Below are 112,166 nucleotides of genomic sequence, written 5' to 3'. Positions count from 1 at the left end.
GACAGACGGAAGGTTGCGTCGGTCTGGTCAAAGCGCCAGGTGTCGTGCGAATCTGCCTTGATTTCGGCCTGAAGCTTACGAAGGGCCTTCAGCAAAATGATGCTGCCGGCGCGGTGTTCCAATTCAGCATGTCCTGGGTGGTTTTCCAGTGCATGGATTGAGCGCTCAAGTAAGGTGTGGAACTTCTGCAGGAACTCCTGCACCTCGTTGAGGCGCACGTCGGGTGGCGCAACCTCCAGCAGCCAGGCATTGGCGATCGCGATCAGGGCATCGATTTGGCGACAGAAGGTAGAGTAGGCGTGGCTGTCGATGTGGTCACTTACGGGCGAATCTGCCCGAATCTCAACGACAAGATCGTCCAGCAGGCGGCGCGATTCCGCATACGAGGAATATTTATCCACAAAGCTGCGAACAGCTGCACTGTCGCCAGTTTCGCCTTCCTTGATGGCTGCTATGGCCTGGGCCAGAATGGGCCGGTCGGAGCATTTACGCAAAGCCAGCCTTAAAGCGTGCCAGCGCTTGGTGCGCTGCTGGTTTACTTGCACCCAGGCGTTAACCTGGTCCTGTAGCTTGGCCACAGCCAAGTGAACCTGCTGTCCCTTCTCGTTGCGCAGCAGATCCAAATCAAGGCGACCTCCGCGGAGAGAGAAATCCGCCGTGTGCGTAATCAGCTGGCTCAGATGACCCAGGTGATCATCGAACTGGTCGGCTGCTAAGCGCAACAGCGTAGCTGCCTGGGTTTGACTACCAGCAAAAAGCGCCGGCTGCAAAGTTGCGCATACTAGCAGGTAAGGCACGAGCCTACCTGTGGGCTTGCGCTCAAGCTGGTCTTCTAGGTCCTTGTGATTGAGGAGGTTGAGGTCGCGCTGGGTGAAGCTCAGCGCCTCGCGGTCTTTCGGCCATAGATTCATGCCATAGAAAGCCGAACGTAATAGTGATGCGTCTAGCACCCGGTCGTGTACCAGGGTAGACTCCCCCGCATCGCGCAGAATCTGGGCTGCAACATTGAGGTGGCCTGCTTCGATCCAGTGCAGCGCTACCGCCTCGGCGATGTAGCGTGGCACTTGGGAATACTGGTCATAAGCGATACGAAACGCCTGCTGGGCTTCTTCCCTGGATTCTGCCCAACGCAGGTGTTTGAGTGCTTGGTTGACTCCGACTACCGCCGTTTCCTTATCTGCAAAGACCTCCTGCGTCTCGTCTTCCTGCTCTACTGACTCGGGTGACACCAATGCTAGATCTGACTCAGATGGGGTCTGCGCCACGGGCTCATCATGCATTTGCTTTTCTGCGATCGCCTGGGACTTAATTTGTGTAGAGAACGCCGGTGAAAAAGGTGCCAAGACAATTTCTGCTACAGACAATGACTCGATCTCCAGAGCGGTCTGCGCAGGTGGGGGCTCCACGACATTTGTTGGTACCAGGGCCTCAACCAAGACAGGTGGAAGGGCTGGTGGTCCCTGCTCGGCGATGGCCTCGCTGATCGTCTCTTGAAACAGCTGCTTCGTCGTTGCAGCGTCATGTGCCGGTTGTACTTGGGCTTCCAAGGTGGGCAATGCCGCTAATACCGCTTGCAGATCTTGAATAGCGTGCGGGTTAAAGCCCTCCACATCGACCTCAATGTCTTGCAGTAGAGAGGTGTCTTCCATTAAATCGTCGAGCGTGCGGCCCTCTGGTACTAAGCAGTGGGCGGCCTCCACGCGGATCGTTTCAAGCTCCTGATGGGCGCTATTGATCTCGTTGGTCTTGTGGGTCTCCTTGGCCTTGAGTGAAGCACGGGCGGTGAACTTCGCCTGGGCCAGCTGCTGGCGAATCTCTTCAATTTCGGCAGTCGCTGCTGAAATGCGCGCCTGTTCAGCCTCGAAACGCTCCACGAATTCGGGTAGATGCTGGCGCTCGCTCAGGTTAAGTTCGAACCAGGCCTTGGGTCGGCCGTCCTCCAGTGCCGAGACCACGGTGATTCTCCAGGCTGAACGCAGCACGGGCACAAGGTCGCGCAGATCGCTGTTCTCAAAAGCCAGAGCCTTGGCCATGTGCAGTACTGCATTACAGTAGCGCTCGATGAGCATATGCACCTCTTCAGGCGAAAGCCGAGACTGCAGGTCCGCCAGACGTTGCAGATGCTCATTTAGCAACTGTTGGATGCGATGTCCTGCTTCCGGCCCCGCGTGCGGGTTGGCCTGAGCCTGATGACTAATGTCGCTGATGAAGACGTAGAGCTCGTGCAGCGAAGCTGGAGCTTCCTGCTCTGCCGGATGGCCAGCAGCAGGAGTTGTGTCAGATACGATTGGTGCGAGCACGAACGGTGCAGAAGCTATCTTTGCGCTATCCGTTCGTCCGGCGGGAGCTACCGGTGCGGGATGGGCTGCCAATGATAGGGAGACTGGATTCTGAGAGGCCTTATCGGTGAGCTGGGGGCTGACAAGCTTCTGATGCACCTGGAACTTGCTGAGCTCGTCGTGCTTGTCGTTCTCGCTCAGCTGTTGCGGCAGATCTAGCGGTGCCGTCTTGACGCTCGACGTCATGGGCTCCATGGAAGCCGGAGTGGAGGTTACAGAGCTGAAAGCGCTGAGCCCGCGGAATGTTAGGTAATAGTCAAATACCCCCGGCTCAATGGCTGCCACGTCTTCAAGAGCGGCTTTTCCGAAGAAGGTGAAACCCGCGAAAATGACTTCGGCCACTAGTTGCCTGGCGCCCACACCCATTTGCCCCCAGTTGGCTAGGTCGTTACGAGCCTTGAGCCAGGTTTCAATGGCGCACTTGCACATCGTTTCGAAGGCGCGATCCACCGTGGTATTGGCGCGGTTTGCAAGAGCTTGGACTTTAACCTGATGAGGCTTGTAATCCTTGTGGCGGCGTACCGCCAGCAACCCCGCCAGTTTTGCGTTGAGATCCTCCTCCTCTAGCTTTTGCACCTCAACCAGGTCTCCCTCGTTGCGCAGATGCCAGCCTTCGTCGTAGCGTGCCATGGCATGTGCCTCGGGGCTGACATTTTTGTCGCCTGAAAGCATGAAATGCAGGCTTAGGTTGCGATAGTGCAGCATGCGCGACACAAAGTGGGTCAGGCGCTTTTCACGCGAGAACGCTAAAGTCAGAATCAACTTTTCGTTGCGCATGCTCCTTGGCAGGCCGAAGTGCTTCTGGAAGACCTCCGGACTGGATTTGCCTGAAGCATCGATGTGCCAAAAATCGGGAATGCCTTTGGTGTTGTTGGAGATGCTCTCAAGATCAATCTTCGGCATTTTTCTTCCATTCACGGGTGCTGAGTTTTTGCTCCGGACTCTTTGTCTGAGGCGCTCGGCAAGAATCAGGTAGTTTCCTCTAAGACTTCTAATTATTACACCTTATTCCAAAGCTATATGTACAGGTAGTAATGTGAAAAATTTTGGATGCCAACGTCGTCCCCCCAATTGAATCGGCCCCGATTTGCTAGATACCTCGATGACTGTTTTCTTATCGAAAACAAAGATTCTTGATCCAGATCTGAATGACAGCTTCAGCCGACGACCTACTGCTACTCTAGGTAGGGTATCCGGCGGGTAGGCTGCAGTTCGGCCTTAGCGGACAAGCCGATGGTGCACCCCCGACGTCCGCTATCGGCCACAAACCATCACTTCCGTTCGCAAGGCTGGTGACCGCTTCGGGAGAATCGCCGCGGCTTACCGCTGATCCACCGACCTCCTCCATTAGACCGTCCGACGGCGAACGGCTTATCCCTTGCCCTTTGCGTGGTCTCCGAAGAGCAGACTCCCAGTGCACCAAACGGCGTGGATGAATCGCCGTCCTTTCTGCAAGGCAATGTTGTGTTTCCCGCTTGGCCCGTCATGGCCTAGTGATGATTATGTGAAAAAACCGCATCATTCATATGATGCTGGCAATATTTAACGGGTATATTTACCCGTTTGCGGGCGGTTTTACCCTGCTTGTCTGGCAAGGGGAGCTGCTAAATTTCATAAAATCAGTGACTTGTGTGATGGTTGGTTGCTGGCATCTCTCTTGCTGTAGTGATTGGTATGCCATTAATCATTAAGGGAGGTTGCTTTTGGCTTTGCTTCATTACCAGAGTCTAGGTGTCCGACGGCCAGACATCCTTATGAGGAGCGCTTTCTTTGGCTTGAAGACGTTCTACGACTTTCTTTGCCGAACAAAAGACTATATGGAGAGCGATGCCGCCGTGAAGCGGCTCGCTTGGAAACCTGGCGTCGCACCAGACGTGGATGATGTTGATCGTGTGCGTGGTGTCTGGGTCCAACTTGAAGAACCCAAGGACCGTCCGAACGAGCCTGAGTCAACGTTCCGAGCATTCATGGACGAAAACGTCCACGATGTGTTCGAGCTACTTGAAGATGATAAGGCTGGTGATCCTGGGGATCGGCGTCGCAACGGGCGGCGGAGGTTCACGGAGGAACGTAAGCTCCTGGTACTGGATCGTGATCCCGAGACGTCGCAGCTTCTACTTGATCGCCGGCCTGCTGGCGCTCAACTACTCCTGCGCCCAAACACGCTCACGCTGCACAGGCAGATTCAGGCCCTCCAAGCGCTGCAGAATGCACCGTCATCGTCCCATGGCCCGCTATTGCGACTAATGGAGTCCGCGGATCACGCCCGCTGGCCGTCCTTCGAACCGGCCTGTATCGACGACGAAGGCTGGATGGTGCTCACTGATGAGAGGCGCCCTGGGACCGATGAACAGCGCCGCTTCGTTGAGATCGCCATGGCGACACCCGACTTCGTGTTTCTTGAGGGACCACCGGGGTCCGGCAAGACGACTGCTATCTGTGAGTTGGTCCTGCAGCTCGCTAAGGAAGGTAAGCGGGCGCTCCTCTGCGCCTCAACCCATGTCGCGGTCGATAACGTCCTTGAACGGCTGATGGACGAGCGGAATCCGCACCGAGACCTTGTTATCCCGGTGCGCATCGGCGATCGGAGGAACGTCTCCGAGAAAGCAAGCCCCTGGCAGCTCGAGCGCTTTGTGCGGACGGAGCGAGAGCGACTCCTTCGGCACCTAGAGGGTCGCCGGGACCTCACTGAGTCGCAGCTCGCGCTGCTCGATGCTGTACGACATGGTTCGACCACGATTGAGCGCATGGTGCTCAACGCGGCAAACCTAGTCTGCGGAACGACTATCGGCATTCTGCAGCACCCGGACGTCAAGGCCAATGGACATGCGGCCGCGACGTTCGACGTGTTGATCGTCGATGAGGCGTCCAAGACAACCTTTCAGGAGTTCATCGTCCCCGCGATCCTTGCAAAGCGTTGGGTTATCGTTGGTGACCCGAAGCAGCTATCGCCATATGTGGATGACGATGCGATGGCTGTAAACGTCGAAGCGTGCCTTAGCGACGAGGTAACTCGAAACGCCTGCATTGACGTCTTCTTGGCCGGCCAAACTGACTCAAGAAGGAGACGGGTTGCTGCGATTGCGGTCGACGTGCCCAGTACACTCGACGTGTATGTCGCACAGGCAGCCGCCCGTGAGGTCGATATAGCAAATGCACAAAGCGATGATGAGTTATGGCGTGCTGCGGTCATCGTTGGCGCACTCAACGACCTTGAGGCCCGTGTTGAGGAGCTTCCGCTCGACGTTGTGACCGTGCGGCATAAAGGAGAGGAGTTACAAGCGCTTCGACGGAGGGCCGAGGCGTGGCTGTGCCTCTCTGAGCGCGGTCGCGAGGAGCAGCCTGAGTGGGCGTCCGAGGTTGCATGGAGACTCGCACGCCTCTACGAGCAGCGTTTCGCTCATGAGGCTGAGCCCACTGAGCACCGCACGCGCTCGACGAGCCAGCGGCTCCGCGATCAGATCGATGATCTCCTGCCGGCTGCGGAGACCAGCACCGACACGGAGATGGTCTGGAGGGAGATAGATCGCGTACGCCGGGTTGCACTCCCGTCGATTCTCGAATCGCTCCGATATGGCTTCGAGCGAGACCCTAACACTCGTAAGGGGTCTGCACTTTCAGATGGGCTCCCGACGCAAGCGATTCGCGCACGCCATGTGCTTCTGAGTACGCAGCACCGCATGCACCCTGATATCGCCGCGTTCTCGCACGAGCACATCTACGACCGAGAGGCACTCTTCACCCCGGACAGTTTGGCGGCAGAGCGCATGTGGGGGTTCGGGCGCCACGCTCGCCGAGCAATCTGGCTCGACGTCCGAGGTGGTTTCAACAGCAGCTTCAACAAGAACCCCGTCGAGGCACGGGCGGTTATCGAAGAGCTTCGCGCATTCGACCAGTGGGCTGAACATAACCCGTGTATTGAGATCGACCGAAAAACGGGTGAGCGGCGAGAGCGCCCCTGGGAAGCAGCAGTGCTGACATTTTACCGAGGTCAAGAGCGCGAAATTCGAAATCATCTGAGGCGCTGGGCACGACAGGGAAAAGGGATGCGCCACTTTTCTCTCGGCCCCAAGGGGCGGCCATACCTAGTAGTCGAGTTGTGCACGGTCGATCGCTTCCAGGGGCATGAGGCGGACCTCGTGATCCTCTCGTGTGCCAGCGCGCGCCCAACTAGTTTCCTCGAGAGTCCGAACCGGCTGAATGTTGCGCTCACGCGTGCGCGTTACCAAAGGATCGTAATCGGCGACCGTCACGCCATGATTAGGGCGCAGGCGAGCTTGCTCGGGGTTTTTGCGAAGAACGAAAAGTGGGAAAAAACTTTGAGAAAGGGCTCGCTGTGAGCGGCAAGAAGAGCATAAAGAATTTTTCTGATCTTGGTGTGCTGACCAGCAACGCGTCAGACGCAGAAAGCATCAGTGAAATCGGCGTTGTATCGGGTACTAGCATAGCTGGCATCCATCAAAATGGTCTGCCTTCTATTCGCCTTCAGCGCTCTATCAAAATTTACTGTTGGCGAGTGATTGGGAAGATCGCCAAGGCGGCCAAGCGGGCCGAGCTGATGCCTGTGCTTCTGCGGGTGCGCGAATGTGGTACAACTCACGCCGGAGACATTGCAGAGCACTTGTTCTTTGAGGCCAGATCACGACGCGTCGTCGCTCAGCGCTTGCTGGACCTGGCAGAGCGCTACCGCCTGCTTGAGCAGAGGGATCGTGGCTATGTCCTGACTGAGTCAGGGCACACAGCGCTAGCGACGGAGCAAGTCTTTGTTCCCGAGCAAGGAACATGGACGATATGGGCCAGTGACGACCCGCTGCTTGCCACTCCGATCCTGCGCGTCGAGCCTTGGGTGGAGCCGACGGCTTACGAAGAGGTCTTGGGCAAAGAGCGAGACAGAGTTCGCGAGCGGCCATTTGAGAAATTACCGCGTTGGGTCCGTGACGCGGTTGGTGTCGTTTCTGTTCCGCTCGTCGGTGGTGTACAGCTCCGCATCGATCACCTCGAAGCCGAGGGTGAAGCGGTGAAGGCAGAGACAATGTTACGAGCAGCATGGGACGTGTCCGGGGCTCGGTTAAGGGTTGACGGTAAGCTCGGCGACGCTCGAGTGAACACCGCGATTAATCCACCAGAAGTCAGCGCTGAAGCCGTCTGGATGCAACTGATACAGACCGAGGGGCTTTGGTCACATTGGGATGCTATGGAGTTCGCGCTGCGTGTCGGTTTCGACGACGCGACACCGGGCGAGCGAGAGTCCCTGATTCGGGCAGTGGTGTTCAGGAGCCCGAACATCACGGGAGTCGGTGCGTTCGACCCCACAACTGTCGACAGGGTCTCGCTACGGGCACGGACAGATCTTGATGCCAGTCGTTGGGCTGAGTGGAGGCTTCGAGCGCGTGTCCGAGATTACGCGACTGTAGATCGTTTCAACGCATGGACGACTGATGCGGTCGCGCCGTTCGCTGAGTTCCGCACGGTTACACCTACTAGGGAAGTACTTGCTGATGCGGCCAGACGACAGTGGACGAATCGACCAACACCTAGTGCGTGGCACCTAGTCGCCGCAGAGGACTGGAGTTTGTGATGGCCACCATAAATCAAGAAGTTTGGCAAAAGTCGTTCGAAGAGATCATCGACCAACGGCAACAGGAGCTGCCACCTGTTTGGGTTTCAACCCAGAAGACCACAGTACTACGTGATGAGCGAGGCAACGCGGTATTCGAGTCTGGCCGAAACCGAGAGATGGCGAATGCCGTCGTTTCTTTGCTCTCGCAGGCTCGCGAGAAGGTCGTAATGTCGAGTTTTCTGCTTGCCGACAAGCCGGTAGAGGACGCCATCCATCAGGCGGCTGTGCGAGGTGTCCGTGTCTACGTCCTGCTCGCCTCCGAAGCGCGCCTCGGTCGCGAGGAGAGCGAAGAAGAGTTCGAAAAGCGCGTGCTCGAGCAGCACAAGGCGATGCTGACACGCCTCGGCGGCCATGCGCTCTTTCGCTCCGCGCCGCACTTCCACGCCAAGGTCGTCGTGATCGATCCCGATACGAAGCCGGCGGGAGTCCTGCTCACCGCGAACCTCACGGCCGAGGCGCTTGAGCGGAATGAGGAGCTCGCCGTCACGCTCACCACCGCAGAGGTGGTCGACGTGACCAGTTACCTCAAGTGGGCGATGTGGGAGTCGGCCGAGCATGAGTTAGTGGATCCCAAGGATCGCTTCAAGTCGACGCGCCCACTCGGCAAGGTAACGCATCCCGAGGCGGGCGGGGTGATTGTCGCAACGACGGCGAAGACAAACTCGCTCTGTACAGAGGTACTGCAGCTCATTGATGGAGCTAGATCGCGAATTGTCGTTAGCAGCTTCGGTTGGGACGAGAACCACAAAGTTGTGCAGCGGCTCTGCACCCGAGCCCGCGAGGGGGTGAATGTCACGGTGCTCGCGCGGGTACGGCCGTCGTCAATGCCGGCGCTCCTGTCGCTTGCGCAGGCCGGTGCCACCGTGCTTGGTTTTCGCTGGCTTCATGCCAAAGCCGTTTGGACTGACTCTGGACACGCGCTGGTCATGTCCGCGAACCTGCAATGTGATGGTTTGGATACTGGGTTCGAACTTGGCGTCCGCCTGACAGACTGCCGTGCACAAGAGGTGCTCGACCGGCTTACGATCTGGAGCAGTGCCGCGCCTTGGAGGCTCGAATCTAAGCCACGCCTCGGTGCTCTCTCAGGATCGGTGATGCTATGGCAACGGGGACAGCTAGTCGACGTAGATATCAAGGCTTCGGTCGACGTGGACCTCGGCGTGATCACGGCCGCCTCAGCCGCGATGCTCGAAGCACCGAGGCCGGCGCTCCCTAAACCCGTCGACCTTCCTCGACTGGCCCACGAACTGCGCTGCATCTGGCGTGTGATCGCCCCAACACTTGCTGCGAAGGCGAAGGAGCAGCTACGTCCATCCGAGGGGAAGGATTGTCCTCCATTGTCTTATGAGCCGCCCTTGTTCCGTGAGCCTGGAGGGCGTCTTGTGGTAGCTGTGAGTTCTTTCCGTGAGTTAGAACAGGCGTGCGTGCTGATGGCTGAGGCTAATGCGGCTACCGTTGTACTCGGCGAGGGAGCGAACCGATGAGTTGCAGCACTGGAACACTTCTGTGCTGGCACTCCGAACGTGCGGGGGGCGAGGTGCTCGAGAACGCCATCAAGGCACTTCGGAATAGACATATCGATATCGAGCGCGTGCTTTACCTCGTCCAGGCTGGCCGTGAGCGAGCGGTACCTGCATTCGTCGAGCGAGCGGGGATCGAGCTTATTGAGATTCCTCTTGACGATCCGACGCTGCACGCCGGGATCTACAAGCAGGTGTGTTCGCTAGTGCTGCCACGCCTTCGTGGTCTTGAGGGGAGCCTACACATCAACGTGTCTCCGGGAACGCCAGCAATGCATAGCGTGTGGCTTATCCTTCACGCTGGTGGTGCGCTCCCAGATGGTACGAAGCTGTGGTCCTCGCAATTCAGCCGCGAGACGAGGCGGCCCCGCATTGACCCTGTGGATTTCTCAATTACCACCTACTTGGCCGAGATCCACCGCTTTGCGCGCTGCGAGCCTGCTCTCGCGGTCTACGAGCCGCAGGCTCGCTCGGCCGCGCGCCACGTGGCGTTCGACCATCTCGCTAGGTATGCGCTCGTCATTGGAGCGCCGCTGCTCATCCTCGGTGAGCGAGGGACGGGCAAGACGCGATTGGTCGAGACGTTCGTTGCGACGCTAAAGGAGCGGAAGAAGGTTGTCACCGTGCCATGTGGAGGTCTCGACTCTGCTCTTGTGGAGAGCCTGCTTTTTGGACACCACAAGGGCGCCTTTACGGGAGCCGCTGTTGACCGTCCCGGTCTCCTTGCCGAAGCTGACGGAGGCATCCTCTTCCTCGACGAGGTGCAGGATCTACCGCAAGCAGCTCAGCGGAAGCTCGTGCGTGTATTTCAGGATCGCCAGCGTCGCTACCGGCCGCTCGGCAGCGATCGTGAAAAGACCGTAGATGTCGAACTCGTTTGCGCATCAAACCTGCCTGTCGCAGAGTTGCGCGGGCGCCTTGATACAGACCTGTTCGACCGCCTCAGCCACCTTGTCGTAACTGTGCCTCCCCTCCGTGAGTGTCGGGAAGACATCAAAGAGGACTGGGGGAGGGTCTGGCGAGAGATCCGGCAGCGGGAGGACCTGCCCGAGGACGCGCCGTGGTCACGCGACCTCGAACATGCACTTCGTAGCCACATGTTGCGAGGCAACCTTCGCGACCTTCAGCGCCTTGCTGTGCTCTGCATGGCTTGGTGGTCATCACCTGATCCGAGTCCGGGGATCCGTGAGGCACTGATCCAGTGGGAGCGCTTCACATTGACACCGGAGCACGAGAGCAGCGCCCATGGGGAAGGCTCCCGCACTGAACGCATCCATTGGTTCCGTGCTCGCCTCGCGCGGTGGGCAAAGGAACAGTATGGTACGTGGGCTGCAGCAGCGGATGCCCTCGGTTGTGATGAAAAAACGCTAAGACAGGATTCGATATACGGAAAAGTCTGAAATCCAGCGTAAACAGGTCGTTACTTTCCAACATACTGTAAGACCGCTTTGGCCGATAAGCGGCCCCGCTACCACCATGGCTGTATTTCCCATCGGCTAGTAGGGAATGAAAATGGCCTCCAAACCTGGAGGCCATTTGCTAATCTGAGTACAGAGAGCAGAATTCCAAAAATCTAGAAAAGTGGGAAATATCTAGATATTCGTGGGATCCTACATCAAGCAAATCCGCGCCGAAAAAGACCGGCTGATTCTTGACGGAAAAATCAAAAAGGACAAACCGCTACCGGCCATCAGCGATGAGGAAAAACCATTCGACCTGCCGCAGGGGTGGGAGTGGGCTCGGTTTCCAGAACTTGGTGAGTTTGGACGAGGAAAGTCTAAACACAGGCCTCGCAATGATCCCGCACTATTCAATCCTGGAGTTTATCCACTGGTCCAAACAGGTGAGGTTGCACGAGCCGATAAAGTAATTTATTCGTATCATTCCAAGTACAGCGAGACTGGATTGGCCCAGAGTAAAATGTGGCCAGCAGGAACTCTATGCATCACTATTGCGGCGAATATTGCGGATTCGGCTTTGCTTGGTTTTGATGCATGTTTTCCTGATAGCGTAGTAGGTTTTGTTCCGCTACAGCCGCTCGATGATGCCAAGTATCTGCAAACCTTCATAGAAACGGCTCGCAGTAATCTGCTTGCATTTGCCCCCTCAACAGCACAGAAAAACATCAATTTGGAAATTCTGACCTCAGTATTAATACCAGTACCACCTTTGCTGGAGATGAGGCGCATCGTCGCCCGTGTCGAAGCGCTGCGCGCGCTATGCGGCCAACTACGGCAGCGGCTGGCGGCCAGCCGCGACACACAGGGCCAGCTGGCCAGCGCGCTGCTGGCGCAGGGCTAGCGCAGGCCGCACCGCCGGGCAGGGTGCCCGCGACCCCAGGCCACGGCGGCCCGCAATGGACAACACCCCCGACCGCTACCGGCTGTCGGGGGTGTTTTGTTGCAGCGGCCAACCACGGCGGCACGCCAGCGCGTTGGTGCGGCTAGTGGCTGCTGTTGCCGCCAGCGCTGCTGTTGCGGCCAACCTGGTCTTCGCTGCGTTGTGTGGCCGCCGCGTTGTCGCCCAGGTGCAGCCGCTGCCCGTCGTCCAGCAGGCAGACGCTGCCAGGGGCCAGCCGGCGCGTGCTGCGCAAACCGTGCCCACGGCTGACAAAAGCGGCGCGGATGGCGGCGTTGCGTGACACCGTGGGGCGAAAGCGCGGGAAACGGGGCGGGTTGCGTCCGTACTGGTAACAAATGCGATCTTCGAACGGTTCGTCGCCCGTTTCGTCGCGGGGGTGAATAAACGGGTAAGGATTGTTCCCGGTGTCGCGGTGCTTGCGCCACAGGGCTTGCAGCGGCTGGAGGAGCAGGTCGAGCAGCGGGGGCATGATGGTCTGGTGGCGGGTGGTCGCGTTTACCCGCCTATCCTATATCGAAACCGGGCGCGGGCGCACGGCCTGCTGCAGTGGTGGTGGTAATCGGGCAGCTGGTAGCCACCGGCAGCCCTGCGTGTGGGCGGATGCAAGCGAGCAGGCGTAGGGGTTGGCCGCCGCAGCGCTCCGCCATGCTGGCTGGGTGCGGCGCCCGGCCAGCTATCAGCAACGCTCTGGCTCAGGCCAGCTGTTGCGCCATCTCCTTGATAACCGTATGCAGCAGGGTGCGCAGGCAACGCGTCTCGCCTGCCAGCGTGGCGGCCAACTCGGGGCGCGCCTGCAGCAGGCGGACGTTGTCGGCTTCTACCTCGGCGTAAAGCGCTCCTGCCTGCTGTACGGCGCGTTGGCGCAGGTTTTCCAGTAGCCGCTCGGCGGTGCCTTTGGCCAGGTTCAACACCGCGCCGGCCTCCAGCAGCAAGCCGCGGCTGATGGCCGAAAAATGTCGCTCGCCCAGTAGTGGCCACGCCAGTTGCGTGTGTGCCGGCCACCCGCTTTTGTCGAAGGCGGCGGTGTCGTAGCTGGCAACGCTCAGCAGATCGTAGAACGGCGCCAGCTGCACGCCTTCGTGCGATACCAGAAAGCTCAGGTTTTTCAGGTGGGCGTCGCTATTGCCCACCAGCAGGTTGAACACCAGCCAGCCAAACAGCCGGGGCCTTGCCACCGCCGGGCTGCGGCAGGCGTTGGCCAGTGCGGCCAGGTTTTGCAGGCTGCCCTGGCTGTATTTGAAGCTGCGGTCCAGCCCCAGCAGCTGGCAGGCGTCTATCACGTGCCGGCGTTGCCAGCCGTGGCTGCCTGGCGTGCGGTCAAAGCGGTTTATCAGGTAAACCGGCGACGGCACGTAGCGCCGATGCACGTCGGGCACGTCCAGCCCAAGGCGTTTGGCCAGGCGCATCACGAACCATTCGTTGATGACCGAGTACGGGTAGTCCTCGTCCGGGTGGTCGGGCTTCAGGATATGGGTAGAGGGCGTGGCGCCTGCCGGTTCAAACAAGGCGCCATCGTGCAGCACTACCGCCAGCTTGTGCTGCGCGCCGGCCAGCGACATGCGTTTGATGGCAGCCTGCGTCAGCGGCGCCCTCGGTAACTGGCGAATGCGGGCTTGCAGTGCCTCGTCTGGCAGCGGCCGCAATGGTTCTGCGCTTTGCGGCGCGGCATCGGGTGGCAGCAAGGTAAGCGACCCGGCCGATTCTGCGCCGTACCAGGCCAGCAGGCTGAAGGCGTCGGCCGCATCCAGCCGGGCGTCGCCTGCCAGCAGCAAGCGTTGCCCTTCTTCCGGCAGCAGGTTATCGAAATACCACTGCACCGGGCGCTGGCTGGCGCCATCCAGCAATGGTTCGGCTTGCAGTGGCAGGTGCGGGCTCAGCGCGAAGCACGTTGGCGTATTCAGCCAGTCTGGTGCGTACTGGAAGCGCCACAGCCCGGCCTGCTCTTGCAAGGTGCCCACCGTGGTGTGATTGATCGATGCGCGCAAAAACCGCCCGTTCATGGCTTGCCCTTATGGTTGGCCGCGTCCTGCAGGTAGGCGGCTACGCTTTCGGGGACGTCCACCGTCACGCGAATGCCCAGCCCCTCCAGTACCTGGAACAGCTTGCCCCATTGCACCGTCTCGCCGCCGCGCTCGATCTTGCCAAGAAAATTCTCGCTAACGCCAATGCTGCCGGCGGCATCGTCCTGGCGGATTTTCTGTGCCTTGCGGCTGGCGCGCACCACTTGGCCGATGGCGGCAGCACTGCTGATGGGTATCTTCATCATCAATCCTCACGTTTGTAAGGATTCTGCGCCCAGAGCGCGCATTTGGCAATGAATCCTCTTGATCGTGAGGATTTATTGGTGATGCTGTTGCTTGCGGTACCGAATCCGCATGTTTGTGAGGATTATGAGGGCTGCGGCCAACATGTGGCGCCTTGCCGCGGCAGGGCGGCAGCCGGTTTACAGCATTGCCGAACCGTCCACTTCGCCGTCCACGCCGGGCAACGAGCCCAATAGCTGCTGTTGCTGGTAGTGGCGACACCAGCTCAGGAAGTCGTCGATCGGCATCGGCTTGCTGAAGTAGTAGCCCTGGCCCAAGTCGCAACCCAGCAGCCAAAGCTGCTGCATGGTTTCTTCATCTTCTATGCCTTCGGCACTTACTATCAGGCCTAGGTGGTGCGCCAGGTCGATGGTGGATTCCACAATCGCCATATTGCCCCGGTCATCTACCAGCTGGTGGATGAAACGCTGGTCGATCTTCAGTTCTTGCACTGGCAGCACTTTCAGGTAGCCCAGCGACGAAAAGCCGCTGCCATAGTCGTCGATGGCTAGCCGTATACCCAGCGCCACGATGTTGTGCAGGATGGCCAGGCCTTTTTCCGGCGCGTCCAGCATCAGGCTTTCGGTGACTTCCAGCCGTAGCAGCGACGGGTTGAGGCCCGTTTCCTGCAACAGCTGGCGCAGCATGGGCAGCAGCTCGGGGTCGAACAGGCTGCGTACCGACAGGTTGACCGATACCGCCACGCCGGGGTAACTCGCCTGCCACAGCGCGCACTGGCGCATGGCTTCGCGGATGGTCCAGCGTGTCAGCGGCTTGATCAGGCCCGAGCTTTCGGCGATGGGGATGAACTCCAGCGGCGAGATGAAGCCTTCTTCCGGGTCAAACCAGCGCGCCAGGGCCTCGGCCGCCACCAGCTTGCCGCTGCGGATGTTGATCAGCGGCTGGAAGTGTTGTGTCAGCTGGTTCTGTGCCATGGCGTCGCGCAGGCGGCCAAAGCGGTAGTGGTAGCGCACAAAGGCCTCGTCCTGGCTGGGGTCGTACATGGTGGCGGTGTCGCCGCGTTGCACCGCTTGCAGCATGCTTTGCTCTGCCTTGTGCAGCAGTGCTTCGGCCTGGTCGCCGTGTTGCGGGTAGATGGCAATGCCGGCGGTGTAGTCGATGTGGACCGGGAAGCCGCGGATTTCGAAATCCAGATTGTAGCTGCCGACCAGCTGCGTGGTTTTTTCGAGGTCGTAGTGTGGCTTGCGCATGTGGTACACCAGCAGCAGTTCTTCGCGGGCGATGCGTGCCAGTACACCATTGTTGTCTATCAGTTGTCGTAGTGAATCGGCGATGGCTTGCATCAGTTCGTTGGTAGCGTCATTGCCGATGATGTTGCTGACCTCGGCCAGCCGAGACAGCCGCACGGCGATCACCAGCAACCCGCCGCGGCGGGTGTGGGCCTGGCGGATTTCTTCTTCCAGGATCGGGATAATGCGGGTGCGGTTGGGTAGCTGGGTAACCGGGTCGTGCAGCGCCAGAAACTGCAGCTGGTCGAGGTAGTGCTGCGCGGTGGCGGTGTTGGCTACTACCCCGGCATGCAGCTTTTGCTGGAAGCGGCTGCGTAGCAGGTTGAAGCAGGCAGCGATGACCGATACGAACAGTAGCGACGACAGGTAATGCGGAATCTGCACCGGGTCGTACGGGTAGGCAAAGGGTTGGCCGCGCAGCGCCAGCAGCAGGGTGCCCACCAGCAGCAGGAACAGGCCGTTCCATAGCCACCCCACACGCTGGCCCTTGATGAAGAAGGCCATGAACGGGAAGGTATAGGCCCAGAACAGGCCGGTGCCGCCGACGCCGCCGATAATGACCAGCGCACCGAAAATGGTGATGCCGCACACCATCAGCAGGTTTTCGGCGTGCGGGATGTGCTGCCCGCGCTTGGCCAGACGGATGGCGGGTAATAGCAGTAGCAGCGCACATAGCCCTTCGATGGCGCCCAGTACCGGGAACGGCGCCAGGATGGTATTGAACAGCGCAAACAGGATGGCGACTACAAAGCCGATGGGGGCAATGGTGAGCACATTTTCCCGGCGTTCCTGGTTGCCAAGAATGTCTTTGGTGCCCTGGCCAAACAGGGCGAGCAGGAAGCCGACCGTATCAGTGTGCTGGGGATCTGTAGGGCTGGTCATGATGTGCGGCGGCCATTCATGGTGAGGGCTGGCATGGTGGCGAGGATTTTCGCATGCCATTGTCCATTTGTGTTCTTTATAGACAGATACGTCTTACTATTGTCTATTTCTATAGTTTAAATTTAGTTCTGGCGATAATCACTCGCTAACATGGCCGCACCTTGGTGCCGTACCACAGCTGCCCCGCAGCAAGATGAAGGAAGTCCGATGTCACGCCTGCTGCTGGCGCTGTTGTTAAGTGTTGTGCTGACGCCTCTGTGGGCGATGTCGGTGGTGTTCATCAACCCCGGCTACGCTAACGAGGTGTACTGGTATACCGCCAGCCGTGCCATGCAGGCTGCCGCGGAAGACCTGGGCGTGCAGCTGCGTATCGAGTACGCCGACCGCAATTATCAGCACGCGATGGCGCATGTGCGCCAGTTGGCGACGCTGCCAAAAGCGCAGCGCCCCGATTATGTCATCCTCAGCAACGAGTTTGCCGCCGCCGGCGAAATGGTGGCCTTGCTGGAGCAGGCCGGTATTCGCAACTTCCTGGCCTTTAGCGGCAAGGGCGTCGGCGCGGCAGCGGTAGACCTGGGCCGACCACGGCAGAAATACCGCACCTGGCTGGGGTCGCTGGAGCCGCGTGCGGCCGACGCAGGTTACCTCACCGGCCAGGCGCTGATCGCCCGTGCCCGTGCTGCTGGCGTGCCGCGCATTGCCGGCAAGATGCCCTTGCTGGTAATTGGCGGCGATCGTAGTACGCCAACCTCGGTATTGCGCTTGCAGGGGCTGTACCGTGCGGTGCGCGAGGCCGGTGACGTGGTGGTGGCGCAGGAGGTGATGGCCGCCTGGAGCCGCGAGCGTGCCGCCAAACAGGCCAGCTGGCTGTACCGCCGTCATCCGCAAGCGCGGATGGTGTGGGCCGGCAGCGACCAGATGGCGATGGGCGCGATGGACGTGTGGCGCCAGCGTGGCGGCCAACCTGGCAAGGACGCGTTCTTCAGCGGCATTAACACTTCGCCCGAGGCCATGCAGTTGCTGACAGATGGGCAGTTCACCACGCTGGCCGGTGGCCATTTCATTACCGGTGCCTGGGCGCTGGTGATGCTGTACGACTACGACCGCGGCCGCGATTTTGCCAGCGAGGGGCTGGAGCAGGAACGGCCGTTGTTTACCCGTTTCGATGCCGCGCTGGCGCGGCGCTATCTGCAGCGCTACAGCGACGCCGACTTCAGTAGCATTGACTTTACCCGCCACAGCAAGGCGTTGAACCCGTCGCTGCGCCGCTACGACTTCAGCTTGCTGCCACTGCTGCCAGAGGCGGCCGCTGCGGGCGTGTCGCTGAAATGACACGCCATCCACTGTTGCATCTCGTCCACAAATAGCCGCACTTTCAGCGCGTTTCGTCGCGACGCCGGGTACACCGCGTACACGTGGTCGCGGCCAAAACTCTCGCCCGAAAACTGGTAATCGGCCAGCACCTGCACCAGCCGGCCTGCACGCACATGGTGCAGCGCACTCCAGCGCGGGCAAGGCAGAATGCCCTGGCCGGCACAGGCCGCGTCCAGCAGCAGATCGAAGTTGTCCGAACGCAGCCGCCCTTGCGGCTCGATGCGTACGCTGTGGCCGTCGCGGGCAAAGAACCACGCCGGGTTCAGCATCGGGTGGCGGTACACCAGGCAGGGGTGCTGTGGCAGGTCGTGCGGCGTGTGTAGCGCCGGTGCCTGCGCCAGGTAGGACGGCGCCGCACACAGCATGACCCGGTTGTCGCCTACGACTTTGGCGATCTGCCCCGGCAGGTCGTGGTGACCCAGGCGCAGCGCCAGGTCGAGGTTTTCTGCTACCAGGTCCATGTAGCGGTCGGCCAGCTGCAGCTCCAGTACCACCTCCGGGTAGCGCTGCATGAAGGCCGGGCAAAAGCCCGACAGCACGGCGCGGCCAAACGACAGCGGCGCGGTAATGCGCAGCACGCCGCGCGGCTCGCCGTCCAGCTCGTGCAGGCGCTGGCTGACGCGCCCCAGCTGCAGCATGGCTTCGCTGGCGGTTTCCAGATAGATGCGGCCGGCTTCGGTCAGCGCTACCTGACGTGTGCTGCGCGTCAGCAGCCGCACGCCCAGCGATGCCTCCAGCGCGTTCACCGCCTTGGTCATCGCCGACGGGCTTTTGCCCAGTTTCAGTGCAGCGCGTGACAGGCTGCCGGTTTCTGCAATGGCGATAAATGCCTGTATGGCCTGGAAGGTATCCATCAGTTTTTCCATTCGGGAAAAAAAGAACTGCACGGCGCACGCTTTATCCGGCGCCGGCCTTGTGGCCATGATGTTGACACAGCCCACGCACATTGCGAACCACAACGGGAGGAGTGTCATGAAAACAAAGCTTTGCAGCCTCACTGTCAGCCTGATGGCTTGCTGTCTGGCGCCGGCGGCGCTGGCCGCCGGCACGCTGAACATCTACAACTGGGGCGAGTACTTTGCCCCGGACACTATTGCCAGATTCGAAAAAGAAACCGGCATCAAGGTACGGCTGGACGTGTACGACAGCAACGAGGTGCTGCAGACCAAACTGCTGGCCGGCAATAGCGGCTACGACCTGGTGTTTCCGTCCAACGACTTCCTGACCCGGCAGATCCAGAGCGGGGTGTACCAGAAGCTGGACAAGCGCAAGCTGCCCAACCTGAAAAACCTGGACCCGGCCTTTGTGCCCAAGGTGGATAGCGTGGACCCCGGCATGCAGTACAGCGTGCCGTATATGTGGGGCACCACCGCCATCGGCTACAACGTGGACAAAGTGAAAAAAGCCCTGGGCGGCCAGCTGCCAGCCAATACGTATGATCTGCTGTTCAAGCCCGAGGTGCTGGCGAAGCTGCAAGCTTGCAATGTGGCTTACAACGACGCTGGCAGCGTGATGCTGCCGATGGCCATGCGCTATCTGGGGCTGGACCCGAACAGCACCAGCGCCAAGGACTACGACGCCGCCTACGCGGTGCTGGCCAAGGCCCGCCCGTACGTGAAGCGGCTGATCGCCACCCCGGTAATGAATGACCTGGCCAACGGCGAGGTGTGCGTCAGCACCGGTTACTCCGGCGCCGTGCTGGTGGCCAAGCTGCGCGCCAAGCAGAACAAGAACGGCCAGAACATCGCCTACACCATTCCTCAGCAGGGTGCGCCGATGTGGTTCGACAGCATGGTGATCCCCAAGGACGCCAAGAACGTCGACAACGCCCACCTGTTCATCAATTACCTGCTGCGCCCGGACGTGATCGCCAGCATCAGCAACGCGGTGATGTACCCCAGCCCCAACGCACAGGCGACCAAGCTGATGAGCAAAGACCTCACCAGCGACCCGATGATCTACCCCGACGCCGCGCGCATGAAAAGCTTCTGGGTACAGCGCCCGCTGGACCCTGCCGTACAGCGCATCCAGACCCGGCTGTGGCAGAAGTTCAAGACCGGACGCTAGGAGCAGACCATGACCACCACCGGTTTTCTCTACGACACGCTGTTTTTGCAACATAACGCCGGCCGCCAGACCTACCACGGTGCCGATGGCGCTGCCGACGCCGGCCCCGAGTTCGACTGCCCCGAGCGGCTGGCCTACACCAAGGCCTTGCTGGACGCCACCGGCATGACGGCGCGGCTGCAGCCGCTGGCCTACCAGCCGGCCGACGACGCTACGCTGCTGCGGGTGCACACCCCGGCCTACCTGGCGCAACTGGCGGCCAACTGTGCTGCTGCAGAGGGCGATGGTATCGAGCTAGGCCCCGATGCCCGCGGCGGGCCGGCCACCGAGCGCATCGCCCGTGCTGCGGCCGGGGCGGCCTGCGCCGCCGTGGACGCGGTACTGCAAGGCCAGGTTGGCCGCGCCTACGCGCTGATCCGCCCGTCCGGCCACCACGCCGGGCCCGACTACGCCATGGGCTATTGCTACTACAACAACGTGGCGGTGGCGGCGCGCCACGCCCAGGCCCGTTACGGCCTGCAGCGCATCGCCATCATCGACTGGGACGTGCACCACGGCAACGGCACCCAGCACGTGTTCGAGGCCGACCCGCAGGTGCTGTTCTGCTCGCTGCACGAGGAAGGCAACTACCCGCTGGAAGGCGGCAGCGCGGCGGACCAGGGGCAGGGCGACGCTGCCGGCTACACGCTGAACATCCCGCTGCCGGCCGGCAGTGGCTACGCCGCCTACGCGCTGGCGTTCGAGCAGGTGTTACTGCCGGTGCTGCAATGCTTCCGCCCCGAGCTGATCCTGGTATCGGCCGGGCAGGACGCCAACGCCTACGACCCGCTGGGCCGCATGCGTCTTACCCGCCCCGGCTACCGCGCGCTGGCGGCCAGCCTCACCGCTGCGGCGGGTGAGCTGTGCCAAGGCCGCATCGTGATGCTGCAGGAAGGCGGCTACAGCCTGCCGTACCTGCCGATTGCCACCCTCGGCGTGATCGAAGGCCTCAGCGGCCAACAGGTGGAGTTTGACGACCCGCACTGGGTGCCGGACCGGCCGCTAACCAGCGGCGAAGCCACCGCCGTGGCGCGTGCCCGCGACGCCCAGCGCCAGTACTGGGCACTACAAGGAGAGCAAGATGCGTAACGTGACCGTGGCCACCACCCAGATGGCCTGTAGCTGGGACCGTGCGGCCAACCTGGACCGCGCCGAAGCCCTGGTGCGCGCTGCGGCGGCGCAAGGGGCGCAGGTGATCCTGCTGCAAGAGCTGTTTGAAACGCCGTACTTCTGCATCGACCAGCGCCACCACCATAACGCGCTAGCGGCGCCGTTCGACGGCCACCCGTGGCTGGGGCGCTTTGCCGCGCTGGCGCGCGAGCTGCAAGTGGTGCTGCCGGTGAGCTTTTTCGAGCAGGCGGGCAATACCCAGTTCAACAGCCTGGCCATGATCGACGCCGACGGCAGCGTGCTGGGCCACTACCGCAAGATGCACATACCGGACGGGCCGGGTTACAGCGAGAAGTTCTACTTTGCGCCCGGCGACCTGGGCTTCAAGGTGTGGGACACCCGCTACGGCCGGCTGGGCGTCGGCATCTGCTGGGACCAGTGGTTCCCCGAAACCGCCCGTAGCATGGCGCTGATGGGCGCCGAGCTGCTGCTGTTTCCTACTGCCATCGGCAGCGAACCGCACGACCCGGCCATCCAGTCGCTTCGCCACTGGCAAAACACGCAGCGCGGCCACGCCGCGGCCAACGTGATGCCGTTGCTGGCCAGTAACCGTGTCGGCACCGAGCACGGCGAGGCCGGCACCCACATCACCTTCTACGGCGGCTCGTTCATCGCCGGCGAAGACGGCGAGCTGCGTGCCGAGGCCGGCGGTGAGGATGGCACCATCCTCACCGCCACCTTCGACCTGGACGCGCTGGCGGCCAAGCGCCGCGCCTGGGGCGTGTTCCGCGACCGCCGCGTCGAGCACTACGGCGCGCTGCTGCAGTACGCGGTGTAAGTCAGCTTTGTCTGCGGATACAGCCCGCCTTGCCCGTTATCCGGGTACGGCGGGCTGTTTTATTGGCGTGTCACTGGACGCGGTACACCTGGCCGCTGTGTGCGCCCTCTACGCTCTTGCTGAACGCCAGCGCGGCACGGGCGGCCGGTACCGGCTCGAAGCCGCGGAAGAACGGCGCGTACACCGGCATGGATTCCACCAGCACGCCGGGGCTGACCACATTGATGCGCAGGCCGCGCGGTAGCTCGATGGCGGCGGCGCGGGCAAAGCCTTCCAGCGCCGCGTTCACCATGCTGGCACCGCTGCCGGCCACGATCGGCTCGTCGGCTAGCACGCCGCCGGTGAGGGTAAAGCTGCCGCCGTCGTTCAGGCGGCGCTGGCCGGCCAGCACCAGGTTCACCTGACCCATCAGCTTGTCGTCCAGGCCTACGCGGTAGTGCTCGGGGCGGAAGTCGGCCAGCGGGGCAAAGTGCACGTTGCCGGCGGCGCTGACCACCGCGTCCAGCGGGCCGGCGGCATCGTATAGCGCTTCCACGCTGGCCATGTCGGCCAGGTTCACGCGCAGCGTGCCGCTGTTGCGGCCGGCGGTAATGATTTCATGGCGTTGGCCCAGCTCGGCGGCGACGGCTTGGCCCAGGGTGCCGTGGGCACCGATCAGCAAGATACGCATGGTGTGTTTCCTTGTGCTTGTTCACGTATCGCCATGTTATCTTGGCGGATTGGCGCGATAATCCGGGTAAAAGTGGAATGACTGTCAACCTGAAGAAAACAATCGACCTGATCAGCGAAGCGCAGCAGCTGCAGTGGGCAATGGCATTCACCGCCGTGGTGGAAGAGGGCAGCTTTACCGCTGCCGCGCAGCGCATGGGAGTGAGCAAGGCGCTGCTGAGCCGCCAGGTGCGGCAGCTGGAACAGGCGCTGGACGCGCAGCTGTTGTACCGCACCACGCGCCGTTTGCTGCTGACCGACGCCGGCGAGCTGTACCTGGGCCATTGCCGCGACTGGCTGCTGCGTGTGCAGTCGGCGCGCCAGGCGCTGGCCGAGCTGCGCGAGGAGGTTGCCGGCCGGCTGCGGCTGACGGTGCCCACCAGCTTTGGCGGCGTGTTCATGGCGCAGGCGATGCTGGCCTTGCGCCAGCAGTACCCGGCGCTGGAGGTGGAGCTGGACCTGTCGGCGCGGCCGCACGACCTGGAAGCGGAAGGTTTCGATCTGGCCATCCGTAGCAATATCAGCCCGCCGGAGCGGCTGGTGGCACGGCCGCTGGCCGAGGTGGCGGACTGGCTGGTGGCGGCGCCGGCTTATCTTGCCGGTAAGGCGTTGCCGCGGGTGCCGGCCGACCTGGCTGCCCATGTCTGCCTGTGCAACAGCCATTTCAGCCACGGCCGGCAATGGGCGTTTCACCGTGACGGCGAGCTGGCCAGCGTGGCGGTGAGTTCGCCGCTGCTGGCCAACGACTACAACCTGCTGCGCAATTTTGCCCTGCAAGGCGCCGGCATTGCCCGCCTGCCCAGTTACCTGGTGGCGCCGGACGTGGCCGCCGGGCGGCTGCAGCGGCTGCTGCCGCAGTGGCACGGCCGCGGCCAGAGTCTGTACCTGGTTTACCCGCAGCGTCTGCCGCAACCGGCGCGGGTACGGGCGCTGGTGGCGTTCCTGCAGCAATGGTTTGCCGCGCCGGCGCAGGCCGCGCTGCTGGGGCAGGCCTGACGCGGCCGGCCAAAGACACGGCGGCCAACCTTAGCGCATGAAGCAGGCGTCTTCGTCGCCCCTGGCCGCGTAGCCTGCCTGCAAATTGGAAAAATCCATGTCACCAAAGCTGTCGGTGAGGAAATCCAGCAGGCTGCGTACCGACGGCAGCATGCCTTGGCGCGAGGGGAAAAGCGCAAACACCACGGCTTCTTGCGGCTGCCAGTCATCCAGTACCGGCACCAGCAAGCCTTGCTGCAAGTCCTTGAAGCACACCAGTAACGGCAGCTGGGCAATGCCGCCGTGCTCCAGCGCGCAGCGGCGGATGGTAATGACGTCGTCGGTGACCAGTCGCGGTTGATGGCTGAGGGTGGCACGTTGTCCTGCCGGCCCTTGCAGCTGCCATTGGTAGCTGCTGGCCTGTGCCCCCCAGTGCAGGCTCGGCAAACCGGCCAGCGCATCCATGTCGGCCGGGTGGCCGTGGCGAGCCAGCAAGCCTGGGCTGGCTACCAGCACCTGCGGGCTGCGCGACAGCCGCTTCATCACCAGGCTGCTGTCTTCAAAGGGTGGGGTTTTTACCAGCAGGGCGATATCCAGCCCTTCCCGCGTCACGTCTACCTCGCGGTTGGTGCTGTCGATCTGTACTTTTACCAGCGGGTAGCGCGCCATGTAGCGCGAGATCATGCCGGCCACCACAAAATTGAGCAGGGCGGTGGGGCAGCTTATCCGTATCGTGCCCTGAGGTTCGATGTGCTGCCGGGCGATGGCGGCCTGTGCGGCTTCGCTGGCCTGTATTACCTGCTGGCAATGGCCGTAGAACGCATGCCCGGCGTCGGTGAGGGCAAAGTGGCGCGGGCTGCGGTTGATCAGGCGGGCGGATAGGTGGGTTTCCAGCTGGCGGATGCTGCGGCTGAGGCGCGAAGTGGGTACCCCGGTAGCGCGGCTGGCAGCGTTATAGCCGCCATGGTCGACGACTTGCACAAAGTAGAACAGCGCATTCAGGTCCAGCATGGTGTGGGTACGGTGGGAGTCGAATCAAGGCTTTACGCTACCGCATCCGGCCCCTGCTTGTCAGTGCCGACACCTGTTGCACCGGTGAAACGCTACATTGCAATTTTTAACTATTATTGCAAGCAGTGTGCGGTGTAGCTTATTTATGCCGCCGGGTAACGGCGTCGTGCTGCTGGCCGACCGCTGCTTGCCTGAATGGGCGGCAAGGTGCAGATCAATCCAACATGAAGGGCCTGACATGACAACCGCAGTCCAAGAACTGAGCAAGGCACCCATCCCCGATCGTGCCGAGGAAAATGCCTTTTTCCCCTCGCCGTATTCGCTAAGCCTGTACACCGCGCCCAAGACCGATTTTGACGGTACCGTCTATCCGCAGCCCTACACCGGCAAAAAGTGGAAAGTGCTGATGGTGGCCACCGACGAGCGCTATGTGTTGATGCAGAACGGCACCATGTTTTCCACCGGCAACCACCCGGTAGAAACACTGCTGCCGATGTATCACCTCGATAGCGCCGGCTTCGATATTGAAGTGACCACGCTGTCCGGCAACCCGGTGAAGTTTGAAATGTGGGCCATGCCGGCAGAAGACGAAACGGTGAAAGCCACTTACCAGAAATACCGCGACCAGTTCAAACAGCCACGCAAGCTGGCGGATGCCATGGCGGAAAACCTGCACGCCGATTCGCCGTATATCGCGGTGTTCGTGCCGGGCGGTCACGGCTCGCTGGTGGGCATTCCCGACAGCCTGGAAGTGAAGACCTTGCTGCAGTGGGCCATGGCCAATGACAAGCACGTGATCACCTTGTGCCATGGCCCGGCCTGTATGCTGGCGCCTGCGCTGGGCGAGCGTGCCGATAATTACCTCTACAAAGGCTACAAGATCTGCGTGTTCCCGGACGCACTGGACCAAGGCGCCAATGTGGATATCGGCTACATGCCCGGGCAACTGCGCTGGCCGCTGGCTGCGCGTCTGGCCGAGTTGGGTGTGGAAGTACTGAATGAAGGCATCAGCGGCCAGTGTTACCAGGACCGCAAGCTGATTACCGGCGATAGCCCGCTGGCGGCCAATAACTTGGGCAAACTGGCGGCGCAGGCGCTGCTGGCCGAGGTGGCAAAAGCCTGAACCCTGCTGCCCTGAACGATGCGGCCAACCTTGTCACGCAAGGTTGGCCGCATCGCATTGCAGATAAATCAAATTAGAAAGTATCGCCCGGTACGCGTACCCAGCCTTCCATCAGGATGCGGGCGCTACGGCTCATGATGGCCTTGGTAACCTTCCACTGGCCGTTTTCCTGCACTGCTTCGGCGCCCACGCGCAGCGTGCCGGACGGGTGGCCAAAGCGCACCGCCTCGGGTGCGCCGCCGCCGGCGGCCTGGTTCACCAGCGTGCCGGGGATGGCCGCTGCGGTACCGATGGCCACCGCGCAGGTGCCCATCATCGCGTGGTGCAGCTTACCCATCGACAGCGCCCGCACCAGCAGGTCCACATCGCCGGCGGCAATGGCCTTGCCGCTGGACGCGGTGTAGTCCTGTGGCGGTGCCACGAAGGCGATTTTCGGCGTGTGCTGGCGGGTGGCGGCTTCTTCCGCTGTCTTGATCAGCCCCATGCGTAGCGCGCCGGCCACGCGAATGGCTTCGAAGCGTTGCAGCGCGGCGGCGTCGCTGTTGATGTGCTCGCGCAGCTCGGTGCCGGTATAGCCGATGTCGGCGGCGTTAACGAACACGGTGGGGATGCCAGCGCTGATCAGGGTGGCGGGCAGGGTGCCGATGCCGGGCACGTCCAGCGCATCCACCAGGTTGCCGGTGGGGAACATCGCGCCGTCGTCGCCATCGTCGGACGGCTCGAGGAACTCCAGCACGATCTCGGCGGCCGGGAAGGTGACGCCGTCCAGCTCGAAATCGCCCGTCTCCTGCACCTGGCCGTGGCTTACCGGCACGTGGGCGATGATGGTCTTGCCGATGTTGGCTTGCCAGATGCGCACGGTGCAGACGCCGTCTTGCGGCACGCGCTCGGGCGCTACCAGGCCGGCGTGAATGGCAAAGGCACCGGCGGCGGTGGACAGGTTGCCGCAGTTGCCGCTCCAGTCCACAAACGGTTTGTCGATGGACACCTGGCCATACAGATAGTCCACGTCGTGGCCAGGTACGCTGCTTTTGCTCAGGATCACGCATTTGCTGGTGCTGGAGGTGGCCCCGCCCATGCCGTCGATGTGGGCGCTGTAGGGGTCGGGGCTGCCGATAACGCGCAGGAACAGCGCATCGCGCGCCGCGCCGGGCTGCTGGCAGGCGGCGGGCAGGTCTTGCAGGCGGAAAAACACGCCCTTGCTGGTGCCGCCACGGATAAAAGTGGCGGGAATGCGGATCTGGGCCGGGTGGCTCATGTGGATGCGTCCTTTCTTGTCTGGTCTGACAGTGCCTGCCAGATGGCGGCCAGTACGGTATCGGGTTGCTGCAGTATGTCGTGATTCCAGAAGCGCAGCACACGGTAGCCCTGCGCCTGCAGCCAGGCATCGCGTTGCGGGTCGCGCTGGCTGGCAAGATGTTGGCCGCCGTCTGCTTCGATAATCAGCCGGGCTTGCAGGTGGACGAAGTCCACGATGTAAGGCCCGATCGGGTGTTGCCGGCGAAATTTGTGGCCAGCCAGCCGGCGGTTGCGCAGGTGCTGCCACAGCAGCTGCTCGGCGTCGGTCATGCGCTGGCGTAGCTGCCGCGCGTGCTGATTGGCCGGCATGGGCTGCTCCCTTCGTTTGTTGCCTTGTGCTGCTTGCCCCTCACCCCAACCCCTCTCCCCGCTGGGGCGAGGGGCTTTGGTGGTGCGGATGCGATGTTGGCCGCAAGGTCAAGTCTGGTTCCGATACTGCCATGGCTTGTAGTGCAAGGCGCGGCCAACTTCGGGGCCGTTTGGCCCCTCACCCCAACCCCTCTCTCCGCTGGGGCGAGGGGCTTTGGTGGTGCGGATGCGATGTTGGCCGCAGGATCAAGTCTGGTTCCTATGCTGTGACGGCTTGTAGTGCAGGGTACCGTCAACTTCGGGGCCGTTTTGCCCCCTCACCCCAACCGCTCGCCCGATGGGGTGAGGGGCTTTGGTGGTACGGGTGCGATGTTGGCCGCAAGGTCAAGTCTGGTTCCGATACTGCCATCGCTTGTAGTGCAAGGCGCGGCCAACTTCGGGGCCGTTTTTGCCCCTCACCCCGACCTCTCTCCCCGCTGGGGCGAGGGGCTTTGGCAGCATGGGTGCGGTGTTGGTCGTCCCCAACGCTGTGCACGGCGATTGCGGCCAACCTTGCGCCCCGTCTCCCCTCGCCCGCAAGCGGGAGAGGGGCCGGGGGTGAGGATGGCGTGGCTCAGGCCGCGCCGGCCAAGAAGTCCTGCGCAAAGCGTTGCAGCACGCCGCCGGCCTGGTAGACGCGCACTTCGGCGGCGGTATCGAGGCGGCAGGTGACTGCTACCTCGACGCTGCTGCCGTCGCGGCGGTGTACCACCAGCGTCAGGTCGCCACGCGGCGCCAGTTCGCCCTGGATGTCGTAGGTTTCGGTGCCGTCCAGGCCCAGCGTCAGCCGCGTGGTGCCGGGTTTGAACTCCACCGGCAATACGCCCATGCCGATCAGGTTGGTGCGGTGGATGCGCTCGAAGCCTTCGGCCACGATCACTTCCACCCCCGCCAGGCGTACGCCCTTGGCCGCCCAGTCGCGCGAGCTGCCCTGGCCGTAGTCGGCGCCGGCCACGATGATCAGCGGCTGTTTACGTGCCATATAGGTTTCGATGGCTTCCCACATGCGCATGACCTTGCCTTCCGGCTCGACACGGGCCAGCGAACCTTTCTTCACCTGGCCGTCTACTACAGCCATTTCGTTCACCAGCTGCGGGTTGGCAAAGGTGGCGCGCATGGCGGTGAGGTGGTCGCCGCGGTGGGTGGCGTAGCTGTTGAAGTCCTCTTCCGGCAGGCCCATCTTGGCCAGGTATTCACCGGCGGCAGAGCTGGCCAGGATGGCGTTGGACGGCGACAGGTGGTCGGTGGTGATGTTGTCCGGCAGCAGCGCCAGCGGGCGCATGCCCTTCAGCGTGCGCGGGTTGGCCGCCAGCGCGCCCATGCCTTCGGTGTCCCAGTACGGTGGGCGGCGGATGTAGGTGGACATCGGGCGCCACTGATACAGCGGGCTGTCGGCCTGCTGCGCTTCGCCCAGGTCGAACATCGGGATGTACACCTGCTTGAACTGCTCCGGCTTCACGCTGGCGGCCACGATGGCGTCGATCTCCTCGTCCGACGGCCACAGGTCTTGCAGGCGGATCTCGCGGCCGTCTACCACGGCCAGCACGTCCTGCTCGATGTCGAAGCGCACGGTGCCGGCCAGCGCGTAGGCCACCACCAGCGGCGGCGACGCCAGGAAGGCTTGCTTGGCGTAGGGGTGGATGCGGCCGTCGAAGTTGCGGTTGCCGGACAGCACGGCGGTGGCGTACAGGTCGCGCTCGATAATCTCTTGCTGGATGGCCGGGTCCAGCGCGCCGGACATGCCGTTACAGGTGGTGCAGGCGTAGGCGACGATGCCGAAGCCCAGTTGTTCCAGCTCCGGCAGCAGGCCGGCTTCTTCCAGATACAGCTTGGCTACCTTGGAACCCGGCGCAAACGAGGTTTTCACCCACGGCTTGCGGGCCAGGCCCAGCGCGTTGGCTTTCTTGGCCAGCAGGCCGGCAGCCACCACGTTGCGCGGGTTGCTGGTGTTGGTGCAGCTGGTGATGGCGGCAATGATCACCGCGCCGTCCGGCAGTTGGCCGCGGGCTTCTTCGTCGCGGGCCGCGGCCAGCTTGGCGGCGTCGGCAATGCCGCGCTCGGCCAGTGCCGACGTAGGCAGGCGTTTGTGCGGGTTGGACGGGCCGGCCATATTGCGCACCACGCTGGATAGGTCGAAGCGCAACACGCGCGGGTATTGCGCGGTTTTCAGGTCGTCGGCCCACAGCCCGGTGTGGCGGGCGTAGTTTTCCACCAGTGCTACCTGTTCCGGCTCGCGACCGGTGAGCTTCAGGTAGGCGATGGTTTGTGCGTCGATGTAGAACATGGCGGCGGTGGCGCCGTACTCCGGGCACATATTGGAGATGGTGGCGCGGTCGCCGATGGACAGGCTGTCGGCGCCTTCGCCGAAGAACTCCACCCAGGCACCCACCACGCGTTCCTTGCGCAGGAACTCGGTCAGCGCCAGCACGATGTCGGTGGCGGTAATGCCGGGCTGGCGCTGGCCGGTGAGCTCTACGCCTACGATGTCGGGCAGGCGCATCATCGACGGGTGGCCCAGCATGACGGTTTCGGCTTCCAGGCCGCCGACGCCGATGGCGATCACGCCCAGCGCGTCCACGTGCGGGGTGTGGCTGTCGGTGCCGACACAGGTGTCGGGGAAGGCCACGCCGTCACGCAGCTGGATCACCGGCGACATTTTTTCCAGGTTGATCTGGTGCATGATGCCGTTGCCGGCCGGGATCACGTCCACGTTCTTGAACGCGGTGCGCGTCCAGTTGATGAAGTGGAAGCGGTCTTCGTTGCGGCGCTCTTCGATGGCGCGGTTTTTTTCGAACGCTTGCGGGTCGAAGCCGCCGCATTCCACCGCCAGCGAGTGGTCGACGATGAGCTGGGTGGGGACCACCGGGTTCACCTGGGACGGGTCGCCGCCCTGGTCGGCGATGGCGTCGCGCAGGCCGGCCAGGTCCACCAGCGCGGTCTGGCCCAGGATGTCGTGGCACACCACGCGCGCCGGGTACCAGGGGAAGTCCAGGTCTTGGCGGCGTTCGATCAGTTGCTTCAGCGCGTCGGTCAGCAGCGCCGGTTCGCAGCGGCGTACCAGCTGCTCGGCCAGTACGCGGGAAACATAGGGCAGGGTGGCGTAGGCGCCGGGGGCGATGGCGTCCACGGCAGCACGGGTGTCGAAGTAGTCGGCCGGGCTGCCGGGCAGCGGTTTGCGGTATTGGCTATTCATGGCGGTGTTTACCGGCAATGTTTTGAGGGGGTGTTTCTGGGCTGCAGCTTCCACCGCAGCCACGAAAATTCAACAGCAGTTTTGCCACGAAAACCACGAAAAGCACGAAAACAAACACGGGTGTTGGGCGCTAATCCGCGCCATGGCCGTGAATGAGCGGTGTTGATGACCAGGCATTCAGACCTTTTCGTGTTGTTTGGTGGTTTTCGTGGCCAAGTTTGTCGTGGTTTCCGTGGCAGGTAGCCGTTAGCGCTGGGCCAGCGGCACGAAGGGCTGGTCTTCCGGCCCGGTGTAGTTGGCCGACGGGCGGATGATCTTGCCGTCGATGCGCTGTTCGATCACGTGGGCGCTCCAGCCGCTGGTGCGGGCAATAACAAACAGCGGGGTGAACATGGCGGTGGGCACGCCCATCATGTGGTAGCTGACCGCGCTGAACCAGTCCAGGTTAGGGAACATCTTCTTGATGTCCCACATCACCGATTCCAAGCGCTCGGCAATGTCGTACATCTTGGTGTCGCCGGCGGCTTTGGATAGCTCGTGGGCGACTTCCTTGATCACTTTGTTGCGCGGGTCGCTGATGGTGTACACCGGGTGGCCAAAGCCGATCACCACTTCCTTGCGTTCGACGCGGGCGCGGATGTCGGCCTCGGCTTCGTCCGGGCTGTCGTAGCGTTTCTGGACTTCAAAGGCCACCTCGTTGGCGCCGCCGTGTTTCGGGCCACGCAGTGCACCGATGGCACCGGTAATGGCGCTGTGCATGTCGGAGCCGGTGCCGGCGATGACGCGGGCGGTGAAGGTGGAGGCGTTGAATTCGTGCTCGGCGTACAGGTTGAGCGAGGTGTGCATGGCGCGTACCCATTGCTCGGATGGTTTCTGGCCGTGCAGCAGGTGCAGGAAGTGGCCGCCGATGCTGTCGTCGTCGGTTTCCACCTCGATGCGCTTGCCGTTGTGGCTGAAGTGGTACCAGTACAGCAGCATCGAGCCCAGGCTGGCCATCAGGCGGTCGGCAATGTCACGGGCGCCGGCGATGTTGTGGTCGTCTTTTTCCGGCAGCGCGCAGCCCAGGGCCGATACGCCGCTGCGCATCACGTCCATCGGGTGGGCATTGGCCGGCAGGGCTTCCAGTACCGCTTTCACGGCGGCGGGCAGGCCGCGCAGGCTCTTCAGTTTTTTCTTGTAGCCAGCCAGCTCGGCCGGGTTGGGCAGCTTGCCGTGTACCAGCAGGTAGGCCACTTCTTCGAATTCACAGTGGGCGGCCAGGTCCAGGATGTCGTAGCCGCGGTAGTGCAGGTCGTTGCCGCTGCGGCCAACGGTGCACAGCGCGGTGTTGCCGGCAGCTACGCCGGACAGGGCGACGGATTTTTTCGGTTTGCCAGTTAGGACGACTTCACTCATGCCACTTCTCCTTGGTGGGCCTGCCACGTCAGGGCAGGCCTTGTGTCATTGCGGCGGGGCCGCGATCGTGAACCGGGTGCAGGGCTGGCCAGGCTCTCTGTGTTATGTGTGGCGTGCGGCCAACCCTGCGAAACGTGACTTACTTGTTCTTGCCTTCGGCAAACAGCGCGTCCAGCTTCTGCTCGTAGTCGTGGTAGCCGAGGTGGTCGTACAGCTCCATGCGGGTCTGCATGGTATCCACCACGTTCTTCTGGCTGCCGTCGCGGCGGATGGCACCGTAGACGTTCAGCGCGGCCTGGCTCATGGCGCGGAAGGCGGACAGCGGGTACAGCACCAGGCCCACGCCGTTGGCGCCCAGTTCTTCGGTGGTGTACAGCGGGGTGGCGCCAAACTCGGTGATGTTGGCCAGAATCGGCACTTTCACGGCCTTGGCAAACTGTTTGTACATGGCGAGGTCGGTGATGGCTTCCGGGAAGATCATGTCGGCGCCGGCTTCCACGCAAGCCACGGCGCGTTCGATGGCGGCGTCCAGGCCTTCCACCGCCAGCGCGTCGGTGCGGGCCATGATCACCATGCCATGCTGGCGGGCATCCACCGCCGCCTTCACGCGGTCTACCATTTCTTCCTGGCTGACGATGGCTTTGTTCGGGCGGTGACCGCAGCGTTTCTGTTGCACCTGGTCTTCGATGTGCACGGCAGCGGCGCCGGCTTTTTCCAGGCTGCGTACGGCGCGGGCGATATTGAAGGCACCGCCCCAGCCGGTATCGATGTCCACCAGCAGCGGCAGGCTGGAGGCGTCGGTAATGCGGCGCACGTCGATCAGCACGTCTTCCAGGGTGGTGATGCCCAGGTCGGGAATGCCGCAGGAGCAGGCGGCCACGCCGCCGCCGGACAGGTACAGCGCCTTGAAGCCGCTATGCTCGGCCAGGCGGGCAGCGTAGGCGTTGACGGCGCCAACGACCTGCAGGGGTTTTTCTTGCGCGACCGCGTCGCGAAAACGTTGACCGGGTGTGGACATCGGGTTCTCCTGCTCTTGTTCTGGGGGATGTGAGAGGCATTCTAGCAAGTGCTTGGTTTTTTGGTAAACGATTTTCTGTCGAACAATCGGCGTTCGTGCGCCAGGGTGTGGCAATCCGGCATGCCACATCTTGAAACAATGCGTTGTGGACGCATCTGTTATATAAGCTGCGCATCTGCGCAGGCCTGTGTGCGCGACGTTGAACTTATTTTGCAGGTGCCGGGTCATAGCTGAGACCTGCAGCGGCACCAGCCGGCACTTACAAAATCAAGCAGGGCGAATCAGGGAGAAAATGTTAACGATGAGTGATCGTGAACTCGATCAGCAGTTGGTCGAGCGGGCGCAGCGTGGTGAAAAGCGCGCCTTCGACTTGCTGGTGTCGAAGTATCAGCGGCGATTGTCGCGCCTGTTGTCGCGCTTCATACGCGACTCGGCCGATATCGAAGACGTGACGCAAGAGGCGTTTGTCAAAGCCTATCGCGCACTGCCTTCGTTTCGGGGCGAGAGTGCGTTTTATACCTGGCTGTACCGTATTGGCATCAATACGGCAAAAAATTTCCTGACTTCTGCCGGCCGGCGGCCGGTCGTCAGTGCGGAGTTCGAGGATGAGGATGGCGAGAGTCTGGACATGGCAAGCCAGATTCCCGATCACCACACCCCCGAAGCCGAAATGATGAATCAGCAGATTCTCGCGGCCGTGAATGCGGCGGTGGAGCGTTTGCCAGAAGAGTTGCGTACGGCGATTACCCTTCGCGAGATGGAAGGGTTGAGCTACGAGGAAATTGCCATCGTAATGAATTGCCCAATAGGCACGGTGCGTTCGCGGATCTTCCGTGCGCGCGAAGCGATCGCGACCGAGTTGCGTCCTTTGCTGGATACAGCCAAGAACAAGAGATGGTGAGCAGATGATGAAAGAGACCCTATCTTCCCTGATGGATGGCGAACTGGGCGACAAGGACGCCGCCCGCGCCCTGCAAGTGCTGGAAGGCGACGACGAGCTGAAAGCGGCCTGGCAGGAATATCACCTGATTGGCGATGCGCTGCGCGGCAACGCTGCCTTGCACGTTGACGTACGACAGCCGGTATCGCTTGCTTTGCAGGCGGAACCTACCGTGTTGGCGCCACGTAACCTGGTGCAAAAGCGCAGCCGCCCGGTGGCGCGTTTCGCGCTGGCTGCTTCGGTAGCGATGGCGGGTGTGGTGGGCTGGTACGGCTGGCAAGGCCAGCGCGCGACCGACCCGGCGCTGATGGCGCAAGCCGTGCCTACCCCCAGCGCCCAGGTGCAGGTGGTGAATGCGGCCAATCAGTCCTATCTCGATGCGCATCAGGATATCAGCGCAGGGGATGGTCTGGCTCGCGCCAGCCTAGTGCAACCCGCGTCGAAAGGTTTGCATTGATGCGTGTAACTGCAGCCTGTGTTTTGCTGGCTCTGCCGTTGGCTGCCGTGGCGGACGACGACTGGGCCACGCTGGAGAAGGCCGCCCAAGCGGCGGCCAACTTGCCGCTTACGGCTACTTATCTGCACCAGGTGGGCAGCGAGCTGGAGACCTTCCGTATCCAGCGCATGCAGGATGGTGCGGTGGTGCGCGAACGTCGCGAGTCTCTGGACGGTATGCCGCGCGAGATTGTGCGTGTCGGTAACGAGCTGACCTGCTACGCGCCGGACGCCAAGGCGTTGAATGCCGCCAAACTCAGTGCCATCAAGCTGTTTCCGGCCTTGCTGCCGGAAGACACTGCCGAGCTGGCGCAGGGTTATGTGCTAAGCCGTGCCGGTAACGACCGGGTGGCGCAGCGTGATTGCCAGTGGCTGGTGCTCAAGCCGCGCGATCTGGCCTCGCGCTATACCCAGCGCTTCTGTATCGACCCGCAAACCGCGTTGCCGCTAAGGGTGGTGACTGCCGGCAGCAAGGGTGAGGTGATAGAGCAGTTTGCTTTCACCGAGCTGCAGCTTGGTGGCGTAAAGGATAAAGCCCAGCTGAAACCGCGCTACAAGCAGAGCTTGGCATTAGGCAAGCTGGGCGCTGTGCAGCAGGGCATGCAGCCGGTGCACGATATCAAGGGTTTGCCCGCAGGTTTCCGCATGGTGCGCTTTGTTAATCGTGCCATGCCTGGCCACGACAAGGCGGTACAGCACTATGTGTTCTCCGATGGCTTTGCCAAAGTATCGCTTTTTGTCGAAACGGCCAGTGGCGAAGGGGTTAATCACCCGGCCTCCTCTGCACATAACGGCATTGGCGTGATGTCGCGCCAAAGTGGAGAACAGCTGCTGACCGTGGTGGGTGACCTGCCCGAGGCCGGTTTGCAGGCCATCCTCAAGAGCGTGCGCCTGACGCCGCGTTGAGCATGATCGAAACCGAAGCCAGTGTGCTTTCTGTCGAGCCCGGCCATGCTTGGGTTGCCCCCCGGCCGCACTCACCGTGTGGCCAGTGCGACCCGGTGCACGGCTGTCGCTCTTTGCAGTTGGCGCGCATGTTTGTCTTGCGAGAGCCGCGTTTTCGCGTGCTGGACCCACTGGGCGTAGCACCTGGCGATAAAGTCATGATCGCGGTGCCTGAGAAAAGCCTGCTGCGTAGTGCCTTTCTGCTTTATCTGTTGCCAGTGCTGGCCCTGATGCTGGGGGCTGGTTTGGCGTCCCCTTGGGGTGAGCCTGCTGCCGTCACGGCTGGTGTGTTCGCCCTGTTGTTGTGTTTCGGTTTGGTGCGCCTGATGGGGCGCAGGCTGGCGGCCAACCTCCGCTTTCAGCCGCATATTGCCCGCCGCGTTGATGTCACTGTAGCCATGGAGTTTGTCAGAACATGCCGATCAAGAAGCTGATTGTCTCGTCCATGATGGTAGCCGGCCTGCTGGCCGGCTCTGCCCCGCTGATGGCGGCCCCGCAGCTGGCGCTGCCCGACTTCACCCAGCTGGTAGAAGACCAGGGCCGTGCCGTGGTGAACATCCGTACCGTACAGACCGTGCGCGAAGTGGTGCGTAACGTGCCGCAAGGCATGGAAAACGACCCCTTTGCCGAATTTTTCCGCCGTTTTGCTCCGCCGCAGTTGCGTGAATACCGCGCCGGCGGCATGGGTTCTGGCTTCATTCTGTCGTCCGACGGCTATGTGCTGACCAATGCACACGTGATTGCCGACGCCGACGAGATGATCGTGACGCTGGGTGACAAGCGCGAATTCAAGGCCAAGGTAGTGGGGTCCGACGCGCGTACCGATGTGGCGCTGATCAAGATCGACGCTACCGGCCTGCCGGCAGTCAAGCTGGGCAAAGTGGATCAGTTGAAAGTAGGCGAGTGGGTGTTGGCTATCGGCTCGCCATTCGGTTTCGAGAACACCGTTACCTCCGGCATCGTGTCGGCCAAGGGCCGTCATCTGCCGGATGAGTCTTACGTGCCGTTCATCCAGACCGACGCTGCGGTCAACCCAGGCAACTCCGGCGGCCCGCTGTTCAACCTGAAGGGTGAGGTGGTCGGCATCAATTCGCAGATTTACAGCCGTTCTGGCGGCTTCATGGGCATTTCGTTTGCCATTCCCATCGACGTGGCGTTGGAAGTGGCCGAGCAATTGAAGAAAGACGGTAAGGTCAGTCGCAGCCGTATCGGCGTATCGATCCAGGATGTCAGCAAAGAGCTGGCCGCATCGTTTGGTATGACGCAGGCCAAGGGCTCGTTGATTACCTCGGTAGACAAAGATGGCCCGGCCGGCAAGGCGGGTATTCGTGCTGGCGACGTTGTGCTCCAAGTAGGTAACCAGGCGGTGGACAAGAGCGAAGATCTGCCGCGTTTGTTGGGAAGCGTGCGTCCCGGTAGCCGCATCGAGCTGACCGTATGGCGCAACCGCGCAGCGGTGAAAGTGAGCCTGGTGACCGCCGAAATGCAGGACGAAGACCCGCGTACCGCCGAGCGCGCCTACAAGGGCAAGCAAGGCGAGCAGGAAGAAGTGGGCACCAGTACCGGCCTGGCGCTGCAAGCCGTACCGCCTGCCGTGTTGCAGAAACTGGGCGTGCGTTTCGGCCTGGCGGTGCGCAGCGCGCGCGGCCCGGCGATGAAGGCCGGCCTGCAGCAAGGTGACATCATTGTTGGCGTGGCCGGCGAAGAGCTGCAGAATGCCCGCCAGCTGGTGCAGGCCATTCAGGCGGTGAAGCCGGGCGACGTACTGGCCCTGCGTGTACTGCGCGATGGTGCGCCATTGTTCATTGCCCTGAAACCCGAGAAGAACACGCCTTGAAAACCTTGACGCTTTATTTTCGTGACTACTGCAGCCTGTGCCACCAGATGCTGGCGCAGCTGCAGCCGTTGCGCCAGCAGTACGGTTTCGACATCCAGGTGGTGGATGTCGATGCCGACCCCGAGCTGGAAGCCCGGTACAACGAACTGGTGCCGGTGCTGATGGACGGGGATACGCAAATCTGCCACTGGCACCTCGACGAGGCCAAGTTGGCCGCAACACTGGCTGCACATAGCGGCGAAATCGGCTAAAATCCGCGCCAGTGTTGAATACGCAAGGGCACGCTCCGGTGCCCTTAATTTTTGCTGGATTCCGATGAAACATATCCGAAATTTTTCGATCATTGCCCACATTGACCACGGCAAGTCGACCCTGGCAGACCGCTTTATCCAGTTTTGTGGCGGTCTGGAACTGCGTGAAATGAGCGCGCAGGTGCTCGATTCGATGGATATCGAAAAAGAGCGTGGCATTACCATCAAGGCGCAAACCGCGGCCTTGCAATACAAGGCGCGCGACGGCCAGATTTACAACCTGAACCTGATCGACACCCCCGGCCACGTGGACTTCTCTTACGAAGTGTCGCGCTCGCTGTCCGCCTGCGAAGGCGCGCTGCTGGTAGTGGACGCGTCCCAGGGCGTGGAAGCGCAAACCGTGGCCAACTGCTACACCGCCATCGAGCTGGGCGTGGAAGTGGTGCCGGTACTGAACAAGATCGACCTGCCGGCCGCCGACCCCGAGCGCGTCAGCCAGGAGATCGAAGACATCATCGGTATCGAAGCCATCGACGCCGTGCGTGCTTCGGCCAAGTCCGGCATCGGTATCGAGGACATCCTCGAAACCGTGGTCAACAAGATTCCGCCGCCGGAAGGCAACCCGGACGCGCCGCTGAAAGCGCTGATCATCGACTCCTGGTTCGACAACTACGTCGGCGTGGTGATGCTGGTGCGCGTCATCGACGGTCAGCTGAAGCCGAAAGACAAGATCAAGTTCATGGCCACCCAGGCCGAACACCTGTGCGAACAGGTGGGGGTATTCACACCGAAATCGGTACAGCGCAGTGAGCTGAACGCCGGCGAAGTGGGTTTCGTCATTGCCGGTATCAAAGAACTGAAATCGGCCAAAGTGGGCGACACCATCACCCTGGCCGCCAAACCGGCTACCGACGCGCTGCCGGGCTTCAAGGAAGTACAGTCGCAGGTATTCGCCGGCCTGTACCCGGTGGAAAGCCACGACTACGAAGCGCTGCGTGATGCACTGGAAAAACTGCAGCTGAACGACGCCTCGCTGAAGTTCGAACCGGAAGTATCCCAAGCGCTCGGCTTCGGCTTCCGTTGCGGCTTCCTGGGCCTGTTGCACCTGGAAATCGTGCAAGAGCGTCTGGAACGCGAGTTCGACATGGACCTGATCACCACCGCACCGACGGTGAACTACGAAGTGGTGATGAAAGACGGTACCGTCGAAGTGGTGTCCAACCCGTCGCGCATGCCGGAAGGCGGCAAGTACGAAGAGCTGCGCGAGCCCATCATCACCGCCACCATCCTGGTACCGCAGGACTACGTCGGCTCGGTGATGACGCTGTGCAACAACAAGCGCGGCGTACAGCGCAACATGCAGTACATGGGCCGTCAGGTAATGCTGACCTACGATCTGCCGATGAACGAAGTGGTGATGGATTTCTTCGACAAACTGAAGTCCACCAGCCGTGGCTACGCCTCGCTGGACTACGAGTTCAAGGAATTCCAGAGCGCCGACCTGGTGAAACTGGACGTGCTGGTCAATGGCGAAAAAGTGGATGCACTGAGCCTGATCGTGCACCGTGCCTCCAGCGTGTACCGTGGCCGCGAACTGGTGTCCAAGATGCGCGAGCTGATCCCGCGCCAGATGTTCGACATCGCGGTGCAGGCCGCCATCGGTGGCCACATCATCGCCCGCGAAACCGTGAAAGCGCTGCGCAAGAACGTGCTGGCCAAGTGTTACGGCGGCGATATCACGCGTAAGAAAAAGCTGCTGGAAAAACAGAAAGCCGGTAAGAAGCGCATGAAGCAGGTGGGCAACGTGGAGATTCCGCAAGAAGCCTTCCTGGCCATTCTGCAAGTCGGGGACAAATAATGGGTTCGAATCTGGTGTGGTTGTGGTCGGTACTGGCTATTGTTGGCGTGCTGCTGATCCTGTTTTCCCCGAAGCAAGTCGGCGTCAAGTCGTCGGCGGTGGAGTGGGGCTACCTGGGTCTGCTGGGCGGCTGCTTCGGCCTGCTGTCGGGTTACATGACCTTCTCGGCGGTGATGCTGATCATCGTGCTGGTTACCGGCGCCATCTGGGCGCTGGACAAGTTCATGCTGGCCCGCCGCCGTGCTGCCGACGCAGAAGTGCCACACTACATCGACTTCCCGCGCGGGTTCTTCCCGATCATCGCGGTGGTGTTCCTGCTGCGTTCTTTTGTGGTCGAACCATTCCAGATTCCGTCCAGTTCCATGCGCCCCGGCTTGATCGTCGGCGACTTCATTCTGGTCAACAAGTTCAGCTATGGCATCCGCCTGCCGGTGGCCAACAATGTGCTGCTACCAGTAGGCCAGGTGCAGCATGGTGACGTGGTGGTGTTCAACTACCCTGAAGATGAAAAGGTCAATTTCATCAAACGCGTCGTGGGTCTGCCAGGCGATGTGGTGAGCTATCAAGGCAAGCAGCTGTCGATCAACGGCAAGCTGGTGGCTCATGTCAGCGAAGGGGAGCACCAGTACGTAGAAAAGAACCTGATGATGGTGCAAACGCAGCAGTACCGCGAAACCATCGAGGGCCATTCGTTTGCTACCCTGGTCGTGCCTGAAGCACCATCTTACTTGCCGCAGGGCGTGCGTCAGTTTGCCGGTCGTGAAAATTGCCAGTATGCCGAGAATGGTTTCAGCTGCAAGGTACCGGCTGGCCAGTACTTTGTGATGGGTGATAACCGCGATAACAGCGAAGACAGCCGCTACTGGGGTTTTGTCGAAGATCGCCTGCTGGTAGGCAAGGCTTTCCTGGTGTGGATGAACTTTGGTGATCTGGGCCGCATCGGCACCCGCATCGAGTAAGGAGCACAACATGCGTAGTCAGCGCGGTTTTTCCCTGCTGGTGGTGATGGCCATGGCCATCGTGGCTGCTACCGTGGTACTGATGTTCCTCAAGATCATACCGGTGTATTCCGAGTACTATGCTTTGAAGGACACGCTGGACACTTTGGCCAGCCAGACCGGCAAGTCTGACTATGAGCTGCGCCGAGATTTCAGTAATCGTGCCATTATTCAGGACATCGTCTCGGTCAAGGCACAAGATCTGGTGATCGTCTCCAGCCCCAGCGTGCTGGGCGTCGGCGTTCGCTACAGCCGCGAGGTGCCGCTGAAGAAGGGCATCAAGCTGGTTTTTGACTTCGAATACCAGGCAGGTACCCCTGTCCTGAAAGACACACAATAACACCGTGAGCAACCAAGACACCCGTTTCCGGCGCCTGTCCCAGGCGCTGGATTATTTTTTTCGGCAACCCGAGCTGCTGCGCCAGGCATTGACGCACCGCAGCTTTGGCACACCCAATAATGAACGTTTCGAGTTCATCGGCGACAGCATCCTCAACTACACCGTAGCGCGCATGCTATTCGACCGTTTCCCCAAACTCAGCGAAGGCGAGCTATCGCGCTTGCGTGCCAACCTGGTCAACCAGAACACGCTGGCCGAGTTGGCCACCGCGCTGAAACTGGGCGACTACCTGTACCTGGGCGAAGGCGAGCTGAAAAGCGGCGGTTACAACCGGCCGTCCATTCTGGCCGACGCACTGGAAGCCACCTTTGCCGCCATCAGCTTCGACGCCGATTTCATGGCCGCCGAGCAGGTGGTACGCCGCCTGTACACCGAGCGCGTGGCGGCGATCGACCCCACCAAGCACGCCAAGGACGCCAAGACGCGGCTGCAGGAAGCGTTGCAGGCACGCCGTTACACGCTGCCGCGCTACAGCATCCTGTCGCAAAGCGGCGAGGCGCACGAGCAGAGCTTCCGCGTGCAGTGCGACCTGGCCGAGCTCAACATCATCACCACCGGCGAGGGCAACAGCCGTCGCGGTGCCGAGCAGCAGGCCGCCGATGCGGCACTGTTGCTGCTTGAACAACGTTTTGCCGCTGGCAAGAAATAAACCATGAACGACATCAACCATCGCTGCGGCTTTGTGGCCATCGTCGGGCGCCCCAACGTGGGCAAGTCCACCCTGATGAACCACCTCATCGGCCAGAAGATCAGCATCACCTCCAAAAAAGCACAAACCACGCGCCACCGCGTTAATGGTATCCATACCGAGCCGGGCGCGCAGTTCGTGTTTGTCGATACCCCGGGTTTCCAGACCTTCCACAAAGGCGCGCTGAACGAAACGCTGAACAAGAGCGTGAAAGACACGCTGGGCAGCGTGGACTGCGTACTGTTCGTGCTGGAAGCGATGCGCTTTACCGGCGCCGACCGCGAAGTGATGGCGCTGCTGCCGAAGAACACGCCGGTACTGCTGGTGGTGAACAAGCTGGACAAGGCCAAAGACCGCCTGCTGCTGTCCGCGTTTATCGAAGAAGTGCGCGCCGAGTTCGACTTTGCCGGTGTGGAAGTGGTCAGCGCCAAGCACAGCCAGCGTCTGGCCGAGCTGCTGGACCAGGTACGCCCGCATCTGCCCGAGTCGGTACCGCTGTACCCGGAAGACATGGTGACCGACAAGACCCAGCGCTTCCTGGCTGGCGAGATCGTGCGCGAAAAACTGTTCCGCTACCTGGGCGAAGAGCTGCCGTACGAAATGAACGTAGAGGTGGAGTCGTTCCAGGTGGAAGGCAGCATGTTCCGCATCTACGTGGCCGTGCTGGTAGACAAGGAAGGGCAGAAGCCCATCGTCATCGGTCGCGGTGGCGAGAAACTGAAGAAAATCTCCACCGAAGCCCGCCTTGACATGGAGCAGCTGTTCGACTGCAAAGTGTTCCTGGAAGTGTGGGTGAAAGTGAAATCCGGCTGGGCCGACGACGTGCGCTTCCTGCGCGATTTCGGTCTGGAATAACCCCGCAGAGGTTGGCCGCATGCTTGCCCGTACCCCCGCGCCGCCCTATTGGGCCGTGATTTTCAGCAATCAGCGTACCGCTGCCGATGGCGAAGGCTACGGCGTGACCGCCGAGCAGATGGTGGCGCTGGCCGCCGAACAGCCCGGCTATCTGGGCGCCGAAAGCGCCCGCGGCAGCGACGGCTTTGGCATTACCGTGTCGTACTGGCAAAGCGAGGCCGACATCGCCGCCTGGCGTGCCCACGCCGGACACCGGGTGGCGATTGCCGCCGGTTTCGACCGCTGGTACGCCTGCTTTGCTACCCGCGTGGCCTATGTTGGCCGCGACCACCTGTGGGACAAGCCCGCCAGCGATGCGCCAGGTCAAGGTTGATCGCCAGCCGGCCTACGTGCTGCACACCCAGCCATACCGCGAAACCAGCCTGCTGGTGGAAGTGCTCAGCCGCGACCACGGCCGTTTCACGCTGGTGGCACGCGGGGCGCGCCGCCCGCGTTCTGACCTGCGCGGCCAACTGTTGCCGTTCCAGCCGCTGCAGCTGGCCTGGTTCGGCAAGGGCGAGCTGCGCACGCTGCACACGGTAGACTGGCGCGGCGGCGTACCGCAGTTTGCCGGCCAGCGCCTGGTGTGCGGTTTTTACCTCAATGAGTTGCTGCTGCGCCTGTCGCCGCGCGACGACCCGTCCCCCGAGCTGTTCCAGCTGTACGACCGCACTGTGCGCGGCATGGCGCGCAGCGACAGCCTGCCCGACGTGTTGCGCCGTTTCGAGCTGAACCTGCTGACGGTGCTGGGCTATACCCCGCCGTGCAGCGAGGATGCCGCCGGCCAGCCGCTGCAGCCGGACGCCTATTACCTGTGCCGTTTCGGCGAGCTGCCGCAGCGCGTGGCCGTGCCCGATGCTGGCCCGCGCCAGCTGGTGGTGGCGGGCGCCAGCCTGCTGGCCCTGGCCGTTGCCGACTTTTCCCTGCCGCATAGCCGCCGCGACGTACGCGGCCTGCTGCGCTTGTATCTGGATGAATTGCTGGGGCCAGAACCGCTGGCCACCCGCGAACTGTTAACCACGCTCTACGCGCTGCAAGAAGACAGCGCTCCCAGCCGGAGACCATCATGATTCTGCTAGGCGTCAATATCGACCACGTTGCCACCCTGCGCCAGGCGCGTGGCACCCGTTTCCCCAGCCCGATCGAAGCGGCCCTGGTGGCCGAATCCAGCGGTGCCGACCTGATCACCCTGCATCTGCGCGAAGACCGCCGCCACATCCAGGACCACGACGTGGACGCCATGCGCGCCACCATCAAGACGCGCATGAACCTGGAAATGGCACTCACCGACGAAATGCTGGCCAACGCGCTGCGCGTGAAGCCGGAAGACGTGTGCCTGGTGCCGGAAAAGCGCGAGGAAGTCACCACCGAAGGCGGCCTCGACGTCATCCGCTACTTTGACGAAGTGCGCGAGTTTACCCGCCAGCTGACCGACGCCGGCATTCGTGTGTCCATCTTCATCGACCCGGACATCAAGCAGATCCAGGCTGCCTGGGACGCCGGCGCCCGCGTGATCGAGCTGCACACCGGCGCCTACGCCCACGCCGACTTCCAGCACGACGCGCAGCAAGCCGAGCTGGCGCGCATCCGCGAAGCCGCCGTGTTTGGCGACCACCTGGGCATGGTGGTGAATGCCGGCCACGGCCTGAACTACCATAACGTGAAGCCGATCGCCGCCATTCCGGAAATCGCCGAGCTGAACATCGGCCACGCCCTGGTCAGCCATGCGCTGATGGTGGGCTTTGCCGCCGCCGTGCGCGAAATGAAGGCGCTGATGATCGAAGGCCGCCAGGGGCTGTAATGATTTACGGCATCGGCACCGACATGGCGCGCATCGCGCGCTTTCAGGCCATGCTGGACCGCTGGGGCCTGCGTGCCGGCCGCCGCTTGCTGGCGCCGGTAGAGCAGGACGAGTTGGCCGCAGCGGCCAACCCGGCGCGGCTGCTGGCCAAGCGCTTTGCCGCCAAAGAGGCGCTGGCCAAGGCGCTGGGCACCGGCGTGCGCGAGCCGGTGCTGCTGACCGCCATCGCCGTCAGCCACGACGCGCTGGGCAAGCCGATGTTTGCCTTTGACGATGCGCTGCATGCGTTTCTGCGCGAGCGCGGCATCAGCCGCGTGCATTTGTCGATTACCGACGAGGCCGAGCACGCACTAGCTTTTGTGGTGTGTGAAACCGGCCTTGCGGCCAACCTTTGAGTGGCACCATGACTCAACTTTCTCTGCCGCGCGGCCCGGTGATGGCCGACGTTGCCGGCTTCCGCCTCAGCGACGACGAAAAACAACGCCTGTGTCACCCGCTGGTGGGCGGCGTTATCCTGTTCCGCCGCAACTTCGACAGTGTCGAGCAGCTGAAGGCGCTGACCGCCGAGATCCGCGCGCTGCGCCAGCCCGAGCTGCTGATTGCCGTCGATCACGAAGGTGGCCGCGTGCAGCGCTTCCTGGCCGGCTTTACCCGCCTGCCGCCGATGCGGGTGCTGGGCGAGCTGTGGGACGCGCAAGGCCAGGCGGTGGCCGAAGCGGCAGCCGAGGAAACCGGCTACGTGCTGGCGGCCGAGCTGCGCGCTTGCGGCGTGGACCTCAGCTTCACCCCGGTGCTGGACCTGGACTGGCAGCACTGCGCCGTCATCGGCAACCGCAGCTTCCACGGCGACCCGGCGGTGGTGATCGCGCTGGCCAGCGCGCTGCAGCGTGGTCTGAATCGTGGCGGCATGGGCAGCTGTGGCAAGCACTTCCCCGGTCACGGTTTTGTCGAGGGCGACACCCATGTCGCCATGCCGCAAGACCCGCGCAGCCTGGACGATATCCGCGCTGCCGACCTGAAACCGTTTGCCGCCCTGGCCGCCAGCGGCATGAAGGCGGTGATGCCGGCGCACGTGATCTACCCGCAAGTGGACGACACCTCGGCCGGTTTCTCGCGCATCTGGCTGCAGGACATCCTGCGTGGCGAGTTGGGCTTTGACGGCACCATTTTCAGCGACGACCTGACCATGGAAGGCGCCGCCGGTGCCGGCGATATCGTGGCCCGTGCCGGGCGCGCGTTTGCAGCCGGTTGCGATATGGCCCTGGTGTGCAATCGCCCCGAGCTGGTAGACGACTTGCTGGCCAGGTTGGCCGCACCGGCGCAGCCGCAGCTGGCGCAGCGCCTGCAGGCGATGGCCGGGCAGGGTACGGCGGCCGAGTGGGCAGTACGGGTAGCGGGTAGCGACTTTGCCGCTATTGCCGCCCGCGTCGGTGCGCTGGCCGTGCCGCCGCAGCAACTGGCCGCCGCGCCGCAGGTGGGCGAGGCGCATTAAGCGCGCTACCTGTCTGCTATCGGCTGCTGCCCGCTTCCTGCCATCAGCAGATGAAAAACCCCCGCTACACAAGCGGGGGTTTTTCGTCGGTAGTACGCTGGCGCGGGTCAGAACAGCTCGATATCGCCATCGTTGCTGCTGCCGGCGTTCAGTTGCAGCTCGCTGGCGCGGGCGCGGGTGCGGCGCTGGTCGTTCCATGGTTTGTCGTGCATGTGCAGGCGGCTCAGCGAGGTGCGCAGTTTTTCGCCCAGGTTGCGCAGGTCGTCGGGGGATACCGCGTGGATGCGGCTGCAGGCCAATGCATCCTGGTTCAGCTGGATCAGGATGTCGCCGGACGATTTGGAATCGTGCACCGCCTGTGCTTGCTGTGCCACGGCATCGCCGATTTCGCTGGCTGAGGCATTGATGTCGCCGATGGCGCGAGTGATGTTGTCCAGCTTGTCGCGCGAGGTGTCGGCGTGGGTGGCGGCAAAGCCGGCGCGTTCCAGCGAGACGCTCATGGCGCCCACTACCTTGTCGGTACCGCGCTGGATGTCGCTCATGATGTTCTGCACCTGCTGGGTGGCTTCCTGCGTGCGGTGCGCCAGCTTGCGCACCTCGTCGGCCACCACGGCAAAGCCGCGGCCGCTTTCGCCGGCGCGGGCGGCTTCGATGGCGGCGTTCAGCGCCAGCAGGTTGGTCTGGTCTGCAATGTCCTTGATCGAGGCCAGAATGCCGCCAATGCTGCCGGAGGCGGTGGACAGCGCCCGTACGTCGCGGGTGGCCTCCTCCAGCAGGCTGGCAACCTCGGTCACGCCATTGATCACGATCAGCGTGGCGTCGCGGCTTTCATTCATGTCGTGGCCAGCCTGTTGTGCCGCAGCCGTGATTTGCTCCAGGTCCACACGCAGGCGCTCGGCTTGCTCGATCATGCGTGAGATGGCGCCAATCAGTACTTCACCATGGCTGGCTTGCAGCAGGTTTTTTTGCAGAATGGCGCTGTAGGTGTCGGTCAACTCTTGCGACATGGGAATCAGCCGCGCACTGGAGCCCAGTACCTGGGTAAAAATGTCGTCCAGTTCCTTGAGTAGCGCGTTAAAGTGCTGGCTGCAGCCTTCCCAGTCGGCGCTGGTGGCCAAGTCCAGCTTTTTGCTGAAGTCGATCGGTTCCTCTCCCAGCCACGCCAGGTGACGGCGGAAAATACGTGCCGGGCGGATGAAGTGCTTGTGTATGCGCCAGCCGAGTACTGCCAATACGGAACTGCCGGTCAGCAGACTGGCGAGTAGTGCGCTGTAGGGTTGGGCAGGTAACAGTAGCGCCAGTAAGGGAATAATCAGCAAAGGCGCAAGCGCGGGGGCGATCAGACGGAACAGGGTGGCTTTCATGAGGTTTCCGTGGCAAGGGGGCGACTGGCGGCCTGCTTGCCGCTTGTTTTCTTACATGATTTGCTTATGACTGAAGTATACCCTTTAAGCAGTATGGTTTTAAACTGCATCGATCAGGTATTTTGAATATGCACAGTGTTTTTGCCCGTTTGTTCAACCCGGGTAGTCGCCGTTTTGCTAACGCAGACGTCATGAGCGCCGTCGACTTGCTGATCCAGCAGGTGGAGCCGCGGCTGAAGCTGCTGCCTACCGGGCGGCGCCAGTTGCGCAGAGGGGTGCGTAGCGTGCTGGAGCGCATTGATGACATCGGGGCATTGTTGCCGCCAGCGCTGGACCTTAGCCCGGCCGGCTACAGCAGCGACCGTCGTGTGGGCCTGCTGTTTGCGTCGCCGCAGACCTTATGCGATAGCCTGCGTGCCAGTCAGCCGTTGCAGGACTACCTGTCCAGCCCGCGCAGCAGCGAGCAGATGCAGCTGATGCTGGTGATGCAGCGTCACGAAGATACCCGTCTGGGTAGCCAGCTGCTACCTGACGGCAGCGTGCGTCACGATGTGCCGCAGCAGGTGTTGAGCTTTTCGCGTCACCGCATCATTGCCGCCACTGCCGCGCGCAAGGAATTGGTGGATGATTGCCGGCAGCAGGCCTATCAAGCCTTGTGTGCCAGCCTGGCGGCCAACCTGTCCGACGCCGAGGCGCAGCGCCGCATGCTGGACGTAGAGCGCAAGGCGCTGCAGTTGCAGCTGGGCAACCGTACTAATGTGCTGAACGCCGAGGCGTTGAACTTGCACGGCAGCATGAACCACGAACAGATGGCGGTGCGGCTGGCCGAGGTAGAGCAGCAACTGCAAAACCTGCAGGTAGTGGCCAGCCTGGAAGGCAAACTGGGCTTGTTGCGCAAGGTGGTGGAGGCGCCGGAACAGGTGGTACAGGCCAGCCTGCAAACCGCCTGGGTGGACCGCATGGGGGTGGTACTGAACCCCGACGAGGGCGGCCAGCAGCTGGACTACGCCGACGTGGCGCTGGGCTATCTGCAAAAGCGGCAGCGGGTGATATTTGCCGCCAGCCTCAGCCGACAAGACCTGCGCGAGTGGCTGGCGCGCTGGCCGGCAATAGCGTAGGCCCGCGTTGCGTCAGGCGGCGCCACGGGCCACAATCAGCGGAATCTGCATCTCGGCGGCGGCCAGGCCGCCGTGATTGCCCAACAAGGCCGGGCGTTTCTCGTCGCCCACCGTCTGCAAGATTCCCCAGTCTTCTTTCATCAGTAGCAGGAAGTCACCACAGCGTGCGGCCAACAGCGGGTGTGCCGGTGGCGGGCCGAACCAGCCGGCAGCCAGCACGTCGGCCGCCGGCAAACACCAGGCGGCATGTCCCAGCGTGGTCGTCACGGCGTGGCGGAATGCCTGCTGCAGGCCGGGCTGCACATGGCAAAACGCCGCGCGCGGTTCGCCGCTGAGCGGCTGGCGCAGCATGGCGGCCAATTCCGGAAAATCATTGATGAACAGCATGCGCGGCGGCGGGATATCGGCCTGGCCGTGGTCGGCGGTGATCAGCACACGGCAGCTGGCTGGTAGCGTGGTAGCCAGCTCGGCGCAGTGCTGTTGCAGCCGGGTCAGCAGCATTTGCGCGCGCGGGTGGCGCGTGCCCTTGTTGTGCATCAGCGAATCCAGATCGGGGATGTAGGCGTACACCAGTTTGCGTCCGGGCTGGCGGGCCAGTTGCTGCAGGCTGGCAAACAGCTGCGCGTAGTCGCGCCACGGCCGGTGTTCGGCGTGGCCGCCGTGATGGCGGCTGTAGGCCGAGTCGGCGATGTATTCGGGCTGCAGCACGTAATGCTGGCGCTGACCGCCTTGCAGCGCCGACGGCCGGCTGTACAGCGCGCTGGCCAGCGCGGCGTCGTCCAGCGCCTGTGCGTCGTCTGCTTGCCAGTGGTAGCGCAGCGGCAGCGGCGTGGCGATACCGCCGGCTTCGGGTGCCGATACGTGCCAGCCCAGCAGGCTGTGCTGGCTGGGCGGCAGGCCGGTGAGCAGCGTGGTGATGGCGGCGGTGGTGGTGCTGGGGAACACCGAGTGCAAGGTAGCCACTTGCTGTTGCTGCAGCCAGCCGCCCGGTACCAGACTGTCCAGCTGCGTGCAGCCCATGCCGTCGATCAGCAGCAGGATCACCGTCTCGTCCTGCTCCAGCCCGTCCAGCGCCGGGTGCTGCAGCGGCGGGCAGGCGGTGCTGCCGTGCAGGCGGGCGGCCAAGTTGGCCAGGCTGTGCTGGTAGTCGGGTAGCGTGCAGTGGCGCAGCAGGTCGGCGGGCAGGGCGGCTTCTGTCATGGCGGGCGGGCAGTTATAGTGTGGTTTTGACGTAGTGGCAGTAGCAACCAACATCATGACAGATTTGCGTGTGAGCTGTACCGAGTGCGGCGCCTGTTGTTCGGCGTTCCGCGTGTCTTTTCATCGTAGCGAGTTGGCCGCGGACGGCCGCCCGGGGGTGCCTGCCGACATGGCGGTGCACGAGGTGGGCAATACCTGGCGCATGGCCGGCACCGACGATAGCGCCGCCAACGGCCTGCCGCCGCGCTGCGTGGCGCTGTGCGGCACGGTGGGTGAGTCGGTCAGTTGCAGCATCTACGCGCAGCGGCCGTCGCCTTGTCGCGAATTCGGCGCGCTGGCCAGCGTCGGCATCTACGAGGCGGCCTGTAACCGTGCCCGCGCCCGCCATGGTCTGCCACGGTTGAAGGTAGACGACAGCTGGTGAGCCGCGCAGGCAGTGTGCAGCTGGTTTTCGATCAGCATTTATCAAGATTGGCACGCTGCTGCGTAGTGCCACTATCATGAAACAGCCGGCTGCGCGATCAGGCTGGCCCTTGGCGCGGTGGTTAGCCGAGTGATTGTTATCCGACCCCTCCTGAAGCGCACCGCATGAACCTGTACTCAAGCACGGCATGGCAACAGCGGGCCTGGTCCTGGCTGCAAATGGGCGTAGATCCGGCGCTTAGCGGCGCCGTTCGCAGGCGGCAATACGTCACCAATGCCGTCCCGGTGCTGGTGCTGACGATGGTGTTGTTCTACAGCCTGTTGTTTGCCTGGCTGGGCAATGCGGTACTGGCAACGCTTAGCTTGAAGATGACGGCGATCCCGCTGCTGGGCATGGCCTGGTTCTACTGGCTGCAGCGTCGCGGCCACCCGCCGCACTACTGGAAAGCCTGCCTGATCTGCCAGGCCACCGTGCTGGCCGGCATTCTGGGCGGGCAGGGCACGCAAATCGGTGGCCACCATTACTTCCTGTTCTTTTTTCTGACTACGCCATTGGTGGTGCCTACCCACGACAAGCGCGGCATGGCTATCGTGTGCCTGATCTGCATTGGCTGGTTCTGCCTGTTTGAATGGTTCACCTGGCCATCCAGTGCTGCGGTGCAGGCACTGGGGCCAGCCACCATCAAGCTGCTGTACCTGAATGTGTTGCTGTCCGGCACCCTGGTCCTGTTTATCGCCCTGCTGGCTGGTGACCATTTTTCCGAGGCACTGGAGCGCCGTATCCAGCAAATGGCCAGCAGCGACGAGCTGACCGGCCTGGCGAACCGCCGCGTGTTCTACCAGACGCTGACGCAATGGCAAACCGTCAGTGGGCCGTTGCAGCGGCCATTCTGCGTGGCGTTGCTGGACATCGACCACTTCAAACACATCAACGACACCTATGGTCACGAAGCCGGCGACCAGGTGCTGCGCAGCTTGGCCGTGCGCTTGCAGCAGGGGGTGGGGCCCGCCGATCTGGTGTGCCGTATTGGCGGGGAAGAGTTCGCCATCCTGCTGGCCGACTGTACGCTGACGCAGGCGTACGCGGCATGCGACACATTGCGACAAAGTATTGCCGCTACGCCGCTAGCGGCGGGTGATGTCGGGCTGACCGTTACCGTTAGCCTGGGGCTGGGGCAGTGGCAAGCCTTGCAGCGTGAGGCGGATTTTCTCGCCGGTGTCGATCGCGCGTTGTACGCCGCCAAGCATGCGGGGCGCAATACCGTGCGGGTGCACCCGGCGCCGCCTAGCCCTGAACCGGCGTAGCGCGTTTCTGCGGCGGGTCGCGCGTAGCATGGGTGAAGGCGCTGGCGCCGTCACCCATCGCTTTGGCGAAAGCTAAGGGTGATGCGCTGCGCTCCACCCATCCTGCGTGCTGGCAAGGGTTGGCCGCCTGGCAGGGCAATAAGAGGCAGGTAGGACAACATGCAGCGCGTGGCATACAGCATAAACAAACCCCAGCCGAGGCTGTAATGCCAGTCAGTTAGGCGAATGTGCTTGGCCATCAAGTAGAAGGGCGTGAGTGCTGCGACCCATCCCGTTGGCGCGAGCCGGTCAAAATGGTTCGCCCCAGGTTTTAAGACGCCGATTTGTTTGAGCTCCGAGCCGTTAGCGAGGAGCGAGTTCGGCGGCGCCTGGGGCGTGCCATTTTGAACGGGGTTTCGAGCAGCCCCGGGTTGCGGGGGAATGAAAAGGGGGCGGCAATCCGCCCCCTTTCCCGTCTGCCGGGCGGAACCGGTATCTAATCATCGTCCGCATAGCGGACACACTAGCGTACTTCAACGCAACAAATCCCTAACCAAAAAACGCCTGTCAGCGTTAACTGATTGGCATTAAGCCGAGGCTGGGGTTTTGCGTGGTAGCGGGGGCGGGCTCAGCTATACGCCAGGCTCAGGTGGTTGTCCCACTTTACCGGGAAGCGCTGGCTGCGGCGCGGGTCGATCTGCAGCGTACGGCTGTCTATCCACACGATCTCGCCCAGCTCGTTGCTGGTGACGAAGTGGCGCTGGTCGCGGCTGAGTGCGATGCCGGCCGGCTTGGTTAGCGCCACGTGCCCCAGGTAGCGACCGCTGCCGTCCCAGAACACCACGGCGTCGCCCTTGGTGGCCGTGCAGGCAATGCGGTCGGCGCCGGCCGCCACGCTGGCGGCGTAGCCGTTGCTGGCCAGCGCCAGGGCATCGGGTGCGTCCAGCAGGCGCAGGCCTTGCTCGGCGTTCCAGATCGCTACCAGCGGCGCGGCACCTTCGCCTTCGTACTGCAGGGCTACAGCGAAATCATGCTGGTTGATGCGGGCCAGATGGCGCAGTGACAGCCGCTTGTCGTCCAGCGTGTAGCTGGCGATGCTGCGGCCTTGCACCGGGTCCACGATATCGATCTGCGGCTTCATGTTGTTGCGGTTCAGCTTGATGCGGCCGCTTTCCGGCAGCGTCAGGATGCCGCCGTTGGCTACCAGGATGGTGCCGTCGTCCAGCGCCTTCAGCTCGTGCGGGCCGATGCCGCCGCTGGGCATCTCGCGCAGCGGCAGCAGCGTGTGCGGGTCGCGCATGGTGAGCAGGCCGTTGCCGCTGTCGATATCGTTGTCGGTGGTGTACAGCTGGCCGTGCGCCAGGATGCCGTGGCCGAAGCCGTGGCGGTTGTCCGGGTAGTCGTACCAGGCCAGCTGCTGGCCGCTGCGCCAGTTGAAGCGGGCAATCTGGTAGCCGGGGCGGCGGGCAAATACCAGGCATTCGCCCGGGCGCGCCGGGTCCAGTTCCAGATGATGGCCGCGCTCGGGCAGCGTCAGCAGGCCGCTGGCGCCGACCAAGCCGGCACGGTGCTGGTTGCGGCCAACGTCGCAGGCCGAGATGATGGCCGGCTGTGCAGCGTCGCCCGCCAGGCTGTGCAGCGGTAGCGCGGCCAGGGTGAGTGCGCCGGCCTGCAGCAGCTGGCGGCGGGTGAGCTTAGTCGCCATCGGATTCATTGAAACTCAGCGTGATGTCAAGGGTGTGGGCCAGTGGGCCTTCGATCTGTGCCAGCAGTTTTTCCAGCGCCTGTACGGCCGGCTTTTCGCGGCCGCTGTTGCCGACGCGGGCCAGGTTGTCCGGCAGCTTGTCCAGCGCGGGGGCGACGGCGCGGGTGGCGTCGGCCAGCGCTTTGGCCTGCGCCGGCTGGCCTTTGGCGGCCAACAGCGCGGCAATGCCGCTCTGGCCGTCGGGGCCGGTAAGCACGGTTTGCAGCAGCGCAAATTGTGCTTTCACCAGCGCCTTGCCGTCGCCGCTACGCTGCGCGGTGACCAGCTCCGGCTTCTGTTGCGGCAGGCGCGACAGTTCCTTGTGCATCTCGTTGACGCCGGCCAGCGTCAGGTTCACCACTTCTTCCAGCGCTTGCGCCGGCTTGGCGTACAGTGCGCCGTCCTGGCCGCTGCGGCCAACGTTGGCCGCAAAATCCTGCCAGTTTTTCAGCAGCGTCGGGGTGTGATCGGCGATTTCCTGGCCGGTGCGCTGCAGCCATTGGCAGCGTTTGGGGTCGGTCAGCGGCTTTTGCTGTTCGAACAGCAGGTATTCGATGGCGGTGAAGCCTTTGGCAGCGGCGCCGGCCTCGTCGTAGCTTTCCTGGCTGCGGCCCAGGTCATCGCTGACCGCTTGCTCCACCAGCGCTACGCGGGTGGGCTTGAAGGCGATCACGCGCTGGCTGCGCAGTTCGGCACTGGGGCCCCAGTTCAACGGCGCCACGGCCATCCAGCTGCGGTAGCCCTGGCGCCATTGCTCGCGCGCGGCGGTGAGGCTGGCGCCGTCCTGGCGCTGGCACAGTTGCTGCAGGCTGGCCGCCAGCTGCCGGCTTTGCGTATTCAGGGTGGCGTAGCGTGGTAGCAGGGTTTGTGCGGTGAGGGTGTCGAGAAAGGTCTGTTCCGGGCTGGTAGCAAACGCCAGCGGGGTGGCCAGCAGCAGGCCGGCAAGCAGGTGGCGGGACATGGTTTTCCTTGTCGGGTGGGTGCACCCGGCCGCCAGGGCCAGGTGCGTACAGCATTACAGCGAGTTCAGGAAGCGCAGCACGGCGTCGCGGTCGGCCTTGCTGAAGGCGGCAAAGCGTTGTTTGGACGCTTCCGCTTCACCGCCGTGCCACATGATGGCTTCGGTGAGGTTGCGTGCACGGCCGTCGTGCAGGTACTGGGTGTGGCCGTTCACGTCCTGGAACAAGCCGATGCCCCACAGCGGCGGGGTTTTCCATTCGCGGCCATTGGCCAGGCCGTCCGGGCGGTTGTCTGCCAGCCCCGGACCCATATCATGCAGCAGCAGGTCGGTATAGGGGCTGATCTTCTGACCCGATACTTCAGGCAGGCCGGCAAGTTTGCCGGTGGTGTAACTTGGTGTGTGGCAGGTGCTGCACTGTGCCTGGTTAAACAGTAGCTTGCCGCGGCGTACCTCGAAGGTATCGGCGTCACGCTGGGCCGGTACTGCTAGTGCCTGGGTATAGAAGATGACGGCGTCCATCTTGCTGGTGGTGATCTCGGGCTTGCCGCCGTGCGGTGCTTTCACGCAGTCGCGCTGAGCCGGCATGCATTCTTCTTTCGGAAACTTGGCCGAGGTGATGCCGATATCGCCGAGGAAAGCGCCAGCGCTCTGGTGCGCGACGGTGGCAACGTTGGCTTTCCAGCCAAACCGGCCAATCATTTTTTTGCCGGCATAGGCGTCATGTACGTAGTTGGGGCGGCCACTTATGCCCTGGCCAGCTGCAGCTTGTGCCTTGGCATTGGCCAAAATGTCCTGTTCGCGGATGGCCTCCAGCAAGCCCAGGCCGATTACTTGCGGCGCGATGCGCGGTGAGATTTGTACTTGCGGGTGCATGGCGCCGTAGCCCAGGTCGGTGAAGTGGTAGCTGGGCTGGCGCAGGCTGTAGCTTTCGCCGTCGTGGAAACGGCCAGGCAACTCGGTATAACTGATTGACACCTTGCCTTCCGGCTTCACGCCGGGGATGGCGTCGTTGTTGAACTGGCCGCCGTAGGTGGGTTCGGGTAGTGTGCTGCCGTTCTTGCCGGGTATGGACAGACGGAATAGCAGCGCCATCGGCTGCTCGGCCTGCAGACCGTTTTCAAACGCGGGCGTGGCGCCCCGGCCGTCCAGCGCGTGGCAGGCGCCGCAGGAGCGGGCGATGAAGTGCGGGCCCAGGCCATCGCGGGCAGTGGTGGACGACGGCGCTTCTACCCAGGCTTTCTTGAAGAAAGAGTTGCCGACAAAGAAGCGGGTCTGGCGGTCGCTGGCCATGTTGGCCGCGGGCAGCGAGAAGGCGTTGCGGCCAACTTCGTACACCGTAGTGTTGCCGCCCAGTTTTTCGTCGCCTTCCTGGTACGGGGCGATCTCCGGTGCGTTGGTAAAGCCCAGCGTGCCCAGTACCGCAGCAGTGCCACCCAGCGTGGCCGCAATGGATAAGTATCTTTTTTGCATGTAGTGTTTTCCGGTGCAATGCAAACACCCGCCTGCGGGTGCAGGCGGGCTGGCGGGCGGTGGTGAGCGGTGTGGTTTAGCCGTTGACGTTCAGTTTCTTGATGCCCAGTGCCTTGGCGGCTTCTACCAGACTGTTAGCCTGCTTTTTCAATGCGTTGACCGTGGCTTGTACGCGGCTGCGGCCTTCTTTCTTGACGATTTCCTGGTCGAACGGCGCCTGGATGCCTTCGGCTGCCTTCAAGGTGGCCTCCATATCGGCGGTGACGCGCTCGGCGGCCTTGGCGTTGCTGGCGGCCACCAGGTCACGCAGGCTGGCACCTTTTACCACGCTGCCATCCACACGCTTGTACTCGCCCAGCCACACGTTCTGGATACCCTTGGCGTTGGTGATGATGTCGCGGTGGGTATTGTCGGAGAAGCAGCTGTGTTCGTCTTCCTGGTTGCGGCTGTCCAGCGCCACTTCCATGCGTTCACCGGCCAGTTCGGCACGCGACAGCACGCCGATGCCGACCATGATCTGGCGGATGGCGTCCGGGTTCTTGGCAAACTTGGCGCGGTAGTTGTTGGCACCGGCTTGCCATTGTTTGGTGACGGTGCTGAGGTCGTCGATCAGCAGCTCGGCGGCCACTTGCAGGTACTGGCGGCGACGGTCTGCGTTGGGGGCCTTGCCATCCACAAAGTCGGTGTAGCTGCGTTTGCCCGGGCCAGCGACGTCGAAGTCCTGGCCCCACAGCAGAAACTCGATGGCGTGCCAGCCGGTGGATACGTTTTCTTCACCGCCGCGCTCGTTCAGCGACGACAGCTTTTCTTTGGTAATGGCTACCTTGCGGTTGTTGATGATGCCGGCGTTCGGCTTGCCTTTCACGTAGTCGATGTAGGCTTCGTCCAGCGGCCAGGCGTTGATCTGGCCTTCTGGGCCTTTGGCGTCGTCAATCGGGCCGCCGTAGAAGCGGAATGCTTCGGTCTGGCCGTACGGCTCGCGTGCGGCCAGCCAGGCTTTGCGGGCCTTGTTCAGCGTGTCTTCGGACGGTGCTGCCACGAAGGCGTCAATGGCGGTTTTCAGTTCACGCGCGCCTTGCAGCGAATCCTCGTAGCTGGCAAGAACGATCTGGCTGTAAGTTTCCACTACGCTGGCGCGGCTGACGTCGGCGGCGAAGGAAGCGGGGGCCAGCAGGGCAGTACCGATGGCGAGGGCGAGCAGGGTGTGGCGCATGACGTGTGTCTCTGTCTGGTTTGTGAAAAGTAGTGCTGATGATAAGTATTATCATTTGATGCGTCAATGCGTGTGCCATGCGCGTATTTTCATGGGGTGGCGGCTTTTTCTGCTGGCGGGCGCTGGGTGAAGTGTGGTCTTCGTGGTATCCTTGCGCCCCTTTTTTGCGCAGTAACGCTGTACACCATCAATGCGAGACCCTTGCGATCACTACACCATAGACCTGATCGGCGGCACGCGGGCCAAGCCCGGGCGCAAGCCGCTGGGCGAGCGCGCCATGACGCCGGCCGAGCGCAAGCGCCGCAGCCGCGAGCTGCGCCGCAATCGCCTACAGGAGCTGTCGGTGACGGTGGAGTTGTCACGCGATGCGCAAAAGGCATTGGATAAAATGATCGAATGGTGGGGTGTCAGCAAAAAGGAGGCGATCAATCGCGCCATGCTGATTGCCTGTCAGTCGCAAACCGGCCGTACCGGCACGCTGTTCGAGTTTGATGCCGACTTCCTGTTGCCGGCGGCAGCGCCGGCGCCCAAGCGTAGCCGCAAGAAAGCGGCGCCGGATAAGCCCTGATGGGCGGACGGTGGCGGGTGGCATCAAGGGTTGGCCGCCATCGCTACTTCTGCTGTTTTGCCGCTCAGGCTTTGCCGGGTGGTGTCAGCTCTAGCAGCTGCATGGCGTCGTGGCGGGCGTCGTCTTCGCTGTGCAGGTAGCGGCGCGTGGTCTGGATGCTGCGGTGGCGCAGGTTTTGGCTCACCATCAGCAGGCTGAGTCCGGCGTCCAGCTGGTGGCTGGCGGCGGTGTGGCGCAGCCAGTGGGTACTGGCTTGCTGCAGGGTACTGCGCAGCGGCTCTTCGGCGCGTTCGGCAGCACGTTGCATTACTTCCTTCACGATCAGGTACAGCGCTTTGTCGCTGATGCCTTGTTGCATGGCCTGGCTGCCAGCCAGCTTGCCAATCAGCGGTGTGGTCTCGCCCGGCGTGGGTAGCGCCGGCAGGCCCAGGTGCTGGCGGTAGCGTTGCAGCGCCGCCAGTAGTGCGTCGCTAACCGGAATGTCGGCTACCCCCGTTTTGCCATTCACCCGCCACCACCAGCGGCCGCGCTTTTCGAAAATATCTCCCATCACCGCCTGGCTGGCTTCGCTGCGTCGGGCGCCGCTCATATACAGCAGGCTGAACACCCACAGTGCGCGTTCGCGCTGGGCGATGGCGCGGGCGCTGTCGTCCGGCAACTGCGCCAGCGTGTCGCACACGTGCGCCCAGGCGTCGCGTTCCAGAAAACGTTCCAGTGCTGGCTGGCTGCGCTCACGTGGCGGCTTGTGCAAGCGGAACGGGTTGCCGGCCAGGTGGCCGGCGTGGTTCAGGTAGCTATACAGGCCGCCGAGGATGGTAAAAGCGTGCTGGATGCTGGCTTCGGACAGCGGGCCGTTGAACGGCCGCCATTGCGCATGGCTGCGCGGTAGTGGCGGGCCTATCCATTGTGCGGCGGGGTGGGGTTGTGCCAGAAAACGGCGGTAGTCGTGCACGTCGCCACGTTTGATGCTGGCCAGCGTTTGGCCACGGCTGGCTAGCCAGAGCAGAAAGCGTTCGGCTTCTTTGCGGTAGCTGCGCAGGGTGGCGGGGCGCTGGGCGTACTCGGCCAGCCAGGCCAGTACGGCTTCGCTGTCGCTATTGGCCTGGATCAGGCTGTTTTGTGGGGTAGTGGCAGGAAAATGCATGGCCATTCCGGGATAGAAACTTCCGATAAGTATAATTATCGGAAAAATATTTGGCAAAGTGTAAAATAAAACATGTAATACGTAATAAAAATAAATATCGATGGCGTGATACAATGCGGCCAACGTTGAAGGAGGTGTGATGGATATTTATGCGCGCATTCGGCAGGTGGCATTCGAGCTGGTGTCGGAGGGGGAGTGGCCCACCGTGGTGGAAGTGCGGGCGCGGCTGGGTACCGGCTCCAATACCACTATCAACAACACGCTGAAGCAGTGGCGGCAGGAGTTTCTGGCCCGTAATGCGGCGGCGGTGAAGCGGCCGGACTGGCCGCCGGCGCTGGCCGATGCCTTTGGCCAGCTGTGGCAGAAGGCGTGCGAGGTGGCGGAAGGCAACCTGGCCACGCTGCGCGAAGAGGTAGAGCAGAAACTACAGCAAGTGGTGGCCGAGCTGGCCGCTGCGCAGCGTGAGCTGGATGATCGCGCTGCGCAGCTGGTGTCGCTGTCTGGCGAGCTGGCGCAGCAGCGTGAACGTGGTGATGCATTGCAACAGCAACTGGCCGAGGCCAATAGCCGCCGTCAGGTACTGGAAGACAGCCTGGCCGGGCTGACTGCCTCGCTGGACGATGCGCGGGCGCAGACCTTGCTGGTGCAAAAAGACGCCGACGAGCGGGTGGCGGCGCTGGAGCAGCGCCAGGAGGAGCGCCTGCAGCTGGCGGCTGCCGAGGCGGCACAGCGCGAGGCATTGGCTTACGAGCGCTTTGAAGGCATGCGCGTGCGCTTGTACGAGCAGGTGGAGGCGGAGCGGGCGCAGATGAAGCAGCAGGCTACGCAGCAGGCTGCGCAATTGACGTCTTTGTCTGTGCAGCTGGACGAGGCGCGACGCCTGCGTCAGCAGCAAGAGGCCGATACGGCGCGCGAGTTGGGCAAGGCGGCGGCACAGCAGGAGTTGGCCGCTAGCAGGTTGGCCGAGCTGGAAGCCCGTTGTGACAGCCTGCGGCAACAGGACGAGGCGCGCCAGGCGCAGATGCTGGGCCTGGCTGCGCAAGCTTCGTCGGCGCAGACCGAACTGCAGATTCTGCGCGAGCAGCGTTTGCCGCAATGGCAGCAGCTGGTGCTACTTAATCGCGACAAGTTGGCCGCCATGCCGGAGCAGGAGGCGGCCAAGCTGGTGGCGGGCTGGTTGGGCTTGTCAGTCGAATAGGCGGGCAAAGCGCTGGCAGATCTGCTCCAGCGCAGCGCGATCGCTGTCGTCAAACGACGCCAGCTCGATCGAGTCCACGTCCAGTACGGCGCGCACCTGGCCGTGGCTGTCCAGCAGCGGTACCACGATTTCGGAGCGCGATAGCGACGAGCAGGCAATGTGGCCAGGGAAGGCGTCGACGTCCGGCACCACCAGCGTTTGCGCCTGTTGCCAGGCGCTGCCACACACGCCTTTGCCTTTGCGGATACGGGTGCAGGCAATCGGGCCCTGGAACGGGCCGAGCACCAGCTCGTCCTGTTTGACCAGGTAAAAGCCGGTCCACAGCCAGCCGAAGCTGTGATGGATGGCGGCGGCCACATTGGCCATGGCGGCAATCAGGTCGGTTTCGGTGTCGATCAGGGCAAACGCCTGCGGTAGCAGCGTGTCGTAGCGCTCGGCCTTGGTCTGGCCGGCAATGATCAGGTTCTCTGCCATGGGGCGGGTCCTTGTCTTGATGCGGGGTGGGGCGGCAGCATAGCAAAAAAGCCGGCGGCTGTGCCGCTGCACGCGGCAGCGCATGCCATGAAAAAAGCCGGGGCAGGGCCTCCGGCTTTGCTTGGCGACGCGTCGCGCTTACATCATGTGCTGACCGCCGTTGATGGCCAGGTCGGCGCCGGTGATGAAGCCGGCCAGGTCGGAAGCCAGGTAGTTCACCAGACCGGCGATTTCTTCCGGCTGACCCAGGCGGCCTACCGGGATCTGGGCAATGATCTTGTTACGCACGTCTTCCGGTACTGCCATCACCATGTCGGTGCCGATGTAGCCTGGGCTGATGGTGTTGACGGTCACGCCCTTGCGCGCCACTTCCTGTGCCAAGGCCATGGTGAAGCCGTGCATGCCGGCCTTGGCGGCGGAGTAGTTGGTCTGGCCGAACTGGCCTTTCTGGCCGTTGATCGACGAGATGTTAATGATACGGCCAAAGCCACGCTCGGTCATGCCGTCGACAACTGGTTTGCACACGTTGAACAGCGAATCGAGGTTGGTGCTGATGACGGCATCCCAGTCGGTTTTGCCCAGTTTGCGGAAGCTGCTGTCGCGGGTGATGCCGGCGTTGTTCACCACGATATCGATAGGGCCGATCTCGGCCTGGATCTTGGCAACGGCAGCTTGGCAGGCGTCAAAATCGGTGACGTCGCATTGCACGGCGTGTACGTCGAAGCCCAGGCCTTTCATGTCGGCGGTCCAGGCTTGCTCTTTGCCCGGGCGGCTGTAGGTGGTGACCACGGTATGGCCGGACTGTGCCAGTGCCTTGCAAATAGCGGTGCCGATACCGCCCATACCCCCGGTTACCAGTGCAATTCGTTTGGTCATGGTGCTGACTCCTTGTCTGTATGTAATGTGGATAAGCACATTACTGGTGAAATTTTTCTTCTGGATGACAGATTAGAGTCAGCGTCATGAAATGTAAATGCCGTTTTCCCTTATAGATATTATTTAATTTGCATTGATTGCCTGCGTCACCAGTTTCTGCAGCAGCTCAAGGCGGGCTGGGGCGATGTGACCATCGTCGCACGCTTGTTTGATGGCGCACGACGGTTCCATGCGGTGCGTGCAGTTGTGGAAGCGGCACTGGCCGATATAGGGGCGCACTTCGGGAAACAAGGCCGGCAAGGCCGTAGCAGCAATGTGACCAACGCCGAATTCCTGCAGGCCGGGCGAGTCGATCAGATGGCTGTCGCCGTCCAGGTGGTACAGCGCGGCGTGGGTAGTGGTGTGCTTGCCTGAGTCCAGCGCAACCGAAATGTCGCCAACGCGGGCAGCGGCTTCAGGTAGCAGCGCATTGGTAAGCGTGGATTTTCCCATGCCGGATTGTCCGACAAAGACGCTGGTGTGCCCTTGCAACAGCTGGCGCAGGCTGCTGACGTCCTCGCGCGCGCTGACTACGTGCAGGCGGTAGCCCAGTGCTTCGTACGGGCGCAGCTTGTCCAGCCAGGCAGCGGTTTCCGGCAGGTCGCTCTTGTTGATCAGGATCACCGGCTCGATATCGGCGGCCTCGGCGGCCAGCAGGCAGCGGTTGAGCAGCTCTTCGCTAGGGCTGGGTACGGCGGCAGTGACGAACAGGATGCGGGTAACGTTGGCCGCAATCAGCTTGGTACGCCACTCGTCCTGGCGATACAGCAGGCTGTGGCGCTCGTCTACCTGTTCGATAACGGCTTGTTCGTCGTTGATGATGCTGAGGGTAACAAAGTCGCCGCAGGCAAAATCCACACGCTTGCCGCGGCTGGTGCAGTCATAAGTACGGCCGCCGGTTTCAACGATGAAGCGGCGACCGTAACTGCGGATGATCTGGCCTTGCTGCTTCATGCGGCGGGCAGCAGGGCTTCTGCTTTGGCGGCACAGATGAAGTCGTTCAGCGTCAGGCCGCCGGCGTCATGGGTGCTGAAGCGCACGACGGCACGGTTGTAGTGCACCGACATGTCGGGGTGGTGGTCTTCGGCGTGGGCAACCCACGCCAGGGCGTTCACGAAGGCCATGGTCTTGTAGTAGTCGGCAAACATGAAGGTCTTGACCAGTTCGATGCCTTCTACGTGCCAGCCCGGCAGGTGCGACAGCAGTTCGGTGACGGTTTGGGCGCTCAGCGGGTGGGCGCCGTGTTGCGCTTCGCAGCGCATCTCAAGCAGGTTCATGATGGTTTCCTTGCAAACGGGCAATACGCAGGCTCGCAGGCGGGTGCGAGTCGTAAAACGCGGAGTGTAGCGGGTCTGGTGTCAATGTGCTTGCGTTGTCGCGATAAAGCAGCGTCAGGGCGGCGATCAAGTCGGCCGCCGAGCTGTGGCGGCAGGCGTAAGCGTCGGCCTGGAACTCGTGCCGCCGCGACAGCAGGCTGCCCAGCGGTGTCAGCCAGAACGTCATGACCGGCGCGCATAGCATGAACAGCATCAGGCTGGCGCCGCTATTGCCGGCGGGTGTGTGTAGGCCGGCCAGAAAGCCCGGGTGCTGGTGCAGGGTGCCGAACAGCCACAGGAACAGCAGCGAGCCCGCAAAGCTCAGTGCGATGCGGCTGCGGATGTGGCCGTAGTGAAAATGCCCCAGTTCGTGTGCCAGTACCGCTTCGATCTGGCTGTGATCCAGCCGGTCCAGCAGGGTGTCGAAGAAGACGATGCGCTTGTTGTTGCCCAGGCCGGTAAAGTAAGCGTTACCGTGGCTGGAGCGGCGTGAACCATCCATCACGAACAGGCCGTTGCTGGTAAAGCCACAGCGTTGTAGCAAGGCCTGGATGCGGTCTTGCAAGGCGGCATCGGATAGCGGGGTGAAGCGGTTGAAGCGCGGCGCGATCAGCGTGGGGTAGGCCCAGCTCAGTGCCAGTGCAAAGGCGCACCAGAGCAGCCAGCTCCACAGCCAGAAAAGTTGGCCGCCGTGGTCGATCAGCCACAGTACCGCCAGCAGTAATGGAGCGCCCAGCAGGACACCCAGCAGCAGCGATTTCAGCAGGTCGCTGATGAACAAGCGGGCGGAAACATGGCTGAAGCCAAAGCGGCGCTCTATGACGAAAGTGCCATACAGCTGCAGCGGCAGGCTGGCGATGCTACTGGCCAGCAAGCACAGCGCGATGGTCAGCATGCCGCTCAGTTGCGGCTGGGCGGTGAGGCTGGCGGCAAGGTTGGCCGCAGCAGCGATGCCGCCGCCGAAGGTCAGCGCCAGCAGGAGCACGCTGTCCAGCCACAGGCTGGCCATGCGTAGCCGGGTGCGGGCGCTGCTGTAGTCGGCGGCTTTCTGGTGCTCGTCCAGCGTGATGCTGTTGCGGAAGGCGGCCGGTACCGCATGGCGGTGGCGGGCGATGCTGCGCAGCTGGCGCCATTGCAGCCAGCACTGGGTGAAGAGGCTGCCGGCAGTGGCTAGTAGCACGGCCCAGGAAAATGCATTCATCAAGCGGGTTTGCCCTGTATGGGGTAAATGTCAGAAAATGACGGACTTTTGAAAGACAGAACATTATGCCGCAAGATCAGAATCACCTCATCTGGCTGGACATGGAAATGACCGGCCTCAATCCCGATACCGACCGCATCATCGAAGTGGCGATGATCATCACCGACAGCCAGCTCAATGTGGTGGCCGAGTCGCCGGTGATCGCCGTGCATCAGCCCGACAGCGTGCTGGATGCCATGGACGACTGGAACAAGAATACCCACGGTAAATCCGGCCTGATCGCCCGCGTCAAGGCCTCAACGGTGGGCGAGGCTGAGGCCGAAGCGCAACTGCTGGCCTTTCTGGAGCAGTACGTGCCGGCGCGCAAGTCGCCGATGTGCGGCAATACCATCTGTCAGGATCGCCGCTTCATGGCGCGCTGGATGCCGAAGCTGGAAGAGCACTTCCACTATCGCAACCTGGATGTGTCCACGCTGAAAGAGCTGTGCCGCCGCTGGCGCCCGGAAATCGCCAAGGGCGTGGTCAAGAAAGGCAAGCACGAAGCGCTGGCCGATATCCTGGAATCCATTGAAGAGCTGCGTTACTACCGCGAACACTTCCTCAAAGTCTGACCGTGCCGAATGTCTACCGACCGTACTTTCATTAACGAACACCCGGTGTGGGCGCGCCTGCACCAGCACCAGCGTGCCACCCGGCACGTGCATATGAAAGAGCTGTTTGCCCAGGACGAGCAGCGTTTTGACCGCTATTCGCTGCAGCTGGACGGCCTGTTGCTGGATTATTCCAAGAACCGGCTGACCGAGCGCACGCTGGAGTTGCTGGTGGAGCTGGCGGAAGCGGCTGATTTGCGCGGCTGGATGGCACGTATGCGTCGCGGCGAGCGCATCAACATCAGCGAGAAGCGTGCCGTATTGCACACCGCGCTGCGGCTGCCGGCCACGGCCAGCCTGGAGGTGGAAGGTGTTGATGTGGTGCCGCAGGTGCAGCAGGTGCTACAGCGTGCCTATCAGTTTGCCCGCTGCGTGCGCAGCGGCGAATGGCTGGGCTACACCGGCCAGCGCATTCGCCACGTGGTGAATATCGGTATTGGCGGCTCTGACCTGGGGCCGCTGATGGTGGCCGAGGCGCTGAAGCCGTATGCCGAGCCGGGCATGCGTTTCGACTACGTGTCGAACGTGGATGGTCAGCATCTGGCACAGGTGCTGGCCACGTGCGACCCGGCGCAGACGCTGTTCATCGTGGCGTCCAAGTCGTTTGCCACGCCGGAAACGTTGTTGAACGCTCAGGCGGCGCGGCGCTGGTTCTTGCAGTCGGCCAGCGAGGCTGACATCGCCCGCCATTTTGTGGCGGTGTCGACCAATGAGCCGGCGGTGCGGGCGTTCGGTATCGATCCGGCCAATATGTTTGGCTTCTGGGACTGGGTAGGCGGCCGCTATTCAGTATGGTCGGCCATCGGCCTGCCGGTGATGTTGCAGATCGGCCCTGAGCATTTTGCCGATTTCCTGGCTGGCGGTGCGCGTATGGACCAGCACTTTTTCGAAACGCCGCTGCTGCGCAATATGCCGGTGCTGCTGGGCCTGATCGGCATCTGGTACAACACCTTTTATGGTGCCCATACCCACGCCATCATGCCGTACGACCACGGCCTGCGCCGGCTGCCGGCGCATATCCAGCAGATGGACATGGAATCCAACGGCAAGCGGGTTGGCCGCTATGGCGAGCGGCTGGATTTCGACACGGGTCCGGTGATATGGGGTGAAGAGGGCGTCAACAGCCAGCATGCCTTCTTCCAGTTGCTGCACCAGGGCACGCGACTGGTGCCGTGTGACTTTATCGTGGCGATGAATACCCACTACCCGCTGGGCGATCAGCACCGGGTGCTGGTAGCCAACTGCCTGGCGCAAACCGAGGCCCTGATGCGTGGCAAGACCGAGGCCGAGGTGCTGCAGGAACTGGCGCACTTGTCGGGCGATGAGCTGGACATCCTGCTGCCGCAAAAGCTGTTCCCGGGTAATCAGCCCAGCAACACCATCGCGCTGGACAAGGTCACGCCGTACAACCTCGGCATGCTGCTGGCGCTGTATGAGCACAAGGTGTTTGTGCAAGGTGTGGTGTGGGGGGTCAATTCTTTCGACCAATGGGGCGTAGAGTACGGTAAGCAGCTGGCGAGCCGGGTGCTGGCCGAGTTGCATGCGGGCCAGCCAGCCGTGCACGATGCCTCTACACGAGGCCTGATGCGGCATTTCATGGAGACTTACCGTGCAGGATGAGCAACAGTTGGCCGCCGAAGTCGGACGGCGCCTGCAGGCATGTGGTCAACGGGTAACGACTGCCGAGTCTTGTACCGGCGGGGGGCTCGCTGCTGCCATTACAGCCATCGCGGGTAGTTCGGCATGGTTTGATCTGTCGGTGGTGACTTACAGCAACGAAGCCAAGCAGCGCCTGCTGGGTGTGCCGGCCGGCCTGTTGCAGCAATACGGTGCGGTTAGCGAGCAAGTGGCTGCCGCCATGGCTGAAGGTGCGATGCGCTTGGCTGCTGCCGATTGGGCGCTGTCGGTCACCGGTATTGCCGGGCCTGCTGGCGCCACGCCAGGCAAGCCGGTTGGTACCGTGTGTTTTGGTATGGCACATTCAGGTAGTGTGCAAACTACAGTCTGCCACTTTTCCGGTGATCGCAATGCGGTGCGCCAGCAAGCCGCTTGTTTTGCCCTGACTTGGTTGCGTGACGCATTACCGCCGTACTGAGCATGGCTTGCATTTTGTATATGCTTCAAGGTTTGAGTCGGGTTGCTGTTTATGCAAAAACGAGGCTGTGATCTTGCGACGCTATGCGTATAATCACGCCCCTGCTTGTATAACAGGGCGGGGGTATTGGTAGTTCAGCCACTACATTCCCGCCTTTACCGTGTTGACCGTGTGCGGCGGCAAATTTGTCGCTACTATGAGTCACCCGCTTAAACAGACACGACGTTGGGAGAAACACCTCATGACCAAGAAGAGCCTTGCCGTTGCCGCTGCAGCCCTGTTTGCCGCTTCCTCCAGCTTTGCCTTTACCCCGGCCGTGGTATACGACCAGGCTGGCAAGTTCGATAAGAGCTTCAACGAAGCTGCCTATACCGGCGCTGAGCGTTTCAAGAAAGCCACTGGCGTAGCGTACCGCGAAGCCCAGATCGCTAACGAAGCTCAGAAAGAACAGGTGTTGCGCAACCTGGCCCGCAAGAATGTGGATCTGGTGATCGCGGTGGGTTTCTCCTTCACCCAAGCCGTACAGACCGTGGCTGCCGAGTTTCCGAAAGTGAAATTCGCCATCGTTGACGACGTGGCCAAGGGTGCCAACGTGCAGTCGGTGATGTTCAAGGAACAGGAAGGCTCCTACCTGGTGGGTATGGCTGCCACCCTGGCGTCCAAGAGCAAGAAAGTCGGCTTTATCGGTGGCATGGACGTGCCGCTGATCCGCGCCTTTGGTTGTGGTTACACCCAGGGTGCCAAGGCGGCTGACCCGAAAGTGGAAGTGGTTTCCAACATGACCGGCACCACCCCGCAAGCTTTCAACGACCCGGCGCGTGGCGGCGAGCTGGCACGCAGCCAGTTTGACCGCGGTGTAGACGTGGTCTTCCACGCTGCTGGCGGTACCGGCATGGGCGTACTGCAAGCCGCTAAAGACAAGAACAAACTGGGTATCGGTGTGGATTCCAACCAGAACCACCTGTTCCCGGGCTTCGTGCTGACCTCCATGTTGAAGCGTGTGGATAACGCCGTTTACCAGCTGATGCTGGATGGCCAGAAAGGCACCTGGAAGCCGGGTGTAGTGACCATGGGCTTGAAAGAAGGCGGTGTGGACTGGGCGCTGGATACCCATAACCGCAAGCTGATCACCAAGGATATGGAAGCCAAAATCAATCAGGCCAAAAAAGACATCATCGCCGGTAAGATCAAGGTGGTGGACTACCGCGCTGCCAATAGCTGCCCGGTAAAATAAGGCTGTAAGCGTCTGATTGTTCAGACGTTGCGTGCGGCAAGCAGGTCATTCTGCTTGCCGCACTTTATTGTGCCCGCCGCAGCGGTATAGTAGGCATGCTGTCGTGTTGAAGGTGTGCGTTGCGGTGATGGCGTGATTCTCCGTGCCGGAGAGTCGGTTTGCCGGAAGGGTTGACCTGGGCCGGCACAGGAGGAGAAGGCGGCAAGCGTGCCGCCTTCGGCGATTTCAAATGGCTTCCAAGCAGGCAGCATGTTGCGATTCGCGACGGCAGCTGGCTGAAGCGGCATTTTTAACCGAGAGCGACTATATCATGGCCGAACTAGCCATCGAGCTCATTGGCGTCAATAAACACTTCGGTGAAGTGCACGCCAATAAGAACATTACTTTCGGGGTGCGCAAGGGTACCGTTCACGGCATCATCGGCGAAAACGGGGCTGGCAAGTCCACGCTGATGAGCATCATCTACGGTTATTACCAAGCGGACTCCGGCACCATCAAGATTAACGGCAAGGCGGAGCGTATCCGTTCCTCGCAGGCTGCCATTGGCCTGGGGATCGGCATGGTACACCAGCACTTCATGCTGGTGGATCCGTTTACCGTGCTGGAAAACATCGTGCTGGGCGCCGAGGCTGGTATCAAGCTGGACAGCAGCCTGACGGCAGCGCGCGCGCACCTGGAAAAACTGAATCGCGACTACGGCCTGCAAGTCGACCCGGACGCGGTCGTGGGTGAGCTGGGGGTGGGCACGCAACAGCGTGTCGAAATCCTGAAAACGCTGTACCGCGGTGCTGATGTGCTGATCCTGGACGAGCCGACTGCGGTGCTGACGCCGCAGGAAGCCGACGACCTGTTCCGCATCCTGCGTCTGCTGCGCGAGCAGGGCAAGACCGTGATCCTGATCACCCACAAGCTGCGTGAAGTGATGGACATCACCGACGACGTAACCGTCATGCGTGGTGGCGAGATCGTGGGCCAGGTGCGCACTGCCGATGTGACCAAGGAAGACCTGGCCGATCTGATGGTTGGCCGCAAGGTGAACCTGCAGCTGGACAAGGCACCGCCCAAGCTGGGCGATACCGTGCTGTCGGTGTCCGGGCTGAATCTGGTAGACGGACGCGGCGTAGCCTTGCTGAAGGATATCGGTTTCGAGCTGCGCGCCGGCGAGATCGTCGGCATTGCCGGCGTGTCCGGCAATGGCCAGTCCGAACTGCTGGAAGTGCTGTCCGGCATGCGCGAAGCGACGTCCGGCTCGGTACGCTTCAAGGGGCAAGAACTCACTACGCTGAAAAGCGCCGAGCCCAAGGCAGCGGTGTACCGCAAGCTGGGTATTGCCCATATTCCGGAAGACCGTTCACGCGAAGGCATGGTGAAGGATTTCATGACTTTCGAAAACGCCATCCTCGGCTACCACAACGACAAGAGCATTGCCGGCCGCTTCCTGTTCAAGCGCCAGGCCATCATCGAGCGTTGCCGTCGCTTCATTGAAGAGTTCGACGTGCGCCCGGCGCTGACGCATCGCCGTATCGGCCTGTTCTCGGGCGGTAACCAGCAGAAAGTAATCCTGGCGCGCGAAATCCAGGCTAATCCGGACCTGCTGCTGATTGGCCAGCCCACGCGTGGCGTGGACATTGGTGCGATCGAATTCATTCACAAACGGCTGATGCAGTTGCGGGATGAAGGCAAGGCGCTGCTGCTGGTGTCGGTGGAGCTGGACGAGATCATGGCATTGAGCGACCGCATCATCGTGATGAATGCGGGCGCCATTTCTGGCGAGTTGCCGGCGGCTGAGGCCACCGCTACGTCGCTGGGTTTGTTGATGGGGGGACATAAATGAGTCAGCCAGCCAATATGCCGCGCTGGGCCAGCCTGTGGCTGCTGCCGCTGCTGAACCTGTTTGCGGCACTGTTTGTATCGGGCCTGGTGATTGCGCTGATCGGCGAAGACCCGATCGAGTGCCTGAAACTGATGATAAACGGGGCGTTCGGTTACCCGGAGGGGATAGGCTATACGCTGTTCTACACCACCAGCTTCATTTTTACCGGTCTGGCAGTGGCGGCGGCGTTTCATGCCGGCCTGTTCAATATTGGTGGAGAAGGCCAGATGTACCTGGCTGGCCTGGGGGTTACTCTGGTCTGCCTGCAGTTCGACTTTTTGCCCGCCTGGGTGGTGATTCCGTTGGCCATGTTGGCCGCCGTGCTGTTTGGCGGGGCGTGGGCGCTGGTGCCGGGCTATTTGCAGGCCAAGCGCGGCAGCCACATCGTAGTGACCACCATCATGTTCAACTTCATCGCCAGCGCGCTGATGACCTGGTTGCTGGTAGACAAGTTGCGTATGGAGGGCTCGCAAACCCCGGCGACTCGTGAGTTTGCCGAGAGCGCCTGGGTGCCGATGTTGCACGAGCTGTTTGCGCCGCTAGGTTTTGAACTGCCGAATACCCCGCTGAACGCCAGCTTCTTCCTGGCGCTGATCGCGCTGGTGCTGTTCTACCTGGTGGTGTGGCATAGCCCGAAAGGCTTTGTCACCCGTACCGTGGGCCTGAACGAGAAAGCCGCGCGCTATGCCGGCATTCCGGTAGACAAGGTGATCATCGCCGTGATGTGCGTGTCTGGCGCGCTGGCGGGCCTGGCGGCCATCAACGAGCTGCTGGGTTCCACCCACCGCATGAACATGGGCTTCACCAACGGTATCGGCTTTGTCGGTATCGCGGTGGCACTGATGGGGCGTAACCATCCGGTGGGCATTCTGCTGTCGGCCTTGCTGTTCGGCGCACTGACCCAGGGTGGCCTCGACCTGTCGTTCGAGAAACCGGCCATCACCCGCGAGATGATCATCTTTACCCAGGGTCTGATCATCCTGTTCTGCGGCGCGCTGGAAAACCTGTTCCAGACCCCGCTGTCGGCTGCGTTCAAGCGCATCATGAGCAATAAGTAAGGAGCACGCCATGGACATGATTTTCAGTGTGCTGGATGCCACCCTGCGCGTGAGTACCCCGCTGGTACTGGCGGCGCTGGCTGGCCTGTTTTCGGAGCGCTCCGGCGTAGTGGACCTGGCGCTGGAGGGCAAGATGTTGGCCGCCGCGTTTGCGGCTGCCTGTGTGGCCTATATGGCTCAGTCGCCGTGGGCTGGTCTGGTCGCCGGCATGGCTGCCGGCGTGATGGTGGCGCTGCTGCACGGCGTGGTTGCCATTACCTATAACGGTAACCAGCTGATTTCCGGCGTGGCCATCAACATGATGGTCTCCGGCGTGACGCCGGTGCTGGCGCTGGCCTGGTTCCAGCAAGGTGGCCGTACTCCGACGCTGTCGGATGAGGCGCGTTTCACGGCGGTGGATTTGCCGTTTGCCGACACCATCGCGCACAGCCCGGTACTGAAGACCTTCTTCGGTCACAATATTCTGGTCTACATCGCGCTGGCCGTGATCTTCGTGGTGAGCTGGGTGGTGTACAAGAGCCGTTTCGGCCTGCGCCTGCGTGCGGTGGGTGAAAACCCGCATGCGGCAGATGCGGCCGGTATCAGCGTGAAGGGCGTGCGTTTCATCGCCCAGGCCATCGGCGGCTCGCTGTGCGGCATTGCCGGTGCCTACCTGGTGCTGGCGCAGACCGGTGCCTTTATCCAGGACATGACCGCCGGTAAGGGCTACCTGGCGCTGGCGGCGTTGATCTTTGGCAAGTGGCGGCCGTGGACCGCGGTGCTGGGTTGCCTGATCTTTGCCTTTACCGACGCCATCCAGATCCGTTTGCAGGGTACCGAGCTGCCGCTGGTGGGCAGCATTCCCGATGCCTTCATTCAGGCGCTGCCGTACGTGCTGACGGTGGTGCTGCTGGCCGGCTTCATGGGCAAGGCCGTTGCGCCGAAGGCGATCGGCATCCCGTTCGTGAAATCGCGCTAAGTTGGCCGCAGGCCGCGTATGCAAAAACCCCTGCCGTGTGGCAGGGGTTTTTCTTTGTGGGGCGGGGTGCCCATGGCGACAGCGCCTTACTGCTTGTCTTTGTCGTCGAGTTTGGCGCGCGGGTGGGCGGTGTCGTACACCTTGGCCAGGTGCTGGAAGTCCAGGCTGGTGTAGATCTGGGTAGTGGCCAGGTTGGCGTGGCCCAGTAGCTCTTGCACCGCCCGCAGGTCGCCGGACGATTGCAGCATGTGGCTGGCAAACGAGTGGCGCAGCATGTGCGGGTGCACGTGCTGTTCGCTGCCGCTATGCAGCGCCCAGCGACCGAGGCGTCGCGCCAGCTGCCGGCTGCTGATGCGGGTGCCTTTTTGCGATACGAACAGCGCGGCTTCACCCTCCGCCGCCTGGCGCAGTGGCAGCCAGCGCCGCAGCGCTTCAATGGCTTGGCGGCCAACCGGCAATATGCGCTCGCGGTTACCCTTGCCGTGTACTTTCAGCAGCGCTTCTTGCAGGTCGATGTCGGCCACGTCCAGCGACACGGTTTCCGAGAGCCGCAGGCCGGACGAGTACATCAGCTCGAAGATGGCCGCGTCGCGTACCTCGTGCGCGTCTTCGGCGGGGGCGTCCAGCAGCTGCATGGCGCTATCCACGCTCAGGGTCTTGGGCAGGCGCTGGCCGGCGCGTGGGGCGCGCACGCCGGCGCACGGGTTAGCCTGCAGCCACTCGCGACGAATCATCCATTCAAACAGGCTGCGCCAGGTGGATAGCATGCGCGCCAGCGTGCGCGGCGACAGCCCTTCGCGGCGCAGTACGCCCAGTGCGCGCTGGATGGCAGGGCCGTCGGTGTCTTGCGGCGGAGTGTTGCCCAGCAGGCCGGCCAGCCGGGTGAGGTCGCGACGGTAGGCGATGCGGGTGTGCTCGCTGCGTGCGGCCAACCTGAGCTGGTCGTCGTAGGCGTCGATCAGGGCTTGCCAGTGCGCGTCCATCAGTTGCGACGCATCCGGGCCATCTGCATCAAGCGCTCGAACAGGTGGACGTCCTGTTCGTTCTTCAGCAGCGCGCCGGCCAGTGGCGGCGGGCTGTTGCTGTCGCGCTGCTGGCGCAGCTGTGCTTCGCTGATGCTTTCGCTGTCCAGCAGTTTCAACCAGTCCAGCAGCTCCGAGGTGGTGGGTTTTTTCTTCAGGCCGTTCAGCTCGCGGATGCCGATGAACACCTCCAGCGCTTCGCTGACCAGCTGCTGCCGCAGGTCCGGGTAGTGGACGCGGACGATGGCTTCCAGCGTGTCGCGGTCCGGAAAACGGATGTAATGGAAGAAGCAGCGACGCAGGAAGGCGTCTGGCAGCTCTTTCTCGTTATTGGACGTAATGATGATGATGGGGCGGTGGCGGGCGCGCACGAATTCCTGGGTTTCGTGCACGAAGAATTCCATCTGGTCCAGCTCGCGTAGCAGGTCGTTCGGGAATTCGATATCGGCCTTGTCGATCTCGTCGATCAGCAAAATGGCCTGCTCGTCGCTGCAGAAGGCCTGCCACAGCTTGCCCTGGCGGATGTAGTTGCGGATGTCGTGGACTTTTTCGTCACCCAGCTGTGAGTCGCGCAAGCGCGAGACAGCGTCGTACTCGTACAGGCCGTGTTGCGCCTTGGTGGTGGATTTGATCGGCCACACGATCAGCTGTTTGCCCAGCGCGCGGGCGATTTCTTCGGCCAGCATGGTCTTGCCGGTGCCGGGCTCGCCTTTTACCAGCAGCGGGCGTTGCAGGGTGATGGCGGCGTTGACGGCCATCATCAAGTCGTCGGTGGCGATGTAGTGGTCGGTGCCGTTGAAGCGGGTAGTCATGGTTTAGCCTGTGTTGTTTTTGTGCGCAGAAAAGCAAACAGCCGCCTGGCGGCGGCTGCGGTGCGGGCTGGGCCTTAGTTGCGGGCCAGTTCGGCCTGCAGGTCGTCCAGCGTGATGTGCCAGTAGTGCATCATGTGACGCAGCAGCAGCATTTCCGGATCACTGATTGTATTGTCCGATTTGCAAATGTCCAGCGCCAGCGCGCAGCAGATGATGCGCTTGCTGCGTTCGGTGACACCGTCCAGGATGATGTTGGTGCGCTCGGAGGCCAACAGGTGGATGGTGCCGTCTTCATCAGCCTCGTCAGAGATGTCGTTGCAGTACTCTACCAGAACCTTGATGAAGTCCTTGCGGCTGAGGTTCAGCAGTTCATAGACGTGCAGGTTTTCCAGGGTTTCGATTTCGCGCGGGTCCATGTTGCCGTCGGTAATCATGAACATGGCAAGAATGCGGGCGAGGGCTTCCGGGCTGTTTGGCGCGTATTTTTTCATGGCGCGTCTCCTTGTGTTGCTGCGCTGGCCCTGTGCAGAAAGGCAGCAGGCGCGGCAGCGATTTTTCGTTGCTGGTAGTCAAAAAACACCACGCCGGTCTTGATGCGCAGTACTTCCTGTCCGGTATTGCCACTTTGGGCGGTATAAACGATGTCAAAGCCGTATTTGTTGTGGTCGGCAAGGCCTAGCGACAGCGTTAGCTTGTCGCCGTAAAACACTTCAGCCTTGTACATTACCGCAGCGTCGCTAACGATGATACCGAAGCCTTCGATATTTAGCTCGGTGTAATCCATCGAAGCCAACCAGCGCACGCGCGTTTCGTGCGCCAAGCGCAACGCCGCATCGTTGCCAACGTGGCCGCCATAGTTGATGTCGGCAATGCTGATGTCGATGGTAGTGTGAAACAACAGGGTGGTGGGCAGGTCTATGCTTAAGCGTGGCATGTTGGTTCCTTATTCCATTGATGTAATAGTGCGCTTGCGCTTAATCTTTATCAATGCTCGGCATGGGGCTTGCGCTAGACTGCAGTTCGGGCATGGGAACAGGAGGGGATATGTATCAGCGTATTTATGTGCCGGTAGATGACAGTGCTACGTCGGCAATCGCTTTAACTGAGGCCTGCAGGTTGGCCGCAGAAGTGGGTGCGGTCCTGCGCTTGGTACATGTGGTCGACCTGGCGCAGTTTGGCTGGGGTGGTGCCGAGTTTCTGGATGCCGCCGAGTTGCAGGCTTCCATCAAACAAGCCGGAGAGCAGGTACTTTCTGCCAATGTGGCAAAGGCTGCGGCTTGTGGTGTGGTAGTGGAATCCAAGATACTGGAAAGCTGGGGTGATCGCATTGCCAGCGTCATCGTGGAGGATGCCAACGACTGGGGGGCTGATCTGATGGTGATGGGCACGCATGGCTTGGGTGGATTGATGCACTTGCTGATGGGCAGTGTGGCGGAGGGGGTGCTGAAGCAGGCGGATGTGCCGGTGCTGTTGCTGCGCAACCTGGGGGATGACTGAGTTCTGGCTGATGCAGGCCTGACAACCCGGCCATTGTGCCGGGTTTTGTTTTGCAGGGAACATTTGCTCATGAAAAAGCCCGGCGTTATGGCCGGGCTTGTTTTGCGCATGACACCTATCAGGCTTCTGCAGTGTCTGCAGCACCTTCGGTTTGTGCATCCATTCGGGCTCGTACGGCCTTGCGCAGACTTTTGTACAGATCCGGGTGGGTTTCTTTCAGGTATTCAACGATTTCGAAATCTTCGCGACGTACCTTGGACAGATCGATTTGCTCGATATGCACCAAGCGCAGCAGCTCGCGCACTGGCTTGGGCATGTTACGGCCGCTTTCGTAACGGCTGCCACCGGATTGCGTAACGCCGATGCGGCTCCAGAACTCTTGTTGGTTCAGGCCAAGCTTGCGGCGGATTTCACGCGGATTCGGGATTTTATCAAACAGTTTCATGGCTTTCCTCGCTTCTGTTCGTTTCGGGATTCCGGCATATGCCGGGTGACGTTTTCAAGTTTCCAACATCGGAGCAAGGTCATAGCCGAGCTCCTTTATGTGCTTCGTATGATAGCAGGATTTTCAAGCGATCAAAAGATAAATGCCGGCTGAATTGTCAATAGATTTTGATCAACGTTTTTATTTCAGTCAGATTTTATGAAGCAGTGGAGGCAAAGCGAGGAGGGGGAGGGGTGGCGAGCCTGAACCCCGGCACTTGCACTGAATAGTTGTGGCTGCTTCCTTCCGGACCTGACCAGGTTCACTACCGTACAATGCGGGGGGGCCCGCCATAGAAGCGTCGAATACTACACACGAATCACCATTTTGCCAAGCCCGCTGCTGCTTTTTATGCAGTATCAGGCCCGAATATCCGGGTTTGCATGCTCTGATCAATTCGGTATGCTGCCATTTATATACACTCTTGCGCGAGGTTCGTCATGGCAACTCAAGCTCTTACTACCGACATTCTGTCCCGTTTGCTGGCTTTTGATACGACCAGCCGCGACTCGAACCTAGCACTGATAGAGTGGGTAGCCGACTGGCTGGCCGGCTATGGCGTGCAGAGTACGCTCACATTTAATGATGAAGGCAGCAAGGCCAACCTATACGCCCAGCTGGGTGACCCGGCTTTGCCTGCCATCATCTTGTCGGGGCATACCGACGTGGTGCCGGTAGACGGCCAGCAGTGGCAGTTTCCGCCATTTGGCATGACACAACGGGATGACCGCATTTACGGCCGTGGCAGTGCCGACATGAAGGGCTTTATTGCTTGTGCCTTGGCTGCAGTGCCGCGTTGGCAGCAATTGGCTACGCAGCAGCCGATGGCACGTAGCCTGGGGATTGCCCTGTCTTACGATGAAGAAATCGGCTGCCTGGGGGTGGGGCGTCTGATCGATGATCTGCTGGCGCGGCAGTTGCCGATTGCCGGCTGCATCATCGGCGAACCTACCATGATGCGCCCGGTCATCGCCCATAAGGGCATTGCTCACTACCGTGTACGTTTGCGAGGCCGCGCTGCGCACTCGTCGCTGACGCCGCAAGGGGTGAATGCCATCGAGTACGCGGCCAAGCTGATTACCCATATCCGCAAGCTGGCCGATACCGAACAAGCCTTCGGCAGTCGCCATCCTTTATACGATGTGCCGTTTGCCACCTTGCAGACCGGGCTGATTGCCGGCGGCAATGCAGCCAACATCGTACCCAAGGACTGTGAATTTGTTTTCGAGATGCGCTGGTTGCCGGGCGATCGCCACGAGCGTTTTGTGGAGTCGGTGCGCGATTACGCCAAGGTGCTCTTGGCTGAGATGCAGCAAGTCGCACCGGAGGCCGACATCCGCTTTGAGCAGCTGGTGAACTGCCCGCCATTCGAGTACAGCCCGGGCAGCGAGATTACCCGCCATGTCGAAGCCTTGTGCCAGGGCTGCAGCCATGATGCAGTGGCGTACACCACCGAGGCCGGGCGTTTCCACGAGGCCGGCATTCCTTGCGTAGTATGCGGGCCGGGTTCGATCGAGCAGGCTCACCGCCCGGACGAGTACGTGAGTGTGGCGCAGCTGGCGGCCTGCGATGCCTGGCTTGATCAGTTGTTCCTGCGTCTGAGACAGGCCTGAATCTGCCGCAAAATGCTTTACCTGTAACACGGACGGCCTCAAAATCCTGCCTCCCGATAAGGGGCTGAGTACCTGTGCTTGCCACAAGCGAGCCCGGGTTTGACCATGGGTTTTGATGCTGGACCACAATATGAAAAACGATACAAGATCTGCAGCGCTGGCTGCTGCAGGCGCAAGCAGGGATGCCTTCACCAGCAGTTTCGGGGTGTTGGCCGCAACACTGGGCTCCGCTGTGGGCCTGGGTAATATCTGGAAGTTTCCTTACGTTACGGGTGCCAACGGTGGTGCCAGTTTTCTGGTGGTATACGTACTGGCTACCTTGCTGGTAGGCCTGCCGGTGATGATTGCCGAGATCATGCTGGGGCGCAAAGCCAAGGCTGATGCGGTCACCACGCTGCGTACGCTGGCGCCGTCCGGCCAGCCGTGGTGGCTGATTGGTGCCTTTGGTGTGCTGGCGGCTTTTCTGATCATGTCCTTTTATTCCGAAGTGGCGGCGTGGGTGTTCGCCTACGTATTCAAGGCGCTGCGTGGCGATATACTGTCCAGCGACCCGGCGGTGACGTCGGCCGCCTTTGGCGCATTGATTAGCGATCCGGTGCAGTCGCTGCTATGGCAGTGGCTGGTACTGTTGATGATTGGCGGCATCCTGTTGATGGGCGTGGCCAAAGGCATCGAGGCCGTTACCAAGAAGCTGATGCCCATTTTGTTCCTGCTGTTGCTGGTGATTTGCGTACGCAGCCTGATGCTGCCGGGCGCGGCCGAGGGCCTGGCGTTTCTGTTTACGCCGGACTGGAGCAAGATCAGCGGCGAGGTGGTGCTGGTGGCCATGGGCTTGGCCTTCTTCAAGCTATCCATCGGTATGGGCACGATGATGACCTACGGCAGTTACTTCCGTGACGATCAGAACATTCCCACGACAACCTTGCGTGTGATGAGTGCCGACCTGTTTGTATCGATGCTGGCCGGCATTGCCATCTTCCCTGCGGTGTTCAGTTTCGGCTTCAAGCCCGAGGCCGGCCCGTCGCTGCTGTTCATTACTATTCCGGCAGTGTTTGCCAGCATGCCGATGGGCCACCTGTTCATGGTGCTGTTCTTTGTGCTGGCCGCAGTGGCGGCGACTGGCGCCATGCTGTCGATTCTGGAGGTGCCGGTGTCGGTGATGGCTGGCCGTTTGGGCATGTCACGCAAAAAGGCCACGCTGCTTAACCTGCTGTTGCTGGCGCTGATCGGTGCCACCTGCGCGCTGTCCAACAGCCTGCTGGCCGACGTGAAGCTGTTCGGCATGACTTTCTTTGACCTGTTTGACTACATTTCGTCTTACATCCTGATGCCGTTGGGTGGCATCTTCATCTGCCTGTTCGTGGCCTGGGTATGGGGCCGCGACAATATGGCGGCAGCGCTGAGCAATCAGGGCAGCCTGGCTAACGGTGGTGTGGTGGCAGGCTTGTATGTACTGCTGAAGTTTGTGACCCCGCTGCTGATCCTGCTGGTGATGCTCAAAGGGCTGGGCCTGCTGTAAAGGCTGGCAACCAGGTTGGCCGCAGTACGCGGCCAACCTTGTTTGCCACGCCGGCTTGAGCAGCAGGCCTGCGTGGCAAGCAACCAACAGGATTAAGGAGTTTACATGGCGATTGTGCGTATCGTGGCGCAAGGCGTGGGGCAGGAAGACCGCCCCGATCCGCAGCGTCTGGTGGCGGGCAACCCGCTGCGTCATACCTGGTCGGGGTACGAGGCCGGCAATGGTCAATTGGCTGCAGGTATCTGGGCCTGCGAACCGGGTGCCTGGCGCATTGCCTTTGCCGCCGACAAACACGAGTTTTTCGCCATCATCAGCGGCCGTGTGCGGCTGACTGACGAGCATGGCCACGCCGACACGTTCGGCCCTGGCGAAGCGGCGGTCATTCCCGCCGGTTTTCGCGGCGAGTTTCGCGTGCTTGAGGCAGTGCGCAAATACTACGTGATTGTCAGCGGCGTGCTGGTCTGAGCAGGGTGTTCAGCGGCTGTGCTCTGCCGGGTAGGCGTCCGGGTCGACCGGTGGCGGCTCGAAACCGTTGATGTCTCGTGCCGGTTTGTTAAGCTGCAGCAAGATCAGGCCGTTGAGGCCGCCAAAGCACCAGGCCAGCAGAAAGAATACCGAGTAGGCGCTCAGCTCGTCATGAAACAGCTGCTTGCCGTGCAATGCCAGCTCGTAAGGGTCGAATACCGAAAAGAAGCAGGCAGTGGCCAGCAGGGCAGTGATGAATGATGGCCACAAAACCAGGATCAGTCTGCGCATGGTGATTTCCTTGGTGAAACGGGTGTTGTCACTATAGGCCATTTGTCATGCCCCGGCACAATGGCCGGGTCGGTGGCAGGGCCGCTGCAGCTGCAGCAAGTGTCGACTTTAATGGCCGCCAATCGTCATGCAACAAAAAAGCCGCGCAGTGCGCGGCTTTTGTCGTTACAAGGCTTACTTGACCTTGTTGGCGTACATGAAGTTTTCCATCTTGCTCTCGGCCAGATTGAACCAGCCGTGCTGCAAGGTGCGGAACTTCTTCCACTCGTTGTAGATTTTTCTGAAGTCCGGGTTGCTGGCCGCTTCCTTCTCGTAGAGGGCAAAGGCGGCTTTCTGCGCGGCTTTCATGATGTCCGCCGGGTACTGATGCAGCTTGGTACCTTTTTGCAGCAGGCTCACCAGTGCTACCGGGTTCTTGGCATCGTACTCGGCCTGCATGCTGATGTTGGCTTCGGCAGCGGCCACTTCAAACGCCGCCTTGTACGCCGGCGGCAGCTTGTCCCATTCCTTCTTGGATACGTAGAACGACAGGTTCGGGCCCGGCTCCCAGAAACCCGGGTAGTAGTAGTGCTTGGCTACTTTGTAAAAGCCCAGTTTTTCGTCATCGTACGGACCTACCCATTCGGTGGCGTCGATGGTGCCTTTTTCCAGCGCCGGGTAGATGTCGCCACCAGCCAGCGTTTGCGGCACGGCGCCCAGGGCGGCCATGATCTCGCCGCCAAAGCCCGGAATGCGCATTTTCAGGCCTTTCAGGTCGGCCAGCGTTTTGACTTCCTTGCGGAACCAGCCACCCATCTGGGTGCCGGTGTTGCCGCCCGGGAAGTTCACCACATTGTACTTGGCGAAGAACTCGCGCATCAGCGCCATGCCCCCGCCGTAGTACAGCCAGGCGTTCTGCTGGCGGGAAGTCAGGCCGAACGGCAGCGAGGTGTCGAAGGCAAACGCCTTGTTCTTACCGACGTAGTAGTAGCTGGCGGTGTGGCCGCATTCCACGGTGCCGTTTTGTACGGCGTCCAGCACCTGGGTGCCCGGTACGATTTCGCCGCCAGGGAAGGAGCGGATCTGGAACTTGCCACCGGTCAGTTCGCTGACGCGCTTGCCCAGCTGTTCGGCGGCACCGTAGATGGTGTCCAGGCTCTTGGGAAAGCTGGATGCCAGGCGCCAGCGGATGGTCGGGCCGTCATTGGCGAGGGCCGGGGCGGCCACTGCTGCGGTAGCCAGGCCGGCTGCACCGGCTTTTTTCAGAAACGAGCGTCTTTCCACAGTGATCTCCTTTGTGTTGTCTTGTGTTACTGCGCTTGCATCAGGCGTTGTGGTGTTGCCTGAAATTTATCGATATGCCGGATGTGATGTCTAGTGACATCTGCATTGCCGGGGGCAAAGCCATGGCTTTTGCCCCCGGGGTGTGGCTTATTGGCCGGTCAACTCCTTCAGCAGGTCATCCGACTGGTTGGCCGCAGGTGCGGAAGCATCGGCTAGCGAGGCGTCGCCAGCGGGCAGTTCTGCCGGCAGGTCGGCGCTGGGCGCGGCGTCCATCTGCTGCATGATGGCGGCGGCGTCTTCGGCGTTGGTTTTTACTTCGTCATGCAACGAGCCGGTTACCAGTTTGGGGAAGGCAATCAGCAGGCCTACCATCACAATCTGCATCAACACGTAGGGTACGGCGCCCCAGTAAATCTGCGTGCTCTTCACTTCTTTCGGCGCCACGCTACGCAAGTAGAACAAGGCAAAACCGAACGGCGGGTGCATGAACGAGGTCTGCATGTTGACGGCCAGGATCACGCCGAACCAGATCAGGTTGATATCCAGGCTCTGTGCCACCGGCGCCAGCAGCGGCACCAAGATGAAGGCGATCTCGAAGAAGTCGAGGAAGAAAGCCAGGAAGAACACCATGATGTTGACGACGATCAGGAAGCCGGTAGCACCACCAGGCAGGCTGGTCAGCAGGTGCTCTACCCACTGGTCGCCATTGACGCCGAGGAAGGCGATACGGAACACACGGGCCCCGATCAGGATGAACACCACGAAGGTGGACAGCTTGACGGTGGAGTCCATGGCCTGCTGCAGCAGCTTCATGTCCAGACGCTTGTTCATCACCGCCAGGATGATGGCACCTACTGCACCCATGGCGCCGCCTTCGGTCGGGGTGGCAATCCCCAGGAAGATAGTGCCCAGTACCAGGAAGATCAGCAGCAGCGGCGGAATCATCACCAGCACCACGCGCTTGGCCAGGTTGAACCCACGCAGGGTGCGTGCCTCTGGCGGCAGCGCCGGCGCCCACTGCGGCTTGAACAGGGTGATCATGAACACGAACAGTGCGTAGAACAGGCACAGCAGCAGGCCTGGGGCCATGGCGCCGGCGTACATGTCGCCTACCGAAGCACCCAGCTGGTCGGCCAGTACAATCAGTACCAGCGACGGCGGAATGATCTGGGCCAGGGTGCCGGAGGCGGCAATCACGCCGGTGGCGATACGGGTGTCGTAGCCATAACGCAGCATGATGGGCAGCGAGATCAGGCCCATCGAGATCACCGACGCGGCCACCACGCCAGTGGTGGCGGCCAGCAGCGCGCCGACAAAGATCACTGCGTAGGCCAGGCCGCCACGTACCGAGCCGAACAGCTGGCCGATGGTGTCCAGCATGTCTTCGGCCATGCCGGAACGTTCCAGTATCAAACCCATGAAGGTGAAGAACGGTATCGCCAGCAGCGTATCGTTACGCATGATGTCGTATACCTGGTTCGGTAGTGCCTGCAGCAGCTCGGGGCGCAGCAGTTCAAAATGAATGCCGATCCAGCTGAACAACAAACCCACTGCGCCCAGGGCAAAGGCCACCGGGTAGCCGATCAGCAAGAATGCGATCAGCGAGCAGAACATGATGGGAGCGAGCAGTTCGAGGTTCATACCGGCTCCTTGTTGGCGTTGGTGTTTTTGTCGGACGGGTCGGCGATCAGACCCTGCAGGAAGGCGATCCGCTTGATGACCTCGGACAGACCCTGTGCCAGCAGCAGCGAGAAGCCTACCGGGATCAGCAGGAACACCGGCCAGCGGATCAGGCCGCCAGCGTCAGACGACATTTCGCCGGTGGTCCAGGCGTTCATGAACATCGGCCAGCCGTACATGATGATGATCACGCACACCGGCGACAGGAACAGCAGGGTGCCGATGATGTCGATGATGGCCTGGCCACGTTTGGACAGTTTGCCCGCTAGCAGGTCGATACGGATGTGTTCGTTCTTTTGCAGGGTGTAGGCGGCGGCCAGCAGAAAGACTGCCGAGAACAGATACCACTGGATTTCAAGAAAGGCGTTCGAACTGATATCGAAAGCCTTGCGGACGACGGCGTTACCGGCGCTGATGAGCACGACGACAAGCACGAGCCATGACGCAGCCCGGCCCACGCGTGCGTTGATCGCGTCGATAAGACGCGACAAGGCAAGCAGTGAATGCACTGGTTTTCTCCTGTGTAATGTTGCAGCTATGGCTGCTTTTTTAGCGGGCCTTCTGTGAGGCCGTTGCCGTTTGGCGGCTATTGCTATCAAAGCACAGGGCCAAGTACAGATGGATAGGGGATTACCCTTGGTTGGCGGGCTGGCGGCGTGTTAGCCGCAGCCGCAACGCGTCTTCGGTGGTGAGCACGGCGCCGATGTCGAGTTGGTCGCACGCCAGCGTTGCCAGCCGGGTGCGCTGCAGCCAGTCTTGCAGCGCGGGGATGTTACGCCAGTAGAGCGTGATGTGATGGGGGGAAACCTGTAGCCATGCGATGTCGGCTGTGAGTCGTTGTAGCAGGTTGGCCGCAACGCCACTGCCGCTGGCCAGAGTGGCCAGTTTGGCCAGCGCATGGCCGCGCAGGCCGGCTTGTGCCGGGTCGCCTTTGATCTGGTAATGCAGGTGTAGTGCGCCATCCGGGCCGCCGGCGGCGGGCTGGCAGTGCAGTTGCAGGATGGTGTGGGCGGGGTGGTGCAGTGTCAGCCAGAACACCGCGCCGTGCTCGTCCAGCAGCAGGTCGTCGATACTCAGGCGTTCATTGTTCAGCCATTGCTGCAGTTTGCGCAGTACCAGCTTGCCCGGCAGTGACACGCCGTCCCGGTGCAGGCGGGGCCGGTTTTCTTGCCAGGCTTGCCAGCGCTGCTGCCACATGGCTTAGTCAAACAAGGTACGCGCGCCCTCGTAGCGGGCGGCAAAGTAGCTGTTGTCGAGGCGGTCGACGCGGATCACGCTGTTGCTGCGCGGGGCGTGCACGAACTTGCCATCGCCGATATAGATGCCCATGTGCGAGAACGGCCGCCCCAGCGTATTGAAGAACACCAGGTCGCCGACGCGCAGCTGGCTGTTGCTGATCGGCCGCGCCAGGCCGGCAATTTGCGCCGCATTATGTGGCAGCTTCACTCTTGCAGCATTCTGATAGATGTAGGCCACCATGCCGCTGCAATCCAGGCCGGCTTCCGGGTTGCTGCCGCCGAACTTGTAGTCGATGTCCAGCAGGCTCAGCGTGTACATCAGGATCTCGCGGCCAACCCCGTCGGCTTGCAGGCTGCCCAGGCTGGTGCCCGGGCGGGTGGCGGGCTTGCCGGGCTTTTTCGCCGGCGGGGGCGTGCTGGCGCAGCCGGCCAGCAGGCAGGCCAGTAACGCCAGCGTCACGCCACGCTGGCGGGTGAGTCGGCCCAGCAAGCTGCCGCGCATCATCCTTGCTTGGCCTCCAGCGTTTCCCAACGTTCCAGTTTTTCCAGCAGCAGCATTTCTATCTCCTCGATGCGGGCCTGCCAGTTGCGCGCCTCCAATGGGGTGTCACGGTAGGCGTTCGGGTCCAGCAGCTTGTCGTTCAGTAGTGCCTGTTCGGCTTCCAGTTCGGCAATTTCCTGCGGCAGGCGTTCCAGCTCGCGCTTTTCGTTAAAGCCCAGTTTCTGCGTGCGCGCACTGCGGTCGCGTTCCGGTTTGGCTTCCACGTTGGCCGCTGCTTCCTTGCGCGGCGCGTACTCGGCCTTCATCGCGGCCATACGGGCGCGGGTGTCGACCCAGTCCTGATAGCCGCCCGGGTATTCTTCCAGCCGGCCGTCGCCCTCAAAGGCAATCACCTGCGTCACCACGTTGTCGAGGAAGGCGCGGTCGTGGCTGACCAGGAACACGGTGCCGGTGTATTGCTCGATCAGCTCTTCCAGCAGCTCCAGCGTGTCGATATCGAGGTCGTTAGTGGGCTCGTCCAGTACCAGCACGTTGGCCGGGCGGGTGAACAGCCGTGCCAGCAGCAGGCGGTTGCGTTCTCCGCCGGACAGCGAGCGCACCGGGCTGCGCGCACGCTGTGGCGAGAACAGGAAGTCTTCCAGGTAGCTCATCACGTGCTTCTTCTGGCCGGCGATTTCGACGAAGTCGTTGCCCTGGCTGATGATGTCGGCCACGCTGGTTTCTTCGTCCAGCTGGGTGCGGAACTGGTCGAAGTAGGCCACTTCCAGCTTGCTGCCGCGCTTGATGCTGCCGCTGTCGGCTTCCAGTTCGCCCAGGATCAGTTTCAGCAATGTGGTCTTGCCGGCGCCGTTGGGACCGATCAGGCCGATCTTGTCGCCGCGCAGGATGCGGCTGGTGAAGTCCTTGATCAGGTTGCGGCCGTCAAAGCCTTTGCTGACGTGTTCCAGCTCGGCCACCAGTTTGCCGGAGCGCTCGCCGGCGTCCAGCTGGAAGTTCACCTGGCCCACGCGTTCACGGCGGGCGGCGCGCTGGCGGCGGATTTCCTCCAGCCGGCGCACGCGGCCTTCGTTGCGGGTGCGGCGCGCCTCGATGCCCTTGCGGATCCACACCTCTTCTTGGGCGTGGAATTTGTCGAAGATGCGGTTCTGTTCTTCTTCGATCGCCAGTTCTTCCGCCTTGCGTACCTGGTAGGCGCTGAAGCTGCCCGGGTAGCTGCGCAGGATGCCGCGATCCAGCTCGATGATGCGGGTGGCGACGTTGTCGAGGAAGCGACGGTCGTGGGTGATCAGCAGCACGCTGCCGGTAAAGTTCTTGATCAGCCCTTCCAGCCACTCGATGGCGCTCATGTCCAGGTGGTTGGTGGGTTCGTCCAGCAGCAGCACGTCGGGGCGGGCGGCCAGCGCGCGCGCCAGGGCCACGCGTTTTTTCCAGCCGCCGGACAGCGCACTAACCTGGGTGTCGGCATCCAGCCCCAGGTGCGACAGCGTGGTACTGATCAGCGCGTCGAACTGCCAGCCGTCGCGCGCTTCCAGTGCGTGCTGGATGTCGGTCATGCGTGCCAGCACGGTTTCGTGGTTGGCCGCAGGGTCGGCCAGCTGCTGTGTCAGGTGGTGGTAATCGGTGAGCAGGGCTTTCAGCTCGCCCAGGCCTTCGGCTACCGCTTCGAACACACTGTGGCCTTCCTCGAAGGTGGGCTCTTGCGGAACGTAGGCTACCTTGATGTCGCCTTGCTGGATGACACGGCCGTCGTCCAGTTTGACGGTGCCGGCGATGGCTTTCAGCAGCGAGGATTTGCCGGCGCCGTTGCGGCCGATCAGGCCGACGACTTCGCCGCCTTCGAGGGCGAAATGCACTTTGTCGAGCAGGGCGTGGTGGCCAAAGGCGAGGCAGGCGTTATCTACGGTAATCAGGGCCATGATGGGGAGTGACGGGCTTTCTTATTGCAATGCGGCCGATTGTAGCATGAGCGCGTGTTTGCCCTTCGCCTGCCGGCCGGTGGCTGCTACAATGCGCGCCAATTGAAAGCCCGCCTGTTCCGGCGGGTATCGCGAAAGGATGTGCCATGTACTTTGTTGACCGCTCTGTAGCCGTAATCAAACCGAAAGCCCCGTTTCTGGCGTGGCTGAACGGGGTGCCGGACAATGACATGATCGAACTGACGCTGGATGCGCTGCGTGCCGACAGCACCGTCATCCTGCTGCCGGAGTTCGACGAGCCGGAAGAGGCCGTGGCACACGTGGATGAAATCTTCGACCAGCTGTTCCGTCTGGAGCTGGCGTCCTGGTACGAGGACGAGTCGCTGTGGCCGCAGGACCGCTCGCTGAAAACGTTCTGGGAGTGGTTTGACGTGGAGATCCACTCCACGCTGCTGGACACGGTTGACGCCGACATCATGAACAGCCCGGTCGACCCGGTTTAAGTAGCTGCCGCCGTGCACGCTGTTCATGTGCCGCCGTTTGCGGCGACGCTGGGCTTTAGCCGTCTGGCCTGCGCCGGCTTGCTGCTGATGTGGCTGTGCCTGTTGTTGGCTTGTACCCAGCTGGACCGTCAGTCGGTGTGGGTGGTGCTGATCAGCGGCGTGCTGGCCACGCTTGCCTGCTTGCATCGTAGCGGTATGTGGCCCGGTCGGCCTGGGCGCTTGTCGGTAGATGGCCGCGGCGCCTGCCAGATTAATCTGCAGCGTGTGGCGGTGCAGCCTGGCAGCGTCGCTTTGCCATGGCTGGTGTGGCTCAGTGGCCGTACCGGTCAGGGCCGTCGTGTCGGGCTGCTGGTGTGGCGCGATGCCGTGCCGGCCGATACCCATCGTGCCCTGCGGGTATATGTGAAGTGGTGCCGCAGCCATGCGGCAGCGCAGTCAGAAGAAGAAAATCTATGAGTCAAGCCATCCCTCCTACCGCCGCCAGCAGCCTGCAGGACTGGCTGCACTATCAGGAAAACCTGCACATCAGCACCATTGATATGGGGCTGGCCCGCGTATCAGCCGTGCGCGACGCCATGGCGTTGCGGCCAACCTTCCCGGTCATCATTGTGGGTGGCACCAACGGCAAGGGCTCGGTGTGCGCCATGCTGTCCACCATGTTGCACCGCGCCGGCTTCAAGGTGGGTACCTATACCTCGCCGCACATCCTGCGTTACAACGAACGTATTGCCATCGACACCCAGCCGGTGAGCGACCAGCGTATCGTGGACAGCTTTGCTGCCATTCAGGCAGCACGCGGGGATATTTCGCTTAGCTATTTCGAGTTCGGCACGCTGGCTGCCGTGCATGCCTTTGTGGAAGAGGGCGTCGATGTGGCGGTGCTGGAAGTAGGGCTGGGCGGGCGACTGGATGCCGTTAATATTTTCGAGCCGGCGGTATCGGTGGTAGTGAGCGTCGATCTGGATCACCAGGCCTACCTGGGCGATACCCGCGAACAGGTGGGTTTCGAAAAAGCCGGCATTTTCCGCGCGGGTGTACCGGCCGTGTGTGCCGACCCGAACCCGCCGCACACCTTGCTGGACGTGGCGGCGCAACTGGGGGCGCCGCTGCACCTGGTTGGCCGCGACTTTGGCGTGACGCGCATGGATAACCAGTGGTCGTTCCATATGGGTGAGTCGCACAAGCACGCGCTGCCGATTCCGGCGCTGCGTGGCGAGTACCAGCTGGTGAATGCCGCCACCGCGCTGGCAGTGCTGGAGCTGCTGAAGCCGCAGCTGCCGGTGAGTCTGGGAGCGGTCAAGCGCGGCCTGCTGGAGGTGGAATGGCCAGGGCGTTTCCAGGTGCTGCCCGGTCGCCCGGTGACGGTGCTGGATGTGGGGCATAACCCGCACGCCGCCCGTGCACTGGCCGACAGTCTGAAGCGTATGGCGTTTGCCAGTCAGCGCATTGCCGTATTTTCGATGCTGTCCGACAAGGATATGGCCGCGGTGGTATCGCTGCTGAAGGACGAGTTCGATATCTGGCTGGTGGGCGGGCTAGACATGCCACGTGGCCGTACGGCCGATGCGATTGCCACCGAGCTGGAAACCATGGGCATTCGCGGGGTGCATCGTTACGAAACGGTACCTTTGGCCTGGGATGCCGCCTTATCGATGGCCGGCGAGAATGATAGAATTGTTGTATTTGGCTCGTTCCACACCGTTGCCGAGGTGATGGAACAGCGACTCCACCGCGCATAAGGAACCCTGATGGCCCTGTCCACTCACGACGAACTGCTGTTGCTGCGCAAGCGTGCGCGCCGCCGCCTGGTGGGCGCCATCGTGATGGTGAGCTTGTCGACTGCCGTGCTGTGGAATGTGGTGGATGCCCTGCCGGAGCAGGCGATGAAGCCGGAGGCGGTGGATATCACCGGATTGCAGATGGCATCGCAGCCGGCTGCCGCGCCGGTGGTGGCGTCTGCACCCGTGGCAGCGTCGCAGCCGGTGACCGACCTGCTGGCTACCTTGCCGCCGGAAGAGCCGGAGCTGGCGTCGATGCCGGCGGCACCCCAGGCCCCAGCAGCCGTCGTGAGTGTGCCCCCGGCAGCGGTGGCACCCGCTGCCCCTGCGGTTGCTGCGGTGGCGACACCCAAGCCGGACATCAAGCCGGAACCCAAACCTGAGCCGAAGCCGGAACCCAAGCCCACGCCAAAGCCGGAGCCGAAACCGCCAGTGAAACCGGAGGCCAAGGAGCCCAAGCCGCGCGAAGAGAAAAAGCCAGTCGACCCGATGGCTATTCTGGAGGGCCGTGAAGCGCATGCCGAGCCGGCCAAGCCCGACAGCAAACCGGCAGAGGGGGGCAAGAAATTCAGCATCCAGCTGGCAGCATTGTCCGACCCGCAAAAAGTGGACGCCTTGCGCGACAGGTTGGCCGCAGCTGGCGTGACGGCGCGCTTCAGCAAGGTGCAAACCAGTAAAGGCGAGGTAACGCGAGTGCGCGTAGGGCCGTTCAAATCGCGTGAAGAGGCCGATGCCGCCATGTGGCGCTTGAGCAAGGCCGGTGTGACCGGGATCGTGGTGGGGGCGGAATGACCTGGCTGGATTACCTGATCCTGGCCCTGATCGCCGGCTCCATCGCCTTGTCGCTGTTCCGCGGCCTGGTGGCCGAAGTGCTATCGCTGTTTTCCTGGCTGATTGCGTTCTGGGCGGCGCGCAGCCTGTCGCCATTGCTTTCAGAGTTCATACCGCTGCCCGGCGACGGCCTGCGCCTCGTGGTGGCTTTCTTGCTGCTGCTGGTGGGTGTCTGGTTGCTGTCTGGTGTGTTGCGTGCGTCGTTGACCGTGATGCTGGACGCCATCGGCCTGGGCGGCATCAACCGCTTTTTTGGTGCCATATTCGGTTTGGTGCGCGGCATGTTGCTGGTGACGGTGGTGATGATTGTCGGCGGCCTGAGCAATCTGCCGCAATCCGCCGCCTGGCAGAATGCCCTGCTGGTGGCGCCGTTCCAGGCGGTGGCGGTAGCGTCCAAGCCGTGGTTGCCGGATGCGCTGGCGCAGAAAATGGATTTTTCATAGCTTTGCAATAGAGGGGTGATGATGCGTCGGCATCCTCACCCCTTGTTTTTACTCGTGTAGTCTGGGGATTAACTATGTGTGGAATTCTTGGGGTGGTAGGTCAGACACCCGTAAACCAGCTGTTGTATGACGGTCTGCAACTGTTGCAGCACCGCGGTCAGGACGCAGCCGGGATTGTTACGGCAAACGGCAAGACCTTTCACATGCACAAAGGCAGCGGTCTGGTGCGCGACGTGTTCCGTACCCGCAATATGCGTTCGCTGCAAGGCAACGCCGGCATCGGCCATGTGCGCTACCCCACCGCCGGCTCGGCGTCCAACCTGGCCGAGGCGCAGCCGTTTTACGTGAATTCGCCGTTCGGCATCGTGCTGGCGCACAACGGCAACCTCACCAACACCGACGAACTGAAGTCGGACATGTTCCGCAATGACCTGCGCCACATCAACACCAATTCCGATTCGGAAGTGCTGCTCAACGTGTTCGCCCACGAGATTGCCGCGCGCGTCGAAAACGCCACGCTGACGCCGGAAGCGGTATTCGGTGCGGTGGAGGCGGTGCACCGTCGCGTGAAGGGCGCTTACGCCGTAGTGGCGATGATCGCCGGTTATGGCCTGGTGGCTTTCCGCGACCCGCATGGTATCCGTCCGCTGGTGATGGGTAGCAACGTGGTAGAGGGTCGCACCGAATACATGTTTGCGTCCGAATCGGTGGCGCTGGATTGCTCCGGCTTTGCCGTGCTGCGCGACGTACTGCCGGGCGAATGTGTCTACGTCAGCTTCGATGGCGACATGCACGCCCGCGTGTGTGCCGAACATACCCAGCTGGCGCCGTGCCTGTTCGAGTACGTGTACTTCGCCCGTCCGGATTCCGTTATCGACGGCGTGTCGGTTTACCAGTCGCGCCTGAACATGGGCGAAATGCTGGCCGAGAAAATCCGCCGCGAGTTTCCGGGCATCGAAATCGACGTGGTGATCCCGATTCCGGATTCCAGCCGCCAGAGCGCGCTGCAGCTGGCCAACGCCCTGGGTCTGCCGTACCGCGAAGGCTTCATCAAGAACCGCTACATTGGCCGTACCTTCATCATGCCGGGTCAGGCGGTACGCAAGAAGTCGGTGCGCCAGAAGCTGAACCCGGTGCCGCTGGAGTTTGCCGGCCGTAACGTGTTGCTGGTGGATGACTCCATCGTGCGTGGTACCACGTCCAAGGAAATCGTGCAGATGGCGCGCGATTCCGGCGCCAAACAGGTGTTCTTTGCTTCCGCTGCACCAGCGGTACGCTTCCCCAACGTCTACGGCATCGACATGCCGACCCGTGCCGAGCTGCTGGCCACCGGTCGTGACAATGCGCAGATTGCCGCCGAGATCGGCGCCGACGCCGTCATTTACCAGGACCTGTCGGCGCTGGAGCAAGCGGTGCACAGTATCAATCGCGAGCTGAACGTGTTCGAGGCGTCGTGCTTCAGCGGCTGCTACATCACCGGTGACATCAACGAGGCTTACCTCGATGCCATCGAGGCCGCGCGTGGCAAGGGCAAGGCGGCAAGCAAGGACGTCAAGGATGGTGAGGATGCTGGTAGCCAGATGGTGGACCTGAACCTGAACGTGGCCGAACAAAACCTGATGTAATGTATTTATAACGACAAGGGTTGGCCGTTGCGGCCAACCCTTGTTATTGTGTGGCTTTGTATTCCATTGCCCGTGTCGAGAATAAATAATGTCCAGTGATGACCCTTGTCTGAGCCTGCATCCGGAAACCCTGGCCATCCGAGCCGGTCGTGAAACCAGCGAATACCGCGAGCACAGCCAGAGCCTGCATCTGACTTCCAGCTTTACCTTCGATAGTGCCGCCCAGGCTGCCGCCATGTTCCTTGGCGAAATCGATGGTTATACCTATTCCCGTTTTACCAATCCTACTGTTTCTGCCTTCCAGCAGCGCCTGGCCGCCATGGAAGGTGCCGAGCGTGCCGTGGCCACGTCTACCGGCATGGCTGCCATCCAGGCCACCATGCTGACGCTGCTGAAAGCCGGCGACCATATCGTGTCGTCGCGCAGCCTGTTTGGCTCCACCATCAACCTGTTCAATGGTGTATTGGGCAAGTTTGGCGTGGAAACCAGCTATGTGGATGCGGCCAACCTGGACGCGTGGCGTGCGGCAGTCAAACCGAATACCAAGGTGTTTTTCCTGGAAACGCCGTCCAACCCGCTGACCGATCTGGCCGATATTGCTGCCGTGGCGGCCATTGCCCACGAGGCGGGCGCGTTGCTGGTGGTGGACAACTGCTTCTGCTCGCCGGCGTTGCAGCAACCGATCAAGCTGGGTGCCGACTTGGTGGTGCATTCGGCCACCAAGTACCTGGACGGCCACGGCCGCGTGATGGGTGGTGCCGTGGTGGGCAGCGACAAGCTGGTGGAGCAGGTCTACCTGCACGTCCGTACTGCGGGCCCGTCGCTGGCACCGTTCAATGCCTGGGTATTGCTGTCGGGTCTGGAAACGCTGTATCTGCGCATGGAAAAGCACTCGGCCAATGCCCTGGAGCTGGCCAAGTGGCTGCAACAGCAGCCTGCGGTGGAAAAAGTGTTCTATCCCGGCTTGCCGGATCATCCGCACTACGCGCTGGCGCAGCGCCAGCAAAAGAGCGGTGGCCCGGTGCTGTCGTTCCAGGTCAAGGGCGGGCGCGAGGCTGCCTGGAAGGTGGTAGATGCTATCCAGCTGATATCGCGCACTGCCAACCTGGGTGATGTCAAGACCACGCTGACGCACCCGGCTTCTACCACTCATGCGCGCATTACGCCGGAGGCGCGGGCGCAAGCGGGCATTACCGAGGGTTTGCTGCGTGTGGCGGTAGGTCTGGAACATATTGATGACCTAAAGGCCGACTTGCTGCGCGGCCTGTAAAAGAAACAATTGTTTCAATCGTACGGCAGTCTACAATTAGGACTGCCGTTTTTAATGGGAAAAACTTAAAGGTGTGAACATGGCGTTCTTGACATGCGTCAAATTTAAACGTAAGTTTCAAACGCTTGTTCTAAAGTCATGATGAGCAAGGCGACGCAATTACTTACCCCGATCAAGGTGCAAGAAAACATGGAAGTGAACAAGCCCGATACCGCTACGAGGATTCTGGACGTCGCAGAACGTCTGTTCGTCGAGCACGGCTTCGAGGCTACCTCGCTTCGCATGATCACCCAGCAGGCCGAAGTAAACCTGGCTGCGGTGAATTACCACTTTGGCTCCAAGGATGCGCTGTTCGAATCCGTATTCATGCGCCGTATCGGCCCCTTTGTGGCGGCCTGTCTGGCGGAGCTGGATGCACTCGAACAAACCGGACAAACGCTGACGGCAGAGCAGCTGGTGACGAGTTTCATTCGTCCCTGTCTGGCCCTGTCAAAAGACCCTGCGAGGGGCGGGGCGCTGTTTGTGCGGTTAATGTCACGCACGCTGGTGGAAAACCACCGTCTGCTGCGTGAAGCGCTGAATCAGCAGTACAGCGTGTTTGTTGTGCGCTATACTAGTGCATTCCAGCGCGCCCTACCGCAGTTTGGAGCCGAAGATATTGCATGGCGCATGCATTTTGCTTTCAGCATAATGTTTAACGCCTTTGCCGGTAATGATGTGCTGAAGATTTTTGTCCGTAGCCAGGTAGTTACCGCCCGGGACCCGGACATGGTCGTCAAGCACTTGGTACCTTTTGTCGTGGCAGGGTTGACGGCGCCCATCTGATTGACTTTTCACAGGGTCAACACGAGGGTTAACCATAATGACATCTGCCGTTATTCTCGTCCTGCTGGTGGGCGCGCTAGCTTACTTCCGCGCACCCATCCTCGCTTGGACTATCGCCGTTGCAGGCTGGCTGGCCAGCCTGCAGTTCGTCTGGGGTTGCCAGGTACCTGTTGCCGTATGGGCCGTTTTCGGTGTCATCGCGGCAATACTCAACCTTACCCCGCTGCGCCGTGCCGTGTTCACCGGCCCGGTGTTCACCATCTTCAAGAAAATCACGCCGGCCATGTCGCAGACCGAACAGGAAGCGATCAACGCCGGCACCGTATGGTGGGACCGTGACCTGTTCTCCGGCAAGCCGGACTGGAACCGTCTGCTGTCCTTCCCGGACCCGAAGCTGACTGCCGAAGAGCAGGCCTTCCTGGATGGCCCGACCGAAGCGCTGTGCAAGATGATCGACGACTGGAAGATCACGCACGAGCTGAAGGATCTGCCGCCGGAAGTGTGGCAGTTCATCAAAGACCAGGGCTTCCTGGGCATGATCGTCAAGAAAAAGTATGGCGGTCTGGAATTCTCCAACTACGCGCATGCCAAGGTGGTGACCAAGATCGCTACCCGTGGCGGTACGGCGGCTGTATCGGTGATGGTGCCGAACTCGCTCGGCCCGGGCGAACTGCTGCAGCACTACGGTACCGAAGCGCAGAAAGACTACTACCTGCCGCGTCTGGCCAAGGGTGTGGACGTACCGTGCTTTGCGCTGACCAGCCCGTACGCGGGCTCTGACGCAGGCGCTATTCCGGATTTCGGCGTGGTCTGCCGTGGCAGCTACACCGACCCGCGCAGCGGCCAGCATCACGAAAACGTGCTGGGTATCCGCGTGAGCTGGGAAAAGCGCTGGATTACGCTGGCGCCGGTAGCCACCGTGCTGGGCCTGGCGTTCAAGATGTACGACCCGGATCACCTGCTGGGTGACAAGGAAGATATCGGTATTACCTGCGCGCTGGTGCCGACCGAGCACGAAGGTGTGTGCATTGGTCGCCGTCACTTCCCGGGTGGTGCTGCGTTTATGAACGGCCCGACCTGGGGCAAGGACGTGTTCATTCCGCTGGAGTGGATTATCGGTGGCCGCGAGTACGCCGGTCAGGGTTGGCGCATGCTGGTAGAGTGCCTGTCGGTTGGCCGCTGCATCTCGCTGCCGGCCATGTCGGTTGCTTCCGGCAAGGTGGCGTCCTACACCACCGGCGCTTACGCTCGCATCCGTGACCAGTTTGGTCTGTCCATTGGCAAGTTCGAAGGGGTGGACGAAGCAATGGCGCGTATCGGTGGTTTCACTTACCAGATGGAAGCTGCGCAGGATCTGGCGCTGACCGCGCTGGATATCGGCGAGAAACCGTCGGTACTGTCTGCCGTACTGAAGTACCACAACACCGAACGCATGCGTAAGGCGCTGAATGATGCGATGGACGTGCATGGCGGCAAGGCCGTGGTACTGGGTCCGCGCAACTACCTGGCACGTGCTTACCAGGCCATTCCGATCGCGATTACCGTAGAGGGTGCCAACATCCTGACCCGCTCGATGATCATCTACGGTCAGGGTGCGATCCGCTGCCATCCGTTCGTGCTGCGCGAAATGAAGGCGGCCATGGCCAATGACGGTGCCGAGTTTGATAAAGCCATCACCGGCCATATCAACTTCGTGATCAGTAACGTGTTCCGCTCGCTGTGGATGGGCCTGACCGGTGCCAAGTTTGTTGGTAGCCCGAAGGGCGGCGAGGTGGCAGCCTACTACAAACAGCTGACCCGCTTCTCCAGTGCATTCGCGCTGCTGTCGGACATGGCCATGTTCAGCCTGGGCGGCTCGCTGAAGTTCCGCGAAAAGCTGTCTGCCCGCCTGGGTGACATGCTGTCCAATCTGTACATCGCCACGGCTTGCCTGAAGCGTTTCGAGCGTGATGGCGCGCCGAAAGAAGACCTGGCGGTGCTGAAGTGGGCGCTGGATACCGCGCTGTACGACCTGCAGCAGGCAATGGACGGCTTCCTGGCCAACCTGCCTAGCCGTATGTTGGCCGCAGTGCTGCGCAAGGTGATCTTCCCGTGGGGTCTGACCCTGAAACCGGCCAGCGATCGCACTGGTACCCAAGTGGCACGCAGTCTGATGGAGCTGGGCCCGACCCGCAGCCGTCTGACCAAAGGCATGTTTGTACCGGCTGACGAGACCGACCCGGTAGGCGTGCTGGAGCCAGCGCTGAAGGCGATGCTGGAAACCGAACCGGTTGAGCAGAAGCTGCGCAAGCTGGCACGCGATGGCAAGTTCAAGACCATCACCGCCCGTGAGCGTCTGGCGGAGGCCCTGCAGAACGGCGTAATCAGCCAGCAGGAATTCGATGCAGTAACGCGCGCTCGCAAATTGAAGCGTGATGTGATCATGGTGGACGACTTCGACATGAAGATGGAGCACCACGATGACAAACTGCTGCAGCGCCTGATTTTCTGATGCACTAAGCTTGGAGTAGGTGGGTTCGCCCACCTCTCTGCTGATGTTGCTCTGTAAGCAGAGCAACATCGGGAGGGAAGCATGGAAGACACACTCAACAATAATGCACGTCAGCCCGTTCTGCGCCTGCGCGCCGAACCACGTGCGACCAATGCTCACGGCCGCGTGCAGGCCGGTTGGTTACTGCACCAGATCGACTTGGCTGGTGCTACGTTTGCCGAGCGCAAAGCCAAGGGGCAGGTCACTACGGTGGCAGTGAATGCATTTCAGTTTGCTCATCCCATCCTCGTTGGTGATGTCGTATCCATTTATGCTGACTGTTTGCGCCTTGGGCAGAAATCGGTCACGGTGAAAATCACGGTCGAAGCCGAGCGCATGTGCGGAGAGTTACTGGCTATCACCGAGTTGATTTCCACCTATGTGGCAATCGACGCAGAAGGGCGCTCGCGCTTGATCTGAGCGCTGTGGGTTTCATGACAAGTGTCAAACGGCTGTTTGGAACGAATGCTCGAAAAAGCTGGAAAACCTTGTCTACTCTGGTAGTATCAATGTTAGGCCGACGCTACAGTACGGTCACAACAGCATGACAAACAATGCACAGAGGGAATGACACATGAAACTGAAACACCTCAGCCTGTCCGTGATGATGATGGGTGCCTCCGCTGCCGTCATGGCATCCGGCTATCACTTCGGTACCCAGTCGGTGAGTGCACAGTCCACCGCCAACGCCAGTGCGGCCGAAGCTGCTGATGCTTCTACCATCTTCTACAACGCTGCCGGTATGACCAAGCTGGAAGGTACCAACTTCTCCGGTGCCTTGAACTTGGTAATGCCCAGTGTCAAATACAGTAATGCCAGCGCCACCTATCCGACTGCAGCGCTGACTGCTACTAACTCCACTGTTCAGGGCGTAAAAAGCGGTACCATCACCGATGACCTGATCGCCGTTCCCCACCTGTACGCCACCCACAAGCTGAATGACCAGATTACGGTCGGCTTGGGTATTTACGTGCCGTTTGCCTCCTCTACCGAGTACGAGCGTAATTCGGTATTGCGTTACAACCTGAACGCCACTTCGCTGAAAACCATCGATATCAACCCGACTATCGCCTTCAAACTGAACGAGCAGCACTCGGTGGCGGTGGGGGTGATCGCTCAGCATGCCGAGGCCAGCCTGCGCCAGTATGCCAACTTCGGTTATGCCCTGGCGGGTGGTAATGCTGCGCTGCCGGGTTCGGTAGCCGGTAACGGCGCTGCTGACGGTTTTGCCGATGTGGATGGTGAAGACTGGGGCTTTGGTTATAACCTGGCCTGGATGTGGGACATTAACGAAGCAGCGCGCATTGGTGTGAATTATCGTTCCCAAGTTGAGCACACGCTGAAAGGTACTGCCAAGTGGGCGAAACCGGCAGCTGGTTACACTGCCCTTAATGCAGCAGGTTTCAAAGATAGTGAAGATGCGTCGGTTGCAATTGATACTCCCGAGTCGCTCTCTGTGCATGGCATGTACAAACTGAATCCGAAAGTGAACTTGTTCGGTGACATCACTTGGACTAAGCACTCGCGCTTTGATCGCGCTCGCCTGATTTATGGCAATGCCAAAACAGGCCAAGGTGACACCACTTATCTGTTCCCGGCTTGGGAAGATACCTACAAGGTGTCGCTGGGTGGTTCCTACCAGTACTCTGACGATCTGCAATTGCGTGCCGGTGTGGCGTATGACAAGTCCCCGGTGCCAAATGATAACTACCGTCTGGCCACCATGCCTGACAACGATCGCACCTGGTTGTCGTTTGGTGGCAAGTACAATCTGAGCAAAGTTGCCTCCGTCGACTTTGCCTACTCTTACATTTTCATCAAGGATGCTAAGGCGAACGTGAACGGTACTTGCTCGTTCCAAGGTGTAAGTCAGTGCGTATCCAGTCAGACCAGAGGTACTGCTGATTACAAATCGTCTGCCCAGATCGTTGGTGTGCAGTACAACCATCGTTTCTAATGCTTGATTCTGCGGCCAACCTGCGGGTTGGCCGCAATAGACACGGCGGTTGCCGTGTTTTTTTGGAAAGATGCTGAATTTTGGTTCAGATACTCTAAAAACAGATCTTTCTTCAGACTGCTTACCCGGAATCTATAATCCGTGAAGCGTTTAACCATGTTTGTTCGTTAAGACAACCGAGGAAACCATGTCTCAGACCAAATTCATCGTACGCAAGGTAGCCGTTCTGGGCGCCGGCGTGATGGGGGCGCAGATCGCCGCTCATCTGGTTAATGCCAAGGTGCCAACCGTTCTGTTCGACCTTCCGGCCAAGGAAGGCAACAAGAGCGCCATCGCACTGAAAGCCATCGAAGGCCTGAAAAAGCTGAAACCGTCCCCGCTGTCCAATAAGGATGCCGTCAACTTCATTCAGCCTGCCAACTACGAAGATCACCTGCACCTGCTGAAGGATTGCGACCTGGTTATCGAGGCGATTGCCGAGCGCATGGACTGGAAAGCCGACCTGTACGCCAAAGTCGGTCCGCATCTGGGCGAGAACACCATTTTTGCGACCAACACATCCGGTTTGTCGATCAATCAGCTGGCCGAGTCGCTGCCGGCCGAATTGAAACCGCGTTTCTGCGGCGTGCACTTCTTCAACCCGCCGCGCTACATGCATCTGGTCGAGATCATTCCGTGCGTGGGCTCGGATGCCGCTATCCTGGATAACCTGGAGCGCTTCCTGGTGTCCACGCTGGGCAAGGGTGTGATCCGTGCCAAAGACACGCCGAACTTCGTTGCCAACCGCATCGGCGTGTTCTCGATGCTGGCGACTATCGCCAATGCCGAGAAGTACGGCATCCGTTTCGATATCGTCGACGACCTGACCGGCCCGCGCCTGGGTCGTCCGAAGTCTGCCACGTTCCGCACTGCCGATGTGGTAGGCCTGGATACCTTCTCCCACGTGGTGAAAACCATGCAGGACACGCTGCCGAACGACCCGTGGCACGCGCTGTTCCAGTCGCCGCAGTGGCTGCAGAAGCTGATCGCTGATGGTGCTTTGGGTGCCAAGGCCAAGCGTGGCATCTACAAAAAAGAAGGCAAACTGATGTTTGTCATCGACCCGGCCACTGGCGAATACGTCGGCTCCGGTCAGAAGGGCGACGATAGCGTCAAGGAAATCCTGAAGATCGCCAACCCGGCAGAAAAATTCAAGAAACTGCGCGAGAGCGAGCACCCGCAGGCACAGTTCCTGTGGGCCTGCTTCCGCGACGTTTTCCACTACATTGCCTTCCACCTCGGCGATATCGCCAACTGCGCTCGTGACGTTGACTTCGCCATCCGTTGGGGCTTCGGCTGGTCGGTGGGTCCGTTTGAAACCTGGCAGTCTGCTGGCTGGAAGCAAGTAGCCGAGTGGGTCGATGCCGACATCAAGGCGGGCAAATCGCTGGCTGCGGCCAACCTGCCGGCCTGGGCGCTGGAAGCCGACCGCGCCGGTGTTCACTTTGTCGATGGCTCCTTCGACGCCGCTGCAGGCAAGTTGGTGGGCCGTTCCACGCTGGATGTGTACGCGCGTCAACTGGCACCGGCCAAGGTGCTGGGTGAGGCCGCAGGCCTGCTGGGCGAAACCGTTTACGAAAACGACGGCGTGCGTGCCTTCACTACCGGTGACGACGTACTGGTGGTGTCGTTCAAGTCCAAAGCACATGCCATTGGCCCGGATGTGATCGACGGAGTACACGCGGCGCTGGATATCGCCGAAGCCCGTTTCAAAGGCCTGGTGATCTGGCAAACCGAAGAGCCGTTCTCGGTAGGGGCTGACCTGCAGTCCATGCTGCCAGCGTTCATGATGGGTGACTGGGATGCTATCGACACTATGGTGCGTCGCTTCCAGGAAACCTCGATGCGCTTGCGTTACAGCCAGATTCCGACCGTTGCTGCAACGCAAGGTTACGTGTTTGGTGGCGGCTGCGAGTTTGCCATGCATTGCGACAAGGTGGTTGCTGCGCTGGAATCGTATGTCGGCTTGGTAGAGGTAGGCGTTGGCCTGCTGCCGGGTGGTGGCGGTTGCAAAGAGTTTGCGCTGCGTGCTGCCCGTGAAGCCAAAGGCGACGTGCTGGCTGCACTGAAAGACTACTTCATGGCCATTGCCACCGCCAAAGTGGCGACCAGCGCGCATGAAGCCCAGGAAATCGGCTTCTTCCGTGCTACCGACAACGTGGTGTTCAACGCTTACGAGCTGCTGCACGTTGCCAAGCAACAGGCGCTGTCGATGTACGAAGCGGGCTACCGTCCGCCGATGGCAGGTGGCAAGTTCCCGGTGGCGGGTCGTTCCGGCGCTGCTTCCATCAAAGGTCAGCTGGTCAACATGCTGGAAGGTCACTTCATCAGCCAGCACGACTTCACCATCGCCGGCCTGATCGCCGACGTGATGACCGGTGGCGATGTGGAGCAAGGCACGCTGGTGAACGAGCAATGGATTCTCGATCTGGAACGCAAGGCCTTCATGACCCTGCTGAAATCCAGTAAAACCCAGGATCGCATTGCCAACATGCTCACCACCGGCAAGCCGCTGCGTAACTAAATCTAGCCAGAATACAGACTGGCCGGCGGCTGAGGGGCCAAGCCGGCCAGTTCGAAGGAGATTGAAAAAATGGTCAAACAAGTACAGGAAGCTTACATCGTCGCCGCCACCCGTACCCCGGTGGGCAAGGCACCGCGTGGCATGATGCGCCACGTGCGCCCCGACGACATGCTGGCTCATGTGATCAGCGGTGCGCTGGCGCAGGTGCCGACGCTCGACCCGAACCTGATTTCCGATTGCGTGGTGGGTTGTGCCTTCCCGGAAGCCGAGCAGGGTCTGAACATGGCACGTATCGGCGTGCTGCTGGCAGGTCTGCCCAATACCGTTGGCGGTATCACCATCAACCGTTACTGCTCGTCCGGCATTAACGCCGTGCAGATTGCGGCCGACCGTATCCGTATGGGCGAGGCCGATGTGGTGATCGCGGCAGGTTCCGAATCGATGTCCATGGTGCCTATGATGGGCAACAAGGTATCGCTGAACCCCGAAGTGTTTGCCAAAGACGAGAACTACGCCATTGCTTACGGCATGGGCCTGACCGCCGAAAAAGTGGCGCAGCAGTGGCGCATTTCCCGCGAAGATCAGGACGCATTCGCGGTGGAATCGCACCGTCGTGCGCTGGCGGCCATCGATGGCGGCAAGTTCAAGAACGAAATCACCCCGCTGGAAGTGACCTACCGTACGCCGAACCTGGAAACCGGCGAAGTGATCAGCAAGACCCACGTGCTGGATACCGACGAAGGCCCGCGCCGCGAAACCACGCTGGAAGGCCTGGCCAAACTGAAAACCGTATTCGATGCCAAGGGTAGCGTGACTGCCGGTAACTCGTCGCAGATGTCCGATGGCGCGGGTGCAGTGATCTTGGTATCCGAGCGTGTGCTGAAAGAGCTGAACCTGACCCCGCTGGCGCGTTACGTTACTTTCTCGGTGAAAGGTGTACCGCCGGAAATCATGGGTATCGGCCCGAAAGAAGCCATTCCGGCTGCGCTGAAGCAGGCCGGTCTGTCGCAGGATGACCTGAAATGGATCGAGCTGAACGAGGCGTTTGCCGCCCAGGCACTGGCCGTAGCGCGTGATCTGGAGCTGGATATGTCCCGCGTTAACCCGCACGGTGGCGCCATTGCGCTGGGTCACCCGCTGGGCGCGACGGGTGCCATCCGTACTGCCACGCTGATTCATGGCATGCGCGATGCCGGTATTCAGGGCCACGGCATGGTGACCATGTGTATCGGTACCGGTATGGGTGCTGCCGGCATTATCGAGGTGCTGTAAAGCATTGCGACCAACCGCTTGGTTGGCCGCACTATCCTGAAAAAGGCCGACGCCATGTCGGCCTTTTTTATTGCCGCTAAACCTCACTGTGATAGGCAGGGTCTGGAGCGTAGTGCAGTCAAGCACAAGACAATGGTGGTGAACCTCTCGCTGCGGCTTGCCGTTGGCGGGGTGTGTTGTCATCTATTGCGTTGGTTGCTGTTTGCATGTCCGCCTTTTGGCAAGAGGCCCGTTCTAAAAGTAAAAGCCGGCCTCGGGTGGCCGGCTTTCTGGCGTGAGCTGTAGAGTTGTTTACAGGCGTTCCAGTGTTTCAAATTCTACCTGCTGGCAGTCTTCGAATACTGCGCTGCTTTGCAGTACGCGGATCTGGTACGACTTGCCGTTGGCCGCAAAGGTCAGCTCTTTACCGTTGTCTGCTAGCCGCTTGGGTATCAGAAAAACACGCTGCCCCTTTTTTGCATTGGTTTGGGTAATGTACAGCCCGCTGCTGCTGCCACTGTCGATGCCTGTTTCGCTCAGTGTCACAGGGAGCGGCAGGCTGCCCAGGACCTCTACGCCAACACGGGTACCACCCTCTACTAGCCGTTGTACGCGGCGAATGACGCATAGTTGTCCCGGGTAGTCGCGCGACGACACCCAGATGGTGCGGCCTATCATCAGGCTTTCGACAGCGCGGCCAAGGTAGGTCAGGCCAAAGCCGGCCTCGCTGGCATCGTTTACCCGCCACTCGTCGTTGGCTTCATCTAGCTGCAAGGTGTTGCGGTTGACTTTTAGATGGTGCGCAATTTTCTCGAAGCCGATTTCCACGCGTGCGTGGCCAGAATAGCTCAGACGCTCGTGTTGCCGCATCGATTTGCCACCGTCCTGCGACCAGCGGGCCGCCAGCTTTTGTAGCAGATTGCGCCAAGTGGGCGTATCCATCGCTGGCAACGCCTGGCGGAAGCCCTCGGGAATGCCTTGGTCAAAATCCAGAATCAGGTCGGCCAGGCGATTGACCACGAAGTCGCCAGACCAATAGCGACAGCCTTTGCCCAGCGTACCTCGCCGCAGCAGCTGGGGTGGCGCTGGCAGATCAAGATTAATAACGTACTGGAATTCACTGCTGGAGGCCGACGTCTGTAAGCGGATGCCTTCCGACAGCCTTGCCAGCAGCAGATGAATGGCCTCGATCTCGATAGTCAGCAGATTGTCGGTTTGCGCCAAATGCAGCATGGCTGCCTGGATCAGCAACTGTTCGGCAGTGGTGGACTCTGCTTGCTCTTCATACATGGTGATGGCTTTATTGTGAAAGCCATATTGTTCGGCAAAGGTATACAGCCGATAGGCTTGCTGCCAGGTATTGCCATCTGCCGAGATGTAGCGCAACGCGCTCCATTTGATCAAGCTGAGCTGATGGTGCAGGGCACGGATGGCGACCCGCTCGATCAGCGGGTCTGGCTGCGAAGATTTGCTGCTTTGAAACTGACGCAGGCACAGCTGGTAACCGTTGGATAGCTCTGTCCAGTAGGCGAGGATGCTGGGAAGAAAGGACTTGGAGCGCGAGGCGCCGATCAGGAATTCCTTGCACAGCTTTTTGTGCATGTCGACGGCGCGGGTATCCACGTACAACAAGGTATGGATGCGATCCTTTAGGGTGACATTGGCATCCTTGTTGATTTTGGCTACCGCCTTGATGATTTCAACCAGCGCAGTGTAGTACTCGGCATTCGGCAGGTTTTTCACCAGCATGGTTGCCGACTCGGTCGACTCGCTGGAGTTCTTTTTCCTGCCAGAAATGGCACTGATGATGGCTTTGATATCGATCATTGGGTAGGGGTGTCTTGTTCGGTTTGCCTAAGCATCGTCGTGAAGTTCTTGAAATATAGCGTAAACCATAAATCGATAGGTAATCCATAGCTTACTTTGACAGTATTCTATACCTACGTCTTACCTTGTGGTCGCAGACTACATTCTACTCCCTTCAGCCCACGACTGATACTGCATTAATCATTTGTTTAATATGCAAATAAGATTATATTTTCTTGATATAAAGTGCATAGTCATGATCGGCGGGTAACCTTTGCCATTGTCCTTGTGTGGAGAAATACAGACATTCGTTTGATTTTGATTTATTGAAATTTTGGTGTTTTGTGCTGCTATGTTCGGGGCCAGTGTAAATTGAGCCTTCACTCTAATTTTGGGGTGATCAAGGCTGGCAAAGACCAGTGCCAACACGACGAGGAGTACGAATGAACAAGCTCAAGACTGTAAAGCATGCGCTGGCAGCTGCTGCATTCATGGTATGCAGCCTGCAAAACGTTTATGCCATGGGAACCCAGCCCCCGGCTGATAGTGAGGCTACCTACACGAAGACCAAATACCCCATCGTGCTGGTACACGGTGTTCTGGGGTTCGATAGCTTGCTGGGTATGGATTACTTCTATGGCATCCCGGCTGAGCTGCAGCGCAGTGGCGCACAGGTATACGTCGCACAGGTGTCGCCTGCCGACAGTTATGAAAAGCGCGGCGAGCAATTGCTGGAGCAAGTGCAGCGTATCGTCGCGATGACTGGTGCGCAGAAGGTAAACTTGATTGGCCATAGTATGGGTTCACCCACGTCGCGCTATGTGGCTTCGGTACGCCCTGACCTGGTGGCTTCTGTTACCAGTGTGGGTGGTGTCAACAAAGGGTCGAAAGTAGCTGATGCGCTACGTGGCGTACTACCCGCAGGCTCGGTTGCCGAATCGGTAGCCGTGGCGGCGGGCGGTGCATTTGCCAGCCTGATCCGTTTGTTCTCTACCGGCAGCAGCCTGTCACAAGACGAGTTGGCCACGCTCAATTCGCTGACCACAGCTGGTACGCTGGCATTCAATAGTCGCCATCCTCAGGCGGTGCCGACTACCGCTTGCGGCGAAGGGGCATACCAGGTTAATGGTATCCATTACTTCTCGTGGTCGGGTGCGCAACCCTATACCAATCCGCTGGACGTGGGCGATCCGCTGCTGGCTGCCACCGGCCTGGTGTTCGGCGCTGAACCGAACGACGGCTTGGTGTCGAGCTGCTCGTCCAATCTGGGGCAGGTGATTCGCAACAATTACCGCTTCAACCATCTGGACGAGACCAATATGTTCTTCGGCCTGGGCAATATCCTGGAAACCAGCCCGGTCACGCTGTTCCGCCAGCATGCCAACCGCTTACGTAATCTGGGAGTGTAAGCATGCGGCTGCAAGGCAAACTATGGCTGCCATTGCTGCTGGCTGCATTGGCTGCAGCCTATTGGTGGCAGTCTCACCCCGCCACGCAGCCCTTGGAAGAGGGGGTGTTTGCCCCCTCGCTACGGCAGACGGCGGTAGATGGTCTGCCGGCTGCAGCGGCAGACGGCAAGATGGACGTGTTGCAGCTCAAGGCGCTGTTTGATTACTACTTGGCCACTCAAGGCGAGCGCACTTTGCCGGAAATTCGTCAGGAAGTGGAAAGACAGTTGGCCGCACGCCTGAGCGGCCAACCATTGCAGGATGCGGTGGACTTCTTCCATCGTTACTTGGCCTATCTTGGCGAGTTGGGCGCGGCAGGTAAGGTACGCCCGGTATCGGCTGACGTGGTATTGCAGATGCGTGAGCGGCTGCAGTTGCTGCGTCAGTTGCGAGCGCGTCATTTCAGCCCACAGGAAGTGCGCCAGCTGTTTGCCCAGACCGATGCGATGGACGAACTGATCCTGCAGCGCATGGATATTCAGCGCCGGCAGAATATCAGCGCCACAGAAAAGCAGCGTTTGCTGGCCGAGTTGGAGCAAAACCTGCCGCCGGAACAGCGTGCCGCACGGCAGCAGGCCACGCAGCATGTGGTGCTGGCCGAGGCCGAGCAGCAATTGCGCCAGCAAGGTGGTACGCCTGAGCAGCTGCAGGCTTTGCGTACCAGCATGGTAGGCGCCGAGGCAGCGCAGCGCTTGGCCGCCGTAGACGCGGAAGCTGCAGCTTGGCAGGGCAAGCTGCAGCAGTGGCAGCAGCAGCGCGAGCAGCTGGGCAAGGACAGCAGTTTGTCCGAGCTGCAGCGCCAGCAAGCGCTGCAGACGCTGGAGCAACAGCTGTTCAGCGAAAACGAGCGCAAGCGGCTTATCGCCTATCAATAAGCCTCGCTGCAGTGCCATCGGTGCCAGTGCCGATATTGAAAAACCCCCACTGCTACGTGCAGCGGGGGTTTTTTTATCATGTTGCCGTACCGGTGGTGCGGTACAGGCAATCTGGGCTCAGGCAAACAGCTGTTGCAGGCCAGCGCCGGGGTCGTCCTGGCGCATGAAAGCTTCGCCCACCAGGAAGGTATGCACCGCATGCTCGCGCATCAGCTGTACGTCGGCCGGTTTGATGATGCCGCTTTCGGTAACGGCGATGCGGTCGTTGCCGATCTCCGGCAGCAGGCGCAGCGTGGTGTCCAGGCTCACTTCGAAGGTACGCAGGTTACGGTTGTTGACGCCCACCAGCGGTGTGCGCAACTGCAGCGCGGCTTGCAGTTCGTACTCGTCGTGTACCTCTACCAGTACCGCCATGCCGTATTCGTGCGCCAGCGCCTCGAAGTCGCGCATTTGGGGCAGATCGAGGCAGGCAGCAATCAGCAGGATGCAGTCGGCGCCGATGGCGCGTGCCTCGTGGATTTGGTACTCGTCCACCATGAAGTCCTTGCGCAGCACCGGCAGCTGGCAGGCGGCGCGGGCGGCTTGCAGGTAGTCTTCGTGACCCTGGAAGTACTGAGCGTCGGTCAGTACCGACAGGCAGGCGGCGCCGGCCTGCTCGTAGCTGGCGGCGATCTGGGCCGGCTGGAAGTCGGCGCGGATCACCCCTTTGCTGGGGCTGGCCTTTTTGGCTTCGGCAATCACGGCGGCGTGGCCGGCAGCGTGCTTGGCGCGGATGGCGGCCACGAAGTCACGCTGGTCGCCGTGGCGGTCTTCGGCTGCGGTGCGCAGGCTGGCCAGGCTGCGTTGCGGGCGGCGGGCGGCCACTTCTTCAACCTTGGTGGCGCAGATCTTTTTCAGGATGTCGGACATGTGCGTGTGGACTTTCTGCTGTGCACCTAGCGGCGCAGATGGGATTCGAAGAATGCTAGCAAACGCTGCGGCAACCACGCCAGTGTGCCGGGAAACGGGCCACTGACAAAACCGACGTGTCCGCCTTCTGCGGGTTGTTCCAGCGTGACGGCCGGGCTGACCTCGTGCGGGCCGGGCAGGGCGTGCGGCGGCAAGAACGGGTCGTTCATCGCGTTCAGCACCAGGGTTGGCCGCATGATGCGCCGCAGCAGCGGCTTGCTGCTGGCGCGGGCCCAGTAGTCGTGCACGTCACGGTAACCGTGCAGCGGCGCCGTGACCAGATTATCGAACTCGCCGAAAGTACGCGCGCGGCGCACGGCGTTGGCGTCGAACAAACGCGGGTGGTAGTGCAGCTGGCGTAGCGATTTCGGCTTCAGGGTGTTCATGAACATGCGGGTGTACAACACGCGGCCCAGCCCCCGGTCCAGCCGGGTACTGGCTGCCGCCAGGTCTAGCGGTGCCGATACCGCCGCTGCTGCCAACGGCAGCGCGCTGTCGGGCTGTTCGCCTAGGTAGCGCAGCAGCATATTGCCGCCTAGCGAGACGCCTGCGGCAAACAGCTGCGTATTTTCTGCGGCCAACCTGTGGCATATCCAGGCAATCTCGGCGGCATCGCCGGCGTGATAGGCGCGGGGCTGGCGGTTTTCTACGCCGCCACAGCCGCGAAAATGCGGCACCGCACCGTGCCAGCCACGGCGTGCCACTTCGTGCATCAGGGCGATGGCGTAGTGGCTGCGGCTGCTGCCTTCCAGGCCATGAAACAGCACCACTAGCGGCTGGCCGGGCTGGCCGTCGATGCGGTCGACGGCAATTTGGCCGCCGTCTGGGGTGTGCCACAGCTCGCGCCGGTACGCCGGTGCTGTTTGCCGGATCAGCAACGCAGGCCAGATGGTTTGCGCGTGGCTGCCGCGCAGCCAGCGCGGCGCTTGGTAGTGGCTCACGCTTGCGGTTTGATGGCCGACTTGGGGCGGAACGCCTTGACCACTTCGTCGCGGGTTTCCACGTAGGGGCCGCCAATCAGGTCGAGGCAGTAGGGCACCGCCGCAAAAATGCCGGGTACGGTGACGACGCCGTCTTCGCGCAGCCCTTCCAGTGTTTCGCGGATGGCTTTCGGCTGGCCGGGCAGGTTCAGGATCAGGCTTTGCTTGCGGATGACGCCAACCTGGCGCGACAGGATGGCGGTGGGCACAAACTTCAGGCTGATCTGGCGCATCTGCTCGCCAAAGCCGGGCATCTCGCGGTCGGCAACGGCCCGCGTGGCTTCCGGTGTCACGTCGCGCGGGGCGGGGCCGGTGCCGCCGGTGGTCAGCACCAGGTGGCAGCCTTGTTCGTCCACCAGTTCGCGCAGCGTGGCTTCAATGCCGGCTTGCTCGTCGGGAATCAGGCGGGTAACCGTTTCAAAAGGGGAGCGGATGGCCAGGCTCAGCCAGTCCACCAGCGCCGGAATCCCCTTGTCTTCGTAGATACCTTGGCTGGCGCGGTCCGAGATGGAAACCAGCCCCACTTTCAATGTCATGCCTCCTCGTCCTCGTCGTGATCGTCTTCCGGGGCGTTTTTCTGGCGGCCTTGTTCCGGAATCAGTTCCTTGATCATCTGGAACAGCTGACGGGTGGCTTTCGGCGGCTTGTTTTCTTCGCGCTCTTTACGGGCGTTGCGCACGGTGGTGCGCAGTTGTTGCACGTCGGCGGACGGGAAGTCGTCGATAAAGATCTGTACGTTCTTGTCGTCTTCCAGCAGGCGTTCGCGCCAGCGTTCTACTAGGTGCAGCCAACGGGTGTGGGCGCTGCTGTCGCCGCGCAGGGCGGCCAATTGCTGTTCGATCGGTTCCGGATCGATGTCACGCATCAGTTTGCCGATGTATTGCAGCTGACGACGCTTGGCGCCGTTAGCGGTAAAGCGCTGATAGTCGAGGACGGCGGCCAGCAGGCCTTCGTCCAGGGCCATCTTTTTCAGCTTGGCGGCCGGCAGCTCGGTCAGGGCGCGACCGATGTTCTGCAGCGCGTCCATATCGCGCTTGAGCTGGGATTTGCTGGGTGGCATGCCGTCGTGGCTGCCATTGTTGAAAACGTTCGACATTCGCTAAGACTTGATTAAGGTTTCAAGCTGGTATGATACCGGAAAACCCGCAGTCACGGCCGATTGCCGTGTCTTGCCATCGTGCCAATAACCCGAGAACAACCTTATGGCAGAGCAGATTTTTTCCTATTCCGAAACCGAGCTCGCCGCCGTTGCCGAGCGCTTGCTGGCACTTGCGGCTGCCGGTGGTGCTACCGCTGCCGAAGCGGATGTGTCCGAAGGCTGCGGCCAGAATGTGTCGGTGCGCCTGGGCGAAGTGGAAACCATCGAGTACAACCGCGACAAGGGTGTGTCGCTGACGGTGTATCTGGGCCAGCAGAAGGGCCATGCCAGTACCTCCGATTTTTCCGAACAGGCGCTGGCCGATACCGTCGCGGCGGCGCTCAATATTGCCCGCTACACCATGGGTGACGATTGCGCCGGCCTGGCGGACCCGGCCTTGCTGCTGCAAGCCGGCCAGCGTCGCGATCTGGACTTGTACCACCCGTGGGACCTGCCGGTTGATGACGCCATCGCCCTGGCGCGCGAATGCGAAGACGCAGCCCGCGCCGCCGACCCGCGCATTACCAATTCCGAAGGTGGCACCGTGGCCACCCACGCTACCCGCCATTGCTACGCCAACAGCCACGGCTACAGCGGCAGCCTCACCACCTCGCGCCACAGCCTGTCGGCGGCGGTGGTGGCCAGCGGCGACGACAGCATGCAGCGCGATTACTGGTACACCACCGCCCGTCACGCCGGCGACCTGCTGTCGGCGGCCGAGGTTGGCCGCATGGCGGGCGAGCGCACCGTGCGCCGCCTGAATGCCCGCCGCGTCAAGACCGGGCAGTACCCGGTGATTTTCGAGGCGCCGGTAGCGGGTAGCCTGCTCAGCCACCTGGTGCAGGCGGTGAGCGGCGGCAGCCTGTACCGCAAGTCCAGCTTCCTGCTGGATAGCTTGGGCAAGCAGGTGGCCGCGCCGTTGCTGGACGTGTACGAAGACCCGTTTGTACTGCGTGGCCTGGCCAGTGGTTGTGCCGACGACGAGGGCGTGGCCACCGTCGCGCGCCAGTTTATCGATAAGGGCGTGTTGCAGGGTTACTTCTTGGCCAGCTACTCGGCGCGCAAGCTGGGCATGCAGAGTACCGGTCACGCTGGTGGCCCGCACAATCTGCTGGTGCGGCCAACCTTGGCTGGCGGCCTGCAGGCGTTGCTGGCGCGCATGGGCACCGGCTTGCTGGTGACCGAGCTGATGGGGCAGGGCATCAACCTGGTGACCGGTGATTACTCGCGTGGCGCCAGCGGCTTCTGGGTGGAAAACGGTGTGATCGCCTACCCGGTGGAAGAGCTGACCATTGCCGGCAACCTGCGTGACATGCTGCAAGGCATCGACGCTATCGGTGATGACGTGGATACCCGCGGCAGCCGCCATATCGGTTCGGTGCTGCTGTCGCCGCTGACGGTAGCGGGCGAGGCGTGACGCCAGCCTACTGGCAGCAGGCGTGTGCCGAGTTGGCCGCCACGTGTCCGGCAATGGCCGAGCTGGTGGCCCGCTACCCGGCTAGCGTGCTGCGTACCCGTGGCGAACCGTTCGAGACCCTGCTGCGCGCCATCGTCGGGCAGCAGATCTCCATTGCCGCCGCAGACGCCATCTGGGCCCGGCTGGCGGCCTTGCTGGACACCACCCGCCCGGCCGCCGTAGCGGCAGTGGCGCCCGACGCCTTGCGTGCCTGTGGTTTTTCGCAGCGCAAAGTAGAGTACGCGCAAGACCTGGCGCAACACTTTCTGGATGGCCGCATCCAGCCGGCGCAGTTCGATGCGTTGGACGACGAGGCCGTCATCCGCGAGCTGGTGGCGGTGCGAGGCATTGGCCGCTGGACGGCCGAGATGTATCTGATCTTTAATCTGTGCCGGCCGGATGTGTGGCCGGTAGACGATGTCGGCCTGCAAAAAGCCCTGGTGCAGATCCATGGCCTGGATGCGCGCCCGGCGCTGGCAGTATTCCGCCAGATGGGCGAGCGCTACCGGCCGTGGCGCAGTGTGGCTACTTGGTATCTGTGGCGCATGCTGGACCCGGTAGAGGTGCAGTACTAGCCGGCGTCGATGTCGCGCTACGAAGCGCCGTTTCGTGTTCCATACTCAAAACAAAACAGGGAGCGAGACATGGACAAGCCGGCAATCGGGCTGGTGCTGGCGGGTGGTGGTGCCCGCGCCGCCTATCAGGTGGGGGTGTTGATGGCGGTGGCGCACATGCTGCCGCGCGATCATGGCAACCCGTTTCCCATTATCAGCGGCACCTCGGCAGGTGCCATCAACGCCGTGGGCTTGGCAGCAGGGGCGACGCACTTTCGCCAGGCCACGGCCTTTCTGGCCAAGATGTGGAAAAACCTGCACGTGGCGCAGGTGTACCGCGCCGACTGGCCGTATTTTGCCCGCGCCTTTCTGGCCTGGGGTGGCTCGGTGCTGACCGGTGGCAAGCTCATTCATAATCCCAGCAGTTTTCTCGATAACAGCCCGCTGCGCGACTTGCTGACCGATGCGGTGCGCTTCGACGGCGTGGCGCGGGCTATTGATGCTGGCCAGCTGCGGGCACTGGCGCTGACCGCCTCCTGCTATACCACCGGGCAGTCAGTAACCTTTTTCGAGGGAGAAGACTGTATCGATGAGTGGCAGCGCCACCAGCGCCACGGTGTGCGAGAACGCATCGGCATTGACCACCTGATGGCCACCTCGGCCATTCCGTTGATTTTCCCTGCGGCTACCATCAGCGGCCGCTTCTACTGCGATGGTGCCATTCGCCAGATGGCGCCGCTGTCGTCTGCCTTGCACTTGGGGGCAGAGAAATTGTTCGTGGTGAACCTCAATACCGAGCGCAAGCCGCAACCGGAGCGGCGTCTTGCCGGCGACCGGCCAACGCTGGCGATGATCTTCGGCCATTTGCTCAGCAGCATCTTTTTTGACAGTATGGCGGCCGATATGGAGCGTCTGACGCGCGTCAATCACACTATCTCGCTGCTGGACGAGCAGGTGCGTTGCAGCGGCCGCACCATGCTGAAGCGGGTAGAGGTGTTCAATATGTCGCCCAGCGTGTCGCTGGAGGCCATCGCTTTCAAGCATGTGCAGCGCTTTCCGCCAGCGATGCGTTTCCTGATGCGTGGTGCCGGTGCCATGCGCAAGCGCGGTTCGGTGCTGGCCAGCTATTTGCTATTTGATCCTGCCTACGGTAAAGAGCTGATCGACCTGGGTTACAAGGATGCGATGGCGCGTCGTGACGAAATTCTGATTTTTTTACAAAACCATTAGTCTGTTATTGCTGTTGCTTTGCTATCGAGACGCGGCTGGTGCGGTAAGCACGGCGCGCGTCGCTTGGGTTGCGGCGTAGACAGAGCCGGTGCCTGGCACCGTTTTGAAAAGGGGAAATAATGCATTTAAGCAGACGGCAGGGTTTTGCCGCCATCGCCGCCACCTGCGCGGCAGCCATGGGCTTTGCCCTGTACGCCCAGCATGGGCTGGGTTTGGAGCCGTGCCCGCTGTGTATCTTCCAGCGAGTAGGAATTATCGCCACCGGTGTGCTGGCAGGCGTGTTTGCCGTGTTCAATCCGCAAAGGTTGGCCGCCAAGCTCGCGGGCGTGCTGGTAGCGCTGGCGGCGTTGGCGGGTGGCGCGGTGTCTGCCTGGCACGTCTACCTGCAACACCTACCGAAAGATCAGGTACCGGCTTGCGGCCCGGGGCTGGACTTCATGCTGGAGACGCTGCCGCTGAGCCAGGTGTTGGCTACCGTGTTCAAAGGTAGCGGCGAGTGCGCCGAGCTTGGCTGGACTTTCCTGGGGCAATCGATGCCGTTCTGGACCGGCTTGCTGTTTATTGCCCTTATCGCCACTGCCCTGTGGAATGCGTTTCGTAAAGCATAATCGGCCTTGAGCACGGTGCTGGTGAAGTCTGGCTGTTGATGTGGATGATCCAGCCTGGTGTTGCCTCCGGATAAATGCAAAACCCGCCTGTTAAGCAGGCGGGTTTTGCTTTGTGGCTAAGAAGTGCGTGTGCGGCGCAGCTGCTATTGCCTGTTCGGGATGTGTAAAGACATGGGTGCCTGTGGTGGTGATGCGGGCAGTGCTGAAAAACAGGCAAGCTGGCGAAGGGGCGGGCAATGCAAAAAGCCCCCCGAAGGAGGCTTTGCATTTTTTTTGGCGGAGCGGACGGGGCTCGAACCCGCGACCCCCGGCGTGACAGGCCGGTATTCTAACCAACTGAACTACCGCTCCAACCGTAAAGCTTGGTGGGCGTTGACGGAGTCGAACCGCCGACATTCTGCTTGTAAGGCAG

104 protein-coding genes, 1 tRNA gene and 1 other RNA gene (1 of these 106 running past the window's edge) are annotated in these 112,166 nt (G+C 61.5%); 62 read left to right on the top strand and 44 right to left on the bottom strand.

Annotation, left to right across the window (positions count from 1 at the left end):
• A protein-coding gene (locus ACK4FZ_RS02220; protein ID WP_409818094.1) for a hypothetical protein crosses the window boundary here: on the bottom strand, nt 1-3,242 show its 5' end (the start). 3,598 nt of this gene lie to the left of the window's left edge; only the first 3,242 of its 6,840 coding nucleotides appear in the window; it begins with the start codon at nt 3,240-3,242; its stop codon lies off the left edge, out of view.
• A gap of 872 nt (nt 3,243-4,114) precedes the next feature.
• Here ACK4FZ_RS02220 and ACK4FZ_RS02215 point away from each other — a divergent pair.
• From ACK4FZ_RS02215 to ACK4FZ_RS02195, 5 genes are all read left to right on the top strand, one after another.
• A complete protein-coding gene (locus ACK4FZ_RS02215) occupies nt 4,115-6,679 on the top strand; it encodes an AAA domain-containing protein (RefSeq protein ID WP_409818093.1) in 2,565 nt (854 codons plus the stop codon).
• On the top strand, nt 6,676-7,917 hold the full coding sequence (locus tag ACK4FZ_RS02210; RefSeq protein WP_409818092.1) for a hypothetical protein: 1,242 nt from the start codon (nt 6,676-6,678) through the stop codon (nt 7,915-7,917). The genes ACK4FZ_RS02215 and ACK4FZ_RS02210 overlap by 4 nt, the downstream gene beginning before the upstream one ends.
• Nucleotides 7,917-9,443, top strand: coding sequence for a phospholipase D-like domain-containing protein (locus tag ACK4FZ_RS02205; RefSeq protein WP_409818091.1), 1,527 nt, complete (start codon nt 7,917-7,919; stop codon nt 9,441-9,443). Before ACK4FZ_RS02210 ends, ACK4FZ_RS02205 begins: the two co-directional genes overlap by 1 nt.
• Nucleotides 9,440-10,879 (top strand): sigma-54-dependent transcriptional regulator, encoded by a 1,440-nt coding sequence (locus tag ACK4FZ_RS02200; RefSeq protein WP_409818090.1) that lies wholly within the window; start codon nt 9,440-9,442, stop codon nt 10,877-10,879. Before ACK4FZ_RS02205 ends, ACK4FZ_RS02200 begins: the two co-directional genes overlap by 4 nt.
• A 202-nt stretch (nt 10,880-11,081) precedes the next feature.
• On the top strand, nt 11,082-11,780 hold the full coding sequence (locus tag ACK4FZ_RS02195) for a restriction endonuclease subunit S (RefSeq protein WP_409818089.1): 699 nt from the start codon (nt 11,082-11,084) through the stop codon (nt 11,778-11,780).
• Between the two features lie 142 nt (nt 11,781-11,922).
• Here ACK4FZ_RS02195 and ACK4FZ_RS02190 read toward each other — a convergent pair whose 3' ends face one another.
• The 4 genes from ACK4FZ_RS02190 to ACK4FZ_RS02175 form a co-directional block, all read right to left on the bottom strand.
• The gene (locus ACK4FZ_RS02190; RefSeq protein ID WP_409818088.1) at nt 11,923-12,309 is read right to left on the bottom strand and encodes a hypothetical protein; all 387 of its coding nucleotides are present in this window, start codon (nt 12,307-12,309) and stop codon (nt 11,923-11,925) included.
• A gap of 223 nt (nt 12,310-12,532) precedes the next feature.
• On the bottom strand, nt 12,533-13,840 hold the full coding sequence (locus ACK4FZ_RS02185) for a HipA domain-containing protein (RefSeq protein WP_409818087.1): 1,308 nt from the start codon (nt 13,838-13,840) through the stop codon (nt 12,533-12,535).
• Nucleotides 13,837-14,106 (bottom strand): transcriptional regulator, encoded by a 270-nt coding sequence (locus ACK4FZ_RS02180; RefSeq protein ID WP_409818086.1) that lies wholly within the window; start codon nt 14,104-14,106, stop codon nt 13,837-13,839. The genes ACK4FZ_RS02185 and ACK4FZ_RS02180 overlap by 4 nt, the downstream gene beginning before the upstream one ends.
• A 177-nt stretch (nt 14,107-14,283) precedes the next feature.
• Nucleotides 14,284-16,275, bottom strand: a complete 1,992-nt coding sequence (locus ACK4FZ_RS02175; RefSeq protein ID WP_409818085.1) for a putative bifunctional diguanylate cyclase/phosphodiesterase — start codon at nt 16,273-16,275, stop codon at nt 14,284-14,286.
• Nucleotides 16,276-16,482: 207 nt separating this feature from the next.
• Here ACK4FZ_RS02175 and ACK4FZ_RS02170 point away from each other — a divergent pair, with 207 nt between their 5' ends.
• Entirely contained in the window at nt 16,483-17,607 is a 1,125-nt protein-coding gene (locus ACK4FZ_RS02170; protein WP_409818084.1) for an ABC transporter substrate-binding protein, read from the top strand.
• Here the strand turns inward: ACK4FZ_RS02170 and ACK4FZ_RS02165 are convergent.
• Nucleotides 17,544-18,503 (bottom strand): LysR family transcriptional regulator, encoded by a 960-nt coding sequence (locus ACK4FZ_RS02165; protein ID WP_409818083.1) that lies wholly within the window; start codon nt 18,501-18,503, stop codon nt 17,544-17,546. The two genes, ACK4FZ_RS02170 and ACK4FZ_RS02165, sit on opposite strands and share 64 nt — an antisense overlap.
• A 118-nt stretch (nt 18,504-18,621) precedes the next feature.
• Between ACK4FZ_RS02165 and ACK4FZ_RS02160 the strand changes: the two genes are divergently transcribed.
• Genes ACK4FZ_RS02160 through aguB form a run of 3 tightly spaced genes read left to right on the top strand, consistent with a single transcriptional unit; the run spans nt 18,622 to nt 21,703 of the window.
• Nucleotides 18,622-19,716, top strand: coding sequence for a polyamine ABC transporter substrate-binding protein (locus tag ACK4FZ_RS02160; RefSeq protein ID WP_409818082.1), 1,095 nt, complete (start codon nt 18,622-18,624; stop codon nt 19,714-19,716).
• Nucleotides 19,717-19,725: 9 nt separating this feature from the next.
• Entirely contained in the window at nt 19,726-20,844 is a 1,119-nt protein-coding gene (locus ACK4FZ_RS02155) for a class II histone deacetylase (RefSeq protein ID WP_409818081.1), read from the top strand.
• Nucleotides 20,837-21,703, top strand: a complete 867-nt coding sequence (gene aguB / locus ACK4FZ_RS02150) for an N-carbamoylputrescine amidase (RefSeq protein ID WP_409818080.1) — start codon at nt 20,837-20,839, stop codon at nt 21,701-21,703. Before ACK4FZ_RS02155 ends, aguB begins: the two co-directional genes overlap by 8 nt.
• A 70-nt stretch (nt 21,704-21,773) precedes the next feature.
• Here the strand turns inward: aguB and ACK4FZ_RS02145 are convergent, their stop codons facing one another.
• Nucleotides 21,774-22,373: a short chain dehydrogenase gene (locus ACK4FZ_RS02145; protein ID WP_409818079.1), complete on the bottom strand. Its 600-nt coding sequence runs from the start codon at nt 22,371-22,373 to the stop codon at nt 21,774-21,776.
• 77 nt (nt 22,374-22,450) lie between these two features.
• On the opposite strand from ACK4FZ_RS02145, the gene ACK4FZ_RS02140 reads away from it, so the two are divergent.
• Complete coding sequence (locus ACK4FZ_RS02140; RefSeq protein WP_409818078.1) at nt 22,451-23,407, top strand: LysR family transcriptional regulator; 957 nt, start codon at nt 22,451-22,453, stop codon at nt 23,405-23,407.
• 30 nt (nt 23,408-23,437) lie between these two features.
• Here ACK4FZ_RS02140 and ACK4FZ_RS02135 read toward each other — a convergent pair whose 3' ends face one another.
• Nucleotides 23,438-24,397, bottom strand: coding sequence for a LysR substrate-binding domain-containing protein (locus ACK4FZ_RS02135; protein WP_409818077.1), 960 nt, complete (start codon nt 24,395-24,397; stop codon nt 23,438-23,440).
• 238 nt (nt 24,398-24,635) lie between these two features.
• Here ACK4FZ_RS02135 and hchA point away from each other — a divergent pair, with 238 nt between their 5' ends.
• Nucleotides 24,636-25,520 carry a glyoxalase III HchA gene (gene hchA / locus ACK4FZ_RS02130; protein WP_409818076.1) on the top strand — a complete coding sequence of 295 codons (885 nt, stop codon included), beginning with the start codon at nt 24,636-24,638 and terminating at the stop codon, nt 25,518-25,520.
• Between the two features lie 73 nt (nt 25,521-25,593).
• On the opposite strand, the gene prpF is transcribed toward hchA, so the two are convergent.
• The 5 genes from prpF to prpB form a co-directional block, all read right to left on the bottom strand.
• Nucleotides 25,594-26,778, bottom strand: a complete 1,185-nt coding sequence (gene prpF / locus ACK4FZ_RS02125; RefSeq protein ID WP_409818075.1) for a 2-methylaconitate cis-trans isomerase PrpF — start codon at nt 26,776-26,778, stop codon at nt 25,594-25,596.
• Nucleotides 26,775-27,128, bottom strand: coding sequence for an endonuclease domain-containing protein (locus ACK4FZ_RS02120; RefSeq protein ID WP_409818074.1), 354 nt, complete (start codon nt 27,126-27,128; stop codon nt 26,775-26,777). The genes prpF and ACK4FZ_RS02120 overlap by 4 nt, the downstream gene beginning before the upstream one ends.
• A gap of 613 nt (nt 27,129-27,741) precedes the next feature.
• On the bottom strand, nt 27,742-30,360 hold the full coding sequence (acnD, locus tag ACK4FZ_RS02115; RefSeq protein ID WP_409818073.1) for a Fe/S-dependent 2-methylisocitrate dehydratase AcnD: 2,619 nt from the start codon (nt 30,358-30,360) through the stop codon (nt 27,742-27,744).
• A 246-nt stretch (nt 30,361-30,606) separates the two neighbouring features.
• Nucleotides 30,607-31,755: a 2-methylcitrate synthase gene (prpC, locus tag ACK4FZ_RS02110; protein ID WP_144371575.1), complete on the bottom strand. Its 1,149-nt coding sequence runs from the start codon at nt 31,753-31,755 to the stop codon at nt 30,607-30,609.
• 139 nt (nt 31,756-31,894) lie between these two features.
• The gene (gene prpB, locus ACK4FZ_RS02105; protein ID WP_409818072.1) at nt 31,895-32,773 is read right to left on the bottom strand and encodes a methylisocitrate lyase; all 879 of its coding nucleotides are present in this window, start codon (nt 32,771-32,773) and stop codon (nt 31,895-31,897) included.
• 301 nt (nt 32,774-33,074) lie between these two features.
• Here prpB and rpoE point away from each other — a divergent pair, with 301 nt between their 5' ends.
• The 16 genes from rpoE (at nt 33,075) to nagZ (ending at nt 45,372) form a co-directional block, all read left to right on the top strand.
• Nucleotides 33,075-33,674 carry an RNA polymerase sigma factor RpoE gene (gene rpoE / locus ACK4FZ_RS02100; protein ID WP_409818071.1) on the top strand — a complete coding sequence of 200 codons (600 nt, stop codon included), beginning with the start codon at nt 33,075-33,077 and terminating at the stop codon, nt 33,672-33,674.
• Between the two features lie 4 nt (nt 33,675-33,678).
• Nucleotides 33,679-34,170, top strand: a complete 492-nt coding sequence (locus ACK4FZ_RS02095; RefSeq protein WP_409818070.1) for a sigma-E factor negative regulatory protein — start codon at nt 33,679-33,681, stop codon at nt 34,168-34,170.
• The gene (locus ACK4FZ_RS02090; RefSeq protein ID WP_409818069.1) at nt 34,170-35,114 is read left to right on the top strand and encodes a MucB/RseB C-terminal domain-containing protein; all 945 of its coding nucleotides are present in this window, start codon (nt 34,170-34,172) and stop codon (nt 35,112-35,114) included. The genes ACK4FZ_RS02095 and ACK4FZ_RS02090 overlap by 1 nt, the downstream gene beginning before the upstream one ends.
• A 2-nt stretch (nt 35,115-35,116) precedes the next feature.
• Entirely contained in the window at nt 35,117-35,587 is a 471-nt protein-coding gene (locus ACK4FZ_RS02085; protein ID WP_409818068.1) for a SoxR reducing system RseC family protein, read from the top strand.
• A complete protein-coding gene (locus ACK4FZ_RS02080; RefSeq protein WP_409818067.1) occupies nt 35,569-36,990 on the top strand; it encodes a Do family serine endopeptidase in 1,422 nt (473 codons plus the stop codon). Before ACK4FZ_RS02085 ends, ACK4FZ_RS02080 begins: the two co-directional genes overlap by 19 nt.
• A complete protein-coding gene (locus tag ACK4FZ_RS02075) occupies nt 36,987-37,241 on the top strand; it encodes a glutaredoxin family protein (protein ID WP_144371582.1) in 255 nt (84 codons plus the stop codon). Before ACK4FZ_RS02080 ends, ACK4FZ_RS02075 begins: the two co-directional genes overlap by 4 nt.
• Before the next feature lie 64 nt (nt 37,242-37,305).
• Nucleotides 37,306-39,099, top strand: coding sequence for a translation elongation factor 4 (lepA, locus tag ACK4FZ_RS02070; RefSeq protein ID WP_409818066.1), 1,794 nt, complete (start codon nt 37,306-37,308; stop codon nt 39,097-39,099).
• Nucleotides 39,099-40,058: a signal peptidase I gene (gene lepB, locus ACK4FZ_RS02065; RefSeq protein WP_409818065.1), complete on the top strand. Its 960-nt coding sequence runs from the start codon at nt 39,099-39,101 to the stop codon at nt 40,056-40,058. Before lepA ends, lepB begins: the two co-directional genes overlap by 1 nt.
• Before the next feature lie 10 nt (nt 40,059-40,068).
• Nucleotides 40,069-40,437, top strand: a complete 369-nt coding sequence (locus ACK4FZ_RS02060) for a DUF4845 domain-containing protein (protein WP_409818064.1) — start codon at nt 40,069-40,071, stop codon at nt 40,435-40,437.
• A gap of 4 nt (nt 40,438-40,441) precedes the next feature.
• Nucleotides 40,442-41,146 (top strand): ribonuclease III, encoded by a 705-nt coding sequence (gene rnc / locus ACK4FZ_RS02055; protein ID WP_409818063.1) that lies wholly within the window; start codon nt 40,442-40,444, stop codon nt 41,144-41,146.
• Between the two features lie 3 nt (nt 41,147-41,149).
• Nucleotides 41,150-42,040 carry a GTPase Era gene (gene era, locus ACK4FZ_RS02050; protein WP_409818062.1) on the top strand — a complete coding sequence of 297 codons (891 nt, stop codon included), beginning with the start codon at nt 41,150-41,152 and terminating at the stop codon, nt 42,038-42,040.
• A gap of 19 nt (nt 42,041-42,059) precedes the next feature.
• On the top strand, nt 42,060-42,413 hold the full coding sequence (locus tag ACK4FZ_RS02045; protein ID WP_409818061.1) for an antibiotic biosynthesis monooxygenase family protein: 354 nt from the start codon (nt 42,060-42,062) through the stop codon (nt 42,411-42,413).
• Nucleotides 42,394-43,149, top strand: coding sequence for a DNA repair protein RecO (gene recO / locus ACK4FZ_RS02040; protein ID WP_227303280.1), 756 nt, complete (start codon nt 42,394-42,396; stop codon nt 43,147-43,149). The genes ACK4FZ_RS02045 and recO overlap by 20 nt, the downstream gene beginning before the upstream one ends.
• Nucleotides 43,149-43,880, top strand: a complete 732-nt coding sequence (pdxJ, locus tag ACK4FZ_RS02035) for a pyridoxine 5'-phosphate synthase (RefSeq protein ID WP_409818173.1) — start codon at nt 43,149-43,151, stop codon at nt 43,878-43,880. The genes recO and pdxJ overlap by 1 nt, the downstream gene beginning before the upstream one ends.
• Nucleotides 43,880-44,275 (top strand): holo-ACP synthase, encoded by a 396-nt coding sequence (acpS, locus tag ACK4FZ_RS02030; RefSeq protein WP_144371591.1) that lies wholly within the window; start codon nt 43,880-43,882, stop codon nt 44,273-44,275. The genes pdxJ and acpS overlap by 1 nt, the downstream gene beginning before the upstream one ends.
• A gap of 8 nt (nt 44,276-44,283) precedes the next feature.
• The gene (gene nagZ / locus ACK4FZ_RS02025; protein WP_409818060.1) at nt 44,284-45,372 is read left to right on the top strand and encodes a beta-N-acetylhexosaminidase; all 1,089 of its coding nucleotides are present in this window, start codon (nt 44,284-44,286) and stop codon (nt 45,370-45,372) included.
• Between the two features lie 107 nt (nt 45,373-45,479).
• Here nagZ and ACK4FZ_RS02020 read toward each other — a convergent pair whose 3' ends face one another.
• Nucleotides 45,480-46,736, bottom strand: a complete 1,257-nt coding sequence (locus tag ACK4FZ_RS02020) for a methyl-accepting chemotaxis protein (protein WP_409818059.1) — start codon at nt 46,734-46,736, stop codon at nt 45,480-45,482.
• Nucleotides 46,737-46,927: 191 nt separating this feature from the next.
• Here ACK4FZ_RS02020 and ACK4FZ_RS02015 point away from each other — a divergent pair, with 191 nt between their 5' ends.
• On the top strand, nt 46,928-47,854 hold the full coding sequence (locus tag ACK4FZ_RS02015; RefSeq protein ID WP_409818058.1) for a hypothetical protein: 927 nt from the start codon (nt 46,928-46,930) through the stop codon (nt 47,852-47,854).
• A 12-nt stretch (nt 47,855-47,866) separates the two neighbouring features.
• Here the strand turns inward: ACK4FZ_RS02015 and ACK4FZ_RS02010 are convergent, their stop codons facing one another.
• Entirely contained in the window at nt 47,867-49,054 is a 1,188-nt protein-coding gene (locus ACK4FZ_RS02010) for an alkaline phosphatase family protein (RefSeq protein WP_409818057.1), read from the bottom strand.
• A 55-nt stretch (nt 49,055-49,109) separates the two neighbouring features.
• Between ACK4FZ_RS02010 and ACK4FZ_RS02005 the strand changes: the two genes are divergently transcribed.
• A complete protein-coding gene (locus ACK4FZ_RS02005; RefSeq protein ID WP_409818056.1) occupies nt 49,110-49,478 on the top strand; it encodes a YkgJ family cysteine cluster protein in 369 nt (122 codons plus the stop codon).
• 164 nt (nt 49,479-49,642) lie between these two features.
• Nucleotides 49,643-50,782, top strand: a complete 1,140-nt coding sequence (locus ACK4FZ_RS02000; RefSeq protein ID WP_409818055.1) for a GGDEF domain-containing protein — start codon at nt 49,643-49,645, stop codon at nt 50,780-50,782.
• A 607-nt stretch (nt 50,783-51,389) separates the two neighbouring features.
• Here ACK4FZ_RS02000 and ACK4FZ_RS01995 read toward each other — a convergent pair.
• From ACK4FZ_RS01995 to ACK4FZ_RS01980, 4 genes are all read right to left on the bottom strand, one after another.
• Nucleotides 51,390-52,466, bottom strand: a complete 1,077-nt coding sequence (locus ACK4FZ_RS01995) for a DUF1513 domain-containing protein (RefSeq protein WP_409818054.1) — start codon at nt 52,464-52,466, stop codon at nt 51,390-51,392.
• A complete protein-coding gene (locus ACK4FZ_RS01990; protein WP_409818053.1) occupies nt 52,456-53,466 on the bottom strand; it encodes an imelysin family protein in 1,011 nt (336 codons plus the stop codon). Before ACK4FZ_RS01990 ends, ACK4FZ_RS01995 begins: the two co-directional genes overlap by 11 nt.
• 54 nt (nt 53,467-53,520) lie before the next feature.
• Nucleotides 53,521-54,936 carry a di-heme oxidoredictase family protein gene (locus ACK4FZ_RS01985; RefSeq protein WP_409818052.1) on the bottom strand — a complete coding sequence of 472 codons (1,416 nt, stop codon included), beginning with the start codon at nt 54,934-54,936 and terminating at the stop codon, nt 53,521-53,523.
• Nucleotides 54,937-55,012: 76 nt separating this feature from the next.
• On the bottom strand, nt 55,013-56,149 hold the full coding sequence (locus ACK4FZ_RS01980) for an imelysin family protein (RefSeq protein ID WP_409818051.1): 1,137 nt from the start codon (nt 56,147-56,149) through the stop codon (nt 55,013-55,015).
• A gap of 190 nt (nt 56,150-56,339) precedes the next feature.
• Between ACK4FZ_RS01980 and ACK4FZ_RS01975 the strand changes: the two genes are divergently transcribed.
• Nucleotides 56,340-56,717, top strand: a complete 378-nt coding sequence (locus ACK4FZ_RS01975; RefSeq protein ID WP_409818050.1) for a hypothetical protein — start codon at nt 56,340-56,342, stop codon at nt 56,715-56,717.
• Nucleotides 56,718-56,781: 64 nt separating this feature from the next.
• Here ACK4FZ_RS01975 and ACK4FZ_RS01970 read toward each other — a convergent pair whose 3' ends face one another.
• Nucleotides 56,782-57,861: a tyrosine-type recombinase/integrase gene (locus ACK4FZ_RS01970; RefSeq protein ID WP_409818049.1), complete on the bottom strand. Its 1,080-nt coding sequence runs from the start codon at nt 57,859-57,861 to the stop codon at nt 56,782-56,784.
• A 139-nt stretch (nt 57,862-58,000) separates the two neighbouring features.
• On the opposite strand from ACK4FZ_RS01970, the gene ACK4FZ_RS01965 reads away from it, so the two are divergent.
• A complete protein-coding gene (locus ACK4FZ_RS01965; RefSeq protein ID WP_409818048.1) occupies nt 58,001-59,059 on the top strand; it encodes a DNA-binding protein in 1,059 nt (352 codons plus the stop codon).
• Here ACK4FZ_RS01965 and ACK4FZ_RS01960 read toward each other — a convergent pair.
• The 5 genes from ACK4FZ_RS01960 to ACK4FZ_RS01940 all read right to left on the bottom strand — a co-directional run bounded on the left by ACK4FZ_RS01960 (nt 59,048) and on the right by ACK4FZ_RS01940 (nt 62,965).
• Nucleotides 59,048-59,533, bottom strand: coding sequence for a GAF domain-containing protein (locus ACK4FZ_RS01960; RefSeq protein WP_144371604.1), 486 nt, complete (start codon nt 59,531-59,533; stop codon nt 59,048-59,050). The two genes, ACK4FZ_RS01965 and ACK4FZ_RS01960, sit on opposite strands and share 12 nt — an antisense overlap.
• Nucleotides 59,534-59,671: 138 nt before the next feature.
• The gene (locus ACK4FZ_RS01955; protein ID WP_144371605.1) at nt 59,672-60,409 is read right to left on the bottom strand and encodes a beta-ketoacyl-ACP reductase; all 738 of its coding nucleotides are present in this window, start codon (nt 60,407-60,409) and stop codon (nt 59,672-59,674) included.
• Between the two features lie 123 nt (nt 60,410-60,532).
• The gene (gene rsgA, locus ACK4FZ_RS01950; protein ID WP_409818047.1) at nt 60,533-61,402 is read right to left on the bottom strand and encodes a ribosome small subunit-dependent GTPase A; all 870 of its coding nucleotides are present in this window, start codon (nt 61,400-61,402) and stop codon (nt 60,533-60,535) included.
• Nucleotides 61,399-61,725 (bottom strand): 4a-hydroxytetrahydrobiopterin dehydratase, encoded by a 327-nt coding sequence (locus tag ACK4FZ_RS01945; protein WP_409818046.1) that lies wholly within the window; start codon nt 61,723-61,725, stop codon nt 61,399-61,401. The genes rsgA and ACK4FZ_RS01945 overlap by 4 nt, the downstream gene beginning before the upstream one ends.
• Nucleotides 61,712-62,965, bottom strand: coding sequence for a M48 family metallopeptidase (locus ACK4FZ_RS01940; RefSeq protein WP_409818045.1), 1,254 nt, complete (start codon nt 62,963-62,965; stop codon nt 61,712-61,714). Before ACK4FZ_RS01940 ends, ACK4FZ_RS01945 begins: the two co-directional genes overlap by 14 nt.
• Nucleotides 62,966-63,030: 65 nt before the next feature.
• Here ACK4FZ_RS01940 and orn point away from each other — a divergent pair, with 65 nt between their 5' ends.
• The 7 genes from orn (at nt 63,031) to ACK4FZ_RS01905 (ending at nt 70,833) form a co-directional block, all read left to right on the top strand.
• Entirely contained in the window at nt 63,031-63,576 is a 546-nt protein-coding gene (gene orn / locus ACK4FZ_RS01935; RefSeq protein WP_144371609.1) for an oligoribonuclease, read from the top strand.
• 9 nt (nt 63,577-63,585) lie between these two features.
• Complete coding sequence (pgi, locus tag ACK4FZ_RS01930; protein ID WP_409818044.1) at nt 63,586-65,235, top strand: glucose-6-phosphate isomerase; 1,650 nt, start codon at nt 63,586-63,588, stop codon at nt 65,233-65,235.
• The gene (locus ACK4FZ_RS01925) at nt 65,225-65,710 is read left to right on the top strand and encodes a CinA family protein (protein WP_409818043.1); all 486 of its coding nucleotides are present in this window, start codon (nt 65,225-65,227) and stop codon (nt 65,708-65,710) included. Before pgi ends, ACK4FZ_RS01925 begins: the two co-directional genes overlap by 11 nt.
• A gap of 241 nt (nt 65,711-65,951) precedes the next feature.
• On the top strand, nt 65,952-66,944 hold the full coding sequence (locus ACK4FZ_RS01920) for a BMP family protein (RefSeq protein ID WP_409818042.1): 993 nt from the start codon (nt 65,952-65,954) through the stop codon (nt 66,942-66,944).
• 310 nt (nt 66,945-67,254) lie between these two features.
• Nucleotides 67,255-68,778 (top strand): ABC transporter ATP-binding protein, encoded by a 1,524-nt coding sequence (locus tag ACK4FZ_RS01915; RefSeq protein ID WP_409818041.1) that lies wholly within the window; start codon nt 67,255-67,257, stop codon nt 68,776-68,778.
• Nucleotides 68,775-69,875, top strand: coding sequence for an ABC transporter permease (locus tag ACK4FZ_RS01910; protein ID WP_409818040.1), 1,101 nt, complete (start codon nt 68,775-68,777; stop codon nt 69,873-69,875). The genes ACK4FZ_RS01915 and ACK4FZ_RS01910 overlap by 4 nt, the downstream gene beginning before the upstream one ends.
• Before the next feature lie 10 nt (nt 69,876-69,885).
• Nucleotides 69,886-70,833 (top strand): ABC transporter permease, encoded by a 948-nt coding sequence (locus tag ACK4FZ_RS01905; RefSeq protein WP_409818039.1) that lies wholly within the window; start codon nt 69,886-69,888, stop codon nt 70,831-70,833.
• 86 nt (nt 70,834-70,919) lie between these two features.
• Here ACK4FZ_RS01905 and ACK4FZ_RS01900 read toward each other — a convergent pair whose 3' ends face one another.
• From ACK4FZ_RS01900 to ACK4FZ_RS01885, 4 genes are all read right to left on the bottom strand, one after another.
• Nucleotides 70,920-71,816 carry a tyrosine recombinase XerC gene (locus ACK4FZ_RS01900; RefSeq protein WP_409818038.1) on the bottom strand — a complete coding sequence of 299 codons (897 nt, stop codon included), beginning with the start codon at nt 71,814-71,816 and terminating at the stop codon, nt 70,920-70,922.
• Nucleotides 71,816-72,667, bottom strand: coding sequence for an AAA family ATPase (locus ACK4FZ_RS01895; RefSeq protein ID WP_409818037.1), 852 nt, complete (start codon nt 72,665-72,667; stop codon nt 71,816-71,818). The genes ACK4FZ_RS01900 and ACK4FZ_RS01895 overlap by 1 nt, the downstream gene beginning before the upstream one ends.
• 74 nt (nt 72,668-72,741) lie before the next feature.
• On the bottom strand, nt 72,742-73,158 hold the full coding sequence (locus tag ACK4FZ_RS01890) for a hypothetical protein (RefSeq protein ID WP_409818036.1): 417 nt from the start codon (nt 73,156-73,158) through the stop codon (nt 72,742-72,744).
• Nucleotides 73,155-73,601 carry a thioesterase family protein gene (locus ACK4FZ_RS01885; RefSeq protein WP_409818035.1) on the bottom strand — a complete coding sequence of 149 codons (447 nt, stop codon included), beginning with the start codon at nt 73,599-73,601 and terminating at the stop codon, nt 73,155-73,157. The genes ACK4FZ_RS01890 and ACK4FZ_RS01885 overlap by 4 nt, the downstream gene beginning before the upstream one ends.
• A 110-nt stretch (nt 73,602-73,711) precedes the next feature.
• On the opposite strand from ACK4FZ_RS01885, the gene ACK4FZ_RS01880 reads away from it, so the two are divergent.
• Nucleotides 73,712-74,164 (top strand): universal stress protein, encoded by a 453-nt coding sequence (locus tag ACK4FZ_RS01880; protein ID WP_409818034.1) that lies wholly within the window; start codon nt 73,712-73,714, stop codon nt 74,162-74,164.
• A gap of 118 nt (nt 74,165-74,282) precedes the next feature.
• On the opposite strand, the gene ACK4FZ_RS01875 is transcribed toward ACK4FZ_RS01880, so the two are convergent.
• Nucleotides 74,283-74,609: a helix-turn-helix domain-containing protein gene (locus ACK4FZ_RS01875; protein ID WP_409818033.1), complete on the bottom strand. Its 327-nt coding sequence runs from the start codon at nt 74,607-74,609 to the stop codon at nt 74,283-74,285.
• 232 nt (nt 74,610-74,841) lie between these two features.
• Nucleotides 74,842-74,940: signal recognition particle sRNA small type (ffs, locus tag ACK4FZ_RS01870), an RNA gene on the bottom strand.
• A gap of 148 nt (nt 74,941-75,088) precedes the next feature.
• Between ffs and argE the strand changes: the two genes are divergently transcribed.
• From argE to ACK4FZ_RS01855, 3 genes are all read left to right on the top strand, one after another.
• Entirely contained in the window at nt 75,089-76,261 is a 1,173-nt protein-coding gene (gene argE, locus ACK4FZ_RS01865) for an acetylornithine deacetylase (protein WP_409818032.1), read from the top strand.
• 130 nt (nt 76,262-76,391) lie between these two features.
• Nucleotides 76,392-77,780, top strand: coding sequence for a sodium-dependent transporter (locus ACK4FZ_RS01860; protein WP_409818031.1), 1,389 nt, complete (start codon nt 76,392-76,394; stop codon nt 77,778-77,780).
• A 105-nt stretch (nt 77,781-77,885) separates the two neighbouring features.
• Complete coding sequence (locus ACK4FZ_RS01855; RefSeq protein ID WP_409818030.1) at nt 77,886-78,245, top strand: cupin domain-containing protein; 360 nt, start codon at nt 77,886-77,888, stop codon at nt 78,243-78,245.
• Nucleotides 78,246-78,254: 9 nt separating this feature from the next.
• On the opposite strand, the gene ACK4FZ_RS01850 is transcribed toward ACK4FZ_RS01855, so the two are convergent.
• From ACK4FZ_RS01850 to ACK4FZ_RS01820, 7 genes are all read right to left on the bottom strand, one after another.
• Nucleotides 78,255-78,536, bottom strand: a complete 282-nt coding sequence (locus ACK4FZ_RS01850; RefSeq protein ID WP_409818029.1) for a hypothetical protein — start codon at nt 78,534-78,536, stop codon at nt 78,255-78,257.
• Between the two features lie 174 nt (nt 78,537-78,710).
• Nucleotides 78,711-79,799: a TRAP transporter substrate-binding protein gene (locus tag ACK4FZ_RS01845; protein WP_409818028.1), complete on the bottom strand. Its 1,089-nt coding sequence runs from the start codon at nt 79,797-79,799 to the stop codon at nt 78,711-78,713.
• 147 nt (nt 79,800-79,946) lie between these two features.
• Nucleotides 79,947-81,440 carry a TRAP transporter large permease subunit gene (locus ACK4FZ_RS01840; RefSeq protein WP_409818027.1) on the bottom strand — a complete coding sequence of 498 codons (1,494 nt, stop codon included), beginning with the start codon at nt 81,438-81,440 and terminating at the stop codon, nt 79,947-79,949.
• A complete protein-coding gene (locus ACK4FZ_RS01835) occupies nt 81,437-81,988 on the bottom strand; it encodes a TRAP transporter small permease subunit (protein WP_409818026.1) in 552 nt (183 codons plus the stop codon). Before ACK4FZ_RS01835 ends, ACK4FZ_RS01840 begins: the two co-directional genes overlap by 4 nt.
• Nucleotides 81,989-82,109: 121 nt before the next feature.
• Nucleotides 82,110-82,676, bottom strand: coding sequence for a hypothetical protein (locus ACK4FZ_RS01830; protein WP_409818025.1), 567 nt, complete (start codon nt 82,674-82,676; stop codon nt 82,110-82,112).
• Between the two features lie 3 nt (nt 82,677-82,679).
• On the bottom strand, nt 82,680-83,222 hold the full coding sequence (locus tag ACK4FZ_RS01825) for a C40 family peptidase (protein WP_409818024.1): 543 nt from the start codon (nt 83,220-83,222) through the stop codon (nt 82,680-82,682).
• Nucleotides 83,219-85,135: an ATP-binding cassette domain-containing protein gene (locus tag ACK4FZ_RS01820; protein ID WP_409818023.1), complete on the bottom strand. Its 1,917-nt coding sequence runs from the start codon at nt 85,133-85,135 to the stop codon at nt 83,219-83,221. Before ACK4FZ_RS01820 ends, ACK4FZ_RS01825 begins: the two co-directional genes overlap by 4 nt.
• Before the next feature lie 146 nt (nt 85,136-85,281).
• On the opposite strand from ACK4FZ_RS01820, the gene ACK4FZ_RS01815 reads away from it, so the two are divergent.
• From ACK4FZ_RS01815 to ACK4FZ_RS01755, 13 genes are all read left to right on the top strand, one after another.
• On the top strand, nt 85,282-85,638 hold the full coding sequence (locus ACK4FZ_RS01815; protein WP_144371632.1) for a hypothetical protein: 357 nt from the start codon (nt 85,282-85,284) through the stop codon (nt 85,636-85,638).
• A gap of 12 nt (nt 85,639-85,650) precedes the next feature.
• Nucleotides 85,651-86,094, top strand: a complete 444-nt coding sequence (locus ACK4FZ_RS01810) for a protein YgfX (protein WP_409818022.1) — start codon at nt 85,651-85,653, stop codon at nt 86,092-86,094.
• The gene (gene folC / locus ACK4FZ_RS01805) at nt 86,091-87,377 is read left to right on the top strand and encodes a bifunctional tetrahydrofolate synthase/dihydrofolate synthase (RefSeq protein WP_409818021.1); all 1,287 of its coding nucleotides are present in this window, start codon (nt 86,091-86,093) and stop codon (nt 87,375-87,377) included. Before ACK4FZ_RS01810 ends, folC begins: the two co-directional genes overlap by 4 nt.
• A 9-nt stretch (nt 87,378-87,386) precedes the next feature.
• Complete coding sequence (locus ACK4FZ_RS01800) at nt 87,387-88,208, top strand: SPOR domain-containing protein (RefSeq protein ID WP_409818020.1); 822 nt, start codon at nt 87,387-87,389, stop codon at nt 88,206-88,208.
• Entirely contained in the window at nt 88,205-88,690 is a 486-nt protein-coding gene (locus ACK4FZ_RS01795) for a CvpA family protein (protein ID WP_409818019.1), read from the top strand. The genes ACK4FZ_RS01800 and ACK4FZ_RS01795 overlap by 4 nt, the downstream gene beginning before the upstream one ends.
• Nucleotides 88,691-88,764: 74 nt before the next feature.
• On the top strand, nt 88,765-90,315 hold the full coding sequence (purF, locus tag ACK4FZ_RS01790; RefSeq protein ID WP_409818018.1) for an amidophosphoribosyltransferase: 1,551 nt from the start codon (nt 88,765-88,767) through the stop codon (nt 90,313-90,315).
• 88 nt (nt 90,316-90,403) lie between these two features.
• Complete coding sequence (locus tag ACK4FZ_RS01785; RefSeq protein ID WP_409818017.1) at nt 90,404-91,585, top strand: O-succinylhomoserine sulfhydrylase; 1,182 nt, start codon at nt 90,404-90,406, stop codon at nt 91,583-91,585.
• A 189-nt stretch (nt 91,586-91,774) separates the two neighbouring features.
• A complete protein-coding gene (locus ACK4FZ_RS01780) occupies nt 91,775-92,410 on the top strand; it encodes a TetR/AcrR family transcriptional regulator (RefSeq protein WP_409818172.1) in 636 nt (211 codons plus the stop codon).
• A gap of 37 nt (nt 92,411-92,447) precedes the next feature.
• Nucleotides 92,448-94,901 (top strand): acyl-CoA dehydrogenase, encoded by a 2,454-nt coding sequence (locus tag ACK4FZ_RS01775; protein WP_409818016.1) that lies wholly within the window; start codon nt 92,448-92,450, stop codon nt 94,899-94,901.
• An 81-nt stretch (nt 94,902-94,982) separates the two neighbouring features.
• Nucleotides 94,983-95,360, top strand: a complete 378-nt coding sequence (locus tag ACK4FZ_RS01770; RefSeq protein ID WP_409818015.1) for an acyl-CoA thioesterase — start codon at nt 94,983-94,985, stop codon at nt 95,358-95,360.
• Nucleotides 95,361-95,514: 154 nt separating this feature from the next.
• Entirely contained in the window at nt 95,515-96,897 is a 1,383-nt protein-coding gene (locus ACK4FZ_RS01765) for an OmpP1/FadL family transporter (protein WP_409818014.1), read from the top strand.
• A gap of 187 nt (nt 96,898-97,084) precedes the next feature.
• A complete protein-coding gene (locus tag ACK4FZ_RS01760) occupies nt 97,085-99,460 on the top strand; it encodes a 3-hydroxyacyl-CoA dehydrogenase/enoyl-CoA hydratase family protein (RefSeq protein WP_409818013.1) in 2,376 nt (791 codons plus the stop codon).
• A 69-nt stretch (nt 99,461-99,529) separates the two neighbouring features.
• Nucleotides 99,530-100,732 (top strand): acetyl-CoA C-acyltransferase, encoded by a 1,203-nt coding sequence (locus tag ACK4FZ_RS01755; protein WP_409818012.1) that lies wholly within the window; start codon nt 99,530-99,532, stop codon nt 100,730-100,732.
• Nucleotides 100,733-101,023: 291 nt separating this feature from the next.
• Here the strand turns inward: ACK4FZ_RS01755 and ACK4FZ_RS01750 are convergent, their stop codons facing one another.
• On the bottom strand, nt 101,024-102,538 hold the full coding sequence (locus tag ACK4FZ_RS01750; RefSeq protein ID WP_409818011.1) for a PilZ domain-containing protein: 1,515 nt from the start codon (nt 102,536-102,538) through the stop codon (nt 101,024-101,026).
• A gap of 422 nt (nt 102,539-102,960) precedes the next feature.
• On the opposite strand from ACK4FZ_RS01750, the gene ACK4FZ_RS01745 reads away from it, so the two are divergent.
• Both ACK4FZ_RS01745 and ACK4FZ_RS01740 read left to right on the top strand, forming a co-directional pair.
• A complete protein-coding gene (locus ACK4FZ_RS01745) occupies nt 102,961-103,926 on the top strand; it encodes a lipase family alpha/beta hydrolase (protein ID WP_409818010.1) in 966 nt (321 codons plus the stop codon).
• 2 nt (nt 103,927-103,928) lie between these two features.
• Nucleotides 103,929-104,840 (top strand): lipase secretion chaperone, encoded by a 912-nt coding sequence (locus tag ACK4FZ_RS01740; protein ID WP_409818009.1) that lies wholly within the window; start codon nt 103,929-103,931, stop codon nt 104,838-104,840.
• A 117-nt stretch (nt 104,841-104,957) separates the two neighbouring features.
• Here the strand turns inward: ACK4FZ_RS01740 and trpC are convergent, their stop codons facing one another.
• From trpC to yjgA, 4 genes are read right to left on the bottom strand one after another with little or no spacing between them, the layout of a single operon-like run.
• Nucleotides 104,958-105,749, bottom strand: coding sequence for an indole-3-glycerol phosphate synthase TrpC (gene trpC / locus ACK4FZ_RS01735; protein ID WP_409818008.1), 792 nt, complete (start codon nt 105,747-105,749; stop codon nt 104,958-104,960).
• A 26-nt stretch (nt 105,750-105,775) separates the two neighbouring features.
• Nucleotides 105,776-106,729: a YheT family hydrolase gene (locus ACK4FZ_RS01730; RefSeq protein WP_409818007.1), complete on the bottom strand. Its 954-nt coding sequence runs from the start codon at nt 106,727-106,729 to the stop codon at nt 105,776-105,778.
• Entirely contained in the window at nt 106,726-107,304 is a 579-nt protein-coding gene (gene mog / locus ACK4FZ_RS01725; protein ID WP_409818006.1) for a molybdopterin adenylyltransferase, read from the bottom strand. The genes ACK4FZ_RS01730 and mog overlap by 4 nt, the downstream gene beginning before the upstream one ends.
• Nucleotides 107,301-107,864 (bottom strand): ribosome biogenesis factor YjgA, encoded by a 564-nt coding sequence (yjgA, locus tag ACK4FZ_RS01720; RefSeq protein WP_409818005.1) that lies wholly within the window; start codon nt 107,862-107,864, stop codon nt 107,301-107,303. Before yjgA ends, mog begins: the two co-directional genes overlap by 4 nt.
• A 106-nt stretch (nt 107,865-107,970) precedes the next feature.
• Between yjgA and pmbA the strand changes: the two genes are divergently transcribed.
• From pmbA to ACK4FZ_RS01700, 4 genes are all read left to right on the top strand, one after another.
• Nucleotides 107,971-109,323 carry a metalloprotease PmbA gene (gene pmbA / locus ACK4FZ_RS01715; RefSeq protein WP_409818004.1) on the top strand — a complete coding sequence of 451 codons (1,353 nt, stop codon included), beginning with the start codon at nt 107,971-107,973 and terminating at the stop codon, nt 109,321-109,323.
• Nucleotides 109,320-109,937, top strand: coding sequence for a DNA-3-methyladenine glycosylase family protein (locus ACK4FZ_RS01710; RefSeq protein WP_409818003.1), 618 nt, complete (start codon nt 109,320-109,322; stop codon nt 109,935-109,937). Before pmbA ends, ACK4FZ_RS01710 begins: the two co-directional genes overlap by 4 nt.
• 69 nt (nt 109,938-110,006) lie before the next feature.
• Nucleotides 110,007-111,146: a patatin-like phospholipase family protein gene (locus tag ACK4FZ_RS01705; protein WP_409818002.1), complete on the top strand. Its 1,140-nt coding sequence runs from the start codon at nt 110,007-110,009 to the stop codon at nt 111,144-111,146.
• A gap of 119 nt (nt 111,147-111,265) precedes the next feature.
• Nucleotides 111,266-111,754: a disulfide bond formation protein B gene (locus tag ACK4FZ_RS01700; protein WP_409818001.1), complete on the top strand. Its 489-nt coding sequence runs from the start codon at nt 111,266-111,268 to the stop codon at nt 111,752-111,754.
• Between the two features lie 274 nt (nt 111,755-112,028).
• Here the strand turns inward: ACK4FZ_RS01700 and ACK4FZ_RS01695 are convergent.
• Nucleotides 112,029-112,105 (bottom strand) — tRNA-Asp (locus ACK4FZ_RS01695).
• Between the last annotated feature and the right edge of the window lie 61 nt (nt 112,106-112,166).

It is taken from the genome of Vogesella sp. (genome assembly GCF_046297735.1).
Classification (GTDB): Bacteria; Pseudomonadota; Gammaproteobacteria; order Burkholderiales; family Chromobacteriaceae; genus Vogesella; species Vogesella urethralis.
This window is presented reverse-complemented; position numbering and strand designations above follow the sequence as displayed.

What these genes read in the sequence shown, in the direction of transcription:
- ACK4FZ_RS02205 (WP_409818091.1), top strand. Translation starts at nt 7,917, where the DNA reads ATGGCCACCATAAATCAAGAAGTTTGGCAAAAGTCGTTCGAAGAGATC.
- ACK4FZ_RS02200 (WP_409818090.1), top strand. Translation starts at nt 9,440, where the DNA reads ATGAGTTGCAGCACTGGAACACTTCTGTGCTGGCACTCCGAACGTGCG.
- ACK4FZ_RS02190 (WP_409818088.1), bottom strand. Translation starts at nt 12,309, where the DNA reads ATGCCCCCGCTGCTCGACCTGCTCCTCCAGCCGCTGCAAGCCCTGTGG.
- ACK4FZ_RS02185 (WP_409818087.1), bottom strand. Translation starts at nt 13,840, where the DNA reads ATGAACGGGCGGTTTTTGCGCGCATCGATCAATCACACCACGGTGGGC.
- ACK4FZ_RS02180 (WP_409818086.1), bottom strand. Translation starts at nt 14,106, where the DNA reads ATGATGAAGATACCCATCAGCAGTGCTGCCGCCATCGGCCAAGTGGTG.
- ACK4FZ_RS02175 (WP_409818085.1), bottom strand. Translation starts at nt 16,275, where the DNA reads ATGACCAGCCCTACAGATCCCCAGCACACTGATACGGTCGGCTTCCTG.
- ACK4FZ_RS02170 (WP_409818084.1), top strand. Translation starts at nt 16,483, where the DNA reads ATGTCACGCCTGCTGCTGGCGCTGTTGTTAAGTGTTGTGCTGACGCCT.
- ACK4FZ_RS02165 (WP_409818083.1), bottom strand. Translation starts at nt 18,503, where the DNA reads ATGGATACCTTCCAGGCCATACAGGCATTTATCGCCATTGCAGAAACC.
- ACK4FZ_RS02160 (WP_409818082.1), top strand. Translation starts at nt 18,622, where the DNA reads ATGAAAACAAAGCTTTGCAGCCTCACTGTCAGCCTGATGGCTTGCTGT.
- ACK4FZ_RS02155 (WP_409818081.1), top strand. Translation starts at nt 19,726, where the DNA reads ATGACCACCACCGGTTTTCTCTACGACACGCTGTTTTTGCAACATAAC.
- aguB (WP_409818080.1), top strand. Translation starts at nt 20,837, where the DNA reads ATGCGTAACGTGACCGTGGCCACCACCCAGATGGCCTGTAGCTGGGAC.
- ACK4FZ_RS02145 (WP_409818079.1), bottom strand. Translation starts at nt 22,373, where the DNA reads ATGCGTATCTTGCTGATCGGTGCCCACGGCACCCTGGGCCAAGCCGTC.
- ACK4FZ_RS02140 (WP_409818078.1), top strand. Translation starts at nt 22,451, where the DNA reads ATGACTGTCAACCTGAAGAAAACAATCGACCTGATCAGCGAAGCGCAG.
- ACK4FZ_RS02135 (WP_409818077.1), bottom strand. Translation starts at nt 24,397, where the DNA reads ATGCTGGACCTGAATGCGCTGTTCTACTTTGTGCAAGTCGTCGACCAT.
- hchA (WP_409818076.1), top strand. Translation starts at nt 24,636, where the DNA reads ATGACAACCGCAGTCCAAGAACTGAGCAAGGCACCCATCCCCGATCGT.
- prpF (WP_409818075.1), bottom strand. Translation starts at nt 26,778, where the DNA reads ATGAGCCACCCGGCCCAGATCCGCATTCCCGCCACTTTTATCCGTGGC.
- ACK4FZ_RS02120 (WP_409818074.1), bottom strand. Translation starts at nt 27,128, where the DNA reads ATGCCGGCCAATCAGCACGCGCGGCAGCTACGCCAGCGCATGACCGAC.
- acnD (WP_409818073.1), bottom strand. Translation starts at nt 30,360, where the DNA reads ATGAATAGCCAATACCGCAAACCGCTGCCCGGCAGCCCGGCCGACTAC.
- prpC (WP_144371575.1), bottom strand. Translation starts at nt 31,755, where the DNA reads ATGAGTGAAGTCGTCCTAACTGGCAAACCGAAAAAATCCGTCGCCCTG.
- prpB (WP_409818072.1), bottom strand. Translation starts at nt 32,773, where the DNA reads ATGTCCACACCCGGTCAACGTTTTCGCGACGCGGTCGCGCAAGAAAAA.
- rpoE (WP_409818071.1), top strand. Translation starts at nt 33,075, where the DNA reads ATGAGTGATCGTGAACTCGATCAGCAGTTGGTCGAGCGGGCGCAGCGT.
- ACK4FZ_RS02095 (WP_409818070.1), top strand. Translation starts at nt 33,679, where the DNA reads ATGATGAAAGAGACCCTATCTTCCCTGATGGATGGCGAACTGGGCGAC.
- ACK4FZ_RS02090 (WP_409818069.1), top strand. Translation starts at nt 34,170, where the DNA reads ATGCGTGTAACTGCAGCCTGTGTTTTGCTGGCTCTGCCGTTGGCTGCC.
- ACK4FZ_RS02085 (WP_409818068.1), top strand. Translation starts at nt 35,117, where the DNA reads ATGATCGAAACCGAAGCCAGTGTGCTTTCTGTCGAGCCCGGCCATGCT.
- ACK4FZ_RS02080 (WP_409818067.1), top strand. Translation starts at nt 35,569, where the DNA reads ATGCCGATCAAGAAGCTGATTGTCTCGTCCATGATGGTAGCCGGCCTG.
- lepA (WP_409818066.1), top strand. Translation starts at nt 37,306, where the DNA reads ATGAAACATATCCGAAATTTTTCGATCATTGCCCACATTGACCACGGC.
- lepB (WP_409818065.1), top strand. Translation starts at nt 39,099, where the DNA reads ATGGGTTCGAATCTGGTGTGGTTGTGGTCGGTACTGGCTATTGTTGGC.
- ACK4FZ_RS02060 (WP_409818064.1), top strand. Translation starts at nt 40,069, where the DNA reads ATGCGTAGTCAGCGCGGTTTTTCCCTGCTGGTGGTGATGGCCATGGCC.
- era (WP_409818062.1), top strand. Translation starts at nt 41,150, where the DNA reads ATGAACGACATCAACCATCGCTGCGGCTTTGTGGCCATCGTCGGGCGC.
- ACK4FZ_RS02045 (WP_409818061.1), top strand. Translation starts at nt 42,060, where the DNA reads ATGCTTGCCCGTACCCCCGCGCCGCCCTATTGGGCCGTGATTTTCAGC.
- recO (WP_227303280.1), top strand. Translation starts at nt 42,394, where the DNA reads ATGCGCCAGGTCAAGGTTGATCGCCAGCCGGCCTACGTGCTGCACACC.
- acpS (WP_144371591.1), top strand. Translation starts at nt 43,880, where the DNA reads ATGATTTACGGCATCGGCACCGACATGGCGCGCATCGCGCGCTTTCAG.
- nagZ (WP_409818060.1), top strand. Translation starts at nt 44,284, where the DNA reads ATGACTCAACTTTCTCTGCCGCGCGGCCCGGTGATGGCCGACGTTGCC.
- ACK4FZ_RS02020 (WP_409818059.1), bottom strand. Translation starts at nt 46,736, where the DNA reads ATGAAAGCCACCCTGTTCCGTCTGATCGCCCCCGCGCTTGCGCCTTTG.
- ACK4FZ_RS02015 (WP_409818058.1), top strand. Translation starts at nt 46,928, where the DNA reads ATGAGCGCCGTCGACTTGCTGATCCAGCAGGTGGAGCCGCGGCTGAAG.
- ACK4FZ_RS02010 (WP_409818057.1), bottom strand. Translation starts at nt 49,054, where the DNA reads ATGACAGAAGCCGCCCTGCCCGCCGACCTGCTGCGCCACTGCACGCTA.
- ACK4FZ_RS02005 (WP_409818056.1), top strand. Translation starts at nt 49,110, where the DNA reads ATGACAGATTTGCGTGTGAGCTGTACCGAGTGCGGCGCCTGTTGTTCG.
- ACK4FZ_RS02000 (WP_409818055.1), top strand. Translation starts at nt 49,643, where the DNA reads ATGAACCTGTACTCAAGCACGGCATGGCAACAGCGGGCCTGGTCCTGG.
- ACK4FZ_RS01995 (WP_409818054.1), bottom strand. Translation starts at nt 52,466, where the DNA reads ATGGCGACTAAGCTCACCCGCCGCCAGCTGCTGCAGGCCGGCGCACTC.
- ACK4FZ_RS01990 (WP_409818053.1), bottom strand. Translation starts at nt 53,466, where the DNA reads ATGTCCCGCCACCTGCTTGCCGGCCTGCTGCTGGCCACCCCGCTGGCG.
- ACK4FZ_RS01985 (WP_409818052.1), bottom strand. Translation starts at nt 54,936, where the DNA reads ATGCAAAAAAGATACTTATCCATTGCGGCCACGCTGGGTGGCACTGCT.
- ACK4FZ_RS01980 (WP_409818051.1), bottom strand. Translation starts at nt 56,149, where the DNA reads ATGCGCCACACCCTGCTCGCCCTCGCCATCGGTACTGCCCTGCTGGCC.
- ACK4FZ_RS01975 (WP_409818050.1), top strand. Translation starts at nt 56,340, where the DNA reads ATGCGAGACCCTTGCGATCACTACACCATAGACCTGATCGGCGGCACG.
- ACK4FZ_RS01970 (WP_409818049.1), bottom strand. Translation starts at nt 57,861, where the DNA reads ATGCATTTTCCTGCCACTACCCCACAAAACAGCCTGATCCAGGCCAAT.
- ACK4FZ_RS01965 (WP_409818048.1), top strand. Translation starts at nt 58,001, where the DNA reads ATGGATATTTATGCGCGCATTCGGCAGGTGGCATTCGAGCTGGTGTCG.
- ACK4FZ_RS01960 (WP_144371604.1), bottom strand. Translation starts at nt 59,533, where the DNA reads ATGGCAGAGAACCTGATCATTGCCGGCCAGACCAAGGCCGAGCGCTAC.
- ACK4FZ_RS01955 (WP_144371605.1), bottom strand. Translation starts at nt 60,409, where the DNA reads ATGACCAAACGAATTGCACTGGTAACCGGGGGTATGGGCGGTATCGGC.
- rsgA (WP_409818047.1), bottom strand. Translation starts at nt 61,402, where the DNA reads ATGAAGCAGCAAGGCCAGATCATCCGCAGTTACGGTCGCCGCTTCATC.
- ACK4FZ_RS01945 (WP_409818046.1), bottom strand. Translation starts at nt 61,725, where the DNA reads ATGAACCTGCTTGAGATGCGCTGCGAAGCGCAACACGGCGCCCACCCG.
- ACK4FZ_RS01940 (WP_409818045.1), bottom strand. Translation starts at nt 62,965, where the DNA reads ATGAATGCATTTTCCTGGGCCGTGCTACTAGCCACTGCCGGCAGCCTC.
- orn (WP_144371609.1), top strand. Translation starts at nt 63,031, where the DNA reads ATGCCGCAAGATCAGAATCACCTCATCTGGCTGGACATGGAAATGACC.
- pgi (WP_409818044.1), top strand. Translation starts at nt 63,586, where the DNA reads ATGTCTACCGACCGTACTTTCATTAACGAACACCCGGTGTGGGCGCGC.
- ACK4FZ_RS01920 (WP_409818042.1), top strand. Translation starts at nt 65,952, where the DNA reads ATGACCAAGAAGAGCCTTGCCGTTGCCGCTGCAGCCCTGTTTGCCGCT.
- ACK4FZ_RS01915 (WP_409818041.1), top strand. Translation starts at nt 67,255, where the DNA reads ATGGCCGAACTAGCCATCGAGCTCATTGGCGTCAATAAACACTTCGGT.
- ACK4FZ_RS01910 (WP_409818040.1), top strand. Translation starts at nt 68,775, where the DNA reads ATGAGTCAGCCAGCCAATATGCCGCGCTGGGCCAGCCTGTGGCTGCTG.
- ACK4FZ_RS01905 (WP_409818039.1), top strand. Translation starts at nt 69,886, where the DNA reads ATGGACATGATTTTCAGTGTGCTGGATGCCACCCTGCGCGTGAGTACC.
- ACK4FZ_RS01900 (WP_409818038.1), bottom strand. Translation starts at nt 71,816, where the DNA reads ATGGACGCGCACTGGCAAGCCCTGATCGACGCCTACGACGACCAGCTC.
- ACK4FZ_RS01895 (WP_409818037.1), bottom strand. Translation starts at nt 72,667, where the DNA reads ATGACTACCCGCTTCAACGGCACCGACCACTACATCGCCACCGACGAC.
- ACK4FZ_RS01890 (WP_409818036.1), bottom strand. Translation starts at nt 73,158, where the DNA reads ATGAAAAAATACGCGCCAAACAGCCCGGAAGCCCTCGCCCGCATTCTT.
- ACK4FZ_RS01885 (WP_409818035.1), bottom strand. Translation starts at nt 73,601, where the DNA reads ATGCCACGCTTAAGCATAGACCTGCCCACCACCCTGTTGTTTCACACT.
- ACK4FZ_RS01880 (WP_409818034.1), top strand. Translation starts at nt 73,712, where the DNA reads ATGTATCAGCGTATTTATGTGCCGGTAGATGACAGTGCTACGTCGGCA.
- ACK4FZ_RS01875 (WP_409818033.1), bottom strand. Translation starts at nt 74,609, where the DNA reads ATGAAACTGTTTGATAAAATCCCGAATCCGCGTGAAATCCGCCGCAAG.
- argE (WP_409818032.1), top strand. Translation starts at nt 75,089, where the DNA reads ATGGCAACTCAAGCTCTTACTACCGACATTCTGTCCCGTTTGCTGGCT.
- ACK4FZ_RS01860 (WP_409818031.1), top strand. Translation starts at nt 76,392, where the DNA reads ATGAAAAACGATACAAGATCTGCAGCGCTGGCTGCTGCAGGCGCAAGC.
- ACK4FZ_RS01855 (WP_409818030.1), top strand. Translation starts at nt 77,886, where the DNA reads ATGGCGATTGTGCGTATCGTGGCGCAAGGCGTGGGGCAGGAAGACCGC.
- ACK4FZ_RS01850 (WP_409818029.1), bottom strand. Translation starts at nt 78,536, where the DNA reads ATGCGCAGACTGATCCTGGTTTTGTGGCCATCATTCATCACTGCCCTG.
- ACK4FZ_RS01840 (WP_409818027.1), bottom strand. Translation starts at nt 81,440, where the DNA reads ATGAACCTCGAACTGCTCGCTCCCATCATGTTCTGCTCGCTGATCGCA.
- ACK4FZ_RS01830 (WP_409818025.1), bottom strand. Translation starts at nt 82,676, where the DNA reads ATGTGGCAGCAGCGCTGGCAAGCCTGGCAAGAAAACCGGCCCCGCCTG.
- ACK4FZ_RS01825 (WP_409818024.1), bottom strand. Translation starts at nt 83,222, where the DNA reads ATGATGCGCGGCAGCTTGCTGGGCCGACTCACCCGCCAGCGTGGCGTG.
- ACK4FZ_RS01820 (WP_409818023.1), bottom strand. Translation starts at nt 85,135, where the DNA reads ATGGCCCTGATTACCGTAGATAACGCCTGCCTCGCCTTTGGCCACCAC.
- ACK4FZ_RS01815 (WP_144371632.1), top strand. Translation starts at nt 85,282, where the DNA reads ATGTACTTTGTTGACCGCTCTGTAGCCGTAATCAAACCGAAAGCCCCG.
- folC (WP_409818021.1), top strand. Translation starts at nt 86,091, where the DNA reads ATGAGTCAAGCCATCCCTCCTACCGCCGCCAGCAGCCTGCAGGACTGG.
- ACK4FZ_RS01800 (WP_409818020.1), top strand. Translation starts at nt 87,387, where the DNA reads ATGGCCCTGTCCACTCACGACGAACTGCTGTTGCTGCGCAAGCGTGCG.
- ACK4FZ_RS01795 (WP_409818019.1), top strand. Translation starts at nt 88,205, where the DNA reads ATGACCTGGCTGGATTACCTGATCCTGGCCCTGATCGCCGGCTCCATC.
- purF (WP_409818018.1), top strand. Translation starts at nt 88,765, where the DNA reads ATGTGTGGAATTCTTGGGGTGGTAGGTCAGACACCCGTAAACCAGCTG.
- ACK4FZ_RS01785 (WP_409818017.1), top strand. Translation starts at nt 90,404, where the DNA reads ATGTCCAGTGATGACCCTTGTCTGAGCCTGCATCCGGAAACCCTGGCC.
- ACK4FZ_RS01780 (WP_409818172.1), top strand. Translation starts at nt 91,775, where the DNA reads ATGGAAGTGAACAAGCCCGATACCGCTACGAGGATTCTGGACGTCGCA.
- ACK4FZ_RS01775 (WP_409818016.1), top strand. Translation starts at nt 92,448, where the DNA reads ATGACATCTGCCGTTATTCTCGTCCTGCTGGTGGGCGCGCTAGCTTAC.
- ACK4FZ_RS01770 (WP_409818015.1), top strand. Translation starts at nt 94,983, where the DNA reads ATGGAAGACACACTCAACAATAATGCACGTCAGCCCGTTCTGCGCCTG.
- ACK4FZ_RS01765 (WP_409818014.1), top strand. Translation starts at nt 95,515, where the DNA reads ATGAAACTGAAACACCTCAGCCTGTCCGTGATGATGATGGGTGCCTCC.
- ACK4FZ_RS01760 (WP_409818013.1), top strand. Translation starts at nt 97,085, where the DNA reads ATGTCTCAGACCAAATTCATCGTACGCAAGGTAGCCGTTCTGGGCGCC.
- ACK4FZ_RS01755 (WP_409818012.1), top strand. Translation starts at nt 99,530, where the DNA reads ATGGTCAAACAAGTACAGGAAGCTTACATCGTCGCCGCCACCCGTACC.
- ACK4FZ_RS01750 (WP_409818011.1), bottom strand. Translation starts at nt 102,538, where the DNA reads ATGATCGATATCAAAGCCATCATCAGTGCCATTTCTGGCAGGAAAAAG.
- ACK4FZ_RS01745 (WP_409818010.1), top strand. Translation starts at nt 102,961, where the DNA reads ATGAACAAGCTCAAGACTGTAAAGCATGCGCTGGCAGCTGCTGCATTC.
- ACK4FZ_RS01740 (WP_409818009.1), top strand. Translation starts at nt 103,929, where the DNA reads ATGCGGCTGCAAGGCAAACTATGGCTGCCATTGCTGCTGGCTGCATTG.
- trpC (WP_409818008.1), bottom strand. Translation starts at nt 105,749, where the DNA reads ATGTCCGACATCCTGAAAAAGATCTGCGCCACCAAGGTTGAAGAAGTG.
- mog (WP_409818006.1), bottom strand. Translation starts at nt 107,304, where the DNA reads ATGACATTGAAAGTGGGGCTGGTTTCCATCTCGGACCGCGCCAGCCAA.
- yjgA (WP_409818005.1), bottom strand. Translation starts at nt 107,864, where the DNA reads ATGTCGAACGTTTTCAACAATGGCAGCCACGACGGCATGCCACCCAGC.
- pmbA (WP_409818004.1), top strand. Translation starts at nt 107,971, where the DNA reads ATGGCAGAGCAGATTTTTTCCTATTCCGAAACCGAGCTCGCCGCCGTT.
- ACK4FZ_RS01705 (WP_409818002.1), top strand. Translation starts at nt 110,007, where the DNA reads ATGGACAAGCCGGCAATCGGGCTGGTGCTGGCGGGTGGTGGTGCCCGC.
- ACK4FZ_RS01700 (WP_409818001.1), top strand. Translation starts at nt 111,266, where the DNA reads ATGCATTTAAGCAGACGGCAGGGTTTTGCCGCCATCGCCGCCACCTGC.